At 42.0% G+C, this 115,343-nt stretch carries 98 protein-coding genes, 3 tRNA genes and 2 pseudogenes (2 of these 103 only partly in view); 41 read left to right on the plus strand and 62 right to left on the minus strand.

From position 1 onward, the window contains the following. Window positions 1–283, minus strand: partial view of an alanine/glycine:cation symporter family protein gene (locus tag WDV75_RS12600; RefSeq protein WP_273571676.1) — the beginning only. It extends 1,172 nt beyond the left edge of the window; 283 of the gene's 1,455 nt are visible here — the first part of the coding sequence; the start codon lies at window positions 281–283; the stop codon falls past the left edge of the window. A gap of 1,425 nt (window positions 284–1,708) precedes the next feature. Between WDV75_RS12600 and WDV75_RS12605 the strand changes: the two genes are divergently transcribed. From WDV75_RS12605 to WDV75_RS12615, 3 genes are all read left to right on the plus strand, one after another. Continuing rightward, a complete protein-coding gene (locus WDV75_RS12605; RefSeq protein WP_273571677.1) occupies window positions 1,709–2,188 on the plus strand; it encodes a PliI family lysozyme inhibitor of I-type lysozyme in 480 nt (159 codons plus the stop codon). 267 nt (window positions 2,189–2,455) lie between these two features. Then, entirely contained in the window at window positions 2,456–3,475 is a 1,020-nt protein-coding gene (locus WDV75_RS12610; protein WP_273572382.1) for an IS110 family transposase, read from the plus strand. A 186-nt stretch (window positions 3,476–3,661) separates the two neighbouring features. Then, on the plus strand, window positions 3,662–4,132 hold the full coding sequence (locus tag WDV75_RS12615; RefSeq protein ID WP_338859917.1) for a hypothetical protein: 471 nt from the start codon (window positions 3,662–3,664) through the stop codon (window positions 4,130–4,132). A 63-nt stretch (window positions 4,133–4,195) separates the two neighbouring features. Here WDV75_RS12615 and prfH read toward each other — a convergent pair whose 3' ends face one another. The 3 genes from prfH to WDV75_RS12630 all read right to left on the minus strand — a co-directional run bounded on the left by prfH (window position 4,196) and on the right by WDV75_RS12630 (window position 6,620). Further along, window positions 4,196–4,846 carry a peptide chain release factor H gene (gene prfH / locus WDV75_RS12620; protein WP_273559964.1) on the minus strand — a complete coding sequence of 217 codons (651 nt, stop codon included), beginning with the start codon at window positions 4,844–4,846 and terminating at the stop codon, window positions 4,196–4,198. After that, window positions 4,843–5,964 (minus strand): RNA ligase RtcB family protein, encoded by a 1,122-nt coding sequence (locus tag WDV75_RS12625; RefSeq protein WP_273559965.1) that lies wholly within the window; start codon window positions 5,962–5,964, stop codon window positions 4,843–4,845. Before WDV75_RS12625 ends, prfH begins: the two co-directional genes overlap by 4 nt. 272 nt (window positions 5,965–6,236) lie before the next feature. Next, window positions 6,237–6,620 (minus strand): hypothetical protein, encoded by a 384-nt coding sequence (locus tag WDV75_RS12630; protein WP_273559966.1) that lies wholly within the window; start codon window positions 6,618–6,620, stop codon window positions 6,237–6,239. Between the two features lie 804 nt (window positions 6,621–7,424). Between WDV75_RS12630 and WDV75_RS12635 the strand changes: the two genes are divergently transcribed. From WDV75_RS12635 to WDV75_RS12645, 3 genes and pseudogenes are all read left to right on the plus strand, one after another. Continuing rightward, window positions 7,425–7,814: a hypothetical protein gene (locus WDV75_RS12635; protein WP_273559968.1), complete on the plus strand. Its 390-nt coding sequence runs from the start codon at window positions 7,425–7,427 to the stop codon at window positions 7,812–7,814. Between the two features lie 146 nt (window positions 7,815–7,960). Then, window positions 7,961–8,800 (plus strand): phage tail protein, encoded by an 840-nt coding sequence (locus WDV75_RS12640; protein WP_273559971.1) that lies wholly within the window; start codon window positions 7,961–7,963, stop codon window positions 8,798–8,800. Window positions 8,801–8,941: 141 nt separating this feature from the next. Next, window positions 8,942–9,114: pseudogene (locus WDV75_RS12645) on the plus strand (integrase); the annotation flags it as partial. A gap of 98 nt (window positions 9,115–9,212) precedes the next feature. Here WDV75_RS12645 and icd read toward each other — a convergent pair. Next, entirely contained in the window at window positions 9,213–10,466 is a 1,254-nt protein-coding gene (gene icd / locus WDV75_RS12650) for an NADP-dependent isocitrate dehydrogenase (protein WP_273559972.1), read from the minus strand. Between the two features lie 140 nt (window positions 10,467–10,606). On the opposite strand from icd, the gene rluE reads away from it, so the two are divergent. The 8 genes from rluE (at window position 10,607) to WDV75_RS12690 (ending at window position 18,680) form a co-directional block, all read left to right on the plus strand. Further along, entirely contained in the window at window positions 10,607–11,236 is a 630-nt protein-coding gene (rluE, locus tag WDV75_RS12655) for a 23S rRNA pseudouridine(2457) synthase RluE (RefSeq protein WP_273559974.1), read from the plus strand. Further along, window positions 11,229–11,681: an NUDIX hydrolase gene (locus WDV75_RS12660; RefSeq protein ID WP_273559976.1), complete on the plus strand. Its 453-nt coding sequence runs from the start codon at window positions 11,229–11,231 to the stop codon at window positions 11,679–11,681. Before rluE ends, WDV75_RS12660 begins: the two co-directional genes overlap by 8 nt. Window positions 11,682–11,754: 73 nt before the next feature. Beyond that, window positions 11,755–12,858, plus strand: a complete 1,104-nt coding sequence (gene mnmA / locus WDV75_RS12665) for a tRNA 2-thiouridine(34) synthase MnmA (protein ID WP_273559978.1) — start codon at window positions 11,755–11,757, stop codon at window positions 12,856–12,858. Between the two features lie 2 nt (window positions 12,859–12,860). Next, window positions 12,861–13,487 (plus strand): high frequency lysogenization protein HflD, encoded by a 627-nt coding sequence (gene hflD / locus WDV75_RS12670; RefSeq protein WP_189758254.1) that lies wholly within the window; start codon window positions 12,861–12,863, stop codon window positions 13,485–13,487. An 82-nt stretch (window positions 13,488–13,569) separates the two neighbouring features. Continuing rightward, the gene (purB, locus tag WDV75_RS12675; protein WP_273559980.1) at window positions 13,570–14,940 is read left to right on the plus strand and encodes an adenylosuccinate lyase; all 1,371 of its coding nucleotides are present in this window, start codon (window positions 13,570–13,572) and stop codon (window positions 14,938–14,940) included. 360 nt (window positions 14,941–15,300) lie between these two features. Further along, window positions 15,301–15,984, plus strand: coding sequence for a two-component system response regulator PhoP (gene phoP / locus WDV75_RS12680; RefSeq protein WP_273559981.1), 684 nt, complete (start codon window positions 15,301–15,303; stop codon window positions 15,982–15,984). Further along, window positions 15,977–17,443, plus strand: a complete 1,467-nt coding sequence (gene phoQ / locus WDV75_RS12685) for a two-component system sensor histidine kinase PhoQ (RefSeq protein WP_273559983.1) — start codon at window positions 15,977–15,979, stop codon at window positions 17,441–17,443. Before phoP ends, phoQ begins: the two co-directional genes overlap by 8 nt. A 115-nt stretch (window positions 17,444–17,558) precedes the next feature. Then, window positions 17,559–18,680 carry a cupin domain-containing protein gene (locus WDV75_RS12690; protein WP_273559986.1) on the plus strand — a complete coding sequence of 374 codons (1,122 nt, stop codon included), beginning with the start codon at window positions 17,559–17,561 and terminating at the stop codon, window positions 18,678–18,680. A 51-nt stretch (window positions 18,681–18,731) separates the two neighbouring features. Here WDV75_RS12690 and pepT read toward each other — a convergent pair whose 3' ends face one another. The 5 genes from pepT to lolC all read right to left on the minus strand — a co-directional run bounded on the left by pepT (window position 18,732) and on the right by lolC (window position 24,066). Continuing rightward, complete coding sequence (pepT, locus tag WDV75_RS12695) at window positions 18,732–19,967, minus strand: peptidase T (RefSeq protein ID WP_273559988.1); 1,236 nt, start codon at window positions 19,965–19,967, stop codon at window positions 18,732–18,734. A 65-nt stretch (window positions 19,968–20,032) separates the two neighbouring features. Next, window positions 20,033–20,863, minus strand: coding sequence for a Sir2 family NAD+-dependent deacetylase (cobB, locus tag WDV75_RS12700; RefSeq protein ID WP_273559989.1), 831 nt, complete (start codon window positions 20,861–20,863; stop codon window positions 20,033–20,035). Between the two features lie 56 nt (window positions 20,864–20,919). Then, the gene (gene lolE / locus WDV75_RS12705; RefSeq protein ID WP_273559990.1) at window positions 20,920–22,167 is read right to left on the minus strand and encodes a lipoprotein-releasing ABC transporter permease subunit LolE; all 1,248 of its coding nucleotides are present in this window, start codon (window positions 22,165–22,167) and stop codon (window positions 20,920–20,922) included. After that, the gene (gene lolD, locus WDV75_RS12710; RefSeq protein WP_273559992.1) at window positions 22,167–22,871 is read right to left on the minus strand and encodes a lipoprotein-releasing ABC transporter ATP-binding protein LolD; all 705 of its coding nucleotides are present in this window, start codon (window positions 22,869–22,871) and stop codon (window positions 22,167–22,169) included. The genes lolE and lolD overlap by 1 nt, the downstream gene beginning before the upstream one ends. Then, window positions 22,864–24,066, minus strand: a complete 1,203-nt coding sequence (gene lolC / locus WDV75_RS12715) for a lipoprotein-releasing ABC transporter permease subunit LolC (RefSeq protein WP_273559994.1) — start codon at window positions 24,064–24,066, stop codon at window positions 22,864–22,866. Before lolC ends, lolD begins: the two co-directional genes overlap by 8 nt. Before the next feature lie 195 nt (window positions 24,067–24,261). Here lolC and mfd point away from each other — a divergent pair, with 195 nt between their 5' ends. Continuing rightward, window positions 24,262–27,708, plus strand: coding sequence for a transcription-repair coupling factor (gene mfd / locus WDV75_RS12720; protein WP_273559996.1), 3,447 nt, complete (start codon window positions 24,262–24,264; stop codon window positions 27,706–27,708). Window positions 27,709–27,843: 135 nt separating this feature from the next. Here the strand turns inward: mfd and umoD are convergent, their stop codons facing one another. The 19 genes from umoD to yceD form a co-directional block, all read right to left on the minus strand. After that, the gene (umoD, locus tag WDV75_RS12725) at window positions 27,844–28,284 is read right to left on the minus strand and encodes a UmoD family flagellar biogenesis regulator (RefSeq protein ID WP_338859928.1); all 441 of its coding nucleotides are present in this window, start codon (window positions 28,282–28,284) and stop codon (window positions 27,844–27,846) included. Window positions 28,285–29,250: 966 nt separating this feature from the next. Then, window positions 29,251–30,555, minus strand: coding sequence for an NAD(P)/FAD-dependent oxidoreductase (locus WDV75_RS12730; protein ID WP_273560000.1), 1,305 nt, complete (start codon window positions 30,553–30,555; stop codon window positions 29,251–29,253). 200 nt (window positions 30,556–30,755) lie between these two features. Further along, window positions 30,756–31,766 (minus strand): beta-N-acetylhexosaminidase, encoded by a 1,011-nt coding sequence (gene nagZ / locus WDV75_RS12735; protein WP_273560002.1) that lies wholly within the window; start codon window positions 31,764–31,766, stop codon window positions 30,756–30,758. 39 nt (window positions 31,767–31,805) lie between these two features. Next, window positions 31,806–32,681, minus strand: a complete 876-nt coding sequence (locus WDV75_RS12740) for a phosphotransferase (protein WP_273560004.1) — start codon at window positions 32,679–32,681, stop codon at window positions 31,806–31,808. Then, complete coding sequence (gene lpoB, locus WDV75_RS12745) at window positions 32,665–33,234, minus strand: penicillin-binding protein activator LpoB (RefSeq protein ID WP_273560006.1); 570 nt, start codon at window positions 33,232–33,234, stop codon at window positions 32,665–32,667. Before lpoB ends, WDV75_RS12740 begins: the two co-directional genes overlap by 17 nt. Before the next feature lie 53 nt (window positions 33,235–33,287). After that, window positions 33,288–33,638 carry a purine nucleoside phosphoramidase gene (gene hinT / locus WDV75_RS12750; RefSeq protein WP_273560008.1) on the minus strand — a complete coding sequence of 117 codons (351 nt, stop codon included), beginning with the start codon at window positions 33,636–33,638 and terminating at the stop codon, window positions 33,288–33,290. 53 nt (window positions 33,639–33,691) lie between these two features. Beyond that, on the minus strand, window positions 33,692–34,477 hold the full coding sequence (locus WDV75_RS12755) for a metal-dependent hydrolase (protein WP_273560009.1): 786 nt from the start codon (window positions 34,475–34,477) through the stop codon (window positions 33,692–33,694). Window positions 34,478–34,499: 22 nt separating this feature from the next. Continuing rightward, a complete protein-coding gene (holB, locus tag WDV75_RS12760; RefSeq protein ID WP_273560010.1) occupies window positions 34,500–35,489 on the minus strand; it encodes a DNA polymerase III subunit delta' in 990 nt (329 codons plus the stop codon). Window positions 35,490–35,508: 19 nt separating this feature from the next. Then, entirely contained in the window at window positions 35,509–36,141 is a 633-nt protein-coding gene (gene tmk, locus WDV75_RS12765; RefSeq protein WP_189758237.1) for a dTMP kinase, read from the minus strand. Beyond that, the gene (gene mltG, locus WDV75_RS12770) at window positions 36,138–37,163 is read right to left on the minus strand and encodes an endolytic transglycosylase MltG (protein ID WP_273560013.1); all 1,026 of its coding nucleotides are present in this window, start codon (window positions 37,161–37,163) and stop codon (window positions 36,138–36,140) included. Before mltG ends, tmk begins: the two co-directional genes overlap by 4 nt. 39 nt (window positions 37,164–37,202) lie before the next feature. Next, entirely contained in the window at window positions 37,203–38,030 is an 828-nt protein-coding gene (gene pabC, locus WDV75_RS12775) for an aminodeoxychorismate lyase (protein ID WP_273560015.1), read from the minus strand. Between the two features lie 68 nt (window positions 38,031–38,098). Then, on the minus strand, window positions 38,099–39,340 hold the full coding sequence (gene fabF, locus WDV75_RS12780; protein ID WP_189758234.1) for a beta-ketoacyl-ACP synthase II: 1,242 nt from the start codon (window positions 39,338–39,340) through the stop codon (window positions 38,099–38,101). 74 nt (window positions 39,341–39,414) lie between these two features. Then, on the minus strand, window positions 39,415–39,651 hold the full coding sequence (gene acpP / locus WDV75_RS12785; protein ID WP_012989255.1) for an acyl carrier protein: 237 nt from the start codon (window positions 39,649–39,651) through the stop codon (window positions 39,415–39,417). A gap of 150 nt (window positions 39,652–39,801) precedes the next feature. Continuing rightward, window positions 39,802–40,536 (minus strand): 3-oxoacyl-ACP reductase FabG, encoded by a 735-nt coding sequence (gene fabG, locus WDV75_RS12790; RefSeq protein ID WP_189758233.1) that lies wholly within the window; start codon window positions 40,534–40,536, stop codon window positions 39,802–39,804. An 11-nt stretch (window positions 40,537–40,547) separates the two neighbouring features. Further along, complete coding sequence (fabD, locus tag WDV75_RS12795; RefSeq protein WP_273560018.1) at window positions 40,548–41,477, minus strand: ACP S-malonyltransferase; 930 nt, start codon at window positions 41,475–41,477, stop codon at window positions 40,548–40,550. An 18-nt stretch (window positions 41,478–41,495) separates the two neighbouring features. Further along, the gene (locus tag WDV75_RS12800; RefSeq protein ID WP_273560020.1) at window positions 41,496–42,449 is read right to left on the minus strand and encodes a beta-ketoacyl-ACP synthase III; all 954 of its coding nucleotides are present in this window, start codon (window positions 42,447–42,449) and stop codon (window positions 41,496–41,498) included. Window positions 42,450–42,455: 6 nt separating this feature from the next. Continuing rightward, on the minus strand, window positions 42,456–43,508 hold the full coding sequence (gene plsX / locus WDV75_RS12805; RefSeq protein ID WP_273560022.1) for a phosphate acyltransferase PlsX: 1,053 nt from the start codon (window positions 43,506–43,508) through the stop codon (window positions 42,456–42,458). Between the two features lie 29 nt (window positions 43,509–43,537). Continuing rightward, window positions 43,538–43,708 (minus strand): 50S ribosomal protein L32, encoded by a 171-nt coding sequence (gene rpmF / locus WDV75_RS12810; RefSeq protein WP_004253223.1) that lies wholly within the window; start codon window positions 43,706–43,708, stop codon window positions 43,538–43,540. Between the two features lie 12 nt (window positions 43,709–43,720). Continuing rightward, window positions 43,721–44,245 (minus strand): 23S rRNA accumulation protein YceD, encoded by a 525-nt coding sequence (gene yceD, locus WDV75_RS12815; protein ID WP_273560024.1) that lies wholly within the window; start codon window positions 44,243–44,245, stop codon window positions 43,721–43,723. A 145-nt stretch (window positions 44,246–44,390) separates the two neighbouring features. Between yceD and WDV75_RS12820 the strand changes: the two genes are divergently transcribed. Beyond that, on the plus strand, window positions 44,391–44,981 hold the full coding sequence (locus tag WDV75_RS12820) for a Maf family protein (RefSeq protein WP_273560026.1): 591 nt from the start codon (window positions 44,391–44,393) through the stop codon (window positions 44,979–44,981). Here WDV75_RS12820 and rluC read toward each other — a convergent pair. After that, window positions 44,978–45,934, minus strand: coding sequence for a 23S rRNA pseudouridine(955/2504/2580) synthase RluC (gene rluC / locus WDV75_RS12825; RefSeq protein ID WP_273560028.1), 957 nt, complete (start codon window positions 45,932–45,934; stop codon window positions 44,978–44,980). The two genes, WDV75_RS12820 and rluC, sit on opposite strands and share 4 nt — an antisense overlap. A 556-nt stretch (window positions 45,935–46,490) precedes the next feature. Here rluC and rne point away from each other — a divergent pair. Both rne and WDV75_RS12835 read left to right on the plus strand, forming a co-directional pair. Continuing rightward, on the plus strand, window positions 46,491–49,727 hold the full coding sequence (gene rne / locus WDV75_RS12830; protein WP_273560029.1) for a ribonuclease E: 3,237 nt from the start codon (window positions 46,491–46,493) through the stop codon (window positions 49,725–49,727). A gap of 170 nt (window positions 49,728–49,897) precedes the next feature. Next, a complete protein-coding gene (locus tag WDV75_RS12835) occupies window positions 49,898–50,530 on the plus strand; it encodes an NAD(P)-binding oxidoreductase (protein ID WP_273560031.1) in 633 nt (210 codons plus the stop codon). A 53-nt stretch (window positions 50,531–50,583) separates the two neighbouring features. Here WDV75_RS12835 and tmaR read toward each other — a convergent pair whose 3' ends face one another. Continuing rightward, window positions 50,584–50,904, minus strand: a complete 321-nt coding sequence (gene tmaR / locus WDV75_RS12840) for a PTS system regulator TmaR (protein ID WP_273560033.1) — start codon at window positions 50,902–50,904, stop codon at window positions 50,584–50,586. A 361-nt stretch (window positions 50,905–51,265) separates the two neighbouring features. Between tmaR and sbcB the strand changes: the two genes are divergently transcribed. Further along, window positions 51,266–52,696 carry an exodeoxyribonuclease I gene (gene sbcB, locus WDV75_RS12845; protein ID WP_273560035.1) on the plus strand — a complete coding sequence of 477 codons (1,431 nt, stop codon included), beginning with the start codon at window positions 51,266–51,268 and terminating at the stop codon, window positions 52,694–52,696. A gap of 152 nt (window positions 52,697–52,848) precedes the next feature. Here sbcB and dld read toward each other — a convergent pair whose 3' ends face one another. The 7 genes from dld to yieE all read right to left on the minus strand — a co-directional run bounded on the left by dld (window position 52,849) and on the right by yieE (window position 62,756). Beyond that, window positions 52,849–54,579 (minus strand): D-lactate dehydrogenase, encoded by a 1,731-nt coding sequence (dld, locus tag WDV75_RS12850; RefSeq protein ID WP_273560037.1) that lies wholly within the window; start codon window positions 54,577–54,579, stop codon window positions 52,849–52,851. 188 nt (window positions 54,580–54,767) lie between these two features. Continuing rightward, on the minus strand, window positions 54,768–56,153 hold the full coding sequence (locus WDV75_RS12855) for an APC family permease (RefSeq protein WP_273560039.1): 1,386 nt from the start codon (window positions 56,151–56,153) through the stop codon (window positions 54,768–54,770). An 860-nt stretch (window positions 56,154–57,013) separates the two neighbouring features. Beyond that, window positions 57,014–57,802: an ABC transporter ATP-binding protein gene (locus tag WDV75_RS12865; RefSeq protein WP_273560042.1), complete on the minus strand. Its 789-nt coding sequence runs from the start codon at window positions 57,800–57,802 to the stop codon at window positions 57,014–57,016. Then, window positions 57,799–58,884 (minus strand): FecCD family ABC transporter permease, encoded by a 1,086-nt coding sequence (locus WDV75_RS12870; protein ID WP_273560044.1) that lies wholly within the window; start codon window positions 58,882–58,884, stop codon window positions 57,799–57,801. Before WDV75_RS12870 ends, WDV75_RS12865 begins: the two co-directional genes overlap by 4 nt. Before the next feature lie 19 nt (window positions 58,885–58,903). Further along, a complete protein-coding gene (locus WDV75_RS12875; RefSeq protein ID WP_273560046.1) occupies window positions 58,904–60,037 on the minus strand; it encodes an ABC transporter substrate-binding protein in 1,134 nt (377 codons plus the stop codon). Window positions 60,038–60,266: 229 nt separating this feature from the next. Further along, a complete protein-coding gene (locus WDV75_RS12880; RefSeq protein WP_273560048.1) occupies window positions 60,267–61,754 on the minus strand; it encodes an amino acid permease in 1,488 nt (495 codons plus the stop codon). A 138-nt stretch (window positions 61,755–61,892) separates the two neighbouring features. Further along, complete coding sequence (gene yieE, locus WDV75_RS12885) at window positions 61,893–62,756, minus strand: DNA-binding transcriptional regulator YeiE (RefSeq protein WP_273560050.1); 864 nt, start codon at window positions 62,754–62,756, stop codon at window positions 61,893–61,895. Window positions 62,757–62,945: 189 nt separating this feature from the next. On the opposite strand from yieE, the gene WDV75_RS12890 reads away from it, so the two are divergent. Next, window positions 62,946–64,028 (plus strand): YeiH family protein, encoded by a 1,083-nt coding sequence (locus tag WDV75_RS12890; protein WP_273560052.1) that lies wholly within the window; start codon window positions 62,946–62,948, stop codon window positions 64,026–64,028. 95 nt (window positions 64,029–64,123) lie between these two features. Then, the gene (gene nfo / locus WDV75_RS12895) at window positions 64,124–64,966 is read left to right on the plus strand and encodes a deoxyribonuclease IV (RefSeq protein WP_273560054.1); all 843 of its coding nucleotides are present in this window, start codon (window positions 64,124–64,126) and stop codon (window positions 64,964–64,966) included. Here the strand turns inward: nfo and fruK are convergent, their stop codons facing one another. Both fruK and WDV75_RS12905 read right to left on the minus strand, forming a co-directional pair. Beyond that, window positions 64,967–65,905 carry a 1-phosphofructokinase gene (fruK, locus tag WDV75_RS12900; protein ID WP_273560056.1) on the minus strand — a complete coding sequence of 313 codons (939 nt, stop codon included), beginning with the start codon at window positions 65,903–65,905 and terminating at the stop codon, window positions 64,967–64,969. Between the two features lie 293 nt (window positions 65,906–66,198). Then, window positions 66,199–66,960, minus strand: coding sequence for an IS5 family transposase (locus tag WDV75_RS12905; RefSeq protein WP_338802971.1), 762 nt, complete (start codon window positions 66,958–66,960; stop codon window positions 66,199–66,201). Window positions 66,961–67,109: 149 nt separating this feature from the next. Between WDV75_RS12905 and WDV75_RS12910 the strand changes: the two are divergent. The 3 genes and pseudogenes from WDV75_RS12910 to yeiP all read left to right on the plus strand — a co-directional run bounded on the left by WDV75_RS12910 (window position 67,110) and on the right by yeiP (window position 69,647). Next, window positions 67,110–67,533: pseudogene (locus tag WDV75_RS12910) on the plus strand (nucleotide triphosphate diphosphatase NUDT15). A gap of 166 nt (window positions 67,534–67,699) precedes the next feature. Next, window positions 67,700–68,944: a tryptophan permease gene (mtr, locus tag WDV75_RS12915; protein WP_273570354.1), complete on the plus strand. Its 1,245-nt coding sequence runs from the start codon at window positions 67,700–67,702 to the stop codon at window positions 68,942–68,944. A 130-nt stretch (window positions 68,945–69,074) separates the two neighbouring features. After that, complete coding sequence (gene yeiP / locus WDV75_RS12920; RefSeq protein WP_187654945.1) at window positions 69,075–69,647, plus strand: elongation factor P-like protein YeiP; 573 nt, start codon at window positions 69,075–69,077, stop codon at window positions 69,645–69,647. 77 nt (window positions 69,648–69,724) lie between these two features. On the opposite strand, the gene WDV75_RS12925 is transcribed toward yeiP, so the two are convergent. Both WDV75_RS12925 and WDV75_RS12930 read right to left on the minus strand, forming a co-directional pair. Then, the gene (locus tag WDV75_RS12925) at window positions 69,725–70,036 is read right to left on the minus strand and encodes a type 1 fimbrial protein (protein WP_273570355.1); all 312 of its coding nucleotides are present in this window, start codon (window positions 70,034–70,036) and stop codon (window positions 69,725–69,727) included. Window positions 70,037–70,318: 282 nt separating this feature from the next. After that, a complete protein-coding gene (locus WDV75_RS12930; RefSeq protein WP_273570356.1) occupies window positions 70,319–70,654 on the minus strand; it encodes a type 1 fimbrial protein in 336 nt (111 codons plus the stop codon). Window positions 70,655–71,223: 569 nt separating this feature from the next. Between WDV75_RS12930 and WDV75_RS12935 the strand changes: the two genes are divergently transcribed. Beyond that, a complete protein-coding gene (locus WDV75_RS12935; RefSeq protein ID WP_273570357.1) occupies window positions 71,224–71,928 on the plus strand; it encodes a phosphatase PAP2 family protein in 705 nt (234 codons plus the stop codon). A gap of 343 nt (window positions 71,929–72,271) precedes the next feature. After that, entirely contained in the window at window positions 72,272–72,859 is a 588-nt protein-coding gene (gene mepS / locus WDV75_RS12940) for a bifunctional murein DD-endopeptidase/murein LD-carboxypeptidase (protein WP_273570358.1), read from the plus strand. A 78-nt stretch (window positions 72,860–72,937) separates the two neighbouring features. Here mepS and WDV75_RS12945 read toward each other — a convergent pair whose 3' ends face one another. From WDV75_RS12945 to rsuA, 3 genes are all read right to left on the minus strand, one after another. Next, a complete protein-coding gene (locus WDV75_RS12945; RefSeq protein ID WP_273570359.1) occupies window positions 72,938–73,282 on the minus strand; it encodes a YejG family protein in 345 nt (114 codons plus the stop codon). 720 nt (window positions 73,283–74,002) lie between these two features. Next, on the minus strand, window positions 74,003–75,193 hold the full coding sequence (locus tag WDV75_RS12950; protein WP_273570360.1) for a Bcr/CflA family multidrug efflux MFS transporter: 1,191 nt from the start codon (window positions 75,191–75,193) through the stop codon (window positions 74,003–74,005). Window positions 75,194–75,226: 33 nt separating this feature from the next. Then, the gene (gene rsuA / locus WDV75_RS12955; RefSeq protein ID WP_273570361.1) at window positions 75,227–75,934 is read right to left on the minus strand and encodes a 16S rRNA pseudouridine(516) synthase RsuA; all 708 of its coding nucleotides are present in this window, start codon (window positions 75,932–75,934) and stop codon (window positions 75,227–75,229) included. A gap of 270 nt (window positions 75,935–76,204) precedes the next feature. Here rsuA and WDV75_RS12960 point away from each other — a divergent pair, with 270 nt between their 5' ends. Further along, window positions 76,205–77,962, plus strand: coding sequence for a DEAD/DEAH box helicase (locus tag WDV75_RS12960; RefSeq protein WP_273570362.1), 1,758 nt, complete (start codon window positions 76,205–76,207; stop codon window positions 77,960–77,962). A gap of 178 nt (window positions 77,963–78,140) precedes the next feature. After that, entirely contained in the window at window positions 78,141–78,422 is a 282-nt protein-coding gene (rplY, locus tag WDV75_RS12965; protein WP_047679702.1) for a 50S ribosomal protein L25, read from the plus strand. Between the two features lie 81 nt (window positions 78,423–78,503). Here rplY and yejK read toward each other — a convergent pair whose 3' ends face one another. Beyond that, on the minus strand, window positions 78,504–79,508 hold the full coding sequence (yejK, locus tag WDV75_RS12970; protein WP_189758204.1) for a nucleoid-associated protein YejK: 1,005 nt from the start codon (window positions 79,506–79,508) through the stop codon (window positions 78,504–78,506). Between the two features lie 276 nt (window positions 79,509–79,784). Between yejK and WDV75_RS12975 the strand changes: the two genes are divergently transcribed. From WDV75_RS12975 to WDV75_RS12985, 3 genes are all read left to right on the plus strand, one after another. Beyond that, window positions 79,785–80,012 carry a YejL family protein gene (locus WDV75_RS12975; protein WP_045971370.1) on the plus strand — a complete coding sequence of 76 codons (228 nt, stop codon included), beginning with the start codon at window positions 79,785–79,787 and terminating at the stop codon, window positions 80,010–80,012. 31 nt (window positions 80,013–80,043) lie between these two features. After that, the gene (gene yejM / locus WDV75_RS12980; protein ID WP_273570363.1) at window positions 80,044–81,783 is read left to right on the plus strand and encodes an LPS biosynthesis-modulating metalloenzyme YejM; all 1,740 of its coding nucleotides are present in this window, start codon (window positions 80,044–80,046) and stop codon (window positions 81,781–81,783) included. A 75-nt stretch (window positions 81,784–81,858) separates the two neighbouring features. Then, a tRNA-Pro gene (locus WDV75_RS12985) sits at window positions 81,859–81,935 on the plus strand. Between the two features lie 333 nt (window positions 81,936–82,268). On the opposite strand, the gene WDV75_RS12990 is transcribed toward WDV75_RS12985, so the two are convergent. Continuing rightward, window positions 82,269–82,700, minus strand: coding sequence for an AAC(3) family N-acetyltransferase (locus WDV75_RS12990; RefSeq protein WP_338861204.1), 432 nt, complete (start codon window positions 82,698–82,700; stop codon window positions 82,269–82,271). 459 nt (window positions 82,701–83,159) lie between these two features. Here WDV75_RS12990 and WDV75_RS12995 point away from each other — a divergent pair, with 459 nt between their 5' ends. Further along, on the plus strand, window positions 83,160–83,753 hold the full coding sequence (locus WDV75_RS12995; protein WP_273570364.1) for a lytic polysaccharide monooxygenase: 594 nt from the start codon (window positions 83,160–83,162) through the stop codon (window positions 83,751–83,753). Window positions 83,754–84,000: 247 nt separating this feature from the next. Further along, window positions 84,001–84,396 (plus strand): VOC family protein, encoded by a 396-nt coding sequence (locus tag WDV75_RS13000; protein ID WP_189758201.1) that lies wholly within the window; start codon window positions 84,001–84,003, stop codon window positions 84,394–84,396. 222 nt (window positions 84,397–84,618) lie between these two features. Here WDV75_RS13000 and WDV75_RS13005 read toward each other — a convergent pair whose 3' ends face one another. Further along, complete coding sequence (locus WDV75_RS13005; protein WP_189758200.1) at window positions 84,619–85,053, minus strand: lysozyme; 435 nt, start codon at window positions 85,051–85,053, stop codon at window positions 84,619–84,621. A 738-nt stretch (window positions 85,054–85,791) separates the two neighbouring features. Here WDV75_RS13005 and WDV75_RS22155 point away from each other — a divergent pair. After that, the gene (locus WDV75_RS22155; RefSeq protein ID WP_420497532.1) at window positions 85,792–86,133 is read left to right on the plus strand and encodes a DUF6693 family protein; all 342 of its coding nucleotides are present in this window, start codon (window positions 85,792–85,794) and stop codon (window positions 86,131–86,133) included. Window positions 86,134–86,383: 250 nt separating this feature from the next. Here the strand turns inward: WDV75_RS22155 and WDV75_RS13010 are convergent, their stop codons facing one another. From WDV75_RS13010 to ubiG, 5 genes are all read right to left on the minus strand, one after another. Further along, the gene (locus WDV75_RS13010) at window positions 86,384–87,157 is read right to left on the minus strand and encodes an N-acetylmuramoyl-L-alanine amidase (protein ID WP_273570388.1); all 774 of its coding nucleotides are present in this window, start codon (window positions 87,155–87,157) and stop codon (window positions 86,384–86,386) included. Window positions 87,158–87,444: 287 nt separating this feature from the next. Beyond that, complete coding sequence (gene yfaE / locus WDV75_RS13015) at window positions 87,445–87,711, minus strand: class I ribonucleotide reductase maintenance protein YfaE (RefSeq protein WP_273570365.1); 267 nt, start codon at window positions 87,709–87,711, stop codon at window positions 87,445–87,447. Between the two features lies 1 nt (window position 87,712). After that, window positions 87,713–88,843: a class Ia ribonucleoside-diphosphate reductase subunit beta gene (gene nrdB / locus WDV75_RS13020; RefSeq protein WP_189758198.1), complete on the minus strand. Its 1,131-nt coding sequence runs from the start codon at window positions 88,841–88,843 to the stop codon at window positions 87,713–87,715. A 12-nt stretch (window positions 88,844–88,855) separates the two neighbouring features. Then, complete coding sequence (gene nrdA / locus WDV75_RS13025) at window positions 88,856–91,147, minus strand: class 1a ribonucleoside-diphosphate reductase subunit alpha (protein ID WP_273570366.1); 2,292 nt, start codon at window positions 91,145–91,147, stop codon at window positions 88,856–88,858. Window positions 91,148–91,575: 428 nt separating this feature from the next. After that, complete coding sequence (gene ubiG, locus WDV75_RS13030; RefSeq protein WP_189758196.1) at window positions 91,576–92,310, minus strand: bifunctional 2-polyprenyl-6-hydroxyphenol methylase/3-demethylubiquinol 3-O-methyltransferase UbiG; 735 nt, start codon at window positions 92,308–92,310, stop codon at window positions 91,576–91,578. Window positions 92,311–92,518: 208 nt separating this feature from the next. On the opposite strand from ubiG, the gene gyrA reads away from it, so the two are divergent. Both gyrA and rcsC read left to right on the plus strand, forming a co-directional pair. Continuing rightward, window positions 92,519–95,137, plus strand: coding sequence for a DNA topoisomerase (ATP-hydrolyzing) subunit A (gene gyrA, locus WDV75_RS13035; protein WP_273570367.1), 2,619 nt, complete (start codon window positions 92,519–92,521; stop codon window positions 95,135–95,137). Between the two features lie 164 nt (window positions 95,138–95,301). Then, a complete protein-coding gene (gene rcsC, locus WDV75_RS13040; protein ID WP_273570368.1) occupies window positions 95,302–98,145 on the plus strand; it encodes a two-component system sensor histidine kinase RcsC in 2,844 nt (947 codons plus the stop codon). An 87-nt stretch (window positions 98,146–98,232) separates the two neighbouring features. Here the strand turns inward: rcsC and rcsB are convergent, their stop codons facing one another. Together rcsB and rcsD are read right to left on the minus strand one after the other, a co-directional pair. Continuing rightward, complete coding sequence (rcsB, locus tag WDV75_RS13045; RefSeq protein WP_273570369.1) at window positions 98,233–98,883, minus strand: response regulator transcription factor RcsB; 651 nt, start codon at window positions 98,881–98,883, stop codon at window positions 98,233–98,235. A 1-nt stretch (window position 98,884) separates the two neighbouring features. Then, the gene (rcsD, locus tag WDV75_RS13050; RefSeq protein ID WP_273570370.1) at window positions 98,885–101,620 is read right to left on the minus strand and encodes a phosphotransferase RcsD; all 2,736 of its coding nucleotides are present in this window, start codon (window positions 101,618–101,620) and stop codon (window positions 98,885–98,887) included. 212 nt (window positions 101,621–101,832) lie between these two features. Here rcsD and WDV75_RS13055 point away from each other — a divergent pair. Together WDV75_RS13055 and WDV75_RS13060 are read left to right on the plus strand one after the other, a co-directional pair. Continuing rightward, window positions 101,833–101,920, plus strand: a tRNA-Ser gene (locus WDV75_RS13055). A gap of 6 nt (window positions 101,921–101,926) precedes the next feature. Then, a tRNA-Thr gene (locus WDV75_RS13060) sits at window positions 101,927–102,002 on the plus strand. Window positions 102,003–102,181: 179 nt separating this feature from the next. Here the strand turns inward: WDV75_RS13060 and WDV75_RS13065 are convergent. Next, entirely contained in the window at window positions 102,182–103,279 is a 1,098-nt protein-coding gene (locus tag WDV75_RS13065; protein WP_273570371.1) for an acyltransferase family protein, read from the minus strand. A 463-nt stretch (window positions 103,280–103,742) separates the two neighbouring features. Between WDV75_RS13065 and tyrP the strand changes: the two genes are divergently transcribed. Further along, a complete protein-coding gene (gene tyrP / locus WDV75_RS13070) occupies window positions 103,743–104,948 on the plus strand; it encodes a tyrosine transporter TyrP (RefSeq protein ID WP_273570372.1) in 1,206 nt (401 codons plus the stop codon). Between the two features lie 66 nt (window positions 104,949–105,014). On the opposite strand, the gene WDV75_RS13075 is transcribed toward tyrP, so the two are convergent. The 6 genes from WDV75_RS13075 to menD all read right to left on the minus strand — a co-directional run bounded on the left by WDV75_RS13075 (window position 105,015) and on the right by menD (window position 111,402). Beyond that, window positions 105,015–105,557 (minus strand): YfaZ family outer membrane protein, encoded by a 543-nt coding sequence (locus WDV75_RS13075; RefSeq protein ID WP_189758189.1) that lies wholly within the window; start codon window positions 105,555–105,557, stop codon window positions 105,015–105,017. Window positions 105,558–105,682: 125 nt separating this feature from the next. Beyond that, window positions 105,683–107,104, minus strand: coding sequence for an o-succinylbenzoate--CoA ligase (gene menE / locus WDV75_RS13080; RefSeq protein ID WP_273570373.1), 1,422 nt, complete (start codon window positions 107,102–107,104; stop codon window positions 105,683–105,685). Then, window positions 107,095–108,075: an o-succinylbenzoate synthase gene (gene menC / locus WDV75_RS13085; protein ID WP_273570389.1), complete on the minus strand. Its 981-nt coding sequence runs from the start codon at window positions 108,073–108,075 to the stop codon at window positions 107,095–107,097. The genes menE and menC overlap by 10 nt, the downstream gene beginning before the upstream one ends. Before the next feature lie 16 nt (window positions 108,076–108,091). Continuing rightward, complete coding sequence (gene menB, locus WDV75_RS13090) at window positions 108,092–108,949, minus strand: 1,4-dihydroxy-2-naphthoyl-CoA synthase (RefSeq protein WP_273570374.1); 858 nt, start codon at window positions 108,947–108,949, stop codon at window positions 108,092–108,094. 12 nt (window positions 108,950–108,961) lie between these two features. Continuing rightward, a complete protein-coding gene (gene menH / locus WDV75_RS13095; RefSeq protein WP_273570375.1) occupies window positions 108,962–109,768 on the minus strand; it encodes a 2-succinyl-6-hydroxy-2,4-cyclohexadiene-1-carboxylate synthase in 807 nt (268 codons plus the stop codon). Further along, on the minus strand, window positions 109,729–111,402 hold the full coding sequence (menD, locus tag WDV75_RS13100) for a 2-succinyl-5-enolpyruvyl-6-hydroxy-3-cyclohexene-1-carboxylic-acid synthase (RefSeq protein WP_273570376.1): 1,674 nt from the start codon (window positions 111,400–111,402) through the stop codon (window positions 109,729–109,731). The genes menH and menD overlap by 40 nt, the downstream gene beginning before the upstream one ends. Window positions 111,403–112,558: 1,156 nt before the next feature. Here menD and pgaA point away from each other — a divergent pair. Beyond that, complete coding sequence (gene pgaA / locus WDV75_RS13105) at window positions 112,559–115,042, plus strand: poly-beta-1,6 N-acetyl-D-glucosamine export porin PgaA (protein ID WP_273570377.1); 2,484 nt, start codon at window positions 112,559–112,561, stop codon at window positions 115,040–115,042. Between the two features lie 10 nt (window positions 115,043–115,052). Further along, window positions 115,053–115,343 carry the start of a poly-beta-1,6-N-acetyl-D-glucosamine N-deacetylase PgaB gene (gene pgaB / locus WDV75_RS13110; protein WP_273570378.1) on the plus strand. It continues 1,746 nt past the right edge of the window, so the window shows 291 of its 2,037 coding nt (coding positions 1–291); it begins with the start codon at window positions 115,053–115,055; its stop codon lies off the right edge, out of view.

Below are 115,343 nucleotides of genomic sequence, written 5' to 3' on the forward strand. Positions count from 1 at the left end.
TCCAGAAAATAGCCCCTGGTCCACCGGCAGTAATTGCAATAGCAACCCCGGCTAAGTTACCCGTTCCTACACGAGCGGCAAGGCTAGTACATAAGGCCTGAAAAGATGAAATACCAGAATTATCTGACTTATTACTGTTTTTCAGAACTGAAAACATGTGACCAAAGTGGCGAAGTTGTATAAAACCAGAACGCAGTGTGAAGTAAAGACCAACCCCAAGGAGAAGGTATATCAGTACATAGTCCCAAAGAATGTTGTTAATGAAGTTAATCAGATCCGTCAAGATATTTTCCCCTTACTAATTAGCAAACATTAGCTGACCATAGTGCCGTATTCGGCGAAATTTTATTGTGCTTAATTCCTTTTATAATTAACAAGTAACATAATTCTGTATACGAAAAATACAGCGATACAAGCGATTAAAGCGGAAAGAATGTAACACAATATTTATTTCAATGGGTAACTTTTAATGAAATTTTTACATTTACTTTAGCGTTATTGAACATTTGTCTTGATAGACATAAACGCTTCATTTCTTATTTCAAGCCACCTAATTACATTTTTAGCGCAAAAAATGCACGGCAATTTTCTTCCCATACATAAGCAAGAAATATAAATAAATTAACAATTGAGCTTAAAATACGAAACCAGTTGGCAACCAAAATACAACCTATCAAAAACAACGTCAATCTAATACCTATTCCAATGTCTGCAACATATACACGCATTAAACTTCAAGTTGCAATTGACAACACGCTATGAAACCTGATTTCACCCCCGCGAAGCGAGGAGAAATCACACACATCCGGAAGTTAAATTGGTATAGAGCATATGTTAACTGAAGGTTATTGACACCATGCCAAACAAAAGGCATAGAACAAATTTAGATAATCACGCCATGCTATATCACTAATGTAATAATAACCAAACTCATTAAAAAAATTGTGGTCATTACAAAGTTTAATCTTGAAATTTCTAATATTTACGGAAACATGTAGTAATATTTCACTTAAAATGAGATTATTAAATTTTAATACTGTGATAGTTGGAAAAAGCCACCATTGCATATTAAAATTTTCAGTTGTTATTTTTACAATAGGAAACAACAATAACATGTTATTAAGATGTTAATAATCCACTATCTGGCCATCAGATAATCTGCAAGTGAGGTTATAATTGATGTTAGAGCGAAAAAGAAAGAATCCCGCAGACAACATACTGCCCAAGAGAGTTTACAGAGGAAAATCAAAGTATGAATATCATCCTGCAACAGGTGGTTCAATCTCTATCTGCTGTTTGAACTCCCCCGTATCGGTTGTTTGGAAAGAATACAATAAGATTGTGGAAAAAATAGAAAAAAATAGCACATAGAGCCTAATATATGTCGAAGTTAATAAAAAACGGGAGCCAACACTCCCGTTGATACTAACAGCATAGTCGCCATCTGCATAAGATTCAGTCATCACAACAAAAACAGCCTGTGTTACAAAATATTATTTTACTCCCTGTTATAAAGAACGCATTTTCCCTTAAATATAAAAACAATAAGATAAGCTAATATTTTATTTTTGAAATTTAACATTATATATATTCTCAATATCTATGCGGTGCTTTCCTTTAGGGATATGGTCTTCCCAAATTCATGCTACGATATAAATCATCCCCATATATTTGTTAAAACAAAACTGTAGACGATGGAGCATTACTTATGCGTATAAATAACATAATGAAATCTATTGTTATTTCTACTCTAATTACGCTAATGTTATCAACACCAGCTAGCGCAAGAGAGGGTAAATTGATTAAATTACCTGATAACCGATTTGCCGTCCTGTCCGAAGGTGATCTGGAAAATGCATCAATTGGCAGCTATTCCATTGCCATTTTTAAGGATAAAGATCTCACAGACTTTGAAACTGGAGGTGTCTTTGAACGTGACGGTTCAGTATTTGGAGATAATGGCACTCCGAGGATCAAATTTGCCGATATTGATGGTGATGGCACCAACGAACTCATTGTTTCCAAACTTACAGCAGGTTCTGGGAATTATCTTGAAGTCGATGCACTTAAAATTACCAAGAGAAATGTCACACTTCTCACCCGTGTCTATATAAATGGAAACAATGATCCTATCAAGCCACTCCGTGCAACATGTAAAAGAGGAACATGTATTAAACAAAAACCTTAATAATCAGCTCCTCACTTAAAAGTATTATCCGCTGAGATTCGGAGCAAACGTTGAATTATGTACTATTGTTAATGTTGTCGTTCCTGTTAAAGTTGTCACCACTATCATGGTATAGTCGATCAAGAGAATGTAATGAACGCATCCCAACCACTTGGCCTTTGGTACCGTGCTGGAATTGAGAGATGAGGCGTGGATCCTCACAGATTTCCGGCCTTATAGTGCCTAAAGCGGGAGCCTGTTGCTCCCTGATGACTGGAGGATCCACTCATGAAACATACACCTTTTGGCGTCGATATTGCAAAACATTTGATGCAGATTCATTTTGTTGATGAATACACCGGTGAACTCATTGATAAGCAACTGAGGCGAAATGACTTTTTAACGTTCTTCAGTAACCGTGAGCCTTGCCTGATTGGCATGGAAGCCTGTGGCGGTGCGCATTATTGGGCACGGGAGCTAAGAAAGCTGGGGCATGAAGTCCGTTTGCTTCAGGCTAAATTTGTCAAAGCGTTTCGGATGGGAAACAAAAACGATGTTCAGGATGCCCGGGCTATTTGGCTGGCCGTTCAGCAACCCGGTAAATCGGTCGCTGTCAAAAACGAAGAACAACAGGCCATTTTGTCGTTACACCGGATGCGCTACCAGCTAGTGAAATTCAGAACCTCGCAAATCAATGCGTTGCATGGCTTACTGCTGGAATTTGGTGAAACCGTGCATAAGGGAAGAGCCTCACTGGATAAAGCGATGCCGGAGGTGCTTGAGCGGCTAAGGGAAAAACTCGCCCCATTCCTGCTTGGACTCCTTGAAGAACAATACCGTCGTTTGGACGAAATCGATGAACAAATTGACCTGGTGGAAAAACAACTGACGGCGTGGGCAAAGCAGAATGCTGATTGTCAGCGAATTATGAAAATTCCCGGAGTCGGTGTCTTAATTGCCACAGCCGCCATCGCGACGATGGGCGAGCCCAGCGGGTTTCGGTCGGGCAGGGAATTTTCGGCCTATTTGGGCCTGGTGCCGAAACAAACGGGAACGGGAGGCAGGGTCAAATTACTGGGCATCAGCAAACGGGGAGATACCTACTTGAGAACCCTGTTTATTCACGGTGCTAGAGCGGCCACCTTACTCACGAAAACCCCGTCGCCGTGGGTGACAGAACTGAAAGAACGACGCCCAACCTGTGTAGCGATAGTAGGCATGGCTAATAAGCTGGCTCGTACCGTTTGGGCACTGGTTGCCCATCAACGGGACTACCAAAAAGATTACGTCAGTGTGAGGCCTTACTAAGGCGCTTCACTGGTCAACTTTAACTTGTAACACAACAAGGATGAATGCAGAAAGATTGCTGAGGCAAGGGTAACGATGACAAAGACAGGTAAGACCGTGACTTGCTAAACCTGAATAGTTCCTTGAGCATAAAGCTCGTCAGGAGAATGAGGAGCAAGCCAGCGGATTACATCGAGGCCCGCAGTTTTGGCTGCAATAAGGCCGGATATAGAGCTGCAACCTACCGTCGATGTCAGCGTGGTTTTTGTCTTGCAAACGGGATGCGTTCATATAGAAATTATGAAACGTCTTTTATTGCTATTGCCAATTTTCCTTACCCCATTCTTCTCATATGCCGCTCATGCTAATACAGATAACATCGCAGAAACTTATTGTAACTTGTTCGGGAAAGCCTCTGTAGAAGCATTTAAAACCCATGATTCACCCGACACGATAGCGCAAAAGGCGTTCAATGAATTAACTCGCAAGGGATTTGATCTTAAAGAGATCCATAGTAATAAGGATGAATTTATTACATCTATCAAACAAACTGTCACGGAAGTCAGGAAAAATAAACAAACCTTCCCAAGCACTCATCATTTTGACGAATCACTGGATAAATCCGTTGAAGCATGTAAAGTTCAAACAAAACATGCTTTATCTAACAGTACAAAATAGATCCCTGTAGAGCGACTTACTGATGTTGTCGCTCTATTTTCATTGGATTTGTTGTTACTCGAATTACAATGACTGACAGTGTCTATTGGGTATGTATTCACCTTTCGGTATGAATTCTATTCCAACAAAAGTCCGCACTGCATTTCCCCTTTCAATCTGATGATGAAATAAACGTCGTTTGGCCTTGATCTGTACATGCTGTATATTTTGTAGCTGCTGAAGCCTATTTCCCAGCAATAAACGAGCAATTCGACGATTCGCGTGTTGGCTACGCTCAGATTGCACTTTAACACTGATCCCGCTAGCAATGTGTATTGCCCTAACCGCGGATTCTGTTTTATTGACGTGCTGACCACCTGGCCCAGAAGCCTTCAACCTTTCAAACCTAACGTTACTTTCCATCACTTCTCGCATAGGTTCAAATTGCATCACACCAATAAACCAGTTCTTACGACCAACTCCTTTTCGCCACGGGCTTTCACAAATCCATTTGATAGTACCGTTCCAGCGCTTAAACAGTTGCCATTCATTTTCTCCTTGAATGGCAATTAACACAGAACGTAATGTACCCGCACGCACCCCGCGTTCTTCTTCCAGAATATCCACACTAACGTTTAATTCTGTGGCTTCTTGAACCAATCTATCCAATGCTTTTTTGACAGCTAACATGCATTCATCCGGCCCCTGCGCTGAGGAAATTTGCAACAATATCATTCGTTGCCTCCCCGTGTTTTATACGTCAGGACAGGTTTCAGTCGTGCTATCAACTTCACCAGACCAGCCTGTAACATAGCATCCATCACACCATTGATAGGTTTGTAAGCTTCTGGTGCTTCTTGGTAAATCAATTGCTTATCTAAGCAAATAACACGACTGCCTAATGTTGTGCGAGAAAGTTGAACGGCATTGTAACGGCCACTTAAACGCTCCTTACATTCCCCGCGCATCCATTTCCGTCCGGCTCCGTGAGCCAGGGAAAACAGACTGTCTTCACTACTTAACGGTTGAACCAGATAGCTATAATCTCCACGAGATCCTGGAATAATCACTGCTCCTTGATCAGCTGGGGTAGCTCCCTTACGATGCAACCAACCCGTAATACCGTCGATAGTGCACGGGGTAAGCAAATTATGTGAGACATCAAGCAGACGCTCCCCATTAGCTCGCCAACGTTTTAACATTCGTTCTGCAATTAACTGACGGTTAATACAAGCATAATCCAACGCTTGTTGATGCTGCTGGAGGTAATTCTGCGCCTGTGGACTAGATGCTAACAACCCATGGTGACCATGCTCACGAACATGTTGTTCAAGGATCATTTGCCCCATGCCACGCGAACCACTGTGCACCAATAACAAAAGTTGCTGTTTGTTCAGTTGCCAAGTTTCAAGAATATCGGGTTGATAAATTTCATCTAATTGCTGTAGTTCAGCAAAATGGTTACCACCCCCAATCGTTCCCGGTGAATAACAAAAATGTTCAGGTATATTGTCAGATAACTCTTCTACGTCCAAAGGGGTATCAATGGAGCCAAGCCGTTTTTCCAACTTATCCAATGACCATTTACTCAACGTCAAATCTGTACGCCACAATGCCATACCACAACCAATATCGTTACCGATAAGGGCCGGATAGAAACGTGACTGTGAAAAAAATGCAGCACCAACTGGATATCCCCTGCCAGGATGGAGATCAGGCAGACCAACGACACGTATCATGTCAGGGAGTTGTGCTGTTATTTCAAGTTGCTGGATAGCCTTATCATCCAGCCAAGTATTTTCTGCTGCGATAAGCTGTACGTTCGGTACAACCGAATGCAAAGTATTGCCCATAGATCAGCCTTATGATCAATGAAAAAAATAAAGGTATGGTCAGGCCTAGCCGGCAATACTGAAAATGTTGATGTAGTAATTAGCTATGGACAGGCCTGAAAAGAGTCATTGTTATTGTCATCATCATGAATTCCTCCTTTTCAGTTGTTAATATGAGTTTAGCGAATAGCTGCTTTTGGCAGGCGCTGCATCATACTTCAAGTTTTATGAATATTGCCAGTGTTTTTTTGAATTTATTTAGTTAAATTAAACCATCCGAAAGGAATTTGGTTTCAGCTTTTCAGCAGCAATGCTATACCAAATATTAAAAACAATAAAATCACTAAAAAAGTATTTATTGATTTAAGAAAATGATATCGAAACGATAATTTTTCCTCATTACCTTGATTAGACTCTGCCTTATCTAACAAAAACTTATTATCCTCAATTTCAGCAAGTATCACTTTTGCGCGTTCTATATCAGCGTGGTGGACAAGCAGTTTAACACCACCAAATGCCTGGGAATACATATAGTTATTCCATACAATGTCTTCATCTATCACTACTGCATAAATATCTTCTGATAGCATTCTACCCAAGACGATGTGAGCATCTATTGGCGATAGGAAATTCGCTAATAACTGCATATTTCCTCTTTGAGGACGACTATTCCACATAAGTACACCATGATCAGATGAGTTATAAGTCAGTATAACCTATCATTGCATTGTTTCCCCCTTCATTGTTTAATTGTGAAAAACTAACGGGAGCCATAATTGCAAATTAATACTTTCCATTCCCTTAACGATTAGGTCTATAGCTTTGAACCATCCCATATAGCGTAACTAATTGCATAATGACATAATCTTAAAGTAAATTTTTAATACTGATAACCCATACAAAAAATAATTTAACTAACCATTTGATGTATAAAATCTTTATAAGATTTTTGCAGAACAAAAAATCGCCAAAAATCAGATCTCTTTCAGCATCTGTGAGTAAATATTTCCTGAACATCAGAATGACCACGAGTGATCTAGCAAACTATATTATGCATATTGTTTCTCCCAGCTTCGCTGGGAAAAACAATGAGTTATGCTGTCTTATAATGAACAACTTGAAAGGTAACTCGTATATGTAGTTCCCACACAGAACTAAAATTCAATTAATGAGTTAAAATAGGATGTTTCTTTCCTTTGTGTAACATTATGATTTATAGCTTTTTTTCAAAAATAGAGATTAATAAAATCAATCGGCTAGAAAATAGGATTTGTTACTTCTAACAAACACTTTATTAGATGGAAATATATTCCAACACGGGAAGTTAACATACCCACAAAATAAATATCTTTTTATAACATCTCTATCATTTATTGTTATTTAACTATTAGCATGTTTTATTACGATACTTTAAATCTTCATTTTTTAGTATGAGTTATTTTATAAAACGCATTATTAACTAATGATAAGAGGATCATCTAATGGGTTCAGTAGATGGAATGTATATAAGTGAAGATCATAAGCACATTCTTACAATAATTAACAGTAGTGATACATCAGCCACATTCGGGGGTTCCTTTACCAGTAGCTGCCGCCTCACCGGAGAAGTAAGCTATAGTCAATTATTTGGACAATATAGATTTGTTGCTGATAATCAGGAATGGCCTGCTCAAATAAGCTTCTATTCCATTTTAGCACCTACCCCTCCCCTTCCAAGAAAGTACGTCATAGCAGATCATTGGAACGGTATCAGAACAGGTGATGGTAATATACTTGTAAGTGGGCTGAGAACATATACAACAGACGTAGGATTATACGATATATATACTTTCGAAAAGATTCTTTTCACCCTAACTCCAGCAGAGAAATAACGCATTAAATATTGACCCACTGAATTTAGTCAAGCCATGCTCTCCAATATTGATGAACCAATTTTACTGATGTTCACAGGCGGAGAAGTCTCCCCGCCTTCATGTTACTTAGCAATGTTTGCTGTTGATTAGATGAGGGAAGATATATGAGTATTCAAGTTACAAAACCTGAAACACAAGTCTTAGAAGATGAGGAACTTGTTGTCGTTCCAACTCCGAAATATGTCAAAGATTCAATCCAAGAAACGATTGAAGAACACGCACAAAGCCGCAACCATCCAGATGCAACGCTCAGAGAAAAAGGATTCGTTATCCTAAATAACGCAATAGATAGAGATGACGAAACTTATGCTGCGACATCCAAAGCGGTGAAAACGGCATATGATTTAGCGAATACAGCTAATCAAAACGCCAGCAATGCAAATAATAATGCTAATACTCGTTTATCTAAAGACCAAAATGGAGCAGATATTTCTGATAAACAAGAATTTGTAAATAACCTAGGTTTAGCAGAAACAGTAGTGCTGGCAAAAAACTCAGTACAGGGTAAACAATATACAGGTGACCTAACAGCTATGGAGGCAGCCTGGGTAAAAATAGCTGAAGTGACTATGCGTGTAGCAAGTACTATCAATATCACTCTGATGGGCGGTTCTGGCTACAATGTAGGTATTTTTGGGCAGTGTGCTATTACTAATATAATCCTGAGATCAGGAAATGATAGTCCTCACGGAATTAACGCCGTAATGTATACAACTAATAGCGGCTCACCTACTGACTTAGCAACCGTTAATACATCCGGTTATAACTATGATATTTACATATCAATTGGTCCTTTTGCACAAGGTATAATCTTAAATGCTTTTTCATCAGATCGAGCAACGATTAATAATTTGTCTAATATGGCAAATTTATCAAGAGTTCCCGAAAATGCAGTTAAAGGAAAAGTATACTCTTATCCATTAAATGACATAACTCCTTCATGATAAATCAGGGCCATATGGCCCTGTACTACGGTATAAATAGGTTTTCATATACTGAGAGTATCAGATGTTGGCGTTCCTTACCCCGCGCGGAGCGCGGGGTAAGGAATACTCCTATCATTTTGAAACGCTATTTAACAACAAAAAATATGTGATAAAACAGATATAGGTTGGAAAGCAGGAACTCCGGCTGCCTTGAACGTCTACATCGCGAACAAGGTATCAATACGAAAGATTTATTAGGGCATAAAACACAACAACAACCCGATAAATATCATGATGACCGCGGTAAAGATTGGATAAAAATTGTCGTCTGAGTCGTTCTAAATTTGATGAGTTTTGATAACCGTTTCATACGTTATAATAAAAAACGGGAACCATTAAGCTCCCGTTGTCTATTCAACCACGCAATTAATTACATATGTGTAATAATTGCATCACCGAATTCACTACATTTCAGCAGCTTAGCACCTTCCATCAGGCGTTCAAAATCGTAAGTCACGGTCTTCGCGGCAATCGCACCTTCCATTCCCTTAACGATTAAATCTGCGGCTTCTAACCATCCCATGTGGCGCAGCATCATTTCAGCGGAAAGGATCACCGAACCCGGGTTGACTTTATCCTGGCCTGCATACTTAGGTGCAGTACCGTGTGTTGCTTCGAACAATGCACATTCGTCGCCAATGTTTGCACCTGGGGCAATACCGATACCACCCACCTGAGCAGCTAAAGCATCAGAAATATAGTCACCATTCAGGTTCATACACGCAATAACATCATACTCTGCTGGACGCAACAGGATCTGTTGCAAGAAAGCATCTGCAATCACATCCTTAATGATGATATCTTTGCCATTTTTAGGATTCTTGATCTTAACCCACGGACCACCATCCAACAATTCTCCGCCGAATTCAGTGCGAGCTAGTTCATAACCCCAGTCTTTGAAAGCACCTTCAGTGAATTTCATGATATTGCCTTTATGAACCAGAGTGACTGATTCACGGTCATTATCAATGGCATATTCAATCGCGGCACGTACTAAACGTTTAGTGCCTTCTTCTGAGCAAGGTTTTACACCAATACCACACTGTTGAGGGAAACGGATCTTATTAACCCCCATTTCATCTTGCAGGAATTTAATCACTTTGTCCGCTTCCGCTGAACCCGCTTTCCACTCAATGCCTGCATAAATATCTTCAGCGTTTTCGCGGAAAATAACCATATCGGTCAATTCAGGCTGCTTAACAGGGCTTGGCGTACCTTGGTAGTAACGAACCGGACGCAGGCAGACATACAGATCCAATTGCTGACGCAATGCGACGTTCAGCGAACGGATACCACCACCTACTGGTGTTGTCAGAGGGCCTTTGATAGCAACACGGTATTCACGGATCAAATCTAGCGTTTCATCTGGCAACCAAACATCTTTACCATAGACATGCGTGGATTTTTCACCTGTGTAGATTTCCATCCAAGAAATTTTGCGCTCACCGCTATACGCTTTCTGAACCGCAGCATCAACAACTTTTAGCATGACCGGCGTAACATCAACACCAATGCCATCCCCTTCGATATAAGGGATAATAGGGTTATTCGGAACACTTAATTTACCTTTGGCATCAATAGTAATTTTTTTACCTTCCGCCGGAACAACTACTTTGCTTTCCATTAACCTCTCCTTTCAAATAAGCGCAATGCCTTGTTAATTTTTTGTAAGGGACGTGTCAATACTACTTGAATATTCTGCAAACGCCAACGGTCACAGATTTAAGGTATAATACGCCCCCTAATTTTAAACAATGGCTTATCATGACAAATATCGCTTTAAAAAAACGCCAACTTAACCGATTCAGCCAAAGAAAAAATAATAGAGCCATAAAAAAAACAATCGGCCCTCGTCGGGTATTGATTTTTAACAAACCTTATGATGTCTTACCCCAATTCACCGATGAAATGGGCAGAACAACGTTAAAAGATTTTATCCCGTTTACTGATATTTATGCCGCGGGTCGTCTGGATCGTGATAGTGAAGGTTTGCTGGTGTTGACCAATGATGGCAAATTACAGGCTAGATTGACTCAACCTAATAAAAAAACCGCTAAAGTTTATTATGTTCAAGTCGAGGGCATTCCTGATGAAACGGCTCTGAATCAACTTCGTAACGGCGTTTTATTAAAAGATGGCCCAACCTTACCCGCCGGTGCTGAATTAGTGGAAGAGCCTGAGTGGCTTTGGGAGAGAATTCCCCCTATTCGGGAACGAAAAAGTATTCCGGTAAGGTGGCTTAAAATTACGTTATATGAAGGGCGTAATCGGCAGGTACGCAGAATGACTGCCCATGTGGGATACCCTACACTGCGCCTAATCCGTTTTAGTATGGGTTCAATACAATTAGACTCACTATCCCCTGGAGAATGGAGAGAAATTAATCTTGTTTAGTCCACACGTCACGGTTGCCTGCATTGTTCATGCAGAAAATAAGTTTTTGGTTGTTGAAGAGTTTATCAACGGCAAACCTCTCTGGAATCAACCAGCAGGCCATCTTGAAGCTGATGAAACATTACTGGAAGCCGTTGAACGGGAATTATGGGAAGAAACCGGAATTCGTGCACAACCACAAGCATTTTTAAAACTGCACCAATGGGTTGCGCCGGACAAAACCCCATTTATCCGTTTTCTATTCTTGGTTGAAATGGAAAAAATCATGGACACCCATCCACACGATAACGATATCCATTGCTGCCATTGGTTAAGTGCAGAAGAAATCCTTAGCAGTTCACAGTTACGTTCCCCTCTGGTTGCCGAAAGTCTTCTTTGCTACCTTGAGCACAAAGCTTATCCACTCTCGATACTGGATTATTATGGTTTACCTTTCGCCAAATGAAGACGTTTGGTGCACCTTGGTTGCCAACGTGCTAAAGTATTGCGTTTGTTTTTTTCCGCAGTGAGATATATCCATGTCAGATAACAGCCAGAAAAAAGTCATTGTCGGCATGTCCGGCGGTGTTGATTCATCCGTTTCCGCCTACCTTCTGCAACAGCAGGGCTACCAGGTAGCTGGCCTGTTCATGAAAAACTGGGAAGAAGACGATAGTGAAGAGTATTGCTCAGCGGCTACCGATCTTGCTGATGCTCAGGCCGTTTGTGACAAATTGGGCATAGAATTGCATACCATCAATTTTGCAGCCGAGTATTGGGATAATGTATTCGAACATTTTCTTGCTGAATATAAAGCCGGCAGAACCCCAAACCCAGACATTCTTTGTAATAAAGAAATCAAATTCAAAGCATTTTTAGAGTTTGCCGCAGAGGATTTAGGGGCTGACTATATCGCAACCGGGCATTATGTCCGCCGTCGGGATGTGAACGGCATGAGCCAATTGCTCCGTGGCCTGGATGACAACAAAGATCAAAGCTATTTCTTATATACCTTAAGCCACCAGCAAGTTGCCAAGAGTCTGTTTCCAGTTGGGGAATTGGAAAAACCCGAAGTACGCCGCATTGCCGAAGAAATTGGCCTGGTTACCGCAAAGAAAAAAGATTCGACAGGTATCTGCTTTATTGGTGAGCGTAAGTTCCGTGATTTCCTTGGGCGTTATTTACCCGCCCAGCCTGGCCCAATTATGACTGTGGATGGACAGACCATCGGCCAACATACTGGCTTGATGTACCATACACTCGGCCAGCGCAAAGGACTAGGAATTGGGGGAACGAAAGAGGGTAGTGAAGAACCCTGGTATGTTGTTGATAAAGATGTCGACAATAACATACTGATTGTTGCCCAAGGCCATGAACATCCTCGCCTGATGTCTGTCGGTTTGATCGCCCAGCAACTACATTGGGTTGATCGTCAATCACTACAAGCAGAAATGCGCTGTGTAGTCAAAACACGCTACCGTCAGCATGATATTCCCTGCACTGTCGTCCCTCTGGGTGAAGATAAAATTGAGGTTCGTTTTGATAGCCCTGTTGCCGCTGTCACCCCTGGTCAATCAGCCGTGTTTTATCAAGGTAAAGTTTGTCTCGGTGGTGGCGTGATCGAACAACGTATACAGGAGTAGTTGTGGCTAAAAATTATTACGATATTACGCTGGCTCTGGCAGGTATCTGCCAGTCAGGCCGTCTGGTCCAAAAACTTGCCCATGAAGGCCAGTGTGATACGGATGCTTTTGAGATCATGATCAACAGCGTCCTGAACATGAATCCAACCTCTACGCTGGATGTCTTCGGCAATAACGCCGGCAACCTGCGTGTTGGCCTTGACGCTATGTTGGGTATGTTCAACGGTTCACATAGTGGCGTTTCTGCCGATCTTACCCGCTATATGCTGAGTTTGGTGGCATTGGAACGCCGCTTGAATAAAAACCCATCGGCTGTTAATCAATTGGCAAATCGCATTGAACAATTAGAACGTCAGCAAGCCTATTTTGAACCGATGTCAGAAGGAATGCTCAACGCCCTGGCTGGAATTTATGTCGATGTTATCAGTCCGCTGGGGCCACGTATTCAGGTGACCGGTTCACCTGACGTATTACGTAATTCATTGATTCAGGCAAAAGTCAGATCGGTGTTACTGGCCGGTATCCGCAGTGCCGTTTTATGGCAACAAGTTGGCGGTAGCCGCCTGCAAATCATGTTTTCTCGTCAGCGCCTGATCCGACAGGCAAAAGAGATCCTTGCTAACTGTTAGATGATAAAGACTGTTAGCGAAAAACTGTTAAATCTAAGCTGTTAAACATACATTGTTAAATAAAATCCGGGAGTTGCTACCAATGGAATTATCCTCACTGACCGCTGTTTCTCCAATTGATGGCCGTTACGGCGATAAAGTCAGCGCACTACGCGCTATTTTTAGTGAGTTCGGCTTACTAAAATTCCGTGTGCAAGTCGAAGTACGTTGGCTGCAAAAACTGGCTGCAACCACAGAAATTCAGGAAGTTCCTGCTTTTGACGCCGACGCAAACGCTTACCTTGATGAAATTATTGTAAATTTCAATGAGCAGGATGCACTGCGTATTAAAGAAATTGAGCGCACAACCAATCACGACGTTAAGGCTGTTGAGTATTTTCTGAAAGAAAAAGTCGCGCATATCCCTGCCCTGCATCAGGTTGCAGAATTTATTCATTTTGCCTGCACATCAGAAGATATTAATAACCTGTCACATGCATTGATGCTTAAAACAGCCCGTGAGGAAGTTTTGCTGCCCCAATGGCGCCAAATAATCGATACCATCACCCGCATGGCACATGATTATCGCGATCTGCCACTGCTATCGCGCACACACGGTCAACCCGCCACCCCTTCCACTGTCGGCAAAGAATTTGCTAACGTGGCCTATCGTATGAAACGCCAATTCCGTCAGCTTGAGCAAGTAGAAGTGCTAGGCAAAATCAATGGGGCGGTTGGTAACTACAATGCACACTTGTCAGCCTATCCACAAGTTGACTGGCACCAATTTAGTGAGTCATTTGTGACTTCTTTGGGTATTCAGTGGAACCCATATACCACTCAGATTGAACCTCATGATTACATTGCAGAACTGTTTGATTGTGTGGCTCGTTTTAATACCATCCTAATCGATTTTGATCGCGATATCTGGGGCTATATTGCCTTGAACCATTTCAAGCAAAAAACCATTGCCGGGGAAATTGGTTCGTCTACTATGCCACATAAAGTCAATCCCATTGATTTCGAAAACTCAGAAGGTAACCTGGGCCTGGCAAATGCGGTCTTGGGACATCTGGCCAGCAAACTGCCTGTTTCTCGCTGGCAGCGCGACCTGACAGATTCAACAGTATTGCGCAATCTGGGCGTCGGTCTGGGATATGCATTGATTGCCTATCAATCCACGATGAAAGGATTGAATAAGCTGGAAGTCAATGAACAGCACTTACTGAATGAATTGGATGGTAATTGGGAAGTATTGGCTGAGCCTATCCAGACTGTTATGCGCCGTTATGGTATTGAAAAGCCGTATGAAAAACTAAAAGAACTGACTCGCGGTAAACGTGTTGATGCTGAAGGTATGAAAGCGTTTATTGATGGCCTTGAACTTCCTGAAGCAGAGAAAGAGCGCCTCAAATCCATGACGCCAGCAAATTACATTGGATACGCGACTTCACTGGTTGACCAGTTAAAATAATCTGTGTTTATCCATATCATTGGGCGGATTCTATTCCGCCCATTTGCGCTGCAATTTACAACACGATATGAAACCTGATTTCTCCCTGCTTCGCGGGGGGAAATCACATTCATCTTGAAGTTAGGTTGGTATATATAGAAGTTAAATAAATTGTAAATTTATTTACTATTTCAACCTAACCATTTGTTTTCAAATGCACCAATCATTAATATACCAACAAACGCCAAATAGTTACTATACTTAGTTTACTCATAATCATATACCCATAATTTTATTTAATCTTTATTGACGAAATTGATTACTTAGCTATTTTAAATTTATTTGATAAACATTAATTACTGATTAGCATAAGGAATCATTATGCGGATATTGATCGTTGAAGATAACGCATTACTTCGCCATCACTTAACCGTACAATTACGGGATATCGGGCATCAAGTTGATGCTGCGGAGAATGCTAAAGAAGCAGATTATTATCTTAGAGAAAGTCACCCTGACATTGCTATCGTTGATTTAGGGTTACCGGGAGAAGATGGCCTTAGCATGTTACGGCGCTGGCGCAGTGAGCAAATTAATTTACCGATTCTTGTTCTCACCGCTCGTGAGAGCTGGCAAGAAAAAGTCAACGTGCTAAACGCGGGTGCAGATGATTATGTTACCAAGCCCTTTCATCTGGAAGAAATTAATGCCCGTATACAAGCATTAATGCGACGCAATAGTGGTTTGGCATCACAATTAGTTGAGATATCACCATTTTTAATCAATCTTTCAAGAAAGGAGTTCTCTATCCATGAAACCAATATTAAGTTGACCGCTTTTGAATACATTATTATCGAAACCTTGATGCGCAATAATGGCAAAGTTGTTAGTAAAGAAACGCTCATGCGCCAATTGTATCCAGACGCTGAATTACGTGAAAGTCATACAATTGATGTATTGATGGGGCGTTTGAGGAAAAAAATATTGAATGAATGGCCGGAAGAGGTCATTGTCACTGTACGTGGTCAAGGGTATCGCTTCGATGTGAAATCTTACGATGCTTAAGTTCTCAGGAACACCTTTTTCTTTGAGAACACGGTTTCTCATGGCCACGGCTGCGATTATTCTTGCATTGACACTATCATATGGCATTGTTGCTATCGTCGGATATTTAGTTAGTTTTGATAAAACAAGCTATTCCATACTCCGTAGCCAAAGTAATCTATTTTTCACCTTGGCCAGATGGGAAAATAACAAGCTAGAAATCCTTGTTCCCAAAGATTTTTCCATGAATTACCGCTCATTAGCACTGATCTATGATAATGATGGGAATATTCTTTGGCGCCAGAATAATGTACCTGAATTGGAAAGAATGATTGATCCTGATTGGCTGAAAAAAGATGGTTTATATACTCTAGAAGCGTATTTTAAAGAAAAAGGGGATTTTTTCTATAATCCAACAGCGACACCAAACCAAGATAATACAAAAAAGGCAAAAAATAGTGAGGAAGTATTATTAACCTACTCGGTTGCTGTAAATATTTATCCTGCCACTGACAAATTGCCTGCCATGACTATTGTTATCATTGATACCATTCCACAAGATGTACAGGAATCAGCAAAAGTATGGGAATGGTTTGGATATGTGCTAATTGCTAATTTACTTTTAATCATTCCATTAATCTGGCTGGCCGCGGACTGGAGCCTTAGACCAATAAAATCCTTAATTACCCAAATCAGTTCATTAGAAAATGGAGAAAGAAAAGAACTGGAGGAGAACCCGCCTACTGAATTAAAAGGGTTAGTCAGAAACTTAAACAACTTACTATCTAATGAACGTAAACGTTATGCCAAATATCACACGACACTCTCAGATTTGACGCATAGCCTGAAAACGCCTCTAGCGGTATTGCAATCAACCTTACGTTCTCTGCGTCCCCCGCAGAAGCTGACCATTGAACAAGCTGAACCCATTATGCTTGAACAGATTGACCGGATATCGCAACAGATTGGCTACTATTTGCATAGAGCCAATATACGCAGCGACCATAGTTTGCTTCTGAGACAGATTTCTTCCATCCCAATCTTGCTAGATGGCCTAATCAGTGCCCTAACCAAGGTATATCAACATAAAGGCATCAAAATGATGCTAGATGTCTCTCCTGAAGTGACATGGCTAGGGGAAAAAAATGACTTTCTGGAAGTAATGGGAAACATCTTAGATAATGCGTGTAAATATTGCCGGAAACAGGTCAAAATCACCGCCACAATGGGAGAAAATTCAGTCACTATTATTGTTGATGATGATGGGTTAGGAGTTCCCCTTGATAAGCGGGAAATGATTTTTCAGCGCGGCTTACGAGCTGACACATTACGATCAGGCCAGGGCCTTGGCTTATCGATAGCATCTGAAATTGTCGAGCAATATGATGGTGATATCAGCATAGAGGATAGCCCCCTTGGTGGCGCCAGAGTGAGTGTCGTATTTCGCGCCCAGCATAATAATACGGCCATCACACAATAACGACAATTCTTCTCAGATGATTACTGCCCCCCAAAATATTTCAACCAAATCTGATATCGTCATTGACTATTCGTTATAATAGCGTGAAATTCACTTCTCACTTCAGGATGTCACCATGGACTATCAGCTAAATCTGGACTGGCAGGCGTTTTTGCAAAACCATTGGCAAAAACGACCATTGCTGATTAAACAGGGTTTCCATCAGTTTATTGATCCTCTTTCCCCCGATGAGCTGGCGGGTCTGGCGATGGAAAATGAAATCGATAGCCGTTTGGTTAGTCAGAAAAATGGGCGCTGGGAAGTTTCCCACGGACCATTTGAAACCTACGACCATTTAGACGAAAAAAACTGGTCTTTGCTTGTACAAGCCGTTGACCATTGGCATCTCCCTTCTTCTGCACTGATGAAGCCATTCCGTGTACTGTCTGACTGGCGCATGGATGACTTGATGATCTCGTTCTCCGTACCCGGCGGTGGTGTCGGCCCACATCTTGACCAATATGACGTTTTTATCATTCAAGGAAAAGGACGCAGACGTTGGCGGGTAGGTGAAAAAATTCCCATGAAACAACATTGCCCTCATCCTGATTTATTGCAGGTCGAACCTTTTGAGGCAATTATTGATGAAGAGATGTTACCGGGCGATATACTCTACATTCCACCGGGTTTTCCACACGAAGGCTATGCTATTGAGGATTCACTGAACTATTCGGTGGGATTCCGTGCCCCCAATGCCCGTGAATTATTCAGTGGATTTGCTGACTATATTCTGGCAAACGAACTGGGAAGCCATCGCTACAGCGATCCTGGATTAACATTTCGTGACAACCCAGCCCTGATCCAGAAAAACGAACTGGACACACTGCGTTCCATGATGCGTGAATTGTTGGAACAACCAGAAACTTTCCAAAACTGGTTTGGCGAATTCATCTCTCAATCACGCCATGAATTAGATCTGGCACCACCTGAACCGCCTTATGAGAGCGATGAGATTTATGATTTACTGAAACAAGGCGAAGCGTTAAATCGTTTGAGTGGCCTGCGCGTCCTGCGAGTTGGTGATCAATGTTTCGTCAATGGGGAATTGATGGATACTCCTCATATCCAGGCTGCTAACGCCCTTTGCCAATATGACAAAGTGAATGCTGAATTGCTGGGCGATGCTATCGACGACGTCCGATTTATCAGCCTGCTTACGGCTTTGGTCAATAGCGGTTATTGGTATTTTAATGATTAATCCAGGCCAAGGGGCAAGATAAGTTGCCCCTTGTTTACTAAATAGTGGCTGTTATTCGGGCGAGACATGGCTTACCGTCAATTCAGCAATCCGCATAATCACATTAACGGCTTGTTCCATGCCTTCCAGTGAAATAAATTCGTGCTTGCTGTGATAATTATATCCACCCGTAAAAATATTCGGGCAAGGGAGGCCACGATAAGATAACTCTGCACCATCAGTCCCACCACGTATCGGTTGGATTATCGGTTCAATATGACAATCGAGCATCGCTTGTTTAGCAATGGCAATAACATGAGGATATTTAAGCACCTCGCTATGCATGTTGTAATAATCATCATCAATCGCCAGCTCAATATAGCACTCTGGATGTAATCCTTCTCCGATAGTTTCCGCAATAGCAATGAGATTTTTTTTACGTTTTGCAAAATTAGCCCTGTCAAAATCTCGGATGATATAGTGCATCTCGGCACGCTCAACAGTCCCTTTTATGCTATGCAAATGATAAAAACCTTCATAACCTTCGGTCTGTTCAGGCGTTTCTTCAGCCGGCAAAGCTGAATGAATGCGCATGGCTAATGTCAATGCGTTAACCATAACTCCTTTGGCACTGCCCGGATGAGCCATATTCCCCACAATCTTGATGACCACGGATGCGGCATTGAAATTCTCAAATTCCAATTCCCCCACTCCGCCGCCATCAACGGTATAGGCCCATTCTGCGCCGAAAGCCGCTAGATCAAAATAGTGTGCTCCCCTGCCAATTTCCTCATCTGGCGTGAACGCAATCCGAATATCACCATGTGGAATATTTCTCTGTTTCAAGCGTACCATCGCGGTAATGATTTCAGCGATCCCGGCTTTATCATCAGCACCCAACAGTGTTTTGCCATCGGTCGTAATTAATGTTTTCCCCAGTAAGCTATGTAATACAGGGAACATGACTGGCGATAACACGTCATCTCCCATCCCTAACGCAATATCACCACCACGATAATTTTCCACAATCTGGGGATTAACATGCTTACCGGAAAAATCAGGTGAGGTATCGAGGTGGGCAATAAAACCAATGACAGGAACAGGCGTTGCAACATTTTTTGGCAATGTTGCCATCACACATCCCCGTTCATTGAGAGTGACATCGGCAAAACCAAGCTGGATCAACTCTTCGTATAATACCTTGGCAAGATCCAGTTGACCGTTACTACTGGGAATGGTTTTAGCGGATGGTTTTGATTGCGTATTAAATGCAATATATTTAAAAAAACGCTCTAATAATCTATCCATCTTCTTCTCCCTAGTTCATGTGGATTTATTATGAAAAAGATGGATAGCGTAGGCATTGCGTCAAGTCAGCTTTTATCCGTCTTCATCTGCTGAATTAAAGATTGAACATATTGCGTAACTATTTTACTGGCATAACCGTAATGTTTTTCATCAAACAAATTCTCGACCTGACTAGGTTCAAGATTCAGCTCAACAGTGTGCGCCCCAGACAATTTAGCCTCATGCACAAACCCCGCTGCCGGATAAACGTGGCCCGATGTTCCAATAGCGATAAAGATATCTGCATCAGCTAAAGCAGAGTAAATCTGCTCCATACCCAATGGCATTTCCCCAAACCATACTACATGAGGACGTAATGGCGACGGGAATTGGCAACAATGGCAACGATCTTCCATAGTGAGATCATTTGTCCATTCAACGACTTGTCCAGATTGACAACACCGAACTTTCAGTAATTCACCGTGCATATGCAGAACACGACGACTTCCCGCACGTTCATGCAGATCATCAATATTCTGTGTCACCAATAAAAAATGGTCACCAAGCTCCTGTTCGAGTTCCGCCAGGGCATGATGTGCAGCATTAGGCTGGATATCCGGTTGTTGTAGCTGCTTGCGGCGGGCATTATAAAATGCCTGAACCAGATCAGGATCACGCTGAAAACCTTCCGGAGTCGCAACATCTTCGACACGATGCTCTTCCCACAGGCCATCGGCAGAGCGAAATGTTTGAATACCTGACTCAGCCGAAATTCCTGCTCCTGTCAGGACCACCACATAAGGTTTTTGTATTTTATTTGCCAATCGGATATCCCTGTAAAAGTTTTGTCTATGTGATCGCTGTCGCCGTAATCGCTTGGTTCGGTAAAATTTACTGTGCCGATGAAGAACCCGCATAGATTATTTCCTTGTATACGATAGCGTGCTTAGATACGCGTTGATACCCCGATATCCTATTGTCCACTCAAAATTCGCGCTGGATCAAGTTTACTGGCCCGACGAGCAGGATACCAACTCGCCAACAAGCTTAATACTAATGCCGTTAACAGAACATAAAGCACATCCATAACATGCAGTTCTGATGGCAAAAAGTCGATAAAATAGATATCTCCTGAAAGGAGTTGGTGTCCAAGCAGCTTTTCTAACCCTTTAATGATAGCCGTCAAATTTAATGATGTGAAAATCCCGACAACGACACCAATTATGCTCCCTATCATGCCTGTTAGTAATCCATACCATAAAAAAATTGCCCTGATATGGCTATCCTTTGCTCCCAAAGTACGCAAGATAGCGATGTCACTGCTTTTATCCTTCACCGCCATAATCAGTGTTGAAATAATATTAAAGCAAGCAACACCAATAACCAGTACCATCGCCAGGTACATAATGCTACGTACCATCTGGATATCGTTGTACATATAACCGTAATCTTTTGTCCAGGTGCTGATATAGACATATTTTCCTGTCGCGTTACCTGCATCCCACACACGTTGCTCTGCGGCAAAAACATTATCGGCTTTAATGGCAATACCAGTGATTGCATTACCGTAATCCAGATAGTTCTGGGCATCAGGCAAAGGAACAAGGGCCAAACTGTGATCTAACATGCCACTCAACTGGAAAATACCCGCAACCTGTAAACGGATGCGTTTAGGCTGCAAAAGTTTCAGGCTCGCATCATTATTGGGGATCATGACTGTCACCCAATCACCCTGTTTCACGTGCAGTGAATTAGCCACCCCCTGCCCTAAAATCACCTGATTTTTTCCTGCCCTGAACGTTTTCCATGCCCCGTTACGCACAAACTGAGGTAAGGTACTCACATCCATCTCGGTATCCAGATCGACTCCACGTACCTGTATAGCATGAAGTTTTTCACCGCGCTCCATCAGTCCAGTGAGCTCAATATAGGGAGAGGCTCCGGCAATACCAGGTGTCTGTCTCACCCGCTTAAGGGCGGTTTCCCAATCCTGGAAAGGCTGCTCCACAGCATAAATTTGTCCATGTGGCACAACGGAAAGTATCCGATTGTTCAACTCTCGTTCAAAACCGTTCATGGCACTCAAGCCAATAATCAGCACCGCCACACCCAACATGATACCCAGCGTTGAAATGACAGAGATCAGGGAAACCATGCCTGAACGACGTCGGCCACGACTAAATCGTAATGCGGTAAATAGTGCAAGAGGCAGGTTTACCATTACATCTCCCCCGCCGCCAGGGTTAATTCATCCTGCAAATACCCATCACGCATTTCTACCTGACGTGCCAGTTGGTTAGCTAATTTCAGATCATGGGTAACAACGAGAAACGCAGTACCTTGCTGTTGGTTCAGTTCTTGCAAAAGCTGAAACACACTGTCTGCATTTCGTTGATCAAGGTTACCCGTTGGTTCATCCGCCAACACCAATGACGGTTCATTTACCAGCGCCCGGGCAATGGCAACACGTTGACGTTCTCCCCCTGACAGCTCAGATGGCCGATGATGCGCCCGATGCTCCAACCCAACCGCCGCCAGCATATCCAGCGCTTTTTGCTGAGAATGGCGTTTTTGTCCGCCAATCAGGAGCGGCATCGCAACATTTTCCAATGCCGTAAAATCAGGTAATAAATGGTGAAACTGATAAATGAAACCAATTTCACTGTTACGTAATTCTGCTCGCGCAGACGAAGACATTTGGTTGAGTGATTGCCCTTTGAACCGGACTTCACCAGACGTAGGTGAATCCAAACCACCAAGCAAGTGCAAGAGGGTACTTTTGCCAGAGCCAGAACTCCCGACAATGGCCATTATTTCACCCTGTTGCATGGAGAAAGTGACATTCTTTAATACTTCTGTAGAAATTTTTCCTTCCTGATATTTTTTGCACAGTTGGTGACACAGTAATAAAGGGTGTTTACTCATAACGTAAAGCCTCAGCAGGTTGGGTGGTCGCCGCGCGCCAGGAAGGGTACAGCGTCGAGATTAAGGAGATCAACATGGCACTGATGGCAATCAGCATTACTTGCGTAGCATCAATTGCAACAGGTAACCGAATGCCCTCAGACAGCAATCCGATAATTGGCATGAGATTATTTAACTGACTGGAAAGCAATATTCCCAATCCTGTTCCCAATACAGCACCAATAATGCCGGCTCCCGCGCCCTGGATCATAAAGATGGCCATCACTTGACGTCGGGTCAGACCTTGCGTCTGCAAGATAGCGATTTCACCCTGTTTTTCCATCACCAGTAAAGAGAGAGAGGTAATAATGTTAAAAGCAGCAACGGCTATAATCAGGCTCAGCAATAATCCCATCATGTTTTTCTCCATGCGAACCGCCTGAAAAAATTCCCCTTTGCGTTCACGCCAATCTTTCCATATCAGCCCTTTTGGCAGGGTTTGCTGGCTCAAGGCATCTACGGTGAGGGGTTCATTGAGAAACAAGCGCCAGCCGGTAATATTACCTATGGGATAGCGCAACAATCTGGCCGCATCCTGTTGATTAACTAACATTTCCGTACCATCGGCTTCACTATTGGCGAAGAATGTACCCGCTACCGTGAATAAACGCTGGCTGGGAATTCGGCCCATTGGTGTTAACTGACTGGCACTCGGCACGATAATACGGATTTTATCGCCCCGTTTTACCCCTAATTTAGCCGCCAATTTTTCTCCCAAAATGACAAAATAACCTCCGGGTTGTAGTTGGCTTCGATTGACATTAACAAGATGTTCTGCCAATGGCGCATATTCGTCCTGGTTAATACCTAACATGACACCAACCCCTACATTGTGGTGACTCTGTAGCACCACATCTCCTTGTACGATAGAGGTGATGCGATTAACCCCCTTTAATCCCACCAGCTGGCTAACCGGATGTTCAACCGGATTGATAGCGCCTTTTCCCGATGTAATGATAGCCTGCGGCATAAAGCCCAGGATGCTATTTTCTAATGAACGCTCAAAACCGTTCATGACTGACAATACCGTAATCAAGGCCGCGACGCCTAGCGTAATGCCAATCGCTGACAACCATGAAACAAAACGGCCAAATTTATCGACCGCCCGCCCGCGCATATAGCGCAATCCTATAAATAATGAGACCGATTGAAACATGAAATCTGTTACGCCCCTGTTGCCAAAGCAAAGTGTTCGGGGATAATAAAGGGTAGCAATATTTTATGGAACCACCCGTATCCCGGTTCTGTGGTTTTTTTACTTTCTCTCAACCTACCAGCGTATTTATTGTAAGGCCACTGGGCAAAAATGTGTTGGGAATGGACTGAATCTTAGAGAACACATCAAACGCTTATGTCAGCAAAATATCGTTATCAACTTCCTGAAAGCCGCGGCGATACCCGCTACTTAGGCCATTTGACGGGTGCCGCTTGTGCCGTTGAATGTGCTGAAATCATTGAACGTCACCCAGGGCCAATACTGCTGGTGACCAAAGATATGCAAAATGCCCTACGATTGCGTGATGAAATTCAACAGTTCACCGACGCACCAATAAATACGATGTCAGATTGGGAAACTTTGCCCTACGATAGTTTTTCTCCTCACCAAGAAATTATCTCCAACCGCCTGTCCACGCTTTATCACTTACCATTTATGACGAAAGGGGCATTAATCCTTCCCGTCAACACCTTGATGCAACGTGTCTGCCCTCACGATTATCTCAAAGGACATGCATTGGTCATGCACAAGGGACAGCGTCTTTCACGTGATAAACTGCGGGCAGAACTGGAACAAGCAGGTTATCGCAGTGTTGAACAGGTACTTGAACATGGCGAATTTGCTACACGTGGTGCCTTGTTTGATCTCTTCCCTATGGGCAGTGAGTATCCTTATCGTATTGATTTTTTTGATGATGAGATAGACAGCCTGCGCACGTTTGATGTGGATAGTCAGCGTACCTTGGCCGAAGTGGAAAAAATCAATTTATTGCCAGCCCATGAGTTCCCAACCGACCAGGATGCGATTGAGCTGTTTCGCAGCCAATGGCGCGAACAGTTCGAAGTCCGTCGTGATGCTGAACATATTTATCAGCAAGTCAGTAAAAAAGTGCTCCCTGCCGGCATTGAATATTGGCAACCCTTGTTCTTTGAACACCCTTTACCCGCCATCTTTGAGTATCTGCCCGAAAATACCCTGCTGATTACCCAGAATTTGGTCAGTGCGGCGGAGCGTTTCTGGCAAGATACGAAACAACGTTTTGAAAGCCGCAAAGTTGATCCCATGCGCCCGTTACTCGCTCCCGAACAGCTTTGGTTGCCTGTCAATACGCTATTCTCGGAATTGAAAAATTGGCCTCGGATTGAAGTTGATAATGCCCCCCTTCCTCAAAAAGCAAGGAATATCAACTTAGCCTATCAGGCTCTGCCTGATTTATCGGTTGCCGCACAGCAAAAAGAGCCATTGGATAAATTACGCCGTTTCATAGAGCAATTCAGCGGTAAGATCGTGTTTTCAGTGGAAAGTGAAGGGCGCCGAGAATCCATAAAAGAATTGTTGTCCCGAATTAAAGTCAAACCGGAAAAAATAAACCAGCTCACTGACGCTAATAATCTCGGCCATTATTTGATGGTGGGTGCCGCAGAGCATGGTTTTATTGATGAAGATAACAATCTCGCCCTGATTTGTGAAAGTGACATGCTGGGCGAACGTGTCAGCCGTCGTCGTCAGGATAACCGGCGCACAATTAATACCGATACATTGATCCGCAATCTCGCTGAATTACGGCATGGACAACCTGTTGTTCACCTTGAACATGGCGTTGGCCGCTATCAGGGACTGATAACATTAGAAGCGGGTGGCATTAAGGCAGAATATCTTATCCTGACTTATGCCGGAGAAGACAAGTTGTATGTACCAGTCTCTTCCCTTCATCTCATCAGCCGCTATGCGGGGGGTACTGAGGAGAGTGCGCCCTTGCATAAATTGGGCGGAGAGGCATGGAATAAAGCGCGCCAGAAAGCAGCTGAAAAAGTGCGTGACGTTGCAGCCGAACTCCTGGATGTTTACGCACAACGGGCCGTAAAACCGGGTTTTGCTTTCAAGAACGATCGCGAACAGTACCAACTGTTCTGCCAAAGTTTTCCCTTTGACACAACGCCAGATCAAGAACAAGCCATCAATGCAGTCCTTGATGATATGTGCGAACCTATTGCTATGGATAGGCTGGTCTGTGGCGATGTCGGGTTTGGGAAAACAGAAGTTGCAATGCGTGCCGCGTTCCTCTCCGTCATCAACAATAAGCAAGTCGCAGTGCTTGTGCCAACCACCTTATTAGCACAACAGCATTATGATAATTTCCGTGATCGTTTTGCCAATTGGCCTGTGCACATTGAAGTTATGTCTCGTTTTCGTAGTGCAAAAGAGCAACAACAGGTCATTGATATGGCGGCGGAAGGTAAAGTGGATATCATTATTAGCACCCATAAACTGCTGCAAAGTGATCTGCGCTGGAAAGATCTCGGTTTGTTGATCGTTGATGAGGAACATCGTTTCGGCGTTCGTCATAAAGAACGTATCAAAGCTATTCGGGCAAATGTTGATGTCCTGACACTCACCGCCACCCCGATCCCTCGTACGCTCAATATGGCAATGAGTGGTATGCGCGATCTCTCCATTATCGCTACTCCCCCAGCCCGTCGTCTGGCAGTAAAAACGTTTGTACGTGAATATGATAGCCTGGTGGTACGTGAATCTATCCTGCGTGAAATTTTGCGTGGTGGACAAGTTTACTATCTGTATAACGATGTTGAAAACATCGAAAAGGCAAAAGCCCGCCTGGAAGAGTTGGTTCCCGAAGCCAGAATTGTTGTAGGGCATGGGCAAATGCGTGAGCGTGATCTGGAACGCGTTATGACGGATTTCCATCACCAACGCTTTAATGTTCTGGTGTGTACCACTATCATCGAAACGGGCATCGATATTCCCAGCGCCAATACCATCATCATCGAACGTGCCGATCATTTTGGCCTGGCCCAATTACACCAATTACGTGGGCGTGTCGGGCGCTCCCATCATCAGGCTTATGCTTATTTGCTGACACCGCATCCAAAAGCCATGACCAGCGATGCACAAAAACGGCTGGAGGCTATTGCATCTCTCGAAGATCTGGGGGCTGGTTTTGCATTGGCTACCCACGATTTGGAAATTAGGGGAGCTGGCGAATTGTTGGGTGAAGACCAGAGTGGGCAGATGACCAGCATTGGCTTTACTCTCTATATGGAGTTATTGGAAAATGCCGTTGATGCTCTGAAAAATGGGCGAGAGCCTTCGCTTGAAGATCTCACCAATAACCAGACTGAGATAGAATTGCGTATGCCTGTGCTGTTGCCTGATGACTATATTCCAGATGTTAACATACGCTTATCTTTTTATAAGCGTATTGCCAGCGCACAAAATAATCCCGAATTGGATGAGCTAAAAGTCGAACTTATTGACCGATTTGGTATTCTACCCGATTCAGGACGCCAACTACTGCAATCTGCTTCTATTCGCCTGATCGCCCGACAACTCGGTATTAAACGTATTGAAGCACATGAAAAAGGGGGTTTTATTGAATTTGTCCATCATAATAAAGTCGATCCGAATTATCTCATTAGTTTGTTACAAACGCAGCCCCATATTTACCGATTGGATGGACCTTATAAATTGAAATTTATTACTGAGTTAACCGAACGGGCCACGCGTTTATCGTTTATCCAGCAATTATTAGAAGACTTTGATCTACACAAAAGTGATGCCTAATCAAGCCACTTAAGCGATAAAAAGATAATGTCACGATTGCACTATTTTTCCCAGTTCGCCAAATTACCCCTTAATGCGAACTAACCGAGAAACAGTGCAATCTTTTTTTACTCTCCACTAAATAGTTAGAAAAACTCATTGTTGTAGATGTGATTTCAGGATCAATTGTCCTTTCTCATTTAAAGGAATAGTGTCATCAGGTTTGTATTCAATCCTGATTTTTCCTGGTTGTTCACCAATAACATAATTTACGTCATAGGCAACAACACGTGGTTTCTTAAAATGAAATTCTATACAGTTTTTTAACGTTGAGTGGATTAATGCGGGATATTTTCTATTAATTTTCAAGTAATTAATCAAGGTTAAAATACGATATTCATATTTAATCAAATGATTATGCACACTATTTTTTACGGTAAAAGGAATAGGAAATACGGCAATATGACAATAGGATTGACGAAAAAAAACCGTTGACCGGATAGGTTTCGCAGATAATACATGCGCAACGCTGGGGCGTGGCGGTTCAAAATAAAACGTTGCGGCTATACCAATGATGGCAATAGCAATAATAGTCATTATAAAACTCATTACATACTGTCTTATCGTTAGTTTAACCACATAGCACCTTGATATATTGATAGTTTTCCACTCAATTTGATTAAAAGAATATTTCGCAACGATTTTAAATAGCGTTTCAAAATGATAGGCGTATTCCTTACCTCAGTATGATGAAAACCTATTTAATAAGCTAAAAGTGCGCTAAGTTAATTATTGAGAAAAATCCTATTCCGTTAAATCAGAAAAATCATTAAGCACTTATCCATGTTGTTATTTATTATTGTGAATAGTTTCAGTATTGACTTTACGAAAAAACAGCTTCTATACCTATTTCATTAAGAGTTATACCCATCTAACTTCAAGATGTGTGTGATTTCTCCCCGCTTTGCGGGGAGAAATCGTGTTGTAAATTGCAACTTGAAGTTTAATGCGTATAGTACATAAAAAATTATCACAATAAAAATTGCCATATAAAAAATACATGCAATAAAAAAATAAAAGATATACCTCCCAGGGCCTTGATCGTACAGACTGATAAAATTTCTGATACCAAGGTAACCTAACTAAAACAGGCGGTATTATAACGATTAATTAAATCTGCTGATAAATTATTTGATTATCTATTAGGTAGATATACATAACTAAGTCAGTTAAATGTATCTTGTATAACATATCAATATAATTATGGTTCACTATTTAAAAAAATTATCAACTATAACAATAATGAATTAATTAAAAGGAGGCTTGAATTTGATTCAAATACAGTTTTATACCAATCTAGCTCCAAGATACGTGTGATTGCTTATATCTTCCCGCGTAGCAGGGAGATATAAAACGCATCTTGAAAGTCGATTAATATATTATAGTAAATAATCAGGTTAAATTTAGAGAAGAATAATTATGATATGTATAATAATAAATATAATGAGTGGGTAAATGACTCACCTTAATTAATTACTTCAAGATGAGCCATTTGGGCGCTAATTAATGCAACTTCAGGCGTGGACGAATAACGCGGTTAATTCCTCCAACCAGCATCATCAAACCTGTTTTAATATATCCATGCAAAGCTACCTGATGCATACGATACAAAGAGATATAAACCATACGAGCAATGCGGCCTTCAACCATCATTGAACCACGCATCAAGTTCCCCATCAGGCTACCAACAGTACTGAACTTGGATAATGAAACCAATGAACCATGATCTTTGTAAACATACTCTTTCAATGGTTTTTCATTCAACAATGCCAGGATATTGTCATAACAACGGCTTGCCATCTGGTGAGCAGACTGCGCACGAGGAGGAACAAAACCCCCTTCTTTTTTCGGGCATGATGCACAATCCCCAATGGCAAAAATATGATCATCCCGTGTGGTTTGCAAAGTAGGTTTTACAACCAATTGATTGATACGGTTGGTTTCCAATCCACCGATATCTTTCATAAAGTCAGGCGCTTTAATTCCCGCAGCCCAAACCATCAAGGAGGCTTTGATCTGCTCACCCTCTTTGGTATTCAACCCATCCTCATCCGCACTGGTCACCATTGTCTTGGTTAATACCTTAACACCCAGCTTAGTCAACTCTTGATGAGCAGCACTGGAAATACGTGTCGGCAATGCAGGCAGGATACGCTCCCCTGCCTCAACCAACGTCACGTTCAGGGCATCTGAATTCAGGCTTTCAAAGCCATAGCTGTTAAGTTGCTTAACCGCATTATAAAGTTCCGCGGAAAGCTCTACGCCCGTCGCACCACCACCAACAATCGCGATATTCACTTTTTCTTCTGCACTGTGATTTGCAGAATATTTCAGGAACAGGTTCAACATTTCATTGTGGAAACGATGTGCCTGTTGCGGGTTATCAAGGAAAATACAATTTTCCTTCACACCCGCCGTGCCAAAATCGTTAGATTGGCTGCCCAATGCCATAACAAGAATGTCGTAAGCCAATTCACGCTCTGGTACTAACAAATCACCATCTTCATTACGGATACCAGCCAGAGTAATTTTCTTTCCTTCACGATTAATATTCGTGAGTGTGCCGAGCTGGAAATTGAAATAATGGTTGCTTGCATGAGCCAAATAACTCAATGCATCAACACCATCATCCAGAGAACCCGTTGCAACTTCATGCAATAGTGGTTTCCATAAATGGCTATTATTGCGATCCACCAAAGTAATTTCGGCTTTTTTCTTACGCCCTAATTTGTGTCCCAAACGCGTTGCCAGCTCTAAACCACCAGCGCCCCCACCAATGATGACAATTCTTGTCTTTGGCGTTGTCATGAATACCCCACTGAAAATACAACATAATGTTATGTAAGGCGCTAAGTTCGTTTCTTTACGTAAAAACCTTGAATAACGTCCTTAAATAACTTCAAGCTAAACAAATTTCATATTGAAAATATCTCCAGAATATCATGGCAGGTCAGTTGGTCATACCAAAAATAATCACAACTAAATTCTTTTGATTAATTAGACATCAATCACAAAAATTGTTCACACAAACCCTGTAACGCCCGATTAGCCTTTTGCCAACGTTCAGATTGCTGTAATTCTTCCAAACTAAATTGTTTGCCTTGATGGTATAACTGTTTGACTTTAAGTGATTCAATGATCGGTAAGTTATCCAGCACACTGACTGCCCCTTCTCGATTGTTGCACACTAAAATCATGTCACAACCGGCATCTAATGAGGCTTTAGCCCGTTCAGCATAACCGCCCATCACTGCGGCGCCTTCCATCGACAAATCATCAGAAAAAATAACCCCTGTAAATCCTAATTGCTGACGAAGTATGGATTTCAACCAATAAGGTGAACCACTTGCAGGACGGTGATCTATTTGCGGATAAATCACATGAGCAGGCATAATGGCATCCAACAGATTACGTTGGATAAAATCGCGGAAAATCACCATATCATGACAACTAATGGCATCCATAGGACGATTATCCCGTGGCGTTTCTTTATGGGAATCGGCTGTCACGGCACCATGGCCCGGAAAATGTTTCCCTGTCGATTTCATGCCCGCAGAATGCATTCCTTGAATAAATTTTTCCGCCATTGCCATCGCAGGTTCTAGTTCTTCATGGAATGAACGTTCACCAATGGCTATGCACTTATGCCCTAAATCCAATACTGGCGCAAAGCTGATATCGATATCCATTGCGATCATTTCTGATGCCATTAACCAACCAGACTCTTTTGCCAGATGTGCTCCCATAAGCATGTCATGTACACAAGCAAAAGATTGTGCCGCAGGTAAACGCGTAAACCCTTCATGAAAACGCTGAACACGTCCACCTTCCTGATCAACAGCAACCACCAAACGGTGGCGGGAAGCTGCGCGAATTTGGCGCACCAATTCACGTAATTGTGCTGTATCGTGGAAATTGCGGGTAAATAAAATTAAGCCACCCACTAATGGGTGCTGTAAAATTTCACGCTCTTCATTATCCAATTCATAGCCAACAACATCTAACATTACTGGCCCCATAGCCTTCCTCACTTCTCTTTAAATTGGTTATTAGATTCACTACGCCAGCTTAAAAGCCTGGCGTAAGGGATGTGCCAGCAATAAAAATTGTTGTTCTCTTGTCTGCTGCCAGCGCACTTCATACCACATTAACATCATATAACTGACCCACGGCTCCCATTGCTTAATTTGTTGCTGCAATAAGTGGATATCTGAATATCCTGATGCCTGGGTACAATAATACTCTAAAAAAGTTTTTTGCTGCACTTCATCCCATTGATTTCCCTTGAATAGTACAGCCAGCGAAAAACCAATATCGACATCCGCAGCGTACTCCCAATCAATCAATTTTAACCCTTTTTCCGTCATTAATAGATTATCAGGGTGAACATCCATATGAGCCGGAGCGATTTTAAGTGCGGCAGGCATCCTTCTTGTTATAAAAAATTTGTGCAGACGTAACCAACGAGGAGATAAACGTTTTCTGTCAATCTGCTGCCACTGGAATGCAATTTGTTTTTTTAATTGAAAGGGATAACCCAATGGAGAATGGTTATGAAGAAGAGCAAGCAGTTGGGCTAATGGCTGCTGTAAAGCTGACTGGCCCAATGTATCGGGTTTTACTTTTGCCCCAGTAAGCCACTCAAGCAATAACCAGGTTCCGTGCATAGACACGACTTTAGGCGCAATGCCGATGGAAGATAACCGCCGCAAAATCCGATTTTCTCGTTGACGATCCACACCAAGCATTTCACTATGCGGTGTTTGTACGCGTCCGACCATCTGACGCACTTCATTTGTCACTGTATTAGCAATAGAGTAACTTCCCTGTGTCAAACCCGTTAATGGCCTAATTTCCCAAGAACCTGCGGGAATATCAGGCCATAACTGACACAACACCCTGAGCAAAGCGTCGCCATTAGTTAACGTCACCACGGCCCGACCAGAGTATTTCGCCAGTTTTAACCAGCATTAACTGCATCTCCAGATCACGCTGTCCATGATTATTGGAAACAACGGAATAGAGAACATAATCGGCATTTAAATAACGAGCCAATCCAATAGACTTACTGCGCAACCCTAGGCTATCTTCCGATGATAACCCTAGTGCCTGTCTGGCTGAATAGACTTGGGATTTCGGTACAACCTGAAAAGTGTGTTTATTGCTAATGACATTCGTAATTGCATCTGTAGCTTTCAGGGTTCGCAATGAGCCATTCGTATTATTCTTGACAGAATCGACAAGCAGTAATTTTCCCGCTTCCACACCATCAGCATTAACCATCTGATCCACTAACGGCTGAACAATGCTATCCCAATTAATAGATTGAATTTTAGGGGGCTGGGGAACTTTTTCTGATGGTCCTACCGACGGTTCCGGTTTTTTCTCTGGCTTCACCGGTGTAACAGGAGCAGGCTTTTGTGTTTCTGGAACAACACAACTCGCCAGCAACATTGCCGATAATATAACAAAGAGAATTCTTTTCATTAATCTACTCCAGTTACATCACTACTTTGTACCGATATACATAAGTTAGGTTATTATTTTGCTAACAGCGGCCCCAATGGACGTCCACCCACTAAGTGCATGTGGATATGGAAAACTTCCTGTCCAGAATGGCGATTACAGTTCATGATCAAACGATAACCATCTTCTGCAATGCCTTCCTCTTTTGCTATTTTGGCTGCGACGGTAAACAGACGTCCCAAAGCAAGTTCATGATCAGCGGTAACATCATTAACGGTTGGGATCAATACATTGGGTACGATCAAAATGTGGGTTGGTGCCTGCGGGGAAATGTCACGAAATGCAGTGACCAAATCATCCTGATAAATAATATCAGAAGGAATTTCTCGACGGATGATTTTACTAAAAATAGTTTCTTCTGCCATTTTACTTCTCCTGTTTGTTATGAGGCTTAAAAACACCGTGTGACACGACTAACTTAGTTTTCTTTAATATTGATATGAAACAGTTCACAAAAATTTCTGGTCGTCACCGCAGCCAATTCTTCAATATTGACGCCTTTCAATACTGCCATATATTCAGCAACATCACGTACATAAGCTGGCTGATTCTGTTTGCCTCGATGGGGAACCGGTGCCAGATAAGGTGAATCGGTTTCGACCAGAATGCGATCGAGTGGCACATATCTTGCCGCTTCACGGATCTGCTCGGCATTGCGGAAAGTGACAATACCAGAAAAAGAGATATAAAAACCCAAATCCAGCAGAGCCTTTGCCGTTTCTTTATCTTCCGTGAAACAATGCAATACGCCCCCACAATCCTGGACTTTTTCTTCCCGCAAAACCATCAACGTATCGTCTCTTGCGTCACGGGTATGCACAATCACTGGCTTATTTAATTCACGGCCAATGCGAATATGTTCACGAAATGAAGTTCTCTGGAGTTCAGCATTTTCTTGCTGATAATAATAATCCAGGCCAGTTTCCCCCATTGCGACAACATCTTCATCCGCAGCCAGTCGGGCAAGTTCTTCGAAATCGTAACCTTCATCCAAATTCAATGGATGGATGCCGCATGAATACGCTACATTTTCCCGTTTACCAATCAGTGCCCTCATTTGCTGAAAACCAGGCAACGTGGTTGCCACCGCCAGCATATATTTCACATCCCGTTCGGCCGCTTTCGCCACAACATCATCTACACTTTGGTGTAGCGTTTCATAATCAAGGCAATCGAGATGACAATGCGAATCAACTAAAAACATAATATGCTCGTATCTAACTAAGTTATTGTGCAGGACAAAATTGCCTTTCCCAATTGAGTAATTGTTCCGTTAACAACAATTCCCGATTGACTCCCACCACAGATAATAATTGATGACGACAATGCACCCAATCATCAACTGTCTTTAATAATGTTTCTACACTTTGGCTAGCAGCAAGATAATGAATCAGAGCTTGCTGATCCTGGTTAATACAGTAATTCTGCGCCTGCTGCCGCCATTTCACTGCATCGGATAATAAGCTGATCAACCAATGTAAAGATTGCTGAACATCATCACGATTCAGTAAGGGTAAAAGTGACAGGGTATCACATTTATGCAACGCCTGTTCAATCGCCTGGCAAAGTGAATTCCTCTGCTGCCATTTCTCCGTTTGGAGTAGTTGCTCCGCGGCCAATGGTGCTCCCTGAGAAAGTTTCAATGCTGTTTGTGCATCTAAAGAGGATATCGCCGGAAGCTGTTTTTGGAGCCAATAAAGTCCCATCGAAGGTTCAGGCACTGAAATAAAATAGTAAAAACAGCGGCTACGTAGTGTTGCCAGCAAATTTATAGGGTTTTGACATTGCAACAAAAAGTAGGTGTTTTGCGGTGGCTCTTCCAACGTTTTCAATAAGGCGTTAGAAGCTGCATCAGTCAGGGATTCTGCGGATGTGATCCAGGCAATTTTGGCCCCCCCTTGCTGAGAATATTCATAGAGCTTCTCACTGAGCCGACGTACTGCGTCGACCCCAATAACATTTTTTCCCTTTTCAGGCGCAAGAACATGCCAGTCAGAATGCGTTTCCGCTAACATCAAATGACAGCCGTGGCATTCGCCACAGCTTTTAATGCCCTGTTTATTCTGACACATTAACCAACGACTCAAACCATACAATAATGCATCAGCCCCCATTCCGGCATGAGCATGAAGCAAAATAGCATGATGACCACGCCCCTGTTGGTGGAGTTCAACTAACTGACGGTATGCATGATTGAGCCACGGATACCAGTTCATGTCTGAATTTCCTGTGCTTTTAGTCAATGTTCTTTAACCAGGCAAGTAAGGTATGGCGAATATCATCCTGCACTTTTTCCAGTGGTTGGGTGGCATCAATCTTTTTGATACTGTCATCTTTCGCCATAAGTTCGAGATATTTTGTACGGGTGCGATGGAAGAAATCTAAGGACTCCTTTTCAATCCGATCTAATTCACCGCGTTCAAGAGCACGTTGTAAGCCCATTTCTGGTGGTACATCAAGGTAAAGCGTTAAATCTGGCGAAAAATCCCCCAATGCAGCATTGCGTAGTGACGCCATCAACTGCTGATCGATACCTCGGCCTCCTCCCTGATAAGCCTGGGAAGAGAGATCATGACGATCACCAATGACCCAGGTTCCCTTTGCCAACGCTGGCTTGATAATATTTTCTACCAATTGAACTCTGGCAGCATATAACATTAATAGTTCTGCTTTATCTGTCAGTGATTCTCCTTCAACCCCTTGTTTGATCAGCTCACGGAGTTTTTCTGCTAACGGTGTCCCACCAGGTTCACGGGTAAGCACCAAATCAAAAATCCCCTGCTGCTTCAAGGTTTCAACCACTGTCTGGATTGCTGTTGTTTTTCCAGCACCCTCAAGCCCTTCAATTACAATAAATTTGCTACTCATTTATCCTGCTTTAACCTTTGGCGATAAAGGCTTACTGCCTTATTATGTGCTACCAGATTGGTGGTGAATGTGTGCCCTCCATCGCCATTCGCCACAAAATACAAATATTCTGTGACGGCAGGATGTGCCGCCGCCTTAATTGAAGCCAAACCTGGCATGGCGATAGGAGTGGGTGGCAACCCATCAATCATATACGTATTGTATGGTGTAAATGTGTTGAGATTGCTGCGAAAAATCGTCCCCGTATATTTATCTCCCAATCCATAAATGACGGTTGGATCAGTTTGCAGTTTCATCTTTAACCGCAGACGATTCACGAATACAGAGGCAACTTTGGTTCGCTCAGATTCAATTGCGGTCTCTTTTTCAATGATAGAGGCCATGATCAACATTTCATAAGCACTGTTATATGGCAGGCTCTTTTCCCTGTTTTCCCATTCCTGCCCGACGACTGTTTTCATTTTGTTATGGGATCGTTTAAGCAGCTCCAGGTCACTCGTGCCTGCTGTATACAAATAGGTATCAGGATAAAACCAACCTTCCAGTGACTCATCTTCTTTCATGCCTAAAGCAGCAAGCAGCTCTTTCGGTGTCTTATTTTCTATCTCATGTTTTAAGTATGGCGCATTCTGCAATATTTTTGCCCAATCAGAAAAGCGACTACCTTCAACAAAACGAATAGTAAACTGAGTTTCTTTGCCACTGGCAAACAATTGCAGGACAGACTGCAAAGACATACCTTTTTGCAAACGGTAAGTTCCAGCCTTAAACTTTGCTAACTCTGGTTTAAAGCGAAATAGCCATGGCAGTAATTGACTATCTTCAATCAATTTATGCTGAGTCAATAAGGCTTGCAGTCCAGCACGACCCGTTCCCGCCGGCACAGTAAATATAAGCTCCTGGTTAAGATTAATATCTTGAGCAGCAAAGTTCTCTACTTTCTTCATAAAAGAAAAAAACACGATCACAGCGATTGCAATAAGCAAGCCGGGCAGAATGAAAATGCGCTTTTTTAGTTTCATCCGGTAATCACTTTATTTGTACTTCTGAATACTGATTCGCTAAGGTTTTAAACATTCAGGTAATAAATATTCATGCAACTCTCTTGATTGATATTTCCACGCCGGTTGATTTTTATGCGCTTGAATTTGACTTACTGGCAATACTGGCATTAAGGAATTACAGATAATCACTTCGTCTGCATAGGCCAAAGCTTCAGGATAGCGCATAACACATGATAAGCTATAATCACTTTTCGCCAACAATTCGATGATCTTCCGGCGCATGACCCCTTCCACTCCACTCTGGCTGAGATCAGGTGTATAAACATTTTTTCCTTTTCGCCAGAAAATATTAGCCGCACCGCATTCAACTAATAAACCATCACTATCAAGTACCAGCGCTTCGTCTGCTCCAGATTGTTCAATGAACCGTTTGATCAACACCTGCTCCAAACGATTTAAATGCTTAATACCCGCCAGGTAGGGATTAATTCCCATCGAAATGGGACTAAGAGTCAATGACACACCTTTTTGACGCTGAGTAATATATCGTTCAGGATATGAATTCAAAGATAAGATCTGTGTAGGTTCAGCCGTGTCATCAAAGCCATAACCACGGCCCCCCGTTCCTCTGGAAAGAATGATTTTCAACACACCGGAATCACACCCTTTCACGACCTGTTTAATATGGTTCTCAAGTTGGAACCAATCCGGTGCTGGCATAAAGAGTTTTTCAACACCTTTCTGCAACCGTTTTATGTGCAAAGGTAGCAAAGCCGGTATCCCTTGCTCAACCCTTATTGTGGTAAAACAGCCGTCACCAAACTGCACCGCACGATCATTAACAGGTATATGATCGCACTGATTCCCATTAATCCAATACGTCATGTTAACTTCTTATTTTTGATAAAAAAGCCCCAACATTTGTTGGGGCTTTTTATAAACACAAAGTGATTTTAGATCTTACGGAAAATCAATGACCCATTGGTGCCACCGAAACCAAAAGAGTTACACAATGCGTATTCCATCCCTTCAACGTTGCGCGCTTTACCCGGAACTAAATCCAGACGACAATTCTCATCCTGATTCTCCAAGTTAATGGTTGGAGGAATAATCTGATCACGCAGAGAAAGAATAGTGAAAATAGATTCAATCGCGCCCGCTGCACCCAACAAATGGCCTGTCATTGATTTGGTTGAACTCACCAATACTTTAGTGCCTTCCCCAAAAACAGACTCCACTGCGCGTGCTTCTGCAATATCACCAACTGGCGTTGAAGTACCATGAGCATTGATGTAACCCACTTGCTCTGGTGAAATTCCCGCATCTTTCAGGGCATTTTGCATCGCTAAAGCAGCACCTGCGCCATCTTCAGGAGGTGATGTCATGTGGTAAGCATCACTGCTCATGCCAAAGCCAACAACTTCAGCATAGATTTTCGCGCCGCGTTTTTTCGCGTGCTCATACTCTTCAAGTACGACAATACCTGCGCCATCGCCCAAAACAAAGCCATCACGATCTTTATCCCAAGGGCGACTTGCACCTTGAGGATCGTCATTACGCGTTGACAATGCACGTGCAGCACCGAACCCAGCAACCCCAAACTCAGTGCTCGCTTTTTCTGCACCGCCCGCCAGCATAATGTCAGCATCATTATAGGCAATAATGCGAGCTGCATGGCCGATATTATGTACGCCAGATGTACAGGCAGTTGCAATAGAAATGCTTGGACCACGAAGACCATAAAGGATGCTCAAATGGCCCGCCACCATATTGATGATGGTCGAAGGTACAAAGAATGGGCTGACCTTACGAGGCCCTGCCGATAACAGTGTACTATGATTTTCTTCGATCAGACCCAATCCACCAATACCAGAACCAATAGCAGCACCAAAGCGGCTAGCATTGGCTTCTGTTACTTCGATTCCTGCATCTTCAATAGCTTGTTTGCCCGCAGCAATACCATACTGGATGAAGAGATCCATCTTCCGCGCTTCTTTGCGCGAAATATTGAAATCTTCATGATTAAAATTCTTCACTAAACCTGCAAACTTCGTTGCATGGTTAGAGGTATCAAAATGTTCGATAAGGCCGATACCACTCTGTCCGGCACAAACAGCATTCCAAGAAGACGCTACTGTATTGCCGACAGGAGATAACATGCCTAGTCCGGTCACGACTACTCGACGCTTAGACACGGTTATCCTCCAGGGAGGGAAAAAATTTGAGACGAAAAACATAGGCGGTCGAACGACCGCCTAGGCATGTGTGCTTATTTACCTGCGTTTTCAACGTAGTCAATAGCAGCTTGAACTGTAGTGATTTTTTCAGCTTCTTCGTCTGGGATCTCGATATCGAACTCTTCTTCCAGAGCCATTACCAGTTCAACTGTGTCAAGAGAATCAGCGCCCAAGTCATCAACAAATGAAGCTGTGTTCACAACTTCTTCCTCTTTAACACCCAGTTGTTCAACGATGATTTTCTTAACGCGTTCGTCGATAGTGCTCATACTATTAAATTTCCTATCAAAACTCGCTTTTGCGATGGTTTTCGTAGTTTATAAAATACAGGAAAAGATGCAACCAAATCCCGGCTGGTCGAACCACAATCTGCTTTTTTTGTATAAAAAACACATCAAAAACAGTAGGTTCGCTCATTTTTAGATCATGTACATGCCACCATTGACATGCAATGTTTCACCCGTGATGTAAGCGGCCTCGTCAGAAGCAAGAAACGCTACAGCACTGGCAATTTCCTTTGCATCACCAAGACGATTAGCAGGTATTCCAGCAGCAATGCCTGCACGTTGTTCGTCTGTCAACGCTCTGGTCATATCCGTTTCGATAAAACCAGGTGCAACAACGTTAACAGTGATGCCACGGGAAGCGACTTCACGAGCCAATGATTTACTAAAACCAATAACTCCTGCTTTCGCTGCCGCGTAATTCGCCTGCCCCGCATTTCCCATTGTTCCAACAACAGAGCCAATGGAAATAATACGTCCATAACGTTTTTTCATCATAGAGCGCATTACTGCTTTTGACAGACGAAAAATCGAAGAAAGATTCGTGTCAATAATATCTTGCCACTCATCATCTTTCATGCGCATCAACAAGTTATCACGAGTGATGCCTGCATTATTAACTAAAATGTCTATTTCACCAAATTCAGCACGAATATTCGATAGTGCATTTTCAATGGATTCTGAATCTGTGACATTTAGTACAAAACCTTTGCCCTTATCACCCAGGAAGGCACTGATTGCTTCAGCTCCCTTCTCACTGGTTGCGGTGCCAACAACACGTGCACCACGTTCAACCAATAATTCTGCAATCGCGCGACCTATACCACGGCTCGCGCCAGTGACCAGTGCAATTTTTCCATCAAAGCTCATGTTTTCCCCAGTTATTTGTTCAGAGCAACTGTGAGTGATGATACATCATTTACTGCTACAGCACTTAAAGTATCAACAATACGTTTCGTTAACCCGGTGAGGACTTTACCTGGCCCGACTTCCAGCAATTGTTCAACCCCAAGCTCTGCAATATATTCTACTGACTCTGTCCAGCGTACAGGATTATACAACTGACGAACCAATGCGTCCCGAATAGCATCAGCAGATTTTTCTACTTTTACATCGACGTTATTCACGACAGGGAATTGCGGCTGGTTAAATTCAACATCTTGCAATGCCGCTGCCAGTTGCTCGGCTGCGGGTTTCATCAATGCACAATGCGAAGGCACACTAACGGATAATGGCAAGGCTCGTTTTGCACCTGCCGCTTTACACGCCGCTCCCGCACGCTCTACAGCCTCTTTTTCACCTGCGATAACCACCTGCCCAGGTGAATTAAAATTAACCGGTGAAACAATCTGACCTTGCGCTGACTCTTCACACGCCTTTGTAATGGAGTCATTATCTAAACCAATAATGGCATACATGGCTCCCTGCCCTTCTGGTACCGCTTCTTGCATCAACTTCCCACGCAATTCGACAAGTTTAATAGCTTGCTGGAAATCAATCACGCCAGCACAGACCAGTGCAGAATATTCGCCAAGGCTATGCCCTGCCATTATGGAAGGTACTTTACCACCTTTTTCCTGCCATACACGCCAAATCGCTACTGAAGCTGCCAGCAATGCAGGTTGCGTTTTCCAGGTTTTATTTAGTTCTTCTATAGGTCCTTGCTGAACCAAGGCCCATAAATCATATCCCAAAACCGCAGAAGCCTCTGCGAACGTTTGCTCAACCAATGGAAATTCTGCGGCTAAATCAGCCAACATACCCAGAGATTGAGAACCTTGACCGGGAAACACCATTGCAAAATCAGACATGTTTATTTTCCTGTTAAATTAAAAACGTACCAGCGCTGAGCCCCAGGTAAAGCCACCGCCAAATGCTTCAAGTAAAATAAGTTGGCCGCGTTGGATCCTTCCATCACGCACCGCTTCATCGAATGCAGTCGGAATAGATGCGGCCGAGGTGTTGCCATGACGATCCAAAGTCACAACCACCTTATCCATTGTCATATCTAATTTCTTGGCTGTTGCCGCAATGATACGCAAATTCGCTTGATGAGGAACCAACCAATCAAGCTGCGAGTGAGGCAGATTGTTAGCTTCTAAAGTTTCATCAACAATATTAGCTAATTCACGCACGGCAACTTTAAAGACTTCATTACCAGCCATAGTGACATATTCTGGCATATCACATTTTACTCGGCTTTGATGAGGCAATGACAGTAAATCACCATAACGGCCATCAGCATGAAGATGAGTAGATAAGATACCTGGTTCCTCTGAAGCCCCGACGACCATCGCTCCTGCTGCATCGCCGAAAAGAATCACTGTGCTGCGATCTTTAGGATCGACAACTCTTGAAATAATATCAGAACCGATCACCAGTGCATGTTTAGCCGCACCCGTTTTAATAAATTTATCGACAACACTCAACGCATAAGTAAAGCCGGCACATGCCGCTGCAACGTCAAAAGCCGCAACACCTGGAAGGCCCAGCAATTGCTGAATTTGGCAAGCTGCGCTTGGAAAGGCGTGCGTTGAGCTTGTTGTGGCAACAACGATTAAGTCAATTTGTGCTTTATCGATGCCCGCCATTTCAATGGCCTTTTCAGCAGCTTTGAAACCCAAAATGGCAACATTTTCATCTTCAGCCGCGATACGGCGTTCACGAATGCCCGTCCGAGTAACAATCCACTCGTCAGACGTCTCTACCATTTTTTCTAAATCTGCGTTAGTACGCACCTGCGCAGGCAAATAACTGCCCGTACCTAAGATCTTTGTATACATTTATGTTTATTCACTCTTGGGTAATACTGCATCCAGCCGGGCAGCGATTCTGTCTGGAACCTGCTTCTCTGTAGCTTGAATAGCTTGATCGATAGCCGCCTTGAAAGCATGTTCATTAGCAGCACCGTGACTTTTTATGACGATGCCACGCAAGCCTAATAACGTTGCTCCGTTATACTGGTCAGGGTTTAGATGGCCGAACCGTTTAGTTACCTGTCTTAGTAACCATTTTTTAACTATCTTCATCTTGAAGAGTTTCATCAACCAAGATGATTTTTTTTGCTGACCATCCGGTGACTTTACCAGAGATAAGATCACTCTGATCGCACCTTCCATCGTCTTCAGCGTAACATTACCTGCGAAGCCGTCACATACGAGCACATCCGTTTTTCCCGTCAGTAACTCATTTCCTTCCACATACCCGATATAATTAATCGTTGGGATATTACGCAAGGTTATAGCGGCTTCGCGGATATTATCCAGCCCTTTGGATTCCTCTTCCCCGATGTTGAGTAACGCAACACGTGGATTATCCACACCAGCAACATACTCCGCCATGACAGCGCCCATAATCGCAAACTGAACTAACATGCTGCTATTACAATTAATGTTAGCGCCTAAATCTAATACAACTGTCTTCTGCTGTTTTAGATTAGGTATCACCGTCATCAATGCAGGCCGTTCAATTCCTTCAATGGATTTCAGCATCAATTTCGCCAATCCCATCAAAGCCCCTGTATTTCCTGCACTGACACAAGCCTGTGCTTCGCCCGACTTAACTAAGTCCAGAGCTATACGCATGGAAGTACCGTGACTGGAACGGATGGCCTGAGACGGCCTTGCATCGCTGGAAACGACATGTTCCGCAGGAATAATTTGCAAACGGCTAAGCAGCTCAGCATTTTGATTTGCAAGCAAAGGAAAGATGGTTTCGGGATTGCCGACCAACAATAGCTTCAGTTGTGGATTAGATGCCAGTGCCTGCAATGCAGCAGGCACCGTAACGCGAGGACCAAAATCCCCACCCATAGCATCTAACGCTAAGGTTAGATTAGCCAAGATATCAACTTGCTAATGGTTAGCTGAAATTACTTGTTGATTACCTTGCGGCCACGGTAGTAGCCATCAGCAGTCACGTGATGACGCAGGTGAGTTTCACCAGAAGTTTTGTCTACAGAGACAAGTGTTGCAGTCAGTGCGTCATGAGAACGACGCATACCACGCTTAGAACGAGTTGGTTTATTCTGTTGTACGGCCATTGACCTTACTCCTTAAGTACTTTTCTTTAAACTGGCTAATACGGCAAACGGGTTTGGTTTTTCTGCTTCAGGAGGCAGCGTACCAAACACCATGTCCGCGTCGGACACTTCACAGTGTTCAGAATCATGTACCGGAACTACCGGCAGAGATAGAATTATTTCATCTTCAATCATTGCCAGCAAATCTATTTCGCCAAATTCGTTAACGTTTATTGGCTCATACTCTTCCGGTAATGCCTCAGCCTGCTCATCATTGACGACCGGGCTAAAACAATACGTTGTGTGAACATGATGACTGAAATTACTGCCACAGCGCTGACAGGCAAGCGTAACATCCACTTCGGAATGCCCTTTTACGACTGCCAGACGCTGCTTATCAATTTCAAATGATAATGAGCTATCTACATCACCATCCACACTGACCACAATTTCTGCAAGACGAGAAACTTGCCCAGCAGAATAACTACCATAGTAATCCAATCTTTTCTGGGCCGCTCGAAGTACATCGATGGTCAGGGGTAATTTTACCTTTTGCATAAGGCGCGCATATTATCTTTGTAATGAGACATAGTCAAAGAAAAAGGCCACACATCTGCGCCTTTCCGTCAAATATTCGCTTATTAAGCGGCGTATAGTTTAAAATGCCTGCAAATATTTCTCTACGTATTTTATGGAAAAAAAGATGCTTCCGATTGTTTTATCGTCAACTTCCGAATATCGCCGCCTATTGCTAGAAAAGCTGGGATTACCTTTTACCTGTGCTTCTCCCAATATTGATGAAAGCCCGCTGGAAAACGAAAGTCCAAAACAATTGGTAATGCGGCTGTCACAGGCAAAAGCTCGCACTTTACAGCAGGAGTATTCTGGTCATCTCATTATAGCGTCAGATCAAGTTTGTGTTTTGGATGACGAAGTCACCGGCAAACCCCATAATTTTGAGAATGCTTTCTTACAATTGAAAAAAGCCAGTGGAAAATGTGTCACTTTTTATACTGGCATTACCTTATTCAATAGCAAAACAGAAGTGGTTGATACTCGTTATGAGTTATTCCATGTTTATTTCAGGGACCTGACAGAAACAGAAATTATTTATTATCTAAACAAAGAAAAACCCTTCAATTGTGCTGGTAGTTTTAAAAGCGAAGGCTTAGGAATTACATTATTCGAAAAGCTTGACGGCAAAGATCCAAACACACTGATCGGTTTACCATTAATAACGTTGACAGAAATGCTGATCCGTCAGGGGATAAACCCACTGACGGTATGCCCTTAATGATTATTATGCCGCAATATTCTTAAACATTTCCGCAACCTATCATCCATTGGGGCTTCGAAACGCAACGTTTCTCCCGTGGATGGATGGGTAAACTTTAATGAGCTGGCATGTAAGAACAAGCGGTTAAGTCCTGTTTCTGCCAGCTGAGCATCAAATGTTCTGTCACCATAGCGATCATCAAACGCAATGGGATGGCCAGCGTGTAAAGTGTGCACTCGGATCTGATGAGTCCGCCCTGTCACTGGGCTTGCTCGCACCAATGTCGCAAACGCATACCGTTCTTCAACTTTAAAACGTGTTTCAGACGGTTTGCCTTCTCTACTGACTTTAACCACCCTTTCCCCACTTTGCAGGATATTTTTTAACAAAGGTGCTTCTACGACTTTACAATGGGATTGCCATTGTCCACGCACTAGTGCCAAGTAGTCTTTTTGCATCTGTTTCAGGCGTAATTGCTCGTGCAAGGCCCGCAATGCAGAACGTTTTTTCGCAATCAACAAAATACCGGATGTATCGCGGTCAAGCCGATGCACCAGTTCAAGAAAACGGGCTTCAGGACGTAAAGCTCGTAACCCTTCTATCACACCAAAACTCAGACCACTGCCCCCATGCACTGCGGTTCCTGAGGGTTTGTTGATGACTAAAATATGGTCATCTTCATACAAGATACATTCCGCCAAAGCAGCAACCTTATCCAACTTAACAGATACAGGCGTTTCTTGTTTTTCTGCAACTCTAATCGGTGGGATTCTGATGACATCACCTGCTATCAATTTATATTCAGGCTTGATTCTTCCTTTGTTGACTCGCACTTCACCTTTACGCAAGATCCGATAGATCAGGCTCTTAGGTACACCTTTTAAACGGGCCAGCAAAAAGTTATCAATTCGCTGACCGGCATATTCGTCATCAACTGTGACAAACTGTACAATTTGATTATCTGTTTTCATGGTCAAGATTCTAATAATCCAACCAACAGAGCGCCACTCATTTTTAACTATGTCTAAATAACAGCCATTTTTCTTACTTCATTGTTTCAGATGACTTAGGATAAAGACTAAATATTAACAACTTATCACTATTTCCTAATAAAAAAAGCGTAAAGCGATAAAGTCACCTTGCTATCACCCCAATAGCAATGGAATAATGCTTTCTGGCCACAGTTTACTAAACTATGAATGGCAAGATTAAAATTGTTTGTTATCTGTTTGATCGAGCAAAAACGCAGCAATGGCATAAGACGTAATGTTCGATCAAATAATTTATGGGCTGCGGGTGGCAGCTTACTGGATTGGGCAAAATCTGTACCTATTTATTACAGCATCCCAATAAAGAGTACTGTGTTCAAATGAAATTCAGACTCGCCGACAAATAGGCGCCTCTATACAAACGATAGCCGTGAGGCTGGCGGTTTTGTAAAAGACACGAGGTCATCGGTAACTAGTAGCTCGCCTCTTTTTTTACTCGCAGCTCTATATTCATGTAAAAAATAATGAGTAAGTTAGAATGAAAAGAATGTTAATCAACGCAACCCAACAGGAAGAGTTGCGTGTTGCCCTTGTTGATGGGCAACGTCTTTATGATTTGGATATTGAAAGCCCTGGACACGAGCAGAAAAAGGCAAATATATATAAAGGGAAAATTACCCGAATTGAACCTAGCCTGGAAGCTGCTTTTGTTGATTACGGAGCAGAACGTCATGGTTTCCTTCCCATAAAAGAAATTGCTCGCGAATATTTTCCAAGTAATTATCACTCCCATGGACGCCCTAACATTAAGGATATCCTTAAAGAAGGCCAGGAAGTTATCGTTCAGGTTGATAAAGAAGAACGAGGTAACAAAGGGGCAGCTTTAACAACCTTTATTAGTTTGGCTGGCAGTTATTTAGTCCTGATGCCGAATAACCCAAGGGCAGGTGGAATTTCTCGCCGCATTGAGGGTGATGATCGCATCGAATTAAAAGAAGCGCTTTCTTCTCTTGAAGTTCCAGAGGGTATGGGGCTTATCGTTCGCACCGCCGGTGTAGGTAAATCGGCTGAAGCTTTGCAGGGTGACTTGAACTTCCGCCTGAGACATTGGGAAGCCATCAAAAAAGCCGCCGACAGTCATCCCGCCCCCTTCCTGATCCACCAGGAAAGCAATGTTATCGTGCGCGCATTCCGTGATTATCTGCGCCCAGATATTGGGGAAATCTTGATTGACAACCCTAAAATCCTTGATTTGGCACGCCAGCATATCACTGCACTGGGACGCCCTGATTTTGCCAGTAAAATCAAACTGTACAGTGGTGAAGTCCCGCTGTTTAGCCATTATCAAATAGAATCGCAAATCGAATCGGCCTTCCAGCGTGAAGTTCGGTTACCTTCCGGCGGCTCTGTGGTCATTGATACGACGGAAGCTTTAACGGCTATCGATATCAACTCATCTCGTTCAACTCGTGGTGGTGATATTGAAGAAACGGCATTTAATACCAACCTGGAAGCAGCTGACGAAATTGCACGCCAATTGCGTCTGCGTGACCTCGGTGGTCTTATTGTTATCGATTTCATTGATATGACACCAGTGCGTCACCAACGTGAAGTTGAAAACCGGCTGCGTGACGCTGTGCGACAAGATCGCGCTCGTATTCAAATTGGCCGAATTTCCCGCTTTGGCTTACTGGAGATGTCGCGCCAGCGTTTAAGCCCATCTCTGGGTGAATCCAGCCACCATGTCTGCCCGCGTTGTAGCGGCACCGGAACTATTCGTGATAATGAATCACTGTCCCTGTCAATTCTACGTTTAATCGAAGAAGAAGCACTGAAAGAAAACACACATCAGGTTCATGCCATTGTCCCTGTACAGATCGCTTCTTACTTACTGAATGAAAAACGGCGGGCAGTCAGCGATATTGAGCATCGTCAAGGTGGTGTGGGTGTTGTCATTGTTCCAAATGATCAAATGCAAACGCCACATTTCTCTGTCCTACGTGTACGTAAAGGCGAAGAAATTTCAACTTTAAGTTATTTGCTGCCACAGCTGCATGAAGCGGAAATGACAAATGTTCAAGACGATGCCCAGCATGAACGCAAACGTCCAGAGCAACCGGCCATTTCAACTTTTGATCTGCCAGCAGCAGAAGCCGCTGCACCGGCAACAGCAAAAGTAAAAACAAAAGAGAAAAAAGTAGTCGCTAATAACCCGCAACAAACAGAAAAACCAGGCTTGTTCAGCCGATTCTTCAGTGCCCTGAAAAAAATGTTCAGTGGTGAAGAAGAGAAACAAACCCAAGAAAAGGGCAAAAAACCGGCTGGCAATGATAATCGCCGCTCATCAGAACGTCGCAACCCACGCCGTCAGAATCAACGTCGCGAAAGTGAAGCACGTAATAACCGTGAACGTGATGAACAGCGTAAAGGGCGTAATACCCAGCAGAAAAACAATGTTCAGGATAGCACTGTGCTGGATAACGAAGCGCGTGAAGCACAGCAGCAACAACGCCGTGAACAACGTGCCGAACGTCAACGTCGTCGTCAGGAAGAAAAACGGCAGCAACAGGCTCAGCAGACCATCAATCGACCTGACATTGTCGAAGAAGAAGTTGAAGAGCGTCAGCCAGTCATGCCTCGCCGTCAGCGCCGCCAGCTTGAGCAAAAAGTACGAATCACTGACGAACTGAAACCAGAAACTAACATTGTAGCCTTACCTGCTGTGATGCCTGAATCTGTATCAGAAAACGCTCATAAAGAGACAAAAGCGTCTGTACCGGCCGTTATTGATACCCATGTTGAAGCCGCTAACCAACCTGAAATGCCGCAAAATGCAGATTCACAAAACTCTGCACCACAAGCCGCCGTTTCACAACCAAATAATGAGCAGCAAGACAACATCATGCCGCGTCGTTCCCGCCGCTCCCCACGCCACTTGCGTGTCAGTGGTCAGCGTCGTCGCCGCTACCGTGATGAACGTAATCTGTCTCAATCACCAGTACCATTGAACATGGCTGTCGTATCGCCAGAACTGGCATCAGGCAAAGTATGGGTTCGTTATCCTGTTGCACCTGTGACTATGACTGAACCTGAAATCCTTGCTTCTGTTGATGTGATTAATGAAACGGTTGAAGAAAAAACACTACCTGTACAACAGGAAAAAGTTATTCTGGTGCCATCAATCACAGAATCAGCACCAACGACAACAGTACCTCACGTCGAAATAGCAGAACAACAAGACAGCCTCACTCATGATGACAAGGTGAAACTTGTTGTTGATAGCGTTTCCATTGCTACACCACTAGAACCGGAATTAGAAAGACCTAACGTTTCGGAACCAGCAAACGTGGAAGCTGTCATCAATCATGGTGAAAAACAGTGGTCAGAAATTTTAGGGAATGAAGAGCCACATATCCTAGTTCCACATGAAGCTGAAAAAATGCGCCATACGGTAGAACCCATCATTATGACGTCGATTGTTAAACAGGAACACCATGAAGAACAGCCAACTGTCGCAACGGAAATGTGCCTTAAGGCAGAAGAAGTTAAAGCGGAAAAGAAAACAGTTGTTGAGTCTTCGATTATCGTGGAAAAAAATCATCACGCTTACTCCCCAATGATGAAGGCGCCAGCACCGGACATGATGACCCAACCTGTGATTATCACTGAATGGCAACGCCCTGCTTATCCATTCAAAGGTAAAGGTGGTGCGGGTGGACATTCTGCAACCAGTATTGCAACTTCTGCTATGTCTAAACCACAGCCATTCGAATAATTGGATACTGTGATTTGAGTTAAATGGCTCCTCTGGATTGGGAGCCATTTTTTTACCTTACCTACAACAAAAATGAATTACCCTCATTCCTTTCAATCATCGATTCCAATAAACTTGGATGGTTATTATTATCATTTAAGATGGTTAATTTTATGGAGAGCTTCCCGTCTATGAAACCCTGGTTGATTTTTGGTGCTGGAAAAGGTGTTGGACGCCATTTGGTCACTATTGCGCTAAAACAAAACCGCCCTGTCACAGCCTTAATTCGTAATGCACAACAAGCTGCAGAACTCAGCGCGGCAGGCGTTACTGTAATACTCGGCGACGCTTGTGACAGAGACAGTATAGAAAAAGCGATTGCGCAGGCGGGAGAAAATCCCGTTGTTTTCTCAACAATTGGCGGAGGCAATGCTGATCATCATGGAAACATGGCAATAATAGATGCATTGGAACAAGCCCAAATTTCTCGCATGTTATTGGTGACATCCATTGGGTGTGGTGAAAGTTGGAAGACATTATCAGCACGGGCTAAATCATTATTCGGGCAATCTGTCAGACACAAGTCATTGGCTGAAAGTTACCTGCAAACCAGCACACTGAATTTTACAATTATCCGTCCCGGTGGTCTTACCGATCAACCTGGCACTGGACATTGCAAACGTTATCAAGAGGAAGTTCATGGCATGGTAAGCCGAGAAGATGTAGCAAAACAATTAGCACAAATGGCCGAAGATGAACGAACTTACTATCAAACCTATGCCTTAATTGATCCTGAACTCAAACCACATTGGAACTCAAACTAAAAAAACAACCACGCCATAAGGCGTGGTCTATCACTTTGTTCAAACAACTAAAACTACTTAACTCCACCATCCATTGTCTTAAGTTTTTTGGATAACTCACGGCGTTCTTTAGATAACTCGGCATTTTTGATGATATATTCATCAACACGCTCTTCATAATCACTGCGCATATGAGCAATAATGCCTTGAATATCTTCAATCGACATTCCTGGCTTTATGTAGTCACTCAGGTTATCAAGCAGAAGTACACGTTTTTGGTTATCTCGGATCTTTTTCTCGTTATCTACAATTTCGCGCTGTAATTTATTTTTACGCCGAAATATACGCACAAACTCCAGTACATTTTGGAATGTTGGTTTATTTGTGTTGTCCATTTTTTACACCTTTTTAATCAGACCGATAATTTCTTATGCTAACTACACAATACAATTTCAAGTGGCGCATAGACAAGTCAGTTTCAACAATTTATTGATACAAACTCCCTTTCAGATACACATTTCTTAATCAAATTCCTTTTCCCGAACAATAACCACTACTGCCACGGTAAGTTTGAGTTTGGATAGCCATACGAACTACTTCGCTCAAATCTTGTTATGGTTTACCATGTATGACAACGTAATTTAACGTCATCGAGAATAATCGTTTTTGGTGTGAACGAGATAAATGTGACACCAATGGAAACTTAATTTATTGATTAGTCGTAATTAAATTGGCGATAACGGAGAATACACAACCTTGAATACCAGTAAAGAAAACCAAAGTTTCTACTTTCATGATTATGAAACCTTTGGTAAACATCCGGCCTTAGATCGCCCCGCACAATTTGCAGGAGTTCGCACTGACAGTGATTTCAATATCATTGAAGAACCTTTGGTGGTGTATTGTGCTCCCGCTGACGATTATCTTCCCGATCCTGAAGCTGTTATGATCACAGGAATTACTCCCCAGTTGGCATTGAAAAAAGGCGTTAATGAGGCCCAATTTGCCCGACAAATCCATGAAGCATTCAGCAAACCCAATACATGTATTCTTGGGTATAACAACATTCGTTTTGATGACGAAGTCAGCCGAAATATCTTTTATCGTAACTTTTACGATCCTTACGCCTATAGCTGGCAAAAAGGCAACTCTCGCTGGGATTTACTCGACGTATTACGTGCCTGCTATGCCTTGCGGCCAGAAGGCATTGTCTGGCCGGATAATGAAGATGGGTTACCCAGTTTCAAATTAGAGCATCTGACAAAAGCCAATGGCGTTGAGCATACTCATGCCCATGATGCCATGTCCGATGTTTATGCCACTATCGCAATGGCAAAGCTGGTGAAAAAAGCTCAACCTAAATTGTTTGATTATTTTTTCCAGTTAAGAAATAAACAGAAAGTCAGTCATCAAATTGATATCCCTCAAATGAAGCCTCTGGTTCATGTATCTGGCATGTTTGGGGTTCTGCGCAGCAATGTTAGCCTTGTCGCTCCTTTGGCGTGGCATCCAAGTAACCGTAATGCGGTTATCATGTGCGATCTGGCTGGTGATATCACCCCACTTTTGGAACTCAGCGCAAATGAATTACGCGAGCGCTTGTATACCCGACGGGACGAATTACAACCAGATCAAAGCCCAGTCCCTATTAAACTTGTACACATTAATAAATGCCCAATCATTGCGCCAGAAAATACCTTGCGGCCAAAAGATGCAGAGCGAGTGGGATTAGATCGCAACCAATGTGAGCAAAATCTGGCTATCTTGCGCAAAAATCCGCAAATCAGGGAGAAAGTCGTTGAACTGTTTTCTCATCCAGAAGCGTTTCCAGAATCTGATAATGTCGATACTAAGCTCTATAGCGGCTTTTTCAGCGATGCCGACAAAACGGCAATGGAAATCATCCGAGAAACGTCTCCCCAAAACTTGCCTGCCTTGGATTTAACATTCCAGGATGCCCGCATTACACCGTTGTTATTCCGCTATCGTGCGAGAAACTATCCAGCGACATTGGATTATGACGAGCAACAACGTTGGTTACGTCATCGGCAGGATACATTAACCCAGGAAAACATCAGCCAATATCTTGCAGTCATTGAAGAACTTTTTATTGAATATCAATCTGATGAAGAAAAGTGTCGCCAGTTAAAAGCACTGGTTGATTATGCAATCCAAATAGCCGGATAAAACCTTTATACCAATCTAACTTCAAGATGTGTGTGGTAAATTACAACTTGAAGTTTAATGCGTATATACAGCTACCCAATAGATATTGATAAAGAAAAAGACAAACACCAAAGTGTTGTCTTTTTCTACTTTTACTCCATCAGCAAAATACACTAATCATGTGAACGCCCTGTGGTAATCCCCCAATTTTTCAGCTTGGAGGTTTTCCCAATTCCCGGATTTAAGGCATTAGTTGGATCAATCGCTTGATAGAAATGCTTGAGCTGTGGTTTAGCTTTATACAAGTGACCAACGTTATGTTCGGCAGGGTATTCAGCGCCACGCTGATGCAAAATTTCCAGCATTTTTGTTTTCAATGCATGGATATCTGTCCCCTTTTTGACAATATAGTCCTGATGGAATACATAGCACATAAAGTGCCCGTAATATAGCCGATGGACTAATGCTTCATTGATTTCGGCTGGCAAAGCTTCAAGCCATTCACGATCATTACGCCGCAAAGCAATATCCAATGCTAAAATATCTTCCACTTCATCGCTGTGAACAGCCTGGTAACGAATAGCGGCTCCTGCAGCTGCAAAACGATGTAAGAATGCCTTCGCCCCTTCTTCTGGAGTACAAGCAAAATACGCTCCATCCGCCTGCGTAAAGTAATTTTCCAGCCATTCATTCGCCTCTTTTATACCTTCACCTGACATTTTCAGCATTAAGTGATGTTCAAAACGATTTCGGTATTCTTTCAAGCGAGTCGGTAAATGGGAGGGTAATAAACGACTCAATCCCTGCATGACACGATCTGTTAAATGTGCGGGTAAAAATGGCACCTTACCCAAAATAGTGTCCATCCGTCCTTTCAAATCAAAAAACATTGGCATTTTATCTGTGCCTAGTTTATCAATCATAACAAAGGTGTCTTTTCCATATACTTCTGCGATATCAAAGATATCCCGATGCATATACTCGCCCGCGACTGGCAAATACTGAAAGTTTGATAGAATATGACGCCGTAATTCTGTCAACACTTCGGGTTGGTTAGTGCCGATATAAAAAACCTGTGAAGATGGTTCTGCCGGAAAAGTATCAAGTCGAACAGCAAAAACAACCAACTTACCCGCACAACCAGAAGCTTCAAACAGCCTGCGCTCATCAGCATTAAACCGTGATGCTGTGTCTGCATCGACATCCCGCACACGCTGTGAGTATTCATGATCAGAAGCGACTCTGTCACTATGCTGAATATCTTCGGTTCGATAACGTTGCTCTTCCAGACAAGTCAGAATATCTTCCGGTTGATCACCCAACGATATTCCCAAATGGTTAACCAGTTCAGCTTCTCCCTGCTCATTAACCCTGCCATATAGAGCCATTTCAGTATAAGCTGGCCCACGTTGAACCAAAGATCCCCCTGAGTTATTGCAAATTCCCCCAATAACGGATGCACCAATACAAGACGAGCCGATAACTGAGTGTGGTTCGCGTCCTAATGGCTTTAATACTTTTTCTAAATGCCACAATGTACTACCAGGAAATGCAATAACTTGATTTGTTGATGGAAGAACCTGAATTTTATCCATTCGTAATGTACTAATAATAATGATATCGCGATCATAATCATTGCCACTCGGTGTAGATCCTTCCGTTAATCCAGTATTGGCTGCTTGCATCAAAATAATTTTGTCGGCCTCAACACAGGTTTTAAATACTTTCCACTGCTCTAATAATGAACCCGGAAATACAACGGCAAGGGCATCCCCTTGTCCAGAACGAAAGCCTTTGCGGTAACGTTCTGTTTTTCGAGGTTCAGTGAGAATATGAGAAAATCCAACAATATTCGTGAGAGTGGCAATTAATCGCTGATTTTGGGGATTTTTGGCATCATTCATAATCGTCTCTTACCTTATTTGAGCCAAACAAACAGGCTCTTAGTGAAATCAGACACGGCAAATTTTGTTATTATATGATGCTTTTTGGTAAGATTTGTATGATTTATGCTCTCTTTTGTTATTCCAGATAAAAAAACAGCATCTGACGATGCTGTTTTTTAGAACAGAATACTGAAATGCTTTCTTAATTATGATTCCGTAAACTGTGGCATTGGTTGGCGGAAGCTACGAGTCAGGAAAAACATGTAAATAAGACCAATGCTTCCCCAGATCAAGCCTAACTCCATTGAATTTGATTCTAAATTCATCCATAAAACACCCACTGCTGCAGCACCAAGAAGTGGCAAGATCAAGAAGTTCAGGGTGTCATTCAAAGTATTATTACGGCGTTCACGGATGTAGAATTGAGAAATCACCGATAAATTAACGAACGTAAAGGCAACCAACGCCCCAAAATTGATCAATGCCGTCGCAGTCACCAGATCCAACCAACACGCTGATAAGGCGATAATACCAACCAATATCACATTAATGGCCGGAGTACGCCATTTAGGGTGAATATACGCAAATATTTTTTCAGGCAATACGCCATCGCGTCCCATAACATAGAGCAGACGAGATACACCCGCATGTGCAGCCATACCAGAAGCCATTACCGTGACACTGGAAAATATGAGAATCACATACTGGAATAACGCACCAGCGACATAAAGAATAATTTCTGGCTGGGAAGCATCTGGGTTTTTAAACCGAGAAATATCTGGGAAATAAAGCTGTAAGAAATAAGATACAGCAATAAAAATTATACCACCAATTAACGCAGTCAGGAAAATCGCTTTAGGGACAACTTTACCTGCATTTGGTGTTTCTTCCGACAAAGAGCTAATGCCATCAAACCCAAGAAATGAGAAGCAAAGTATTGTCGCGCCAGTAATCATCGGAATTAATTGTGCTTCCTCTGATGTAAATGGCTGAATACTCAGTAACGTTCCTGCGCCTTCTCCATTATGAACACCACGGATCATTAACCCAACGAGTATCACCATAACAGCAATCTGGACAATAACAACGATGCTATTGATATTAGCAACGACATTGATACCACTCAGATTGATGATTGTCATAAGTGCAGTCAACATGACTACAAAGATCCATGGTTCAATACCAGGGAACAAAGCCTGTAGGTAAATCTTTGCCAATAATACATTGATCATCGGCATCAACATATAATCCAGTAAAGAAGACCAACCCACCATAAATCCAAGATGGGGGCTCATTGATTTTTGTACGTAAGTATAAGCAGAACCCGCCGATGGAAAACGCTTTATTAATTTTCCATAACTTAGCGCTGTAAATAAAATCGCAGTTAATGCAATAGCATAAGATGTCGCGACATGCCCACCAGTCAAACCAGAAACAATGCCAAATGTATCAAAAATAGTCATTGGCTGCAGATAGGCGAGCCCCATCATGACGACTTGAAACAGAGTCAATGTTCTTCTTAGTTGAACGCGGTTGTCAGCACTGGCTTGGTTGATACCAAGTGCAGTAGGAGTGGTGGTATTATGCAACATGAGCGAAGCCTCCCATAACTTCGATTTGGGTACTGATACAACTACTTAATCGATAGTTACTGGGCAGACTTCGCTTCTGTCTATAAACAGAAAAGAAAGAAGAATTGGTGAACGGTGAATTGACAGAGGGCCGTGCCCCATAGTCATCGTTGCAGCAACGAGCGCCAATTGGCACAAGTGCAAAAGAGAATAATTGCTCCATATTTGCATTCCTCAGTACAGCAACCCCATTTCAATTATGGTTGCTTGTGGTCAATATCGATCCGGAACGAATCCGGCCTCTTGGTGTTGTAAAAAATAATTCAAAGCAAAAAAAATAACTGATGCATATTTACGCACCAGTTATTTTTAGTGCACGCATTTTGCACTTCAAGTCCAGAAATAGCAAGCGCGATAGCACTAAAAATTTATTATTTTTTACGACACTACAGAGCCTTATGGAGTAGGCTCTTACTGAGTTAGTGCTGAAACCTAATACCACCAAATCCGTTGATTGGCTTTTGATAAGTTTTTAGCACAGAGGAAAACTATTTGCCATTTAATTATGCTTTTCTGATAGTAAAAAAAATCATCCCATCATAACAAAATTAATGACGGGATGATTCTATAGGATGTCCAGATGTTAAGTATAATGATTAATATTTATAAAAAAGAGAAATATTAATTAAAAATAATGATTAATTTATTCCTATTAATGCTACATTTACTAAATTACACTTTAATATTATTAAAGTAATTTATATACACATTAAACTTCAAGTTGCAATTTACAACACTCTATGAAACGTGATTTCTCCCCCACTTAGCGGGGAGAAATCACACATATCTTGAAGTTAGATTAGTATATAGTTTTTATTATTCTAACTGACTAATTCTGTCACTAAGCCATCAATTAATACTTGCGGTATTCCCTGGGAACAGCGTTCAATTCTGCCCCTAATGCCATAAACTTCTGCCAAACTACTTGGGGTAATAACCTGCTCAGGTTTACCTTCAGAAATTAATTTACCTTTTTTGAGCATTAACACATGGTCACCATGACGCAATGCAATATTAATATCGTGAACAACAACAATCGTAATAATATTACGACGGCGCGTTTCACGTGCAACTAAATCCATTACATGGTATTGGTAATTTAAATCCAGTGCACTTAATGGTTCATCTAATAATAATAATGTCGGACGACGAATTAATGATTGAGCTAATCCAACTAACTGCTTTTGACCGCCAGATAGTTGATCCAAATAGCTAAACGCCAAATGTTCAATACCCAGCTGGCGTAATAGTTCCATGACTTCCTGTTCACATTGACTATTACTCACACCACTTGATGCTCGTTGAGCAACAATCACCGATTCCAATACATGAAGATGCACACCTGCTGGTAATGATTGAGGCAAATAAACGACATTTTGGGCACGTTGGGCAAAATTCATCTTCATCAGATCCTGCCCATCCAACAGCAGTTCACCTCTGGCTTTATTCAATCCCGCCAGCGAACGCAGGAGCGTGGATTTACCACAACCATTCGGTCCCAACAATACAGTAATTTGACCACGTGGCAATGCACTGATATCCAGCTTTTCAATCACAGAGTGCTTTGGATACCCCGCCGTCAGGCAATTGATTTTTAATCCCTGACTCATACATTCCCCCTATGGCGTAAAACGATACTCAGGAAGAAAGGCACACCAACCAATGAGGTCACTATCCCAACTGGGATAATAATACCCGGTATCAGATTTTTAGAAGCAATGGAAGCCATGGACAAAACTAATGCACCAATCAGCGCACTTGCCGGCAAGAAGAAACGGTGATCTTCACCAAACGTTATTCTGGCAATATGAGGAGCCACCAATCCAATAAAAGCAATAGGACCAACAAATGCAACTGCCGATGCGGTCAGGATACTGATACGCAACAATGTTCCTAAACGAAGGCGACTAATATTGATTCCAAAACTGATAGCCCGATCTTCTCCCAGACGCAATGCGGTCAATTTCCAGGAATTGCTCAATGAGAGAGGAATAATGACAGAGAAAACTAACACCATAATACCCAGTTTTTCCCATGTCGCCCTGGCAAGACTACCCATTGTCCAGAAAACCAATCCCTGTAAGGTATCTTCCGTAGCGATAAATTGCATCATTGCAACTAACGCATCGAAGGTAAATACCATTGCAATCCCAAACAACACAACACCTGAGGTTGCAACTCTCGTCCAGCGAGTAATGCCATCAAGCATTAAAGCAGCCAACAATGCAAAGAGAAAAGCGTTTGCAGAAATAAACCACTGATCCGGTATTCCCGGAATACCAATGCCAAGCACAATGGCTAATGCCGCGCCAAAAGAAGCCGCCTGGGAAACCCCTAACGTGAATGGGCTGGCTAGTGGGTTATTTAAAATTGTCTGCATTTCTGCGCCGGCCAGTCCCAGTGATAAGCCGATCACTACCGCCATCAGAGCATAGGGCAATCGAATATCCCAAACAATCACCCGTGTTGCTGCGTTAACACTCTCTGGTGAAAACAGGGTTTGCCAGAGGGTTTGCAACGATAACCCTGATGGCCCCAAGGTAAAATCCAGTACAACAGAAATGCCAATTGCCAGGACGATGAATAATATCCATGCAATACGTCGGTACAGGATATGACGATAATGTGCTTTTATATCGCACTCACTCAATTGTTTTTTTACCATTGGCATAGGCTCGGTAGTGACGCTCATTCTTATTACCTGTTACTGCTTATTTTTCGCTGACCCAATATGTACCTACCGGTTCAATAGCCAAGAATTTATTGTGCAGTTCTTTCAATGTTTGTTGCGGATCTAAATCAGCGAATTTTTCAGGATAGAACCATTTAGCAAAAACTTGAGTAACAACAACATTATAAGGAGAGTTATAGTAGTGATGCCAAATAGCATAGCTACGTCCTTCCTTCACGGCGGTTAAGTTATTGATACCTTTACGTTCTGTAATTTCTTTTAAGCCAGCACGGGCTGTATCGGCGGAAGTTTGGGCTCCCATTTTGATCCCGTTACCTTTATCACCTGGATCTTGTGCACCGCTTGCGATGTAAATATAAGGATCTTCAGCAATAACTTTTTCCAAATTCATGGTGCCCAATGGAGAAACCAGCACTTCTTTGGCAATGTTTTTGCCACCCGCCAAATCAATGAAGTTCCCCATATTGCCGTTACCTGCTGTACCACAGCAATCTTCACTAAAACCTGCTAGAAGCTCAATAAATACAGAAGGCTTCTCAGCCTCTGGTATGCGATCCGTAATATCAGTCACTAATTTAAGATTTTTTTCATAAAAATTAGCATAAGCATTAGCCTGATCTTCACGATGCAAGATTTTGCCCAGCATACGGATGCTAGGTAATGTATTTTTCAGGGGATCATTGCGGAAATCGACAAAAACAACAGGTACACCTGCTTTTTCCAACTGTTTCACCAACTCACTGTTTTTGCCTGGACCATGCCCAGACAGACCAAAAATGGCAACGTCAGGATTGAGTGTTAGCACTTTTTCAGAGCTGACACTGTCCGCGCTGGTGTTACCAATCAGAGGGATATTATCGATTTCAGGAAATTTAGCTTTATAAATAGCGTAAGTTTGTGGGTCCAGTTTACGGAAATCACCTTGCCAGCCAGCGATACGAGCCAGAGGTTTATCTCCTTCCAATATAGCAACAGAATGGAACAGACGACCTTCACCCAACAAGATACGATTGACTTTCTCTGGCACTTCAACAGTACGTCCAGCAATATCAGTGACTGTGTCAGCCCAAGATGCAAAACTTGCCATCATGGCAGAGCCCGCCATTAGACCGATACTCATATTTTTCACGACTGTTCGAAATACAAACTTCACTTTAGTTAGCCTCTTCATGCAACAATTGTGCTGCTAACAATAAAGCAAATAAGAATACTTATCAATGCGATTGGAATGGTATAGCCGAAATTTACCATCGTTATTCCTTTCCTAATTCCTTGAAAAATAAAAACTGCCAGTTCCATCACAGAACAGGCAGTTTTTTGTAAAACAAAATCAATAATACTTTAATTAACAATTATCAGATTATTGATAATTGATTAACAAATCATTCTTTATCGGTATAGTTGAATGCAGGAAATTCCATCTCACTGTACTTAACAAAGCGAGTTTTCTTTTTCAGCTTGTAACTCAGCCAAATAAGCAGAAATAACGGAATGCCAATGTAAGTTGCAGTCACTCCGTACCAGTCAATCTTATCTTGCAAAAATGCCTGATAATTTTGACCCAATGTAATAACCAAACATAGGATAAAGGCAAAAATCGGCCCAATCGGGAAGAAACCTGAACGATATGGCAGGTCATTGAGATCCAAACCTTGAGCAACATAACCTTTGCGAAAACGGTAATGGCTGATTGCAATTCCAAGCCATGCAATAAATCCGGTCATACCTGAGGTATTCAATAACCACAAATAGACTGTTTGATTACCAAACATGGAGCTAAGAAAACACAACCCTGCTACTACGGTTGTGGCATAAAGCGCATTACGTGGAACACCACCTTTAGACAGATGACTAAAAATTTTCGGTGCTTTACCCTCTTTTGCCAGGGTGAATAGCATACGGGTAGAAGCATACATCCCTGAGTTTCCCGCTGACAGAACAGCCGTCAATATCACCGCATTCATTATTGCAGCCGCTGATAATAAGCCTGCATTTTCAAATACCAGTGTAAATGGACTCACACTGATATCTTTCACGCCATTGCGCAACAAATTAGGATCAGTATAAGGGATGATCAGGCTGATGATTAAAATCGCAAACACATAGAACAATAAAATACGCCAGAATACCTTGCGCACAGCACGAGGGATATTTTTCGCCGGATCTTTCGATTCTCCTGCGGTAATACCTATCAGCTCTGTCCCTTGAAAAGAGAAACCGACAATCATTGCCACCCCGATCATGGCGGCAAAGCCACCTGCAAAAGGAGCGTCATCAACGGCCCAATTATGCCAACCTGCACCTTCAGCGCCTTTCATGATGCCGGCAATCATTAAAAGACCAACGGCAATGAACACAATAACCGTGGAAACTTTAATCAAGGAGAACCAATATTCTGCCTCACCAAATCCTTTGACGGAAATGAAGTTCAACAGAAAAATCAAGGCAAGAAACAACGCACTCCATACCCAACCAGGCACATCATTAAACCAATATCCCATCACCAATTGCGCAGCAACAAGGTCAACCGCAATCGTCACTGCCCAGTTGTACCAATAATTCCATCCCAATGCGAAGCCAAAACCCTCATCAACATATTTGGAACCATAAGTCGAAAACGATCCTGAAACTGGCATGTACGCGGCCAACTCACCCAAGCTGGTCATCAAGAAGTAGACCATTAGGCCAATTAATGCATAGGAAAGTAAAGCCCCACCTGGGCCAGCCTGAGAAATTGTTGCGCCAGAAGCAACAAATAATCCCGTGCCAATTGATCCGCCGATGGCAATCATTGCCATATGTCGTGCTTTTAATTCACGGCGCAGGGTTTTTGGAGCCTGATCCCGTGGCATGCTTTCTTCTCGAGACATTCTATTCCTATATCATCTGAAATGAATTTAACATGGGATTGTAACAAATCCTCGTCTCCAGAATAGCAACGATTCGTGGTTATAAGATACCTTCATAATCCACAGCCAATTATTAGCTACACGATTATTTTCTCAATATTAGTTACAATAACTCAGTAACTTCCGTAACGCATTGGATATATGTTTCTGCCGATGGTAAATCAGGTACAAGGTGCGATTAAGGCTCAGCCCAGGAATAACCAGTTCAGATAATGTGCCATTTTTCAATTGTTCCTGGACGACTCGTCGTGAAAGACAACTGATCCCCATTCCATATTGAACAGCATGTTTAATGGCTTCCGAATTACCCAATTCCATCGCAATATTGAATCTCGGCATTTGTGAGAACAAAAGATGATCCAAGATTTCTCTTGTTCCTGAACCTTTTTCTCTCAATATCCAGGGGGCTTTGATCAAATCCTCCACGTTCAGTTCACCTTGCAACAGCGAGCTTTTTGGCGAGGAAAAAACGATCAACTCATCTTTCATCCAGGGTTGTGTGATCAACTCAGGATCGTGACACAATCCTTCAATCAATCCCAAATCAACACGAAACTCAGCAACGGCCTTGATGACATCTCCAGTATTACTGATATTCAATTCCAATGGTGTCTCAGGGTAATCCTGACGGTATCTCGCCAGCATTTCAGGCAACATATAATTGCCAATCGTGCTGCTGGCTGCTAATCGCAATGCGCCCAATTCAAGTTTGAAAAGCTGTTCCACTTCACCAGCCTGTTCAAGTAATGCCAATGCTTTAGGATAGAGCAAACGCCCATGTTCATTGGTGACCAAACGTTTTCCGACTCTATCAAACAGCTGTACTCCCAACTGTCCTTCAAGATCTGTCAGTGAAGCACTCACCGCAGATTGTGATAACGCTAATTGCTGAGAAGCCTGTGTCGTTGAACCACTTTTCAGAACTTCTGCAAAAATCTCCAGTTGTCTCAGAGTGATACGCATATGGCCTCACGGGAAGCAAAATAAAAGGGAAAGATAGTCTTGATTTTAGACAGTATTACGCAACTTAACAAAAGTCACCCTTAATTAATCTATTTTAGTGTTTATATATATGCATATTATCAATTTTATTAATTTACAAATCTTATATATGCTTATTCCTAAAATGCATAATCTAATAGAGCCCCCACTATGTCTGAAAATCAAGTAGAGGAATTTACCCAAGTTCATCAGAAGACGGCATTAAAATTAATCCCTGGTATTTTATTAGCCGCAGTCCTAACGGTAATCGCCATCTATATCGGAACGATTCCTTGGCTTATAAATATGGGATTGGGTGTCCTGACACTTGCCATCTTATTAGGTATCATTATCGGCAATACGTTGTATCCTCTCTTAAAATCCACCTGCAATAGCGGTATCTATTTTTCCAAACACTACCTACTGCGAGCAGGCATCATTCTTTATGGATTTCGCCTGACTTTCCAACAAATCACAGAGGTTGGCGCAACAGGAGTATTGATCGATATCATCATGCTTTCATCAACATTTTTTATGGCATTATGGATTGGGCGTACTTTTTTTCAACTGGATAGCCAAACCGTGATCTTAATTGGTGCAGGAAGCAGTATTTGTGGCGCTGCTGCGGTTATGGCAACAGAACCCGTTGTCAAAGCCCCTGCCAACAAAGTTGCTGTCGCCGTCTCTACAGTGGTTATTTTTGGTACATTGGCAATCTTTATTTATCCATGGATTTATCAACTCAATACCCACTACTCGTGGTTTAATTTCACTCAGGAAACATTTGGTATTTTTTCAGGTTCAACGGTTCATGAAGTGGCCCAAGTCGTTGCCATTGGACATGAGTTAGGCAGTGATGCCGAAAATGCAGCAGTTATCAGTAAAATGATCCGCGTTATGCTGCTGGCACCTTTTCTATTGCTGCTTTCCGGCTACCTCAGTCGCGTGAAAGTTAAAAATTGTCATGTCCATCCCCAAAAATCCCCAATCACTATTCCGTGGTTTGCTGTATTTTTTATTGCCACTGCGGGTTTCAACTCTTTTCATCTCTTACCTGAACCCCTTGTTGACCATATTATTGCCATTGATACCATCATACTGGCAATGGCCATGGTTGCATTAGGGCTAACCACCCATATCAGTGCTATTCGCCAGGCTGGGGTTAAGCCCCTCTTGTTGGCACTTATTTTGTTTATCTGGCTAGTCGTGGGGGGATTAATCGTCAATCAAGGCATCCATCATTTATTGCGCTAATGCAGGACGAAAGAAGATTAAATTGACTTTTGCGGCCAACATTTTATCAATCAGACGAACAATGCCATAATGACGAAAACACAGGAGAAAATAAGATGAAATTTGTTGGAGCCCATGTGAGCGCTTCGGGCGGTGTTGATCAGGCAGTGATCCGTGCCCATGAATTAAACGCAACGGCATTTGCCCTGTTCACGAAAAACCAGCGCCAATGGCACGCCCCACCGTTATCGACAAATGTTATTGATCAATTCAAAGCAAACTGTGAACGTTACGGTTATGGTAGCCGACAAATTCTTCCCCACGACAGCTACCTAATTAACCTTGGCCATCCCGAAACAGACGGCCTGGAAAAATCCCGTGCAGCGTTCCTTGATGAAATGCAGCGCTGTGAACAATTAGGTATTGGCCTGCTGAATTTCCATCCTGGCAGCCATCTCAACAAAATCGATATTGATAAGTGCCTCGCCCGTATTGCGGAGTCCATTAATATTACGTTGAATAAAACCCAAGGTGTCATTGCCGTTATCGAAAATACCGCCGGACAAGGCACCAATCTTGGTTTTCAATTCGAACAACTGGCGGCAATTATCGACGATGTCGAAGACAAAACCCGCGTTGGCGTCTGTATAGACACCTGCCACGCTTTTGCGGCGGGTTACGATTTGCGTACCGAAAAAGATTGCGATGCGACTTTCAAGGCATTCGATGAAATTGTTGGCTTTAAATATCTTAAGGCCATGCATCTAAATGATGCCAAAAGTGAATTTTCCAGCCGTGTTGACCGACATCACAGCCTTGGTGAAGGCAATATCGGTAAAACACCGTTTAGCTACATCATGCAAGATGACCGTTTCAATGGAATTCCCTTGGTGCTTGAAACGATCAATCCAGATATTTGGGCTGAAGAAATCGCCTGGCTAAAATCCCAGCAAAGCTAATTACCTGACTGAAATTAACTCGATCTTCGCCATCATTGATGCAAGCTCAGTGCGGCTTTTAATCCCAACATTCGGCTGGCTAACCGTAAGCGCAGAAACTGCGGTTGCCAGACGCAATGTGTGTTCGCTGGATTCCCTCATCAGCAAACCATAGACCAACCCACCAACCATAGAATCCCCCGCCCCAACCGTGCTGACTACTTCACAATGTGGTGGCCTTGCCAACCATGCACCAGAGGCATTAACCCATAATGCTCCCTGTTCCCCCAGTGAAATAACAACGTGGGCGATCCCTCTATTACGCAACTCATGAGCTGCGTCAATAACGCTATCCAAATCCGGCAATGGCTTACCCGCCCAAATCTCCAATTCATAGCGATTAGGTTTTACCAGCCAAGGTAATGCCTTAAGGCCAGCAACAAGGGCTTCACGGCTACTGTCGAAAATAACGCAGGGACAAGATTGTCGTAATTGCATCATCCAATCCGCAAATGATTCTGCTTTGATCCCTTCGGGCAAACTCCCGCTGACAACCACCATATCGAACTGCCCCAGCCACGTCAGAGAATCACAGACAAAGCGATTCCATTCTTCTTCTGTCACATGGAAACCAGAAAAATTGAAATCCGTCACTTCACCCTGTTCTTCCGTCAGCTTGACATTAATACGCGTTCGCCCAGAGACGAGATGAAAACGATTTATCATCCTGTTTTCGCTAAAAAACTGCTGAAATCCTTCCTGATTCTCTCGTCCCAGAAAACCACTGACAGTAACATCAATACCTAAATCACGCAGTACCTTCGCAACATTGTTTCCTTTACCAGCAGCGTGAAGCCCTGCCGTCTGTACACGGTTAACATTTCCCTTAACAATATCTGGGCATAAGCCAACTAAATCATAAGCTGGATTTAAGGTAATTGTGGCAACTCGGCGGCTCATCTTGCCCGATATCTCCCGAATAAACAGTCATAAGTCACATTAAGTTTTATACGCATTAAACTTCAAGCTGCAATTTACAACACCATATGAAACCTGATTTCTCCCCGCTTCGCGGGGAGAAGTTACATGCATCTTGAAGTGAGATTGGTATATCTGTTATTTATAACATCAAAATTGAATCGTTTCAGTTAAAATTATAGCTCGTTCGATCATTGTGTTAATGCAAGCTAACAGCAAGAATATGCAACGGAATAATTTCTTATTAGGGGCTGTTGACGTTTTGAGTTCACCATTTACTCAACCCACATCGGTAACCATATAATGACAAACGCCAGTGCCAACATACTGGCGTAATTTCGCGCCAATTTATCGTATCTTGTCGCAATAGCTCGAAAATGTTTTATTCTGGCAAACGCATTTTCGACCAAATGCCGATAACAGTATAAAACTTCATCAATACTTTTATCGGGTTTTCGGCTATTTTTTCGATAGGGAATGACCGTTTTTGAACCTTGTTTTTCAACGAAATCTCTGAAAGTACCGCTATCGTAACCTTTATCCGCGATCACAAAATCGGATGCGGGTGAATGGGTGACCAAACTTTCTGCATGTACAATGTCGTGCGTTTGACCCCCTGACAGCTCAAAATGGACAGGCAAACCATAACTGTCTACGGCCAAATGAATTTTAGTCGAACGTCCACCTCGACTTTTACCGATGGCTTCATCTTCTGTTGAAGCTGCCCCTGAGCTATGTTGATGAGCGCGGATAATACTCCCATCAATGAATAACCATTCGGTGTCTGTATTTTCAGATAACAATTTGAATAATAATTCAAAAACACCTTTCTTTGACCAGGCGTTAAAGCGCTTAAAAAGCGTATTCCATTTGCCAAATTCATCGGGTAAATCCCGCCACGGACATCCCGTTCTCATTCGATAAAGGATCCCTTCGAAAGTCAGGTAATGCGCGTCTTTGTGGTAAATACATCCATGTTGTTGCATTAATACAGCTAGCGTATTCCATAAAGATTTTGATAACATTGTTCTTGGCATGATGAGCTGGGGTAATGGTTTTTTCGCGAAGACAATGATACCAGATCATCATGCTGTTCAAACTTCCCTCCACGAAACGTCAACACGCCCTAGATGACTAAAATCAATCTGAGCCAAAGTAAGTGGTTATTAGCTGGAGGAATATATCAGTGTCAGTCGTTGTCGGAGTGGGTGTCATCATCAATGATAAAGGCGAAATTTTACTGGGAAAACGTACCAGCCAACATGCGCCATACTGGTCAATCTTCGGTGGTCATGTTGATCCCGGCGAATCCTTTGAAGAGTGCGCGATCCGTGAAGTCAAAGAGGAAATTGACCTAACAATCCAAAATCCCAAAGTTTATGGTATTTGCAATAATCTCGAAACCTACCGCGAGGAAGGAAAGCACACCGTTTCAGTCTGTTTGCTGGCACAGTATACCGGAGGTGAGCCGCAATTAATGGAACCTGAAAAGTGTGAACAATTAATGTGGTGTGATCCTAACCATCTTCCCGCTTCCCGAACCTCATTTTGAAGCCAGCCGTAACGCCATAAAATTGTGGCAAAAAGCACAATTCTATTGCGCAAATTAATACCAAACTCCCTTCGGCAGGTTTTCTTAGATAGCCTGCCCTGCTTTTATATGCAAAATGCAACAAAATAAATTTAATTATTTTTCTTAATTATTTGTTTACACATATAATTTATTTATGTATCGTTGCGCTAGTACAAGGTAACACCATTCATCACGGAGTCTATATGACCATTGAGGTAACGCACAATTTGAAACGCCCCTCTATATTTGGTGGCGCTATGATCATTGCCGGTACTGCTGTCGGCGCAGGTATGTTTTCCATTCCGATTGTCACATCAGGTGTCTGGTTTACAGGATCAATCATTTTGCTGTTGTATACCTGTACCTGTATGTATTTCTCTGGTCTGATGATTCTGGAAGCCAATATGAATTACCCTGCGGGTTCCAGTTTCCATACTGTTACCAAGGATTTGCTCGGCAAAGGCTGGAGTTCTCTCAATGACTTATCTATCGCTTTTGTTCTGTATATCTTAACTTATGCTTATATTTCAGCCGGTGGATCAATTCTTTCTCACAATATCGAAAGCATTATCCCGTTACCTCAATCAATATCTGGATTATGTTTTGCCTTTATCGTTGCCTTTATTGTTTGGGTATCGACTAAAGCCGTAGATCGCTTAAGCACTATCTTGATAGGCGGCATGGTCATTACCTTTATTATGTCCGTCGGCGGCATGTTTACTGAAGTTAAACCAGCTATCTTATTTGATCAAGCCAATACCAATTCAGACTATTTACCCTATGCTTTAGTCTCCTTACCTTATTTACTGGCTTCATTTGGCTATCACGGTAACGTTCCTGGGCTGGTTAAGTATTACCATAAAGACAGTAAGGCCGTTACACGCAGCTTGCTATACGGGACATTAATAACATTAGCGATTTACATTTTATGGCAGTACGTCATTCAGGGAAATATCCCACGTGAAGCCTTTAAGCAAATCATTGCTGATGGCGGTAATATTGGTAACCTATTGCAGCAAATGGATCATACTTCTGATAATACGGCAATAACGCAATTCTTAAATGCCTTCTCATATATGGCTTTGGCGAGTTCATTCTTAGGCGTATCATTAGGATTGTTTGATTACCTGGCAGACTGCTTTAGATTTGATGACAATCGCAATGGCCGTTTTAAAACAGCACTGATTACATTCGTTCCCCCGACTGCATTGTCACTGATTTTTCCCAACGGTTTCCTATATGCAATCGGTTTTGCTGGCCTGGCAGCAACTATTTGGGCAGTGATTGTTCCGGCTTTAATGGCCCGGGCAAGCCGTCAACGCTTTCCGACATCCAGCTATCGGGCACCAGGCGGTAACTTTTTGATTGTTTTTGTTATCCTATTCGGTTTGATAAATGCGCTAGCACACATTCTCTCTTTGTTTGATGTGTTGCCAGTTTATCGTTAATATTTTTCTTCTACCCCAGTATTTTTACTGGGGTATACATTCACCTCTTGCCTAATAGACCAACTGCGAGTAATTTTGTCGCCACTTAAATATTCATTCCACTATTTCCTTGTTTCTACGGAAGGTATCTATGGCTAAAGCCAATGAAATTAAGCGCGGCGCTGCAATCAGCTACAATGGAAAGCTATTATTAGTTAAAGACATCGATATTCAATCACCTAGCGCACGCGGTGCCAGCACGCTATATAAGATGCGTTTTACTGATATTCGTACTGGTCAAAAAGTGGAAGAACGTTTCAAAGGTGATGACATTCTTGAAACCATCACATTGACCCGCCGTAGTGTCAGTTTTTCTTATATTGATGGTGATGAATATATCTTTATGGATGACGAAGATTTCACCCCTTATCACTTCAAAAAAGATCAAATCGAAGAAGAACTGTTATTTATTCCCGAAGAAGGTCTGCCAGGAATGCAGGTCCTGACAATGGACGGGCAATTGTTAGCACTTGAATTGCCCCAAACTGTTGATATGGTCATTGAGGAGACATCACCAGGTATTAAGGGGGCATCAGCGAGTGCTCGCACTAAACCGGCTAAAATGAGTACAGGATTGACTATTCAAGTTCCTGAATATTTGAGTTCTGGTGAAAAAATCCGCATTCATATTGCAGAGCGTCGCTATATGGGACGTTGTGACTAATTCTTGATCCTTAAATATGAGTTGCTCTTTGTATCGAACGTTATTCTCATCAAAAGAGCAACTCATAGTCGTTGAAGTTAGAAGTAATCCACATTAACAATTGCCACACGTTTCTGATTGTCAGTCCACTTCACTCTGGAAACACCGATGTTACCAGGAAGCATGACATCGCCTTTCGTTTTGTGAGTTGAAATGATGTGTTTAACAGTGAGATTTTTACCTAATCGATAGCAAGAGATATTGGCTTGAGTGTTTGATATAACAACTTGACATCCTGGATCAACAATCGCACCTGAAAACCGAATGATTCCTCCGTTAGATTCGGCATATCCATAAGAAAGCCATGAAACCAATAAACAACTCATTAACAGCTTAAGATAATTTTTCATGGTTACCTCACTTTCGTTTTTCCATTAACTAAAACTCAGCTACCTTTTATTCCTTCATCTCCATAATAACTATTTCACGTAAGAAAAATACGACATTGAGAACTTTTATTGATAAATATCAAAAGTCATTTTTTAATTAAAAAATAGGCACACTATTATTATTGATTAATTCACAAAACTGTTATTAATAATCATTATTTGAACTAAATCACGGATAAGTTTATTGATTTTATATTATATTATTTAGCTAAAATAAATAATTATTATACTTTTATGTAACATTTAATGATAAGTTATAGTAACAATACCCAATTCCTTATTTTTTCCGACCCATTTTATTTCTTCTGTTCCAATATGTTTTTCCATAGATAATGGAGATTTACTATCCTTTTGATATTCTAATCTTTTTTCTTTAGTTAACTGTTTACCAATATACCAACAGACCATTTCAGTATGCTTTTTATCCCAACTCAGTTGGCACGGGGACTCAACGATAACACCATGGAAGTAAATAGTGCCAGAACTGGAGGATGATGGAGAATTCGCCATTACAGGATAATAAGATAAAGACACGAACAAAAAAGTTGTCATTTTTCGTAACATTAGCAACATAAGCATTCAACCTCCACAACAAGTATTATTATCTTTTTTTCAACTTTAGCCCCGCGCTAATTTGAAAACCAGATAATGGCGTAACGCTCTGCTATATAACGATATAACGTCAAATGAAACTTTTTCTTTATACTTTTTATTAATTCGAACCACAATTCGATATAATATTCTAATAAGTTAGAATATGATAAAATCAATTGATAGTTATTTAATAATAGTCAGGTGCTGACATTGCATCAAATATATATTATCGGTACTGCCGTAGTGATTTAGCTATTTTTCCGATATCATAAATCTATTTACATATTTGATAACAATAAAGTTTAGCGGTGAACTATACCAATCTAACTTCAAGATGTGTGTGATTTATCCGCGCGAAGCGGGGAGAAATCAGGTTTCATATCGTGTTGTAAATTGCAACCTGAAGTTGCATGCGTATATACAAATATACTGATATAGCTATCTCTTAACCACAGCATCTGATGGTGATTACGCTTTCTCATAAATTTTGTTATAGTCCTTTCCCAAGTTAATCTGTCTACCAAGCTCCACTTTACGTGTTAAATAGGTATCTCATGACTCGCAGTCACCCGTTCGCTATATTTATTCTCAATATCCTTGGTATTGCTCTGTTCCTCTCATGGTACTTGCCTGAGAATCACGGTTTTTGGTTCCACATTGATTCTACTATTTTTTATTTTTTCAATGAAAAATTATTACCCGATTCGAAATTTTCCCTATTTGTCGCTATCGCGAATGTCAGGGCATTCGATGTCATATCACTTTTATGCATGGGCTTACTTTATTACAGCGCGTTTCGCAAACAAGACTACACCGGCAAGCGCCGACTTTTCATGATTGGGCTAGTGATGCTGATCTCTGCCATTATCATTAATCAAATAGGCCATCAAATCCCCGTCAGCCGTCCAAGTCCAACGCTGACATTTGAAAATGTTAATCGCATCAACGAAATGACCAGTTGGCATACAAAAGACTCCTCTAAAGACAGTTTCCCTGGTGATCACGGATTAATGCTCTTAATTTTCAGCAGCTTCATTCTGCGTTATATTTCCCGCAGTGCATTCTGCATTGCTCTACTGATTATGGTTGCTTTTGCTCTTCCCCGTGTTATGGCAGGTGCTCACTGGTTTACAGATATTGCAGTAGGCTCTTTATCTTTAACGTTGATCGGCATGAGCTGGATATTGCTCACCCCATTAAGTGATATGATGGCAACATGGCTAGACAAAAAATTACCGCATATTAGACGCGATAATTAAACTCATAATATTGAGGAGATGCCTGTTATCTCCTCAATATCATCTTATACTGTTCAAAACAGTATAAAATAGCAACAAACCATTCTAACCTATTAGTTCCTAACCCAATTTTTTGTAAAGAACTCTTTTTGTCTCTCGCTTTTTACTCATGATTTCAGTAATCTTTTCTGCGTCCTGTTTATTAAAATAATATGTTTTGTAAAGATAATAATAAAATGTGTTTCTTCGCACACTTTATGGACAAGAAATTTGTTAATTCACCCTATTCTGACTAGGCTTTAGAACATTTAGTGTTTTCATGGTGGTGAAAGTCACGTTAAGGACTGCAAGGAAAAATCAATAAATGGTTAAATCTAAACCAACACTGAGATACATCTTGCGGCTGATACCCGCAATCATAGCGGCAGCAGCACTGACCGCATGTAGTTCACCAGATTCTAACCTACGCAATAAACAAACTGAGACGCATGCAGTAAACACTGGAAAACATTATTTACTGCAAGCATCTCAGGATGAATTTGAAACTCTGGTCAACAAGTTAGATATTAAGTCTAAAATACTCAATCAATACGCTGACTGGAAAGGTGTAGCCTATCGGCTAGGTGGAAACACCAAACGCGGTATCGATTGTTCCGCTTTTGTGCAACGTACTTTTCATGATCAATTTGGTATGGAGTTACCACGTTCCACATTAGAACAACAAAATATAGGGCAAACCGTGAGTCGCTCTAAATTACGGGCTGGTGACTTGGTACTGTTTAAGACAGGAGTTCGTAGGCGCCATGTCGGTATCTACATCGGCAATAATCAATTTGTCCATGCTTCAACCAGTAATGGGGTTATCGTTTCCAAATTGACCGATACTTACTGGAGTAAACGCTACTATGGAGCCAGACGAGTGTTATCAGATAACATAAAAACCTCGGTTTGACGGACACCTAACGTATCTTTCCTTGCAGACATTAAAAAACGCTTCCATTTAAGAAGCGTTTTTTATCAATGGGTAAAATCATAGTGGGTACAGCGCAGTTATATTTTCTGCAATTGCAGCACCTAACGTCTTCAAACGACATATCACTGCACTCTCATCTTCCTTAGCAAAAAACAAACAGGGTTCTCCCTCCCACTCAATCACAGCACTCGGTATTTGCATATCAGCAATAGACTGATTAATAACATGCAAAATTTCCCGTGCTTTTTCACCCTCATGGCTTAATAATTTCAGCCCCATTAGGCTATTTCCTAAATCTGTCTCTTCTGCTGGTAAAATCTCAACTTTTGTACCAACGAAGCCAGTTGACCACCGATAACTTTGCGGCAGTCTGTGTACTACCGAAAGTTGGATATTATTCACGTATCATTCCTATCAGAAACAACATTAATACATCTAACCACCAGCTGTAGATTATCGATTCGTCAAAACCGAATAACCACCCAACAAAAAAGTAAATAAAAGGTTAAAATAAAAATCGTGTTACCGCACTTACTTCACTTCCTGCTTTAAAAAAAGTGCGACCCAGCTCGCATTTTATATATATTTATACTGTTTAGGTAAAAAATTCAACTTATTTTTATGCAAAACAGCAACCTTTAATTCAAGATTTATTTACATATTTGTTTCTTTCAAATGTTACTGAATGCCAATAGAACCACAATCTTTTTATTTACAATAGGTTAAATAATGACAACCCTATAACCTTCCATAGACATAAAGCCATTATTATAAATTAACAAAAAAGCAACATTTCAGCGTTAACCTGATATGATAGTATTAAAAATTTCCTCCATTTTTTGATGATTACTCGATATTTCCTGTTTATCAGGTTAATCAATAACCCTCTATACCCATCTCACTTCAAGATGCACATGTTTCTCCCCGCTTCGCGGCGAGAAACAATGAGTTATGTTGTCTTATAATGAGCAACTTGAAAGGTAACGCGTATAAAGGCTCAAAGCACTTTAGGAAAAACACTTAAATAAAAAAGGCCATCCCCTATTGGCAGATGGCCTTTAAAAACATTTTATACCTGAACTGGATTATTCTCAGAACACGACACTTTATTTATGATGCTGATTATTTATACGATTCACTACGTGCATAGATAATAAGCATCATTGCTAATGTCACACATAATGCCATTGAGCCTACCATCGGCCAGGCATTCTCCTCAGGCAATAGAGACAAAATAGCGCCCACCGATGCAGCGATGCTAAAACGGATGGTTCCTGCCAGTGAAGAAACTGTTCCGGCCATGTGGGGATAATCGTCCAACACAACAGCCATCGTGTTAGACGTAATCATGGAAATTCCGCTGATATAAATGGCAACGCCCATAACCAGAGAAATAAATCCCAGATCAAACAAGGTGCTAAACAATAACCATAATCCCACGACAAATTGAATAAACAGCCCAATATGCAACATTTTTAATGGGCCATATTTGCGTACACACTGACTATTGATAGTTGCCATGATGAACAGAAAAATAATATTCAGCCCGAAATAATAACCAAAATGCTGCGCAGGTACACCGTTCAATTTGATGTATACAAATGCCCCAACACTGAGAAAAGAGAACATTCCAGCAAAGGAAAAACCACTCGCTAAGATGTAACAAAGTACCTGGCGTTGCCGAAACAGCATGACGAACTGTCTTACAGTAGTTTTTAAGTTAAATTTTTGCCTTTTCTCTTTAGGTAATGTCTCTTCTATGAAGAGAGCCACTAGGGTAACAGTAATGACTGCAACCAGGGCAATCGACCAGAAAATAGCATGCCAGTTAAACCATACCATCAATATCCCACCCAACATGGGAGCCAATAACGGGGCGATGATCATCACCAATGTCACAAAAGACATGCTGCGGGAAAACTCCTCTTTTGTGAATCTATCGCGCATCAAAGCATTGATGACAACACCGGCAGCCGCAGCAGAAAATCCATGTAAGAAACGCATGGAAATAAAGGTATCAATATCTTGCGCTAAAGCACATGCAGCAGAAGAGATAGCAAAAACAATGACACCTCCCAAAATGACTGGCTTACGTCCTAAGCTATCCGACATTGGCCCATAAATCATTTGTCCAATAGCAAAACCCAAAATATAGCTACTCAACGTCATCTGTACCAAACCATCACTGACACCAAAACTCTCAGCAATCGTTGGCATACTCGGCAAATACATATCAATTGCCAATGGCATTAACATAGAAAGCAAACCAAGGATCAAAACTAATCCCAAATAGGACGAACGCTGTTGTTGCACGCAGTTACTCCTGAATCAATTGAAGGATAAAAATTAAGGGGTTGGCATTTGTATGCTGTTGATCTCATTATCAGTCAGCGCCCGATATTCTCCTGGCTCTAATGCCGGATCGAGATAAATTTCGCCGATTCGCTCCCGATGAAGAGCAACAACATGATTTCCCACTGCGGCAAACATGCGTTTTACTTGGTGATAACGTCCTTCGCTAATAGTCAAACGAACACGTTGAGGCTCGATAATTTCCATTTGTGCGGGTTTTGTCAGTGTTTTTTCCCCATTTAACTGCACCCCTGCCAAAAATTTTTGCGCAGTATCCCCAGAGACTGGATGTTCCAATGTCACAAGATAAGTTTTTTCGCAGTGATGTTTAGGGGATGTAATACGGTGCGACCATTGACCATCATCAGTCAACAAAACCAACCCTGTCGTATCGATATCCAAACGCCCTGCTGAATGTAATTTATGAGCAACAGGCTCATCGATAAAATACAAAATTGTCGGGTTTGCCGGATCATCTGTCGAACATACATATCCCTGGGGTTTATTCAGCATGAAATAACGTGGACCATTGAGTTGTTGCAATATCGTGCCATCATAGGCAACTTGCTGATTAGGCTTCAATTTATAGGCTCCTGTTTTGATGACCTCATCATCGACAGTGACTAGCCCTGCCCGCAACTCGCGCCCCACATCGTTGCGGCTAATACCTAATTGTTGTGATAAAAATTTATCCAATCGCATGAATAGATGTACCTGACAAAAATAAACACAGATGAACATGTCCTTGATATTATGAACAACCTCAAGGCCACTATTGGGATACAAGATTAAACAGATAATTTATAGAAAAATCATCACGCCAGTAACTATAGCAACAATAAGTTACACGTTATAGCCCACCTGATCCTAAAAAAATAATGGTGAATGATTTCTCAACGGCAGGCTTCAAAGAAAAATGTTATTCTCTACCGTAATTATCTTTTACCTGATATTTGTGACAGTAACATAAAAATGGCTTTTACTTTACGTCCTTATCAACAAGAAGCGGTAGACGCAACCATTCGCTATTTTCGCCAGCACAGAGATCCCGCCGTTATTGTTTTACCAACAGGGGCAGGTAAAAGCCTTGTCATCGCGGAATTGGCAAAGCTGGCTCATGGTCGTGTTTTGGTACTGGCACATGTCAAAGAACTTGTTGCGCAGAATCACAGCAAATATTGTGCTTATGGATTGGATGCAGATATCTTTTCCGCAGGGCTAAATCAAAAACAAAGTACAGGAAAAGTGGTTTTTGGCAGTATTCAGTCTATTGCCCGCAACCTGGATTGCTTTGACCACCATTTTTCACTGCTAATCATCGATGAATGCCACCGCATCAGTGATGACGAAAACAGCCAATACCAACAAATTATCCAACAACTTCGAAAAAACAATCCCCAAATCCGCATCTTGGGTTTAACCGCAACACCTTATCGTCTTAGTGCTGGCTGGATATATCAATATCATTATCATGGCATGATCCGTGGTGATGAACGTAGTTTCTTTCGCGATTGTATTTATGATCTTCCATTGCGTTATATGATTAAGCATCATTTTCTGGTTTCTCCAGAAAGATTGGACATGCCTGTAATGCAATATGATTTCAGTCAGGTACGAACCAGTCAGCAAGGGATATTCAATGAAGCAGAATTAAATCGGGAGCTTAAACGCCAAAAGCGTATCACTCCTCATATCATTAGACAGATCATTGAATATGCACAAAATCGAAAAGGTGTGATGATTTTCGCCGCGACAGTCGAACATGCCAAAGAAATCTTCCAATTGCTGCCTACAGGACAAGCCGCATTTGTCAGCGCAGATACCCTACCATCTGAACGGGATCACTTAATTACGGCATTCAAAGAACAGCAACTCCGCTATATGGTCAATGTTGCCGTACTCACAACAGGATTCGATGCTCCCCATGTTGATTTAATCGCCATATTGCGCCCAACAGAATCGATCAGCCTTTATCAGCAGATCGTCGGGCGCGGCTTACGTTTATTTCCTGACAAAAAAGATTGCTTGATTTTAGATTATGCAGGCAATCCCCACGACCTTTACACACCTGAAATCGGTAACAGTAAACCCAACTCACAAAGCCAGCCCGTCCAGGTATTTTGCCCTATCTGTCAATTTGCGAATACTTTCTGGGGGATATGCACGACAGATGGAGAGATCGTTGAGCATTTTGGGCGACGCTGCCAAGGTTGGGAAGAAGACGAAAATGGGAAACGTCAACAATGTGATTTTCGTTTCCGTTTTAAATCATGCCCCCATTGTGGTGCAGAAAACGATATCGCGGCCCGACGCTGTCATCGTTGTGAAGAAGTGCTCGTCGATCCCGATGATATGCTGAAAGCCGCTCTAAAACTAAAAGATGCCCTGGTGCTGCGTTGTGGTGGTATGCAATTAACACCAGGTCACGACAATAAAGGAGAATGGCTAAAAATCACCTATTACGATGAAGATGGTGCGGACGTATCTGAATTGTTCCGTTTATCGACCTCGGCCCAAAAGAAAGTGTTTGAACTGCAATTCCTTCGCCAACATCAACGTGCACCAGGAACCGTTTTTCACTGGAGAGCCGCGGCAGACGTTGCTAATCAATTTTCTTTATTGCGTCATCCTGATTTTGTTGTCGCGCGTAAAAAAGGGCAATTTTGGCAAATTAGAGAAAAGATTTTTGACTATCAAGGGCGATTTAGACGGGCTGATGACTTGTACTAAATATGTCAGATAGACCATCCACTAACCAACTGGAAAGCATATTTATATTTGCTGTCATATCGGTTTTTCGCTAGAATGCCGCCCGCTTAGCGTAATAATACATGTTAAGCCAAGTATCGAACCTGCTGCTGGGTCGCCTGTAGCAGGATTTATTTTCTTCTTTTACAGAGAAAAAATAATGTTAACTATTAATGCAGAAGTACGTAAAGAGCAGGGCAAAGGTGCGAGCCGCCGCCTGCGTAGAGCTAACAAGTTTCCAGCAATCATCTATGGTGGTAACCAAGAGCCAGTTTCTATCGAACTGGATCACGATGCAGTTATCAACCACGAAAGCAAACCAGAATTTTACGAAGTTTTGACTCTGGTTGTTGATGGTAAAGAAACTAAAGTTAAAGTGCAGGCAGTACAGCGTCATCCGTTTAAACCTAAACTGACGCATATCGATTTCCTGCGTGCTTAATTAGCCACAGTCGAGCTTTTATCGGGACGCCGAGTAAATAACGCCGCAATTGCGGCGTTATTTATTTTTACAGCGGCTAATCTAGCGATTACCACCATGGCGTTGCAGTTGATCGCGCAGATTCGGTGGTGTTCCCTTAATCGTCAATGTATCTGTGACTGGGTCCCAAAAAATGCGTTCTCCCATCAACATAGCATCAAAGTTAATGGTTAATCCTCCACCACTGCCTGCAAATTTTGTTAGTTGGCGTAACGTTCCGCGATCAGCAGGAAAGCTTTCTTCCAATTCATAGCCCTTTTCCTGCGAAAATTGCTGAAAGTTTTGCTCACCCAACGCGGGTAACTCTTGGGAGAGTTCTTGTAACTTAATCTCCTCGCCCGCCTGTAACTGTTCATTACAGTAACCATAAACTTGCTGACGATAAGCCTGGCGTTCATTTTTATCTAACTGTGCCGACTCACAATAATCATCTAAAGCCTGCAACAAACCTTTATTTTGAACTTTGGCATTCATACCTTCACTGGCGGCGAGAAAATCCATAAAAAAGTCTGAAACCTTGCGCCCTACCCGTCCTTTTAAAAAAGTCAGATAGCGGCTGGATTCAGGATTGGTTTCCCATTCAGTTAGATCGATTCTTGCAATGATATCAGCATGGGGAATATCAAGATATTGTGTTGTATTTACATCAAGTTCATCATTGACGGATGTGCTATTACAGCTGTTAAGAACAGCAATCAGTAAATATTCCACGGCAAGATAACGATATTGGCAAAACAACACCGTTCCCCCTTCGGCAAACGGATACTTCGCCAGCTCATCTTTTAAGCGAACAGTTGCAGCCCGACTAAAACCGAGAAAATCGTCATCTCCTTTACGTAGATGACGGAGTGATCCCGCCAGCTCACTTTCTTCATTGAACAAACCGTAAGCTTTACTTTTCGCGCTGTATACACGATGCAACTCTGCCATCATCTCTTCAACCACTTGGTTGGTATCCAGCAAAGCATCACGCAAAATCACTTCCAACGTCTGTTCATCACGTTTAATCAACCGATGTAACGCGATCTGGGTAATTTCCAGACTCATTATTTATACTCCTTTGCAACGTTGACCATATAGGGCCGAGCGGTTAGCGGCGTATTCAAACATCGTTATCTTTCTGCTGCAACCAAAAACCCAATTGGCAAAAATATTCGCCATTTAATTGCCAACATCCTGCATATCAAAGATTAAAATGATGCAGCAATATTCAATATTGGCAACAACTCCGGCAACAGAGAGTTAATTTGTCATAAAAAAAGCAGAAAATCCCCTCTCTATACGGTAAGATATGGGGCTTTGTACATTCAGGATTTTTGATTTATGCCACAGTCATCTCGCTATAGCGATGAAAAAGTTGAACATTTATTAACTGAATTAGTAAATGTTTTCGAGAAAGACCATACTCCAACTGACCTAACCTTGATGGTTTTGGGTAATATGGTAACAAATTTGATCAATACGAGTATTGCTCCTGCCCAACGCAGACATATCGCAGACTCGTTTGCACACGCGTTGCAATCTTCAATCAACGAAGATAAAGCGCATTAATCTTTATTTAACACGTTGACGTAAAGAAAATATGGTGACTAGCTGTCAGCATTACCGCGAAAAAGTTTCTCAGATGATCAGTTGGGGGCACTGGTTCGCACTGTTCAACATTATGTTCAGTCTTGTGCTGGGCAGTCGCTATCTATTTGCATCTGATTGGCCGGGTTCACTGTTTGGTCGCATCTACGCGCTGGTCAGTTGGCTTGGCCATTTCAGTTTCATTGTCTTTGCCATCTATTTACTTATTCTATTTCCGCTGACATTTATCGTTATGTCTCAGCGGCTAATGAGGTTTCTTTCGGCCACGTTGGCAACAGCAAGTTTAACACTACTGATATTTGATTCCTCCATCTATGTTCGCTTTCATCTGCATTTAACTCCACTGGTTTGGGATTTAGTCACCAACCCAGAACAAGGTGAATTAGCAAGAGAATGGCAACTGATGTTTATCTGTATTCCTTTGATTTTTCTAATACAGATGCTTTTTGGCACATGGAGTTGGCAAAAGTTACGTAGCCTGAACCGTCAACGATTTGGTAAGCCACTGGCTGCAGTATTCATTACTGCTTTTGTCGCTTCACACCTCATGTACATCTGGGCAGATGCTAATTTCTACCGCCCAATTACCATGCAACGCTCAAACTTACCCATTTCTTATCCAATGACCGCCCGCAAGTTCCTTGAAAGACATGGCCTATTGGATCAGCAAGAATTTCAACGCCGCGTTAATCAACAAGGCAATCCCACCGCCTTGAGTGTCAATTATCCGCTGAATAATTTATCTTATCAGGACACTGGGCGCGGTTATAACTTACTTCTGCTTGTCGTGGATGGGCTGGATCATCAAGACATTACCCATGATATGCCAACTCTGGAACATTTCGCGCAGAACAATATCCAGTTCACTCAGCATTTCAGTACAGGTATGCAAGATGACACGGCATTATTTGGTTTATTCTATGGCATATCATCAGGCTATCTGGACGGCATTCTTAACGCCAGAAAATCCTCAGCACTTATTGATGCCTTGACACATCAAGGGTATCAATTTGGCCTCTTTTCTTCGGATGGATTTCAGACACCCCTTTATCGCCAGGCCATACTGACCGACTATTCATTGCCAGAAGCTAAAAGACAAAATGATGACGTGACAGTGAGGCAATGGAGCCAATGGTTAGATCTGCGCAATGATTCCACACCTTGGTTCTCATTTCTGGATATTAACGGCTTTGTACCTTCGTCCGGAAAATTTGATAAGAAAGCGCTGGATACTGAAATCAGCCATGTTTTAGAAGTCCTGAAAACTAAAGGCGCCTTAGATAAAACAATCATTGTGATTACAGCTAAACAGAGTAAAGACACAGCAGGTAACAGTGCAAAATGGTTTACGGGTGATAAATTCAATCGTGAACAGCTCCATGTCCCCCTGATAATTCAGTGGCCAGGCACTCCAGCACAGACTATCGATAAGTTGACTAGCCATCAAGATATCATGACAACCTTAATGCGCCGTTTATTGCACGTTACTAATTCTCCTGAAGATTATTCCCAAGGTGAAGATCTTTTTAATGCCCAAAGAGAAAATCCATGGCTTATTACAGGCGATAACGGTTCATTAATTGTTACAATGGCCCAAAATACTGTCTATCTCTCCAAAGATGGAGAGTATCATCTGTATGATTTAGATGGTAATGAAATTCAGGATGCCAAACCAAACCTCGCCCAGTTATTACAAATATTAACGGAAGTGAAACGATTTTTAGCAAACTAATCGTTTAAAAATCAATCGCTCACTAAATTAGGGGCTTGCTTTGCAAATAAAAAACGGTAATATAAGGGAAGTCATCGGCATGTAGCGCAGCTTGGTAGCGCACCGTCATGGGGTGTCGGGGGTCGTAGGTTCAAATCCTATCATGCCGACCAAATTTCCCTAGAAAAACCAACCTGTTAGGGTTGGTTTTTTTATGTCTGGAATTTGCTCTTGGTAAAATTCTGGTACAATGGCCGATGGAAATTTCACATTAAAATTTATTAAAATAATTGCTTGTTTACTCTTTTCTATACGAATAAAACTTCAAGTTGTAATTTACAACGTTATATGAAACGTGATTTCTCTCCGCTTCGCGGGGAAAAATCACACGCATCTTGATGTTAGATTGGTATATACATTTTCAGAACCCAAAGACACTGCATTTGATCAAAAAAAGATGTTGTCATGTGAGCTTGTAAACGTTGATATATTTTTTTGAATTGATTTCACGACCGATAACTCTCCATCCAATGTACGGCATAATCCAATATCTCTTTAGCAGGCACTAATAGTGTATTAGCCGCTCCAATAGTGCCTTTAATAATAACCTCTGAATGTTCATGACAAAAATGTTCAACGATATCTTTAAAATAATCTTGATTAAATCGTTCACAAACAGGATCTACAGTATCAAATTCCTCTAACATCACCCATTCTACTTGGTTATCTTGCAATAGTGGGATCTCCATTTTCCTAATACGCTTGTTGGGAATATTTGCTAAATGTTCAGCATGATGCAAAAGACTCATGGTTTCATATGGAGCGCCAATCATAAGAATTTTTCCCTGACACTCTACCAATTTTGCAAATGGTGAATCATTGCCATAGCCATAATCTAATGAATGCTTCTCTACGAAATACTCAGCATTATTCCCAATAGCGACGACAGAAGCACCAGGGTTTTGGCTTTAATCATATATGTAATCCTATGTTGATTTTATTACCTTCACTCTTTGTTTAGGTTTGGTTTATTGCATATTCTTCCATTTGGGACTACCTTATATGGGTGTACTCAAATCCTACTTGTTTAGTACACCCTCATTTGCTTCTTATTTCGCTCTTCCCCTCCCTAGATTCAGGGAGGGATTTTTATTGTTGAAAATTTTATAAAAAAATATTTTCCTACTATCTGTAATCGCCTCAGAGTCAACGGTAATTATATCTTTCTGGCATACCTCTATCATAAATTAAGTATTTATAATTAACTAATTTTGTTATAAATATTCCTGTGCATTTCCTCTATAAGAAATTTAAATTTCATTAATGATTAACATAATAATAAGAAAGTAAATTCACTTATTTTACAGTTAAGTAAGGAAAAAAATAGGAAATTCATTATGAATATTAAAAAGTCTCTACTTTTAGTGGGATTGACAGCCTTTGGTGCTATCCCATTCTCTAGTATTGCCGATCCAGATCACAATCATGGATATATCGACACACCACCAAGCAGGGCACTTTTATGCAAAAAAAATATCAATAAAAACTGCGGGCCTGTCACGTATGAACCACAATCGGTTGAAGGCCCCAAAGGATTCCCACAAGGCGGGCCACCGGACGGACAAATCGCTAGTGGTGGTGTCGGTCAGTTCAAACAACTCAATGAACAAAGTACAGACCGCTGGCATCACGTCACTATCAATAAAGGAACTAACCAATTTAAATGGACAATAACAGCCCGGCATAGCACCACTTCATGGCAATTCTATATTACCAAGCCTGACTGGGATCCAAACAAACCTCTAACGCGTGCTCAATTTGATCTAAAACCCTTCTGTGAGCGCTCTGATGATGGAAAAAGGCCTGGCCAAATTGTCTCATTGAATTGTGATATTCCTGATCGCTCAGGCTATCATGTTATTCTCGGCGTGTGGACAATTGCTGATACTACCAATGCTTTCTATCAAGTTATTGATGTTGATATTAAATAATATTTTTAATTAAACTGACATTTTATTTATACTAATTTTCTTTCAAGATGCGTCTTATATCTCCCTGCTACGTGGGGGGATATAAAGAATCACATTGATTTGCAAGCTGCAATTTGAAGTTGGATTGGTATAAGATATTATATGAGCACAAAAAGTGCTGGAAAGTAACCAGCACTTTTTTCTAAAAAATGGAGATACTTTTCAGGTAAGCTATATTTACCTAACACAGCCCTACTCATAGGAAAATATGAAAAAATCAACTATTCTTAGAATTGCCAGGCCAACAGATAATCTTACTAAAATTGCAGAAATGTATCGTCGTGGCTTAGATTTTATCACACTAGGAGAATTTAAAGATCACGATGGTTTTGATGGTATCATGTTAGGACATCCCAACCACTCCTGGCATCTTGAATTCACTCATCACCACAATACACATGTTGGTAAAGCCCCAACTAAAGATAATTTATTAGTATTTTATATAGAAGATGAACTTGAATGGCAAGAGCATGTAAAATCAATGCAAAATGCCGGGTTTATTCTCGTTCCTTCTTATAATCCTTATTGGGATAAGAACGGAAAAACGTTCGAAGATATCGATGGTTATCGTGTTGTATTACAACATGGTACTTCAGAGATTTAGTTATTTATTTTACGGTTGATTATTTATTCATTAGGCTATTAGTAATAATCTGATTAGACTTCGATACGCATTAAACTTCAAGTTGCAATTTACACGATATGAAACCTGATTTCTCCCCGCTTCGCAGGGAGAAATTACACGCACCTTGAAGTTAGATTGGTATATTTTTTATTTCTGATAGCCTAAAAAAATCATCATACCCATCATGTTTATTTGATCATGTTACGACAAAAATGTTTTCTGCTCAGATTCTCTTCGCATACGCAAAGCTGCTACCGCTTTCCCATCGGCATGATCCCATTTCACAAACTCCTTTGCTGCACTTTGGTAATCACCTGTATTCAATTTTTTCAATAATGTTGAATGAGCAAAATTACCGATCCCTAAATTGAAAATAAACGAGCATAATGCATCAAATTGTCCTTGTGTTAGGGGTACTTTCACTAATTGCTGAATGGCGGCATAAACCGGGATAAGATCTTGATGTAAATATTCCTCAGCCTGTTGCATAGTTATCACTTGTCCAGGCTCTACTCCTTTTGTATGACCGTATCCAATTGTCCACGGCTCTGCGCCAGTGACAGGATCTGGATACGCTTTCAATTTCAATCCTTCGTAATTTTTAAGTTTATTAATGCCGTCTTCACTGATTTTCATTCATTTTTCCCGCTACCAGATTGAACACCAACGTTATTTTTGGTCTAAAAAACAATCCAGAGATCAAGTGTAGATGAAAAAACAATCAGAAAAGCTACAATTATACTGGGTGATAAAGCCTCTACAAAAAATCAAATAAAAAATAATACGTTAAATATCAATAAATTATTATTTAATACAAAATTTTTTTAATTTTAAAAAAAATATTTTAATAAATATCTTGACTCTTTTGCTTTTGAGCATAAAATCTTCCTCAGAATTTAGATTTTCGTGAAGTAAATCACAATTTATAACCCTCAAAGGAAATCATCATGAAATCTGTAAAATCTTTCCTCTCAAACGTACACTGCGTTGTTATCCGGTTATCAGCGACTCGTTTTATGTAAGAGCTGCTACAATATAAAAACAAGCCAGCCGAAAACTGGCTTTTTTATCGTCACTATAGCCCTAAGATAAATGCTTTCTTGCCTGTTTCATTATTTACACGCTGTCCATTGAACTTCTGTTCCGAAAAATTTGTCTTATATGCCTAATAAATTTCAAGTCGCAATACTGCGCCAAGGCAACATCCTTCAGTAGCTTAGATAACAGCCAATTTATTGAATATGTTATCAGGCGGGAGAACAACCAACAAAGCGGCAACCTGTAAAAGCAAAATGAAGGCATAGTGTTCATGAAATGTCTATGCTGACTGGCTTGCCGTATTTATCTAAACATCAGGAGAATACGATGAATTCGATGGACTTTCGCAGTCTGAAGTTAAAATCAGAATTAGGGATACTTGAGATTATTTTACATCTCGTCATCTGGTTCCTGATTATTTTATTGACATTAGGGTTAGGTGCCTTCGTGTTTCCCTACTATATGACCCGATTTATCATTAGTAAAACACATGTTATCGATCGAGATAGCGGACAAATTATAGGCAAATTAAATTGTGAGATTAATTTAGTCCAAATAATTGGATATGTTGTGATTTGGGCGATTCTCTCTTTTATTACATTTGGTCTTTTATATTTTGTCTATCTTTATAAAATCATAGCGCATTGCATTAATCATACACGTGTGATCTCTGCATAAACGCATTAAACTTCAAGTTGCATGATATGAAACCTGATTTCTCCCCGCTTCGTGGGGAGAAACAATGAGCTATGTTGTCTTATACTCGATAAATTCCAAGTTGCAATCCGTAAGACGAGGGGAAATATAACACGCATCTTGAAGTTGAATTGGTATATAATGAACAACTTGAAAGGTAACGCGTATATATTTTCTTTATCTTTCAAATTGCAACCCAATTAATGAGCTGCAATTTGATATCCATCAGAAATCAGGATTTATTATCAACGTATTTTTCAACCAAGGCATATAAAATGGCGATGGTTTCTATATCCGGTACACCGTCATAATATGACGAACGGAAGTGCATTTGAAATGCTTTAATTAAAGATTGAAAATTTTCTTCTTTTTCTGCACCAGTGATGTCATACCCATAACGCTTGAACTTTTCTAAAATCTTGGCGACATCAGGCAGACAGTGTCCGAATTGTTCAATATATTTTTGCTTAGTTTCTTCGTCATACCATGCTCCAATTCCCGCATCATATAATTCTTTCCACGGGAAATATGGACCTGGATCGTTTTTTCTTTGCCATGCAATATCTGAATGCCCTACAACATGAGTCGGTTTAATATCCGGGTAACGTTGTAAGATATTGGTAGCTAGTTCTTTGATTGCAGTAATTTGATCAGGATGATAAGGAGGGAAAGTAAATACACCGCCATCATCACTCGCCTCATTCACAATCTCAATACCTATGGATGTGTCATTCAGCCCTTCTCGCCCGTCCCAGCTACTTATTCCTGCATGCCAGGCCCTCTCAAGTTCATCAACCAAATTGAATATGCGAACTTTATCAAATCCAGCAGCCTGATAAGTCGGATCATCTGGGTTTGGGATTAAATAGTGAGCACTGACAAGATCTCCGGTCAATGCCTGAATAGATTTCTCAAAGTTCAAAGCAGTATAGTGCATAACTAAAAAGCGGGAACGTCTGTTAAAACTTTTGGTTGAACGATATGAATTATAATCAATTTTATACATCATTGTTCTCCTTCATTTGTTTTGATGTGTGTACCAAATCACCTCTAATCCGCTGTTACCAACAGCATAAAAGGAACAAACATAGCAATAAAGGTTTTGTTTATTTATTTTGGAACATCGTGAAGAAGGCAAGCAGGGATAGGGATATACCGTCGCGATGAGCGATATGTCCACAACGCATTAAACTTCAAGTTGCAATTTACAACACGATATGAAACCTGATTTCTCCTCGCTTCGCGGGGAGAAATCACACGCATCTTGAAGTTAGATTGGTATGTTAAGGAAAATTACGGCTCAATTTCAATATCTGTCAGTGGATAACAGCTACAGGGTAAAATCTCACCTTCATTAACAAACGCCAGTGGCTTACAAGGATATCCAACCTTCCCTTTCACCAGACGAACACGACAAGAACCGCAATATCCTTGCCGACATTGGTATTCAAGCTGAATTTTGCCGTGTTCCAGTGCTTCCAACAAATTGTCGTGCAAACCTGAAGAGTAATGGATATATAAACCCTGCCGTGACGGCAGGGTAACTTTGTAATCAGCCATATCAGAGTTCGAAACCGCTGAGATCCTCAGTATTGACTTCCGAATCAATCTGACCAACCAGGTAAGAGCTGACTTCAACTTCCTGTGGAGCCACTTGAACATTATCAGAAACCAGCCATGAATTGATCCAAGGGATCGGGTTAGAACGGGTTTCAAATGGTAACTTCAAGCCAACCGCCTGCATACGAATATTAGTAATATATTCAACATACTGACACAGAATATCTTTGTTCAGGCCGATCATAGAGCCATCTTTAAACAAATAATCGGCCCACTCTTTTTCCTGCTCTGCTGCCTGTACAAACAGATCGTAGCACTCTTGTTCACACTCTTTGGCAATTTCCGCCATTTCAGGATCATCCTGACCAGAGCGCAACAGGTTCAACATGTGTTGTGTTCCCGTTAAATGCAAGGCTTCATCACGAGCAATCAATTTGATAATTTTGGCATTACCTTCCATCAATTCACGTTCGGCAAAAGCAAACGAGCAAGCAAAACTAACATAGAAGCGGATGGCCTCCAGGGCGTTAACGCTCATCAAGCATAAGTAAAGTTGCTTTTTCAATTCACGCAGATTAACGGTAATTGTTTTACCTGAAACATCATGCGTTCCTTCACCAAACAGATGGTAATAGTTAGTCATTTCGATCAGATCATCGTAATACGCAGAAATGTCTTTGGCGCGTTTTAAAATCTGTTCGTTCTCCACAATATCATCAAATACGATAGCAGGATCGTTCACGATATTACGGATAATATGCGTGTAAGAACGCGAGTGGATCGTTTCTGAAAACGACCATGTTTCAACCCATGTTTCCAATTCAGGAATGGAAATCAATGGCAGAAAAGCCACATTCGGGCTACGGCCTTGAATGGAATCCAATAGCGTTTGGTATTTTAGGTTGCTAATAAAAATATGCTTTTCATGATCTGGCAGCGCGTTATAGTCAATGCGATCACGGGAAACATCCACTTCTTCTGGACGCCAGAAGAAGGAAAGTTGTTTTTCAATCAACTTCTCAAAAATAGGATATTTTTGCTGATCAAAACGCGCCACATTAACAGACTGACCGAAAAACATCGGTTCTTGTAGCTGATCATTTTTTACTTGTGAAAAAGTGGTATAGGACATAGTTTCCTCAAATTAAATCTTACACGCGCCGCCTTCACAATCGGAATCTGCTGACTCAACAACTTCTTCCAGATCACCTTGAACGTCTTCAGCCCCATCACGGGTGTTGTGGTAATACAACGTTTTCACGCCATATTTGTAAGCAAGCAGCAAATCTTTCAGCAATTGGTTCATCGGAACCTTGCCATTAGGGAAACGCGCCGGATCATAATTGGTATTGGACGAAATCGACTGATCGATAAATTTCTGCATGATCCCTACCAACTGAAGGTAACCATCGTTGCTCGGCATTTGCCACAGCAGCTCGTAAGCACCTTTCAGAAGCTCGTAATCTGGTACAACCTGACGCAAAATGCCGTCTTTGGATGCTTTCACACTGATATAACCACGCGGTGGTTCAATGCCATTGGTCGCATTAGAAATCTGCGAAGAAGTCTCTGATGGCATCAATGCAGACAATGTTGAGTTACGCAGGCCGTATTGTTGAATGTCACGGCGCAGAGCTTCCCAATCCATGTGCAAAGGCTCGCTGGTCAGGGTATCCAGTGTCTTTTTATAGGTATCAATCGGCAAAATACCTTGTGCATAAGTGGTTTCACCAAACCACGGACAAGCACCCTTCTCTTTCGCCAATTCATTTGAGGCTCTTAGCAGGTAATATTGAATCGCTTCAAACGTTTTGTGAGTCAGATTGTTAGCACTGCCATCGGAATAACGTACACCGTGTTTTGCCAGATAATAAGCGAAGTTAATTACGCCAATACCCAGAGTTCGACGCCCCATTGAACCTTGTTTTGCGGCGATAATGGGATAATCTTGATAATCCAGTAAGGCATCCAGTGCACGAACGGCCAACTCCGACAACTCTTCCAATTCACTCAGATTTTCGATGGCGCCCAAATTGAAAGCAGACAGCGTACACAGCGCAATTTCGCCATTTTCATCGTTAATATTGTTCAACGGCTTAGTTGGCAGTGCAATTTCCAAGCACAGATTCGATTGACGTACAGGTGCAATAGCCGGATTAAACGGGCTATGGGTATTGCAGTGGTCAACGTTCTGGATGTAAATACGGCCTGTTGAAGCGCGCTCTTGCATCATCAAAGAGAACAGCTCAACCGCTTTAATGCTCTCTTTACGGATACTGCTGTCATTTTCATATTGAGTGTACAGACGCTCAAATTCGTCCTGATCTTCAAAGAATGCATCGTACAATCCCGGAACATCAGACGGGCTGAACAGAGAAATATCTCCGCCTTTAATCAGGCGCTCATACATCAGTTTGTTAACTTGTACACCGTAGTCCATATGACGAACACGGTTACCTTCAACACCACGGTTGTTCTTCAGTACCAGCAAGCTTTCAACTTCTAGGTGCCAAAGTGGATAAAACAGTGTTGCAGCACCGCCACGCACACCACCCTGGGAACAAGATTTCACCGCAGTCTGGAAATGTTTGTAGAATGGGATACACCCCGTGTGGAATGCTTCACCACCACGAATTGGGCTACCCAATGCACGGATGCGACCGGCATTTACGCCAATGCCGGCACGCTGGGAAACATATTTAACAATCGCGCTGGATGTCGCATTGATAGAATCCAGGCTGTCACCACACTCAATCAGGACACAAGAGCTAAATTGGCGAGTAGGTGTGCGAACCCCCGCCATGATTGGCGTTGGCAGTGAAATTTTAAAAGTAGACACTGCATCATAGAAACGACGGATATAATCCAAACGCGTTTCTTTCGGATAAGTGGAAAACAGGCACGCAGCAACCAGCATGTAGAGGAACTGGGCACTTTCGTAAATTTCGCCAGTCACACGGTTTTGTACTAAATACTTCCCTTCCAGTTGCTTGACCGCTGCATAAGAGAAATCCATATCACGCAAATGATCAATAAAACTGTCCATTTGCTCAAACTCTTCTTTGGAATAGTCTTCCAGCAAATGTTTGTCATATTTACCCAGGTTGACCATTTTTACGACATGATCATACAGTGCAGGAGGCTCAAATTGACCATAGGCTTTTTTACGCAAGTGAAAAATAGCCAGACGTGCCGCTAGATACTGATAATCTGGAGCATCACCGGAGATCAAGTCAGCCGCAGCTTTGATCATAGTTTCATGGATATCCGATGTTTTGATGCCATCGTAAAATTGAATCTGGGAACGCAGTTCTACTTGTGACACTGAGACATTTTTCAGACCTTCAGCAGCCCAGGCAACAACCCGGTGAATTTTATCAAGATCAATTTGTTCTTTATGTCCATCACGTTTGGTAACTAGCAGACTCTGGTTCATGGGGAAATACACCTTCTCTCTTTTCGTATCCACCTATATTGTTCCTTGACCTCTTGACAGCACGATGCCCCCAAGATGGCTGAAGGCCAGTTGGGGCTTAGCTACAATTCACTATTGTTTTGCTACTGCTTATTGCGACTTGCTACTACATACTGACTACATAACAAGTTGCTACAACAAGATGACAAGAAACACAATATATAGTGGGTAATTAAAACGGTAATAACAAGATAATGTTATTTTCGGGTTTTATCAAGTGTACAAGATCGAGAAGTTTTGTGGATAACTTGAGGATTAATTTTGGTAAAAAGCCGATAACCTGCGTAGTTACTTGATGTTACTTTCATAAGGCTATCGGCGAAACAGGGAAAATAAAATCTTAAAAATAATATTTAGTTGCTGTTTTATTAATCCCTTAACTGTCTTTGTCAGACAGATCGAGTATGTAGCATATAATTCACGTCTACATTATGTCCAAGCCGAAATTTGTCTGTTAACGGATTGTAATGTAAACCAATAATATGTTGCTCTTTCAGAGTAGTCTTATCAATCCAACTGATCAGTTCAGAAGGTCGAATAAATTTTTTCGCATCATGTGTTCCTTTTGGCACCATGTTCAATATATATTCAGCGCCAACAACTGCCATCAACCAGGCTTTGCGGTTCCGGTTAATCGTTGAAAAGAACACATGACCACCAGGTTTGACTAATTTGGCACAGGCATGGACTACAGACTCTGGATCTGGCACATGTTCAAGCATTTCCAGGCAAGTCACGACATCATAAGCATGTTGGTGTTGTTCTGCGTGACTTTCTACCGTTTCCTGAACATAAGCAACGGAAACACCGGACTCCAATGCATGCAAACGGGCAACTTGCAGGGGTTCAAACCCCATATCCAACCCTGTCACTGTCGCACCTTCACGCGCCATGCTTTCCGACAAGATACCGCCACCACATCCAACATCCAGCACTTTTTTACCAAAAAGGCCATCAGCATGTTGCAAAATGTAGTTCAATCGCAGTGGATTGATACGGTGCAATGGCTTAAATTCGCCTTCAAGATCCCACCAACGAGAGGCAACGGCTTCAAATTTTTCGATTTCCTGCTGATCCACATTGGCATGGGATTGAATGTGTGAATCGGGAGTTTTGACGTTCATCAGCAATATTGCTCCTAGGCACTGCTTCACAGCAAACTGGTTCACAGCAAACTGATTCACAGAAAATGTAACAGTATTATGGGGATGTGTGATAGGAAACTATTATACATACCTTAACCTTGAAATACCCGTGTCAGGTTTTTATAAAACTGCCATTTTATGGTATAATTTAAGCCTTTGAATTCGGAGTATGAGGGACAGTGGCTCCATGAGCGACATTGCCAGAGAAATCACACCGGTCAATATCGAAGAAGAGCTGAAAAGCTCGTATCTGGATTATGCGATGTCCGTTATTGTTGGACGCGCACTACCAGATGTTCGTGATGGACTGAAGCCAGTACACCGCCGCGTACTTTTCGCAATGAATGTATTGGGAAATGATTGGAATAAACCTTATAAAAAATCTGCCCGCGTTGTTGGGGATGTTATCGGTAAATACCATCCACATGGTGACAACGCTGTTTATGACACGATTGTTCGTCTGGCACAACCATTCTCCATGCGCTATATGCTGGTTGACGGTCAGGGGAACTTTGGATCAGTAGATGGTGATTCTGCAGCAGCGATGCGTTATACCGAAGTACGCATGGCAAAAATTGCCCATGAATTGCTGGCAGACTTGGAGAAAGAAACTGTCGACTTTGTGCCCAACTATGATGGTACAGAGCACATTCCCGAGGTAATGCCAACCCGTATCCCCAATTTATTGGTGAATGGTTCATCAGGAATTGCAGTCGGTATGGCAACCAACATTCCACCTCATAACTTATCTGAGGTGATCGACGGGTGCCTGGCTTATATTGATGATGAAAATATCAGCATCGAAGGCTTGATGGAGCATATCCCAGGCCCGGACTTCCCAACGGCTGCTATTATCAACGGGCGCCGTGGTATTCAGGAAGCCTACCGTACAGGCCGTGGTAAAATTTATATCCGCGCCCGCGCAGAAATTGAAACTGATGAGAAAAATGGCCGCGAAACCATCATCGTCAATGAAATCCCTTATCAGGTCAACAAAGCCCGCCTGATCGAAAAGATAGCTGAACTGGTCAAAGAGAAGCGCATTGAGGGGATCAGTGCACTGCGTGACGAGTCCGATAAAGATGGCATGCGCATTGTTATCGAAGTAAAACGTGATGCTGTTGGTGAAGTTGTCCTGAATAACCTGTATTCACTGACGCAATTACAGGTTTCATTTGGTATCAATATGGTTGCCCTGCATCAAGGACAGCCCAAGTTACTTAACCTGAAAGATATTCTTTCTGCTTTTGTTTGCCACCGCCGTGAAGTCGTTACACGCCGGACAATTTTCGAACTGCGCAAAGCGCGCGAACGCGCCCATATCCTTGAAGCATTGGCTGTTGCCCTGGCGAATATCGATCCTGTTATCGAATTAATCCGCAGAGCCTCCACGCCTGCTGAAGCAAAAGCCAGCTTGGTTTCCCAGGCGTGGGAATTGGGTAATGTTGCCTCGATGCTGGAACAAGCGGGTGATGATGCGGCTCGCCCGGAATGGCTGGAACCCGAATACGGTATCCATGACGGTAAATATTACCTGACCGAACAGCAAGCACAGGCTATTTTGGATTTGCGTCTACAAAAACTGACCGGCCTTGAGCATGAAAAACTGTTAAATGAATACCGTGATCTGCTGAAAGCCATTGCAGAACTGTTGTTCATTTTGGAAAGCCCAGAACGTTTGATGGAAGTCATTCGTGAAGAATTGCTACTTATCAAAGGGCAATATAACGATGCCCGCCGGACTGAGCTGACTGAGAATTCAGCCGATATTAACATTGAAGACCTGATCAATCAGGAAGATGTTGTCGTTACCTTGTCCCATCAAGGGTATGTCAAATATCAGCCACTGTCCGATTATGAAGCTCAGCGTCGGGGCGGCAAAGGCAAGTCAGCCGCACGTACCAAAGAAGAAGATTTCATTGAGCGCTTACTGGTAGCCAATACCCACGACACTATCCTTTGTTTCTCAAACAAAGGCAAAATGTACTGGATGAAGGTCTATCAATTACCGGAAGCGAGCCGTGGTGCTCGCGGTCGCCCAATTGTCAACCTTCTGCCATTGGATCAGAACGAACGTATTACCGCTATTTTACCGGTGCGTGAATATGAAGATGGGCTAAATATCTTCATGGCAACAGCCAGTGGTATTGTTAAGAAAACCAAGCTTAGCGAATTCAGCCGTCCACGCAGTGCCGGTATCATTGCCGTGAATCTGAACGAAGGAGATGAGCTAATCGGCGTTGACCTGACAGACGGCAGCAATGAGGTCATGCTGTTCTCTGCACAAGGTAAAGTTGTTCGTTTTCTGGAAGAAGAGGAAGAAACACTGGAAGATGGTACTGTTCGCGTAAAAGGTGTACGTGCAATGGGACGCACTGCAACTGGGGTTCGCGGTATCAAACTCAGTGAAGGCGATAAAGTTGTTTCCCTGATCATTCCTCGTGGGCAAGGAGAAATCCTGACCGTCACTGAAAATGGTTATGGCAAGCGCACTGCCGAAGGCGAATATCCGACGAAATCGAGGGCTACCCAAGGGGTTATTTCCATCAAAGTCAGCGAACGTAATGGCAATGTGATCGGCGCAATTCAGGTAGAACCGACGGATCAGATCATGATGATTACTAATGGAGGCACATTAGTACGTACCCGTGTTTCTGAGGTCAGTGTTGTTGGCCGCAATACGCAAGGTGTCACCCTGATCCGCACAGCCGAAAACGAACAAGTCGTTGGCTTGCAGCGCGTAGCTGAGCCAGATGACGATGATGAAAATGTAGCGGCGCCTTCTGATGAAGGAAATAGCGAATAAAAAGATCGTGAGTTAAAAGAGAAGCAGGCATTTAAGTGCCTGCTTTTTTTTGTTCAATTTTTTGACGAAGAATGAGCAAGATGTAAATGCTGCTTTGTATTCCCTGCTACACTAGTATATGCTGTGAACAGTTAATATTAATCATATATTTATCAGGCGATCTCTTGAGATATCTATCTTCTTTTCGGACGTCACTAAAGATATCACGTTATCTTTTTCGGGTGCTTGGATTTATGCTATGGGCGCTTGGAGCCTTATTAACCAGCTTTTATTTGACAAGTCTTTTTAATGCACTCAAATCAGATATTCGTCAAGAATATAATGCCAACTACGATATCGCTTTTTCTCATATACGACATATCGCCAATATCTTGCGAGATATTCAATTTATGGCGGAAAAGCATTTATCACAAGATAATGATAAAAATCAAACAATCGTACCGCATAATAACGATATTCTTTCGTATATTCCGTTGGATGAGAATTCCGATTGTGAACTATTACGTAGAACCACTCATAATAATTTATATTCATTAGAGCAGTTGATTGCACTTTGGAAAGATAATATTGCTGCTATACGCAGTATAAATCAAACTTTTTTCATTGGAGTAAAAAGCAAATGCATGGTGAATTTTTTCCCTCATAACAATATCACAGAACCTGATGCATTAAAAAAAATGATCTACGAGAATACTCGCAGGTTGATCAACATGAGAGAACAAAACAATGAAAGAGCGCTCTTTTGGATCCAACCTAGCCCCAAAGCGGATAGCGGTAATCTTTATGTTTTTACACCTATTTATATTAATGGGCACATGACAGGGATCATAGGTATCGAAAAATTTATCAGGCTAGAATCTTTTTTGCAAAAAAGGGAACGCCCTGTTACAGTCATGATGCTAAACGAATCAAGCCAGCCCGAATTGCAATTTTCTATAAAAACTAATAATAAACCCCTCGTTATAAACCCCAACTCCAACTCGCAGCCAATGTATTTTGGTTATGATGAAAATTTTACTAGCCTGGTATTAATGCGGAATTTATCGCCTTCTTCATTACGTATTGTTTACTCATTGCCACTAAAACATATTTACGACGAACTAAAAGCCAGCGCAATTAATGGTATCATCCTGAATATTATTTCTGCAATTGCGATTATCTTTTTCATTTGGCTGTTTGAACGTAAAATGTTTTCTCCAGCTGAGGAAAATGCTATTCGCCTTGAAGAGCATGAACAGTTTAACCATAAAATTGTCGCCTCTGCCCCTGTGGGAATAAGTATCTTAAGGATCAGTGATGGCGTTAGCATCTTAAGTAATGAATTAGCTCATAATTATACCCGAATGTTAACGTACGAGGATCAAAAACGCATTGTCGATATTATTTGTGATAAAACCAGCAGCTATATTGATGTCGTCACCAGTAATAATAATCACCTACAAATTAGTTTCGTACACTCACGTTATCGTAATGAAGAAGTTGCCATCTGTGTACTGATCGATGTCAGCGCCCGTGTAAAAATGGAAAAATCATTGCAAGAAATGGCCTCAGCAGCAGAACAAGCCAACCAAGCAAAATCGATGTTCCTTGCCACAGTCAGCCATGAATTAAGGACACCGCTATATGGCATTATTGGTAATCTAGAGTTAATGCAATCCCATACATTACCACCAGAACCTACCCGATTACTGGCAACAATGAATAATTCATCATCACTATTGTTGAAAATCATCAGTGATATTCTCGACTTTTCGAAGATAGAATCTAAGCAATTAAAAATTGAACCCAAAGATTTTAGTTGCAAAGAAATATTGTCACATGTGATTTCAAACTACCTTCCCCTAATTGCTAAAAAAGGCTTAAGCTTATACTGCTATATTCAACCCGATATCCCTGATATCATGCGTAATGATCCTGTAAGGCTACAACAAATTATCTCTAATTTACTGAACAATGCGATTAAATTCACAGCATCTGGGTATGTTGTCATAGAAGTTAGTTCAAGGCATGGTTATTTGTATGTCAGCATTAAAGATACCGGGCTTGGGATCGAGGATAAATTACAATTTCAATTATTCGAACCCTTCTTCCAAGTCAGTGCCAATAAAGAAAATTCCTCACAAGGCACAGGATTAGGATTGGCTATTTGTGAAAAACTGATTAATTTGATGGATGGTGATATTGAATTCGTCTCACAAAAATATGTTGGCAGTATCTTTTCTATCCGTCTTCCTTTGTATGGCACTCAATATCATACCAAACAACTATCCAACCAAAGGGCACAAAAGAGGATTTTGTTAAATATTCATAATGACTTTCTGGAAAAATATTTGCAAAATTTTCTTACACAAAATCATTTCCAAGTTGCCCTCTATGACGAAAGCCAACTAGATGGCACAGAAATACTAATTAGCGATAGAGCTAATAATCCCAACATTTCTATATGTTACTTTATAGAAATATCAGAAAAACATATTGGCTCGCCAAAACAGATCCGAGAAAATTATTGGCTCTATAATACTTATGAACTGAATGGGCTGGATAGTATGCTGGATAAATTGTTGGTGAAGCATGCTGACTTACCAGCTATTTTTGTATCAACAACCTCTGCTCCAAATAAAACGGTCCAAACGGATATTTTCTTAAATACGGTTAAAGTATTGGTCGTTGATGACCATCCTATCAATCAGAATTTATTGGTCAATCAATTGAACTCAATAGGATTTAGCGCATCAATGGCTAATGATGGTGTTGAAGCCATTGAATACCTGCAAAACAACTCCCCAGATATTATTCTAACGGATGTTAACATGCCAAATATGGATGGATATGAACTTGCCCAATACTTGAGAGGCAAAGGTTATACTAAACCGATTATCGGCATCACAGCCAATGCACTTGCAGAAGAAAAACAGCGTTGCGTTAATATGGGCATGAATGACTGCCTATCAAAACCTGTATCACTAGCTATATTAAAAGAAACATTAATAAAATACAGTGATATTTAAAACTCAATACATATTGAGCTATGAATGATGGAAAATCGGCAACCACTCACTGCTACCGACTTTCCATTAAAAAAGATAACACATTAGTTAGTTACCAATATCTTTGTCGATAGTGACGGAAGATAAATAGTTAAGCAATGCGATATCGTTATCGACTCCCAGTTTTATCATGGCTGATTTCTTCTGGCTGCTTATTGTCTTAATACTGCGATTGAGTTTTTTGGCAATATCAGTAACAAGAAAGCCTTCAGCAAATAAACGCAGGACTTCACTCTCTTTAGGAGATAAACGTTTATCCCCATAGCCATTAGCATTAACCTTTTCAAGTAACTTAGAAACACTTTCAGGTGTAAATTGCCTACCTTTTTGCAAAGCAGAAAGTGCTTTAGGTAAATCTGTTGGTGCTCCTTGCTTTAACACAATTCCCTCAATATCAAGCTCAAGTATAGCGCTTAAAATAGCCGGATTATTGTTCATTGTAAGAACAATGATTGCCAATGTTGGATAATGACGTTTAATATATTTTATCAGAGTGATACCATCACCATATTTATCCCCAGGCATTGACAAGTCGGTTATGAGCACATCTGCTTCTATATGTGGCAAGCTATTAATGAGCGTCGTTGAATTTTCAAATTCACCAACTACATTAATCCACTCAATTTGTTCAAGTGACTTGCGGATGCCAAACAAAACGATGGGATGGTCATCGGCAATAATGACATTAAGGTTATTCATATTATTGGTTACCTTGCTGCAACAGCTTTATGACAAAAGAATCAATGAAGCTGATGCTATTTTTAATTTCTACTTCATTATTGTCTGCTATGTGTTTTTCCAACGCCTCACATGATGACCTAAGAAATTTTAAATCTAACATAGCAAATGCACCCTTAAGGCGGTGTACCGTTTGCGAAAGTGATATCAAATCATGTCGTTCTACATCAGTATACAGTCTGGTAATGTCCATAGGTACTGTCTCTATAAACAATTTCCTGTAGTCACAGTCTGCCAACTGAGTTTGATATCTTTTGAGGATATCACAAATACTACTATCAAAATTCTCAAATAAATCAACACGATTAGCTAAATCATCTGCTGATTTAGGCGTTTCTCCGGTGCCATCTAAACGGAAATTTTCTTCGACCAGAAACGATATTGCATTAATAATATCATCAGCAAGATTGTAATTGCACTGAACCATTCCCGGCTTCAACTGCTTAAATCCTGCTAAACTCCCCACTAATAATATAGTTGGTTTTTCAGGTTTGTACTGTTTTTCCTCTTTGTACAGCCTATCCGTAAGGATAATATCGTATTCTTCCGTAATACCTTCTTTTCTTTTATCAAAATATGCAGCACCATAATTATTGAGATAATTATGGACGATTTTGCTGATTTCAGGGTTATTGATATCAGTTAAAACCGTGATCCCTTCCAAAAGCGGAGGCGTTTCGCTATTTTCATCATCATGGTGCGATAGGGGTAGATTGATAACATAATGTGTTCCCAACCCCAACTTACTTCTGATATCAAGGCTTCCTCCCATTCTTTTGCTCAACTGATTACATAAATAAAAAGTCATGCCAGAATTTGTAGAGTACTTATCTTGTACGGATTGGTTCAGAAAAGGATAAGTTAAGCTGGTTAGATCTTTTTCACTTAAACCAGCGCCACTATCCATCAACTCAATCTGAATCTGGTTATCATACTTACCTGAACCGTTAACAACCAATGATATTTTACCATAGCTGGTCATCGTTATTGCATAATTAAATAGCAATGTAACAATTTTACTTAATGCTGCTTTATCTCCTATGAATAAAGACTCACGAGAAATATTAAAATGATAATAAACTCTCAAACCTTTGGCATTTAATACCGGCAAAGAGGTTTTCAAAATATCTTCTAATTGTGAAGATAGGGAAAATATTTCGTTTTCCGGCTGCCAATCTCCCAACTCCAACTCATTGAGTAACGAAACATTTTCAACCCATTCGGTGATATATTTTGTTTTATCTAATAACTTACCTAATAGCTTTTGCCTATTTTCATCTTGTGACAGTTGCTGCAATTGGTTGGTAATATCATTAATACTACTAACAGGTTCTTTTATTTCATTATTAATATTTGAAAGCATAGAACGCCTGATCTGAATACTTTTATCATATTCACGATGAGCAAATTGCAATCGTTTATTTGCCAAAATTTCCTGATCTTTGTCTTGCAGTAAAAACAGGTAAGTTTCTGGTAATAAGCTATTGTTATACATTTTTACTTCATAAACCGCTTCGTCAATGGATGTCTGAATGACACCATGATGTTGTTGCGCCATCGTTCTCACTTTATTCAAATCCAGATGGGGTATTAACTGCTCCGCAATTTTATTCATTATCATTACTTGATTTGATTCAAAATCATAAACCACGACGCCAACAGGAATATTGGAGATAATATCACCATTTAGGGTATTCCTAATTTTCAGTTCATGATCCATAGCCGCATTCGGTGCAATATATCGCCTACGGATATAGAATAACCCACTTAAAGAAAACAGAAAGAAAAACAATATCGAAAGCAAAAGCCAGACATTCCTGAACAACAAATCTACAATCAATGCCTTCAATGGAACTTGATAAATCAATTTATACGGCATGACATCAAGAGGCTGAGAAAATTCTAACCAAAAGCCGTTCAATGAAACCTCAGCTTTATCGGAAGCTTCGGGTTCATGTAAATTGATCGCAGTCAATCGGAAGTCTGCTGGTGACATATCAACCGGCAGGAGATTATTAATGGGTAAATCAAAAGCAATAATGGTGGTTAATTGCCCTGTTGCATTAAATGCAGCTTTATAGGTGTAGAAATAAATATTTTCACCACGTAATACATTAATGGAAGAAATACTCTCTTTTTCTTCCAAAGCAGAAGACTGCTCCAACATCTCGGTGCGTTTGGTTTCAGAATTCAACGTCAGATAGCTCTCTTTGAACCTGATTTCTGGTTTTAGAATCGGATAGGTTGTTATCAATAACAAATTATTATCCTGCCCATTGAGGTAGTACATAGACAAGTATTCATTATGGGCTCCCCAGAGAATATCCAAATAGCCAGATAAATGCTCAGCAAGTTGGACACTTGAGTCGTTATATTGACCAAAAATAATGGCATCAACAGACTGATAACGATTTTCTAACCAATAGACATCGGGACGCAATTTAAACAATGGCGTATTCTCCTGAGAGGAGATTGGCAGAGTATTTGACTGCTCAAAAATATGACTGGCATGGTAACGATAATCTTTAATCTGCAATCTCATCTTAGCGGTTACACTACTGATAGCATATTTTTTCTCCATCAACCAAATATCAAAATAGTTATACCCGAATAAAAATAGAGACGTAAAAAGCAAAGTAACAAATAACGCGTAAAAACGAGGAATAGCAGATGGCTTGATAGGTGGTTGTTTATACATTCTTTGGATGGTTGCCTTTAGTATGAATATATTTTGTTCAATACGACATTGAATCGTCGCTAAATAAGCCGGTGTACTGTGCTTAATATTAGCAGGTTAGCCAATGAAAAGGCCATTGCAGATCGAAGATTGAGCAAACAGTAAAAAAAACACAATTTTTTTTCTTTTGGGGCTAGACACATCAAAATGATATAGGCATAATCTCGCGCCATGGAAGGATGGCCGAGCGGTCGAAGGCAGCGGTCTTGAAAACCGCCGATGGGAAACCATCCTAGAGTTCGAATCTCTATCCTTCCGCCAAATTTCGCCGGCTTAGCTCAGTTGGTAGAGCAACTGACTTGTAATCAGTAGGTCACCAGTTCGACTCCGGTAGCCGGCACCATATAAAATCAACATGTTATAATGTTGAAGCGAACGCCCTGATAGTTGATTATGACATAAATGCGTCATGATAGATTATCAGGGCGTCGATCTTTTTGGCGTCCCCAGTGAACCAATTGGCGATAAAGCGAGCACTTCGATTGGGTCCCAGCTCACCATGACTCGTTATGCACTTCCGCCTCAATTGTTTTTAGTTATCACAATGGAAATAACCATTAATAATAAAACTGACAAGAGATAAAAAAATGGCAGTGTGTATTTTCTATAATTAAGCCTTCTGAATGGTTTTTCAACAAAGTGATAGCTTAAACATGCTACGGAAAATGAAATAACGATAATAACACTTGAATTAATTTTATTTAACTCTATTCCTCTGTATCTTGAAAACATAATTATAGGCCAATGCCAAAGATAAAAAGAATATGATACCTTCCCTATATATGAAATTATTGAGTTTGAAAGTATTCTGTTGAAAATCCCAAACTTATTTCCATTATATGATACTATAAATAGTGTCGCCCCTATAACAACGGGTAAAGATAAAAATCCGGGAAATTGACTATTTTTATTAATAAGAAAAGCACTTGATAATATCAGAAAAAATCCTAAAACCGATGTCACATGAATCCATTCATCCTTTACTTTGATTCTTCTATAGTTAATGGCCAATACTGCACCCGACAGTAGCTCAAAAAACCGAAAAGGCAACATCATATAGGCCAAGTGCTTATCATGAATGACACAATACTGTGCTGAAAATAGGGATAAAAATAAAACCACCGATAAAATAACAAAATTTATACGGAGATCTTTTTTCTTATAAAGAAGAAAGAGCATGACAGGCCAGATCAAGTAAAATTGTTCTTCTATTGATAATGACCACGTGTGAATAAGAGGCTCTCTGCCAGATAAGATAATATAGTTAGGAATACTGTAGAAATAAAAATTACTAGCTCCAATGATAGAAAATAATGCACTTTTTGAAAATGATACCAAGTCAACCGCTAATAAATTATACCAACAATATATAAATAAAGGTATTAACATAAAAATAAATGCTGGTAATAATCTTTTTGCCCTTCGGCTATAGAAATTACCAAAAGAAAATACCCCCGTTCTTATTTCTTTCTCGATTATTGAAGTTATCAAAAATCCAGATATAACGAAAAAAACATCTACGCCTACAAATCCTCCCGGGACTGGGAAATGTACATGGTAAAAAACAACCAACAATACCGCGATAGCTCTTAACCCATTGATGTCAGGCCTAAATTTCACACTATAACCTCTTGAATTATATATGAAAAACATGCATTAAAAAATGCAAAGGAAAGTATTGTATCACTCGAATCATCACTGCTATATCCCTTATCTCACCAAGATCATCAACAAACTGGAGGGTATCATTCCAGCTCTGGTATCCTATCAATTTACTCTTTCAATTTGCTACTTCATTGTCCTTGTTAGCTATATTCCCACATCCAGGCCATAACATCATTTAGAACACGAATAAATTATGTTACTCAACAAAGAAGTTTCTGGTTGTTTTTTAACTTAATATGCTTCTGCTTTCTTAGTGATTTTCTCCGAATCACATAGCTTGATAACGCCTTATTCAATGCCACCAAAAATGTAATTATTTATTTACACACTGTGTAATATATATTTGACAGACATAAATCAATCATTTAACCTGCAAGTCTTATAACTATTTCTCAACATATTCAGAAATGAGGATCGCGTGAAAAATCGCACTATTGGCAGTATTTTTATCGTTGCTGGAACGACGATTGGCGCAGGAATGTTAGCAATGCCATTGGCAACGGCAGGTGTGGGATTTGGAACTACATTTGCTATGTTAGTCGCCCTATGGGCTTTAATGAGTTATACAGCACTCTTGCTCGTGGAAGTGTATCAACATAATGAGTTTAATACTGGATTAGGAACTATCGCGAAACGCTACCTTGGGTTAGGTGGGCAGGTGTTGACTGGCTTTAGTATGCTTTTCCTTATGTATGCCCTGACAACAGCTTATATTAGTGGTGCGGGTGAGTTACTGGCGGCTTCCCTCTCTTCTTGGTTAGATAAACCCATTTCTGTCTCTGCTGGGATCATCATTTTTACTATTATTGGTGGTGGGGTCGTCTGTATTGGCACCCAATCTGTCGATTTGATTAACCGCCTGCTGTTTACTGCTAAAATTGTTTTTCTGGTGATCGTACTCGGCGTCATGATGCCTCATGTTGATAAAATCAACCTGATCTCCATGCCCATTGAGCAAGGATTAGCACTCTCTGCTATACCGGTTATTTTTACTTCATTCGGGTTTCACGGGAGTGTGCCAAGCATCGTTGCCTATATGGGAGGCGACACCAACAAGCTACGGAAAATCTTTGTTATTGGCAGTGCCATTCCCCTGTTAGCCTATATTCTGTGGCAATTGGTGACGCTCGGCGCGATTTCTTCAAATACATTTGTTGGCATTCTCGCACAAGAGTCTGGCCTGAATGGATTATTGAAAGCAGTCAGAGAGATTGTCGCTGTACCTAAAGTGGAGTTTGCCGTTCATCTGTTTGCTGATCTCGCGCTAGCTACCTCGTTTCTCGGTGTTGCCTTAGGATTATTTGATTACCTTGCTGACCTGTTTAAGCGCCGTAATCACGCCAAAGGGCGTTTACAAACAGGGTTAATGACTTTTGCTCCTCCCTTGTTCTGTGCACTGTATTACCCTAATTTTGTTATGGCACTGACATTTGCGGCTGTTGCCCTCTCTATTCTCGCCCTGTTATTGCCTTGCTTGCTGGTTTGGCGTAGCCGTAAAGAAAACCAGGGCAGTTATCGTGTCATGGGGGGTAAGCCTGCATTAGTCTTTGTTTTCCTGTGTGGACTTGCAGTGATTGCCATTCAAATTGGCATTGTTACAGGTATATTGCCAAACATAGGGTAAGTTTATCCTGTCGAAGGTTATCCGCATTAATACTGACGCGGATAACCTTGCAGCATTTTCGTTTAATTAAAAGCTCAAGCCAGCGCCAACATAAAAACCGTCAGAAACCTTGTTATTACGGTGACCATGACTACCCCGTATATCAATGACACGGTAGCCAACATCTACACTCAGCGGTCTGAAAAGCGTATAACGCACTCCCCCTGTCGCTTCCGTATAAGAATCCATGCCTGATGTTAAGCCTGATGGTGAACCATAGGCCTCCCCATACAGCGATAAAGAAGAAGTCACAGCCCAACTAAGGCCAGCACCGACAGCCAATGCGGCGCCATCTTTCCCATCTTTGGGGGACAAATAAAGCCCTTTCGCGCCAACATTTGCAGCTAATGGGCCCAATGGCAGACCGAAGCCTAAACCTAAACTGCCAAGCTGGCCATTGTGGTCACTGCGAGTCCAGTTACCCGTCAGAGACAGGCCGGCATATTTATCACCAATCCCCACTGAGGTGCTGGTACTGTGTTTTCCCACTTGAGCATCTATAGAGAAAGCATTTGCTGAGCCAGCTATAAAGAGCAAACTAGCGGCGCCAATAGCAATAAAGCCTTTCATAATCTTGTCCTTTAATGAATCAATGCCTATATGGGCTAAGGTATTGTACTTAAACCGATGCGGAGACATAGACGACAAAAAAGCAAGGAAATGTTTAGATTTATAAAGATACGTAAATAACGTTATCATTTATTAGATTTACTATTTATCTCCGTTATCCACTGCATAACTTGTTGGCGAGAAACCTTTATTCCGCCATTTTTCAGTTGAGCAGGTAACACATAACAGGCAACAGGCCGCTGGAAAGCCGCGGTTTTATCCGCAAGCCAATCAATAATTGTCTCTGTTAGTGCAGGATACTGAGTTTCAATTACCGCTACTGGCCGATGACCGAATTCAATATCAGGAATGGGAACAACAAAACTCTGTTCAATTTGAGGATGTTGGTTAATGATCCGCTCAATATCTTCTGGCTGGATACCCTCCCCACCACTAAAGAATTGGTTATCGAGACGCCCTAAAATCCGCAACTCTCCCTGTTCAAATACGCCTCGATCACGGGTTGAAAACCATCCTTCGTTATCTGCCAATGGCTGCAATTCTCCATTAACCCAATAACCCATCGCGATACTATCAGCACGGAGCTGAATTTCTTCATCGACTAAGCGAATGGATTTTCCGGGGAGCGGATTGCCTACCCCAGGCAACCCATCAGCGCGTTTTGCGCAAACAGTGGATGCCATTTCTGTCAACCCATAGCCACACCAACAACGAATACCCAGTTCTTCAGCCCGTTGGGGCAGTGACGTCGGTATCATTGCGCCTCCCAATAACACTTCTTTTAATGTCAATGGATAGTTGTGGGGTTGTTCCAGCAAACGCCACAGTTGAGTAGGTACAAGTGATGCATGGGTACAACCAGACAGCGCACGATCCAGCGGGTGTAAATCCCTCAGCACTAATGTTGCGCCTGTTTGTAACCAACGCCAAAGGATCCCCTGGCCTGAAACATGAAACAAGGGCAATGACAGTAACCAACTATCATCTGGCTGAAAATCCATACAGGAAAGAATACCTTGAGCGCTGGCAAGATGAGCACCTATGGCGTGTACCGCAGCCTTGGGTAACCCAGAAGAGCCAGAGGTCAGGATCATGCTGGCAGGGCGTTGACTTTCCCACATCACCAACAGGTTGTTTTTTGCACGCTCATCATGTTTCGCCGGAAACTTTTGTTGCCAGTCAAGTCTCTTAACTGGCATAACAGGCGAAGGCGAGTTCGTGAAATCCACCCCATAATCCATATTGAGATGAGGCAATAGCTCCGCCAGCAACCGATCAGGTAACTGAGGATTAAGAAGTAACGCTCTGGCACCACATCGCAGGATAGCCAGGTAACATAACAGAAGTTCCGCGCTGTTTTTACCTCTCAGGATCACACCACTACCTTCCACCACACCCTGTTGGTGGAAATGGACAGCAATAGCATTGATACGTTGCGTTAATTGATGCCAGGTTAGTTGCTCATCATCTAACTGAATAGCCTGTTTTTCAGGTAAGGATGCAGCCCAATGCTGCCACGGCCATTGAGTCCACTCTATTACTGACATTTATGACTCCACACCATAGCCAGCTTCTCCAGCATGACACATGGCATATGGCTCTCTGGCCAACAACGAATAAGTTGTGACTGGATAAGATCCAAAGTATCCAAACCCGGAAGTGAATCAGGTGTGAGCCATTGCGCAAGACGCGCCAATTGTGTCAAGCCAAAGCTAGTTTCAATGCTGGAGCTAATAACAGCCTCTAACCCTAACTGATGTGCTTCAGTAATTAATTGACGGCAACGGTCAATACTGCCTGTCAATGTTGGTTTGATGATAATAGCAGAAACACCCTCCTGAGCTTCTACAGTAAAACCGGCTTCACGGACACTTTCATCCCATGCAATGGCGATACCCGTTTCACGAGCAAACGCCAGAGATTCATCCCTGGTTTTGCAGGGTTCTTCGATAAAAGCAATTCGGTGCCGATAATCTGGATTGACATACTTAGCGAAACCTTCTGCTTTTGTACGTGTCCAACTACGGTTAGCATCTAATCGCAATCGGAGATCAGGCACCGCTTCAAGCATCACATTGACTACCATGCCATCCCGTACAGCTTCATACAGCCCCACTTTCACTTTAGCAATCTTCTGACCTGCCATATTACCCAAACGCAGGATCACATCATCAGGATCGCCGGTACATAACGGCGCCTTGCAATAATTAGCTGTTTCGGGTAACTCTCCCCGTAATTCAGCCAGTGCACAGCTTAGGCCAAACGCAACGGAAGGCAGATCGCTCTCTTCTGGCTGTGTCCCCAGACACCAGTGTTGCAGCCATTCCACCGCCGATGCTTTAGCTTGTTCAGGCGTTTCATGGCTAAATTCAGGCAATGGGGAAATCTCTCCCCAACCGTCTTGTCCATTTTCCTGCAAGTGCACCAAAAACCCGTCACGGGTTTTCAGGCGCTGATAACGCAAAATGATACCTGCCTCCATAGGCAGGCTGAATTGGTACAAAGTTGCTTTACGCATAATGGATGACAACTTATTACGGATTACGCTTGAACTTACTGAAATCAGGATGGCGTTTTTCGTTGAACGCATTGCGCCCTTCCTTCCCTTCTTCGGTCATGTAGAACAGCATAGTGGCATTACCCGCCAATTCCTGTAAACCCGCCTGACCATCGCAATCTGCGTTCAATGCCGCCTTCAGGCAACGCAACGCCATTGGGCTGTTTTCCAGCATTTCACGACACCAGCGCACCGTCTCTTTTTCCAATTTGGCATAAGGTACAACGGTGTTCACCAGTCCCATATCCAGTGCCTCTTTAGCATTATATTGGCGGCATAGGAACCAGATCTCGCGCGCCTTTTTCTGTCCTACGATCCGCGCCATATACGATGCCCCCCAGCCACCATCAAAAGAACCGACTTTAGGGCCAGTTTGACCAAAAATGGCATTATCCGCCGCAATGGTCAAATCACACATCAAATGCAGGACATGCCCGCCGCCAATGGCATATCCCGCAACCATGGCAACGACAGGTTTTGGACAGGTACGGATCTGCCGCTGAAAATCTAATACATTCAGATGATGTGTTCCGCTGTCATCTTTATAACCACCATAATCACCACGGATTTTTTGGTCGCCTCCAGCACAAAACGCTTTTTCTCCCATTCCTGTCAGAATAATCGTTCCAATTGCTTCGTCATAACGGGCATCTGCCAACGCCTGAATCATCTCTTTGACGGTCAGGGGGCGGAATGCATTACGCACTTGTGGGCGATTAATCGTAATCTTGGCAATGCCATCTGTGGATTTATGGTAGAGAATATCTTCAAACCCTTGGGAACAATCTTGCCACTCAATAGGGGCATATAATTTTTCTTCGCTTGGGTAATGCATTATTGTGTTTCCTTAACCAAAAAATGATAAAAAACAGTTCACTGCGCTGGAAAAAGCCACAGGATTGCCATAATGAGCATTATGTCCAACTTGAGGAATGGTTGTTAATGGCAACGTATATTGCTGTGCTATGCTCTGGAATTTACGATCATTTTCCCCACATAAGTAAGAGAAAGGAATAGATATTTGCTGTAAAGCAGGAACTAGCCAGGGTTGGCGGCCTAACGAGGTGTTTTCCAGCATATCTGCGATACGATCTCCTCTGTTTTGGCTGCGCAGATGAATAATTTGCTCACGTTGTGCCGCCGTTAAGTCAGCGAATATCGGTTGTTGATACCAATCAGGCAAGACTGACGCCATTGGCTCCTGGCGAAAACGTTGCGCCCAATGCTGATCACTGCGCAATCGCACATCACGCTCCTGCTGGGAAAACAGCCCCGGATTGCCTCCTTCCACTAGCAACCCGCGCAGGCCATTTTGTTTGCCATAGAGCGCATGGTACATAGCTATTCGTCCACCCAGTGAATAACCAATCAAACAGTAATCATTGATTGAATGCCCGATTAGGGTTGCCGTCAGCAATTCACTCATCTCGGCAAAACCGCCAGTCACATTCACATTGGCGGAATTACCGTGTCCCGGTAAATCAACAACCAATGAAGGATATCGATCACAAGCATCCACGACTGGAAACCAATCGTCGCCGCTTCCCAATAATCCATGTAACCAGACTAACCACGTCCCTTGGTTATCGGTATGAAATGCCTGACAGTTTAGTTTCACAGCGCCGCCACCTGTTCCAGTAACTCTTGCAGGCATATTGCCCCTGCATTGCCTGAAACCTTTAACTCAATCAATGTCGTCTCCTTACGATCCCATACTTGTTGGGCACAGCGTTTTAATTCCGGCCAATTTTGCGGTGCTGCATAGTTTAGGCCGAACATGGCAGCAACATGATCAAAATTGACATCTTGCGGCATACAGTAAAAACGCTGACGTTCTTCCTGTGGTGTTGGTAACAGCGAAAAAATCTGCCCGCCATTATTATTCACTATGATCAATAACATGGGAGCGGAAAGATGGCGTAATAAAGCCAGGCTATTCAGGTCATAAAGGGCGGAGATATCACCTATAATCGTGAGTGTCGGTTTATTGGTTGCCCGCTGTACGCCCGCGGCAGTCGCGATCAAGCCGTCTATACCACTGGCACCTCGGTTACTGTAAACCGGATAACCCACGGGAAGTTGCCCCAACGCATCAACCAAACGCACAACCAAGCTATTGCCAACAAACAATTGCCCTTGCTCTGGCAACAATTGGTGCAATTGATGCGCAACTGCGGCCTCGCTGAATTCTCCCGTCAACTTTGTTTCAACACACTTAAACGCGCTTTTTGACCATAAGTTCAATTCCTCTGCCCAAGGTGCTCGTGAATATGCGGGATGCTCCCGTAACCAATCAGTTACACTGCAAGTGAATTTGCGTCCTCTATGGTTTGCAGGATCAAGTCTGCCGACAATGGGATCGACAATCCAATACTGTTCAGGTTGGCACTTAGCCTGCCATTGCAACAATCGCTTGCCTGTCAAGCTCGCACCAAATTGGATCACCAATTGCCCTTGCGCCAGAATCTCCTGAGTGCGGGGCTGAGTCAGCCATAAATCTGTACATGGCAAAGGCTGCCCCGTTTGGGATAACACGTCACCAATAAGCGGCCAGCCCATCTCTTTTGCCCATTGAGCAACATATTTGCCCTCTTCTGCACTCATTCTCCCTGCCAGTACAATTCCCCGTTTTTTCTGCCAGATATCCCAATCGACTGCCTTAAGGGTGGTATGCACTTCTGGCTCGGCCAACCACGGTTCATGCCCTTGCCACCACGCTCCTAATGTTTGCAACCAATCTTGATGCGCTGTCATTTCATTACCATACAAAGGCTCCGCAAATGGGCAATTAATATGTAGCGCACCGTGTTTCAGGTTTGACATTGCATTATCGATGGAAGAAACCAACCAGCTGGCAGGGATCTCTGTGGTTGGTCGTGGCAGGGCCAAAGTTTGCGCAGGATGAGAAGCAAAAATCCCTACCTGACGAATAGCTTGATTAGCACCACAATCGATTAATTCAGGCGGCCTGTCCGCGGTGAGAAAGACCAATCGTTCTCCCGTCAAGCCCGCTTCAATTAAAGAAGGATACAAATTGGCAACTGCCGTTCCAGACGTCACAATAACCGCAATCGGTTCTTTGCCCGCTTTTGCCAATCCTAAGGCCAAATAGCCTAACCCGCGCTCATCAAAATGAGTATGACAAATCAACTTATGATTTTCTGCGGCAGCCAATGTCAATGATGTTGAACGAGAGCCGGGAGCAATGCAGACATGACGCAATCCGTGGCGAGTTAATGCTTCCAATAAAAGTTCCGCCCAGCGGCGGTTGAGTGCGCTGTTTGACATATAATGCTCAAAAAATTCTTTCAAAAATGATGCCAAAGAATAAGAAATAATTATATATACGCATTAAACTTCAAGCTGCAATTTACAACACCATATGAAACGTGATTTTTCCCCGCTTCGCGGGGAGAAATCACTCGCATCTTGAAGTTAGATTGGTATAAGACGCTCTTGATCTTAATTGCGGGTAAAAACGATTTCCTTATCTTAGTTCAAGGAATTGTCATTTAAATAGCGTTTCAAAATGAGATGCGTCTTATATCTCCCCGCTATGCGGGGAGATATAAACAATCACATTGATTTGCAAGCTGCAACTTGAAGTTGGATTGGTATATAAAATCCATTGATAACAAAACTGAAAAATAATTAGTGATTAAGCTAATAGCTTTTCAGATAAATCTGAATATGATCATCTCACGTTATCTGCAAACGATAGTAATATCCATAAAATTACTCATGTAAATCACCAACACAATATTGTTTAAACTTCACACAAAAAAGAGAATAATCGAATACCAATTTCGCTAATATTTTCGCTTTGTGGATTAAAAATAGTATTTAATTTTGAAATATCGTCATATTACGTTCAATAAACCACATATTCATACTAAAAAAATAAACCAATCTCATTTCAACCAATTTATTTCAAATATACGTATTAAACTTCAAGTTGCAATTTACAACACCATATGAAACGTGATTTCTCCCCGCTTCTCGGGGATAAATCACACGCATCTTGAAGTTAGATTGGTATAAAAGACTCAACAATCAATAGTATTCACTTCTCGGCAATAAAAAATATTTTTATTCAGTCTAAGTTTTTTTCATTGAAATCAATCCTAATATTACTCTTTACCTCTAAAAGTATTTTTACGACAGAAAAATATTCATGCAACCAATTGATTTAAAACAAATAAAGTAATTTCAAAACATAAATATCACTATTGCACATTATTTTATATAGACATGATATCAATGCAAAATCAAATAACTGCAATTATTTCACGAAATTTTCCCATTGATATAAATTCACACAGTAAGTATTATTCTGCCTCTTCAAAAATGAAGAATGTAAAAATTCATCTTAATCTAAATTAAATTCAATTCCGTCTGGTCCTGCTATTTGTAAAACCAATATGCAGTATAAAAAGGGGATAGCGTGTCATATCTTTATTTCCGTCCGATGGGCTTTCATAGATATCGGTATAAGTTGTTATCGTTATTTATATCACTAAGCTGTTTAATAACAACGGAATCCGCTCAGGCAGATTACGATGCATTAATTCAACAAGCCAGAAAGGGGAATACCCGCCCCATGCTCGAATATATCCGTCAGGAAGAAAAACGACATCATCTCTCTTCCTCACAAGTTGCTGATTGGTTACAAGTTGCAAGTTGGGCTGGACATGATGATGAAGTGATTTCTCTCTGGCAACGCTATCGCTCAATGGCTATACCTGCCAGAGGGATCGCGGCTATTGCCCGCGCCTATCGCCACCAACGCCAATGGTCACAAGCAATCCAGATGTGGCGAACAGCCCTGACCTTGGACAAACAGAGCCGCGATATCAAGGCTGGCCTTATCATGACGCTCGCCGATGCCAAACAAGACGCAGAAGCCCGTCACTTGGCAAAAGAGTTATTGGCGCATCAACCCGACGCTGCTAATTACCGTTTGCTGGCCTATGTTGATCAAGCTGCCGGCCGGACATGGGATGCCATGCAAATGCTTTCTATCGCGTATAAACGGTTTCCCGACAATAAAGAAGTCACCCAAGACTATCTGTTCAGCCTAAAAAACCATCGGATCAGTGATCCTGCATGGCGTTTAGGACAACAACACGCCACACAATTAACCACGACGCAACTGCGCAGGCTGGAAGCTGACGCCGCAGCAGAATTGGTTCGCTTGTCAATGATCCCTAACCGTAGTGAAACAGAGCGCTTTGACATTGCTGACCGAGCACTTGCACACTATGAGCATATGCTTAATCAATGGCATAACCTGCCCGATGCACAACAAGATTACCAACGTGCGCGCATTGATCGGCTTGGTGCCCTTCTTTCCCGCCATCGGATGCAAGAAGTCATTGATGAATATCTAATCTTGCAAAAACAAGGTCTACCTATCCCAGGATATGCGCAGAAATGGGCGGCAGCAGCTTACCTGAATCTGCGCCAGCCAGAAAAAGCACGAAATATTCTGCACTCTTTAAATTACCCTGATGAAAATATCTCGCCGTCAGGGAAAATATCATCGCCCAATATTCCCCTTGAAGATGATATCGTCCTTTTTTATGCGAATGTGGAAAGTGAGCATCTGGATGCAGCCCAACAGCTTGCCACCGATCTCAAACAGCGCAATCCTTATATGCTTAATGTCTTTGGCTCTCCCATCCGCGTTCCGAATGATGACTGGCTACAAGGGCAACAGTTTTTAGCAGAATCTGCACAATTACGTGAAGACCTTCCTGAAGCAGAAAAACGCTTCACCCATTTAGCACGCACAGCGCCTGGCAACCAGAAATTGCGGATTGATCTGGCGGCTATCTGGCTGGATCGTGGTTGGCCACGCCGTGCTGAAAGTGAATTAAAGCAAATTGAAGGACTCGATCACCGTAATCTGGCATTGGAAATCCAGCAAGGCTATACCGCCCTTGCCTTGCAAGAATGGCAACAGATGGATTTGCTGGCCGATGATGTTATTACCCGCGCACCAGAAGATATGCTCGCTAAACGCCTTAACCGTCTGCGCAATGTGCATCATATGTCAGAACTGCAAATTAAGGTCAATCAAGGCATTAATTCAGATAATCCAGAAAGTGGTAAACACAGTTCAGATATTGACGCAATACTTTATAGCCCTCCCTTTGAGGATAATTGGCGCTTATTTGCCGGTGGTGCTTACAATCGCGGCCAATTTTCAGAAGGCCGGGGGCTAAACCGTGATTTACGCGGCGGTGTAGAGTGGCGTTCGCGGGATCTTTGGCTGGAAAGTGAAGTTTCTGCGCGTCATTATCGTCATGGCAGCAAAGTGGGACTACGGATCGCAGCCTGGTATGACTTCAATGATCAATGGCGACTGGGTGGCTCCGCAGAACGCCTTGCCCGTAATACCCCCCTGCGTGCGTTGAGCAATAATATTCACGCCAATGGTGGACAAATTTATGCTCGCTGGAGATACAGCGAACGCAGCCAATGGAGCGCTCGCTTTGCTCCTGCATTCTTTTCAGATGGCAACCATCGCTTTGAATATGGCATTGATGGCCTTCAACGCCTATATACCGCCCCTTACCTGAAGCTTGATGGGCAGTTGGAACTGAGTACAACTCACAATACTCGGCAAAATACCCCCTATTTCAATCCCAAAAGCGACTTTACCTTCCTGCCTGAACTGGAAGCAGACCACACCATATATCGGCACTATCAAACTGTCTGGAGCCAGCAAGTTGTGGCTGGTATTGGGCAATATTGGCAGCAAGGGTACGGCGGTGGCCTGATCACAAGGATTGGATATGGTCAACGTATTAAATGGAATGATGTTATTGACGCAGGGGTAAGGCTCACGTTGGATAAACGTCCTTATGACGGTAAACGCGAAAGTAATTTGCAAGCGGCTTTTGATTTAATCTATCGGTTCTAAAGGATTTTTTATGACATACAATGTTTTTCGTCATTGGTTGATGATATCGGCACTACTGGTTAGCCTGTTGATTTCCCAGCTTGGCATACTGGCATATGCAGAAAAACCTGATTTCGTTCCACCAGCCCAACGGCCGCTTCCTATGAATGAACGCCCCTGGCCTAAAAATGGCTTTGTCGTTTTGGCTTACCATGATGTTGAAGATGATGGTGCAGATCAGCGTTTTATGTCAGTCCGTACCAGCGCATTGAACGATCAGTTTGCCTGGCTGCGGGAAAACGGCTACCAACCGATTACAGTC

This window comes from Xenorhabdus griffiniae (assembly GCF_037265215.1).
GTDB lineage: Bacteria > Pseudomonadota > Gammaproteobacteria > Enterobacterales > Enterobacteriaceae > Xenorhabdus > Xenorhabdus griffiniae.

Bases quoted from the DNA above. Each gene is read 5' to 3' on its own strand.
- WDV75_RS12605 (WP_273571677.1), top strand. From the start codon at position 1,709: ATGCGTATAAATAACATAATGAAATCTATTGTTATTTCTACTCTAATT.
- WDV75_RS12610 (WP_273572382.1), top strand. From the start codon at position 2,456: ATGAAACATACACCTTTTGGCGTCGATATTGCAAAACATTTGATGCAG.
- prfH (WP_273559964.1), bottom strand. From the start codon at position 4,846: ATGATATTGTTGCAAATTTCCTCAGCGCAGGGGCCGGATGAATGCATG.
- WDV75_RS12625 (WP_273559965.1), bottom strand. From the start codon at position 5,964: ATGGGCAATACTTTGCATTCGGTTGTACCGAACGTACAGCTTATCGCA.
- WDV75_RS12630 (WP_273559966.1), bottom strand. From the start codon at position 6,620: ATGTGGAATAGTCGTCCTCAAAGAGGAAATATGCAGTTATTAGCGAAT.
- WDV75_RS12635 (WP_273559968.1), top strand. From the start codon at position 7,425: ATGGGTTCAGTAGATGGAATGTATATAAGTGAAGATCATAAGCACATT.
- WDV75_RS12640 (WP_273559971.1), top strand. From the start codon at position 7,961: ATGAGTATTCAAGTTACAAAACCTGAAACACAAGTCTTAGAAGATGAG.
- icd (WP_273559972.1), bottom strand. From the start codon at position 10,466: ATGGAAAGCAAAGTAGTTGTTCCGGCGGAAGGTAAAAAAATTACTATT.
- rluE (WP_273559974.1), top strand. From the start codon at position 10,607: ATGACAAATATCGCTTTAAAAAAACGCCAACTTAACCGATTCAGCCAA.
- mnmA (WP_273559978.1), top strand. From the start codon at position 11,755: ATGTCAGATAACAGCCAGAAAAAAGTCATTGTCGGCATGTCCGGCGGT.
- purB (WP_273559980.1), top strand. From the start codon at position 13,570: ATGGAATTATCCTCACTGACCGCTGTTTCTCCAATTGATGGCCGTTAC.
- phoP (WP_273559981.1), top strand. From the start codon at position 15,301: ATGCGGATATTGATCGTTGAAGATAACGCATTACTTCGCCATCACTTA.
- phoQ (WP_273559983.1), top strand. From the start codon at position 15,977: ATGCTTAAGTTCTCAGGAACACCTTTTTCTTTGAGAACACGGTTTCTC.
- WDV75_RS12690 (WP_273559986.1), top strand. From the start codon at position 17,559: ATGGACTATCAGCTAAATCTGGACTGGCAGGCGTTTTTGCAAAACCAT.
- pepT (WP_273559988.1), bottom strand. From the start codon at position 19,967: ATGGATAGATTATTAGAGCGTTTTTTTAAATATATTGCATTTAATACG.
- cobB (WP_273559989.1), bottom strand. From the start codon at position 20,863: ATGCGGGTTCTTCATCGGCACAGTAAATTTTACCGAACCAAGCGATTA.
- lolE (WP_273559990.1), bottom strand. From the start codon at position 22,167: ATGGTAAACCTGCCTCTTGCACTATTTACCGCATTACGATTTAGTCGT.
- lolD (WP_273559992.1), bottom strand. From the start codon at position 22,871: ATGAGTAAACACCCTTTATTACTGTGTCACCAACTGTGCAAAAAATAT.
- lolC (WP_273559994.1), bottom strand. From the start codon at position 24,066: ATGTTTCAATCGGTCTCATTATTTATAGGATTGCGCTATATGCGCGGG.
- mfd (WP_273559996.1), top strand. From the start codon at position 24,262: ATGTCAGCAAAATATCGTTATCAACTTCCTGAAAGCCGCGGCGATACC.
- umoD (WP_338859928.1), bottom strand. From the start codon at position 28,284: ATGACTATTATTGCTATTGCCATCATTGGTATAGCCGCAACGTTTTAT.
- WDV75_RS12730 (WP_273560000.1), bottom strand. From the start codon at position 30,555: ATGACAACGCCAAAGACAAGAATTGTCATCATTGGTGGGGGCGCTGGT.
- nagZ (WP_273560002.1), bottom strand. From the start codon at position 31,766: ATGGGGCCAGTAATGTTAGATGTTGTTGGCTATGAATTGGATAATGAA.
- lpoB (WP_273560006.1), bottom strand. From the start codon at position 33,234: ATGAAAAGAATTCTCTTTGTTATATTATCGGCAATGTTGCTGGCGAGT.
- hinT (WP_273560008.1), bottom strand. From the start codon at position 33,638: ATGGCAGAAGAAACTATTTTTAGTAAAATCATCCGTCGAGAAATTCCT.
- WDV75_RS12755 (WP_273560009.1), bottom strand. From the start codon at position 34,477: ATGTTTTTAGTTGATTCGCATTGTCATCTCGATTGCCTTGATTATGAA.
- holB (WP_273560010.1), bottom strand. From the start codon at position 35,489: ATGAACTGGTATCCGTGGCTCAATCATGCATACCGTCAGTTAGTTGAA.
- tmk (WP_189758237.1), bottom strand. From the start codon at position 36,141: ATGAGTAGCAAATTTATTGTAATTGAAGGGCTTGAGGGTGCTGGAAAA.
- mltG (WP_273560013.1), bottom strand. From the start codon at position 37,163: ATGAAACTAAAAAAGCGCATTTTCATTCTGCCCGGCTTGCTTATTGCA.
- pabC (WP_273560015.1), bottom strand. From the start codon at position 38,030: ATGACGTATTGGATTAATGGGAATCAGTGCGATCATATACCTGTTAAT.
- acpP (WP_012989255.1), bottom strand. From the start codon at position 39,651: ATGAGCACTATCGACGAACGCGTTAAGAAAATCATCGTTGAACAACTG.
- fabG (WP_189758233.1), bottom strand. From the start codon at position 40,536: ATGAGCTTTGATGGAAAAATTGCACTGGTCACTGGCGCGAGCCGTGGT.
- fabD (WP_273560018.1), bottom strand. From the start codon at position 41,477: ATGTCTGATTTTGCAATGGTGTTTCCCGGTCAAGGTTCTCAATCTCTG.
- WDV75_RS12800 (WP_273560020.1), bottom strand. From the start codon at position 42,449: ATGTATACAAAGATCTTAGGTACGGGCAGTTATTTGCCTGCGCAGGTG.
- rpmF (WP_004253223.1), bottom strand. From the start codon at position 43,708: ATGGCCGTACAACAGAATAAACCAACTCGTTCTAAGCGTGGTATGCGT.
- yceD (WP_273560024.1), bottom strand. From the start codon at position 44,245: ATGCAAAAGGTAAAATTACCCCTGACCATCGATGTACTTCGAGCGGCC.
- WDV75_RS12820 (WP_273560026.1), top strand. From the start codon at position 44,391: ATGCTTCCGATTGTTTTATCGTCAACTTCCGAATATCGCCGCCTATTG.
- rluC (WP_273560028.1), bottom strand. From the start codon at position 45,934: ATGAAAACAGATAATCAAATTGTACAGTTTGTCACAGTTGATGACGAA.
- rne (WP_273560029.1), top strand. From the start codon at position 46,491: ATGAAAAGAATGTTAATCAACGCAACCCAACAGGAAGAGTTGCGTGTT.
- WDV75_RS12835 (WP_273560031.1), top strand. From the start codon at position 49,898: ATGAAACCCTGGTTGATTTTTGGTGCTGGAAAAGGTGTTGGACGCCAT.
- tmaR (WP_273560033.1), bottom strand. From the start codon at position 50,904: ATGGACAACACAAATAAACCAACATTCCAAAATGTACTGGAGTTTGTG.
- dld (WP_273560037.1), bottom strand. From the start codon at position 54,579: ATGAATGATGCCAAAAATCCCCAAAATCAGCGATTAATTGCCACTCTC.
- WDV75_RS12855 (WP_273560039.1), bottom strand. From the start codon at position 56,153: ATGTTGCATAATACCACCACTCCTACTGCACTTGGTATCAACCAAGCC.
- WDV75_RS12865 (WP_273560042.1), bottom strand. From the start codon at position 57,802: ATGAGTCAGGGATTAAAAATCAATTGCCTGACGGCGGGGTATCCAAAG.
- WDV75_RS12870 (WP_273560044.1), bottom strand. From the start codon at position 58,884: ATGAGCGTCACTACCGAGCCTATGCCAATGGTAAAAAAACAATTGAGT.
- WDV75_RS12880 (WP_273560048.1), bottom strand. From the start codon at position 61,754: ATGTCTCGAGAAGAAAGCATGCCACGGGATCAGGCTCCAAAAACCCTG.
- yieE (WP_273560050.1), bottom strand. From the start codon at position 62,756: ATGCGTATCACTCTGAGACAACTGGAGATTTTTGCAGAAGTTCTGAAA.
- WDV75_RS12890 (WP_273560052.1), top strand. From the start codon at position 62,946: ATGTCTGAAAATCAAGTAGAGGAATTTACCCAAGTTCATCAGAAGACG.
- nfo (WP_273560054.1), top strand. From the start codon at position 64,124: ATGAAATTTGTTGGAGCCCATGTGAGCGCTTCGGGCGGTGTTGATCAG.
- fruK (WP_273560056.1), bottom strand. From the start codon at position 65,905: ATGAGCCGCCGAGTTGCCACAATTACCTTAAATCCAGCTTATGATTTA.
- WDV75_RS12905 (WP_338802971.1), bottom strand. From the start codon at position 66,960: ATGCCAAGAACAATGTTATCAAAATCTTTATGGAATACGCTAGCTGTA.
- mtr (WP_273570354.1), top strand. From the start codon at position 67,700: ATGACCATTGAGGTAACGCACAATTTGAAACGCCCCTCTATATTTGGT.
- yeiP (WP_187654945.1), top strand. From the start codon at position 69,075: ATGGCTAAAGCCAATGAAATTAAGCGCGGCGCTGCAATCAGCTACAAT.
- WDV75_RS12925 (WP_273570355.1), bottom strand. From the start codon at position 70,036: ATGAAAAATTATCTTAAGCTGTTAATGAGTTGTTTATTGGTTTCATGG.
- WDV75_RS12930 (WP_273570356.1), bottom strand. From the start codon at position 70,654: ATGCTTATGTTGCTAATGTTACGAAAAATGACAACTTTTTTGTTCGTG.
- WDV75_RS12935 (WP_273570357.1), top strand. From the start codon at position 71,224: ATGACTCGCAGTCACCCGTTCGCTATATTTATTCTCAATATCCTTGGT.
- mepS (WP_273570358.1), top strand. From the start codon at position 72,272: ATGGTTAAATCTAAACCAACACTGAGATACATCTTGCGGCTGATACCC.
- rsuA (WP_273570361.1), bottom strand. From the start codon at position 75,934: ATGCGATTGGATAAATTTTTATCACAACAATTAGGTATTAGCCGCAAC.
- WDV75_RS12960 (WP_273570362.1), top strand. From the start codon at position 76,205: ATGGCTTTTACTTTACGTCCTTATCAACAAGAAGCGGTAGACGCAACC.
- rplY (WP_047679702.1), top strand. From the start codon at position 78,141: ATGTTAACTATTAATGCAGAAGTACGTAAAGAGCAGGGCAAAGGTGCG.
- yejK (WP_189758204.1), bottom strand. From the start codon at position 79,508: ATGAGTCTGGAAATTACCCAGATCGCGTTACATCGGTTGATTAAACGT.
- WDV75_RS12975 (WP_045971370.1), top strand. From the start codon at position 79,785: ATGCCACAGTCATCTCGCTATAGCGATGAAAAAGTTGAACATTTATTA.
- yejM (WP_273570363.1), top strand. From the start codon at position 80,044: ATGGTGACTAGCTGTCAGCATTACCGCGAAAAAGTTTCTCAGATGATC.
- WDV75_RS12995 (WP_273570364.1), top strand. From the start codon at position 83,160: ATGAATATTAAAAAGTCTCTACTTTTAGTGGGATTGACAGCCTTTGGT.
- WDV75_RS13000 (WP_189758201.1), top strand. From the start codon at position 84,001: ATGAAAAAATCAACTATTCTTAGAATTGCCAGGCCAACAGATAATCTT.
- WDV75_RS13005 (WP_189758200.1), bottom strand. From the start codon at position 85,053: ATGAAAATCAGTGAAGACGGCATTAATAAACTTAAAAATTACGAAGGA.
- WDV75_RS22155 (WP_420497532.1), top strand. From the start codon at position 85,792: ATGGACTTTCGCAGTCTGAAGTTAAAATCAGAATTAGGGATACTTGAG.
- WDV75_RS13010 (WP_273570388.1), bottom strand. From the start codon at position 87,157: ATGTATAAAATTGATTATAATTCATATCGTTCAACCAAAAGTTTTAAC.
- yfaE (WP_273570365.1), bottom strand. From the start codon at position 87,711: ATGGCTGATTACAAAGTTACCCTGCCGTCACGGCAGGGTTTATATATC.
- nrdB (WP_189758198.1), bottom strand. From the start codon at position 88,843: ATGTCCTATACCACTTTTTCACAAGTAAAAAATGATCAGCTACAAGAA.
- nrdA (WP_273570366.1), bottom strand. From the start codon at position 91,147: ATGAACCAGAGTCTGCTAGTTACCAAACGTGATGGACATAAAGAACAA.
- ubiG (WP_189758196.1), bottom strand. From the start codon at position 92,310: ATGAACGTCAAAACTCCCGATTCACACATTCAATCCCATGCCAATGTG.
- gyrA (WP_273570367.1), top strand. From the start codon at position 92,519: ATGAGCGACATTGCCAGAGAAATCACACCGGTCAATATCGAAGAAGAG.
- rcsB (WP_273570369.1), bottom strand. From the start codon at position 98,883: ATGAATAACCTTAATGTCATTATTGCCGATGACCATCCCATCGTTTTG.
- rcsD (WP_273570370.1), bottom strand. From the start codon at position 101,620: ATGTATAAACAACCACCTATCAAGCCATCTGCTATTCCTCGTTTTTAC.
- WDV75_RS13075 (WP_189758189.1), bottom strand. From the start codon at position 105,557: ATGAAAGGCTTTATTGCTATTGGCGCCGCTAGTTTGCTCTTTATAGCT.
- menE (WP_273570373.1), bottom strand. From the start codon at position 107,104: ATGTCAGTAATAGAGTGGACTCAATGGCCGTGGCAGCATTGGGCTGCA.
- menC (WP_273570389.1), bottom strand. From the start codon at position 108,075: ATGCGTAAAGCAACTTTGTACCAATTCAGCCTGCCTATGGAGGCAGGT.
- menB (WP_273570374.1), bottom strand. From the start codon at position 108,949: ATGCATTACCCAAGCGAAGAAAAATTATATGCCCCTATTGAGTGGCAA.
- menH (WP_273570375.1), bottom strand. From the start codon at position 109,768: ATGCCTGCAAGAGTTACTGGAACAGGTGGCGGCGCTGTGAAACTAAAC.
- menD (WP_273570376.1), bottom strand. From the start codon at position 111,402: ATGTCAAACAGCGCACTCAACCGCCGCTGGGCGGAACTTTTATTGGAA.